The following is a 111,803-nucleotide window of genomic DNA, read 5'->3' on the forward strand; positions in this document are numbered from 1 at the left end:
GATGCTGACGCGAACGGGTGCGATTCGCGCCAGGAGGTCCTGATCGCAGAAACCCGGGTGCCAGCTGCCGTTGGCGGAGGGTGCGACATTGGTGCTGGCGAGTGGTACTCCGCGTATGACGGCGCGACCTGGACCGACCCCGGCGATGTTGATATTGACCACGCAGTTGCTCTGAGTGAGGCCTGGCAATCCGGCGCCGCTGGATGGACCGCGCTCCAGCGGCGCGACTACGCCAACGACCTGAGCTTCCCCGGCAGTCTGATCGCCGTCACGGATAACGTCAACGCATCCAAGGGGGACTCGGATGCTGCCCAGTGGTCTCCGCCACTGTCGACGGATCTCTGTCGATACGCCACTGACCAGGTCCTCGTGAAGTATCGCTGGAACCTGGCCGTCGATGCTGCTGAGAACACAGCATTAGGGCGGGTCCTGACGGGCGAGTGTGGGAACGCCGCTGTGGACCTGCCTGAGAAACAGGACACATCGACGCCGACGACTCCTTCGGCAACCGACCGGATGCAGGGGGGATCTGAGCTCGGCGCAACCGCGGAACTCACATCGCCCGAAAACGGATACCGCTTCATCATGCAGAGCGACGGCAACGCGGTCGTGTACGACGCGTCAGGCGCTCCGATCTGGAACAGCCGGACATTCCGTGCAGGCAGCCATCTGTCGATGCAAACCGATGGCAATCTCGTCGTCTACACGCCAACCGGCCAGCCGGTGTGGAACACGGGGACCTTCGGACGCCCCGGGGCGACGTTGGTCATGCAGTCTGACGGGAACCTCGTGCTGTACTCCGCTAACGGCGCTCCACTGTGGTGGAGCCAGGCCGATAGCGCCGGACTGATCGCTCGTCCGGCTCCCGCCCCCGCTCCGACGCCGACGACCCACACCCTGCAGGGCGACCAGACTCTCACTGCCGGACAGCGAATTACCTCGAATAACGGCAATCACGCGATCATGCAGGGTGATGGCAATTTCGTCGTATACAGCGGGGGGCGCGCCCTCTGGAACAGCGGTACGAGTGTCCCGGGGAGCCGCATGTCGATGCAGACCGACGGAAATGCCGTCGTCTACTCTCCCTCGGGCGCTCCGCTCTGGAACTCCGGCACACCGGGTAACACCGGTTCACGGATGGTGATGCAGGACGACGGAAATCTCGTCATTTATCGGACCAACGGAAGCCCCGCATGGAACAGCATTGCGGCATCCTCACCGCCTCCCGCGCCGACACCACCCCCCACGGCGCCGACACCGCCCCCAACAGCACCGACGCGACCAGCGGATGCCGATTGCGGTGACTTCGCGACGTGGCAGGCAGCCAACGCTTTCTATCGGTACTGGTACACCTGGTACGGCGACTTCTCAGACCTCGATGGGAACGCTGACGGGGTCCCGTGTGAGTCGCTTCCCGGCGCCCCCTGAGCTCCGGCGGGCAACCTGCCCGCTGCGGCGAGTCGCCCCGCAGGCGTGTCAAGGGGTTGAGCGGGGAGCGCGGCCGGTGTTGCGTAGAAGTCGACCACGCACGCCTCGCGTGCCTGACCGAAGGAGCAGTTCATGGGCTTTGAGCCACGATTCGCGATTGTTACAGGAGCAGACTCAGGGATTGGCCGGGCGACCGCCGTTGCGCTCGCCGAAGCCGGGTTGGACGTCGGCGTCACCTGGCACAGTGACGAAGAAGGCGCGGAGGAGACCGCCCGCGAGGTTCGGAGCCTCGGACGCGAGGCCGTCACGGCCCGGTTGGACACCACCGACCTTGATGGAGTCGGCGACGCCGTCGACGCGCTCGCCGACAAACTCGGCGGACTCGACGTGTTCGTGAACAACGCCGGCACAGGCGACAACGGACCGTTCCTGGAGATGCCGCTCGAAGACTGGAGGCACACCATGGCTGCCGACCTCGACGGGGCGTTCGTCTGCATCCAGCGTGCAGCGCGGCGCATGGTTGCCGCTGGCAACGGTGGCCGGATCATCGGTGTGACGAGCGTGCATGAACACCAGCCGCGTGTCGGTTCCGCCGCGTACGATGCGGCAAAGCACGGACTCGGCGGGCTGATCAAGACCGTTGCACTCGAGCTGGGTCAGTACGGCATTACGGCAAACGCTGTCGCTCCCGGTGAGATCGCGACACCGATGACCGGACAAACCGACGAGGACCCACGGGGTACCTCCCGTCCCGGCATTCCACTCGGCAGACCGGGGGACGCGCGTGAGGTGGCTTCGGTCATCGCTTTCCTCGCGTCACCGGCATCCGCCTATGTGACCGGCGCGTCCTGGGTCGTCGACGGCGGCATGCTGCAGATGGGGCCGCAGGCCGGTTCGCATCTCGAAAACGACACGTGGCGGGACGCGGACTCACAGTGACAGATCCACGTAACCGGCCGGAGGACGACCCGACGCGGGTCCGCAACCAGCCCGCCCTTCGAACCTCAACCGGTGCCATCTGGATTGTGACCGGCGCGATCATGAGCGCTGTCGTCATCGCCGTGCTCGTACCGATGCTCGCGCTCAACGCGATGATCGCCGGAGTGGGCATCGCACTCGTCGTCCTGTTGTTTCTCGGCCTCGTGCTCGCACGATTCCGCAGAGAAGCCGGGCGCGCACGGCTCGCCATGATGGCGTCGCTCTTCGTGGGGATCGCCGTGGTCGGCCTGCTCGCGGTCTTCCTCGTGAGCAGCATCCAGGCCGACTCGCTCCGCTGAGGTCAGGGGAGTCGGCGTCCAGGGCGTGGCTTGAGGTACCGAGGCATGATCCTCGCCAGCCGGACCGCGCCCAGGATGCCGACCACCCCGATCAGGCCGGACGCGAATGACAGAGAGACCGCGGCGGTGAGTCCACCGACCACGAGCGGCGCGGCGGCCGCGCCGACGTCGCCCGTGAAGCGCCAGGCACCGAGGAACGGCGCGGGCCGGCCGACGGGGGCCAGGTCAGCGCCGAGCGTCATGAGGATGCCGCTGCCGATGCCGTTCGCAACGGACAGGAGCCCGGCCGCAGCGATGAACCACACCACGGCGTGCGGTGCGTCGTGGGTGAACGCGAGCACGAGCATCCCCAGGCCGAGTCCGGTCATCGAGGGAATGGCGCTGAACATTCGACCGAACCGGTCCATGATCTGCCCGCTCGCATAGAACAGGGCGAAATCGACGGCACCGGCGATGCCGATGATGAGCGCGGTGTTCACCTCGCTCACGCCGAGGCTCACTGCCCACAGCGGAAGAATGACCGTGCGGGCGGCACGCATCGCGGAGATCAGGGCGGCGCCGGAACCCATGCGGAGCAGCACCCCGCGGAAGGTCCAGATGGTGTGGAACAAGCCAGGATTCTGCGGTGCGGCCGTCTCATCAGCCACGGCCTCGTCGACCCCGTCGACCCCGTCGACCGCGGGGGAGCGGCGGGCGTGACCGAACATCGACTCGGGGTCAGGAAGCAGGATGAGGATCACGACGGCAGCGAGGCACGAGATCACCATGATCCAGAACGCGCCCTGTGTGCCGCCGGTGAAGTGAATCACGGGTGCAGCGAGAAGGGGACCGATGAAGAGACCGGCCCTGAAGACACCGCCGAGGGTAGACAGCGCGCGAGCCCGGTACGGGATCGGGACGTAGCTGGTCATGAAAGCATGTCGGGCAAGGGCGAACACCGCGGTGGAAAGCCCGAGGACGAAGATGGATGCCGCAAGGATCCATGCGTTCGGCGCGAGGACAGCTCCGAGGACAGCGAGCACCGAGATGGCGGCCGCGCCGATCATGGCAACGCGTTCGCCGATTTTGTGAACGAGCCAGCCACTCGGGATGTCACCGATGAGTTCACCGATCATCACCATGCCCGAGATCACACCGGCTATCGCGAGGCTCGCGCCCAGATTGGTTGCCGCCGCGGGAATCAGCGGAATCAGCGCGCCCTCACCGATCGAAAACAGCAAGGTGGGGAGGAAGACGACGACAGCGACACCGCGGAACGAGAACTCGGCGGTCTTCTTCTCTGTCATCACTTTTCAGTGTATGCCCGCGAACGGATGCCGTGCCGAAGGTAGGCTGGGCTTGACATGTTAGATCTAGACCTGAGTGCCCAAATCGCCTCCATCCGCGCGACCTTCAACGACATCCGTGAGGTCGTCGACCTCGACGGATTGCGCGCCGAAATCGCTGACCTCAGCGCGCAGGCCGGAGTTCCCGACCTGTGGGACGACACCGAGAAGGCGCAGGAGATCACCAGCGCGCTCAGCCACCGCCAGTCCGAGCTCGCCAGGATCGTCGCGATCGAGCAGCAGCTCGACGACCTCGAGGTGCTCGTCGAACTGGCCAACGCAGAGGGTGACGAGGACTCCGCTGCCGAGGCACGCACGGAACTCGCCGACCTGCAGAAGCAGATCGGCAACCTCGAGGTGCAGACGCTGCTCAACGGTGAGTACGACCCGTTGCCCGCCGTTGTGACCATCCGCGCCGGAGCCGGTGGGGTCGACGCCGCCGACTTCGCCGACATGCTGTTCCGGATGTACCTGCGCTGGGCAGAGCAGCACAAGTACAAGGCGACGGTGCTCGACACGAGCTACGCCGAAGAAGCGGGAATCAAGAGCGCGACGTTCGAGATCGACGCTCCGTACGCGTTCGGAACGCTGAGCGTCGAAGCGGGAACACACCGGCTCGTGCGGATGAGCCCGTTCAACTCTGCGGGCAAGCGCCAGACCAGCTTCGCCGCCGTCGAGGTCGTTCCGCTGATGGCCGAGACCGAAGAGGTCGACATCCCCGACAACGACATCCGCGTCGACGTGTTCCGATCGTCCGGCCCCGGCGGCCAGTCCGTCAACACCACGGACTCCGCTGTGCGCATCACCCACCTGCCGACCGGCATCGTCGTGAGCTGCCAGAACGAGAAGAGCCAGATCCAGAACCGCGCCGCCGCCATGCGGGTGCTCAAGTCGCGCCTTCTCCTCGTGCAGCGCGAACAGGAGAACGCGAAGAAGAAGGAACTCGCCGGCAATATCACGGCGAGCTGGGGCGACCAGATGCGCTCGTACGTTCTCGCGCCGTACCAGATGGTCAAGGACCTGCGCACCGACTTCGAGGTCAACAATCCGCAGAACGTCTTCGACGGTGACCTCGACGGTTTCATCGCCGCTGGCATCCGCTGGCGTAAGCAGCCGGTCGACAGCTAGCCGGACCCGGCCACAGGTCCGAGTCATGCCCGGCAGGCGTGTCATGCCGACAATGCCGGGATCGCTGCCTAGGCTCAAGAGGTCATGATTCGGTTTGAGAACGTTACGAAGAAATACTCCGGTACCAAGCGTCCGGCAATCGACAGCATGGACCTCGAGATCGCGAGGGGGGAATTCGTCTTCCTCGTCGGCGCATCGGGTTCAGGTAAGTCGAGCTGCCTGAGGCTGATCCTCAAGGAGGAGAAGCCGACGGCCGGGTCGATCTTCGTCCTCGGCAACGACCTGGGGTCGATTTCAAGCCGGAAAATCCCGTACTTCCGGCGCAACCTCGGTGTTGTCTTCCAGGACTTCCGCCTGCTGCCGAACAAGACCGTGTTCCAGAACGTCGCGTTCACGCTTCAGGTGATCGGAAAGTCGCGTGGTTACGTGCAGGAAGCTGTCCCCGACGTGCTCAAGATGGTCGGGCTCGAGACCAAGGCTGACCGGCTGCCGCACGAACTCTCCGGTGGTGAGCAGCAGCGCGTTGCGATCGCGCGTGCTGTCGTCAACAAGCCGCAGATCCTGCTCGCCGATGAGCCGACCGGAAACCTCGACCCGGCAACGAGTGCCGGCATCATGCAGATTCTCGAGCGCATCAACGCCGGTGGAACGACGGTGCTGATGGCAACCCACGAGGCGGGAATCGTCGACAAGATGCAGCGTCGCGTGATCGAACTCGTCGACGGCGTCATCGTCCGCGACGAACGTGAGGGCGGCTACGGCACGACAGGGGTCGTGCCGGAGCTCAGGCCGGCCGTAGCCAAGGGACAGTCGGCCAAGAACGCCCGCCAGGAAGTGCGCGAAGCCGCTGCCGAGGCCGACGCAGAAACGAAAGCCCACCAGATTTTGATTTCAACACCGGATGCCGGCGCGACCGGCCCAGCTCCAACCCGTACCGCGCCGGCCAGTGACAGCGCCGACGCCGGGTCGGCGTCGAACGCGACAGGCGCCATCGCCCTGCCACGCCAGGACACGACGAGCGACCTCACCGAGCACCTCTCCCTCGCGGAACGGCTGGGACTCCGGGGTACCGTCGACCCGGAGACGGGCGACGAGCAGAACGTGGGTCCGGTCAAATGAGGCTCTCGCTGATCTGGCAGGAGGCAACAACCGGCCTCCGCCGCAACGTCTCGATGGTGATCTCCGTCATCCTCGTCACTTTCATCTCGCTCACCTTCGTGGGAACCGCCGTGCTGCTGCAGATGCAGATCGGCCAGATGAAGAACTACTGGTACGACAGGGCGCAGGTCGCCATCTATCTCTGCACCGCCGATTCGCAGGCCGAGACCTGCACGGCAGGCGCGGCGAACGACGACCAGAAGGCGGGGGTGCTCGGCCAGCTCGAGTCGGAAACCCTCTCTCCGTTCATCGACAAGAACTACTTCGAAGACCACCAGCAGGCCTACGACAACTTCCAGAAGCAGTTCGAGGGCAACCAGCTTGCACAGCTCGTCTCGCCCGAGCAACTCAATGAGACCTACTGGGTCAACCTCAAGGACCCGTCGCAGTCCGAGGTGCTCGTCGAAGCGTTCTCCGGGACCCCCGGCGTTGAGGAAGTGACCGACCAGCGCCAGTACCTCGACGCCATCTTCCGGGTGCTCAACGTCGCCAGTTACACGGCGATCGGTATCGCGGCGCTCATGCTCGTCGCGGCTGTGTTGCTCATCGCCACCACGATCAGGCTCTCCGCATACTCCCGCCGCAAGGAGATCGGGATTATGCGCCTCGTTGGCGCATCGAACCGGTTCATCCAGACCCCGTTCATTCTCGAGGGTGTTTTCTCCGCGGTGATCGGTTCGGTGCTGGCCGGGGGAGCGGTCATCGCCATCGTGTACTTCTTCATCGATGGCTATCTCGCGCCCATGATGCCGTTCGTCAACTTCGTCGGTATCGCTGATGCCATCGTTGTTGTGCCCCTGTTGCTTATCGTCGGAATGGTGCTCGCCGCCCTCTCGGCCAACTTCGCGATCAAGCGGTATCTGAAGATCTAGCGCGCACGGCCAGACCGTGTTGTTAGACTGATGGGCTGCCGGGCAACGCGCCCGGCGCTTTCACGCAGGCGGACAGCATCCGCCACACCAAACAACGGAGTAGCTCGTGCCCAGGGAACGTGGTCAAAACGTTGTGGCCACCAATCGCAAGGCGCGCCACGACTACATCATCGAAGACACCTTTGAAGCCGGAATGGTTCTCACCGGTACCGAGGTGAAGTCGCTCCGTGCGGGGCGCGCGTCGCTCGTCGACGGCTACGCCTTCATCGAGGGCGGAGAAGCCTGGCTCGACGCCGTGCACATCCCTGAGTACACCGGTGGCACCTGGAACAACCACCCGCCGCGGCGCAAGCGCAAGCTGCTGCTGCACAAGGCGCAGATCCTGAAGATCAGCCACAAGGTGGCGCCGGGCGGATACACGATCATCCCGCTCAAGCTGTACTTCAGCGACGGCAAGGCCAAGGTCGAAATCGCCATCGCCAAGGGTAAGAAGGAATACGACAAGCGCCAGACGCTGCGCGAGCGCGAAGCGACGCGCGAAGCTGCTCGCGCGATCGCGGCAAAGAACCACCTGGGGGAGTAGTGACGATTGCGCCGAAGTTGACGGTGAACGGCACCTACAACTTTCGCGACGTCGGCGGGTATCCGACGCTCGACGGCCGGGTGAAATACGGTCGACTGCTTCGCTCCGACGGCCTCTACCGACTCGGTGACGACGGCAAACAGGACATTCGCGATCTCGGTGTCGGCGTGGTCATCGACCTGCGCGACGACTTCGAGGTCAGGGTCATGCCGGACGACCTCGACGGGCTCGATGTCCGCAGGGTGCATCTGCCGCTGTTCGAGGGCTCCGGTGCCTCGCAGGGCGAAGCTGCCGTGAGCCTGGCCACGCTCTACCGTCGGATTCTCACCCAGCACTCGGGCGTTGTAGCCCAGGCCCTCCGCGAGCTACTGGCGATGGAGGAGCATCCGGTTCTCATCCACTGCACTGCGGGCAAGGACCGCACGGGCGTCGTCGTCGCGCTTGCTCTCGTCGCTGTCGGCGTCGACCGGCGTCTCGTGGTCGAGGACTACGCCCGATCGGAAGAGAACCTGAGCGGTGAGTGGCTCGAGAACATGATCTCGATCATCGTTGAGCACGGCGGCACGGAGACGCCGGAGCTCCGTGTTCTCATGGGCGGAAGCCCGGGAGAGGTGCTTGACGAGGTACTGGATGAGCTCGAGGCCGAGCACGGCTCGGTTCGCCAGTATCTGCTCGGTGCGGGGTTCACGCTCAGTGAACTCGGCCGGCTGCACGACGCTCTCGTCGAGCAGGGTTAATCCGCCGGTCGCGCTTCAAACCTGGCGTTGACCTCTGCTCCGATACGGATCGGTTCGGGTGTGAACCCGGTCGGAGTCGCCGGGGCAGACGCAAACGCCATCCTGCTCACGGCGCCGTACTCTGCGCCCGGGGCGCCCAGCACCACGGGTTCCGCGATCTCGATCGGACGAACATACCCGAGTCCGAGCGACGAGGCATAAACGGATGCCTTTGACAGAGCGTCCTGGACGGCGTCCCGCTGGCATCCCTCCGTGAGTTCCCGCCGGGTGCTGTCGGTGATGCTCCAGTCGATTCCCGCGAGAGCGACCGCGTCGTCGTGGGTTGCATCGTCGATCCAGGGGCCGACGGACTCGAGGTCGGAGAACGTGGCGGACACGGTGGCTCGCGAATGGAACACCAGCGGGAGCTGGACGCCATCGGCGTTCCACGGCCGTGAACTCCAGACCTGGAGCTGGTCGGCAGTCCAGTCCGCGATCGGTCCACGTGCCGGGTCATGGCCAGACCGCGCGGCGTCGATGCACCCGTTTCTTGCGTCGGCGGCCCGCCGCTCGACATCCGTTTTGTCCGCTCCGTCCACCTCGATCACGATGTTCACCCTGGCGCGTTCCGGTGGTACCTCAACAAAGGCCTCCCCTCGAACGGCGATCACTGTCGGGCCTGAGGTGTTGTGCGCTTCTGAGCTCATGCTGCGAGAATACAAGGCAGCATCATTTCCGGCCTGCTCGTTCGCGAGGTATACTGGAGAGCTGCATCGGAAGATGCAGCAAGCGCCGGGTCACCCGGTTTCATAATTCAACAGCGCGTGATAGTGATTCACTTCGAGGCTCGTCCTGCACGCAGGGCTTGCACACGATTCGCATGGGGATGATCGGTTTCGACACTGCCTGCGCAACTGTGAGAAGCGGGTCGAGGATCCAGGGTTATCTCGTTAACGATCTCTGGAAAACAATAAGTGCCAATTCAAAGCGCACTGACTTCGCCCTCGCTGCCTAAGCGAGCGCACTAAAGAAGTCCGTCAGACCGGGAATGCTCTCTACCCGGATCCTGGCGCCATTTAGAGAGATTGCTTCTACGTTTCGTCTCAGGGCGTAGAGGGACTCAAACTGAGGCTGGGCTTGTCGGAGTAGGTGCCAGTGGCAAATTCCGGAGCCGAGTAGAACGTCTTCACTGGATACACCCGTAGAAGGCACACGACCACAGCAGTGGACCGGGGTTCAATTCCCCGCATCTCCACTTCCGGGTTGCTATCACGCGTTGTTGAACACAAAAGGGCCACCGTCCGGTGGCCCTTTTTTGTGCACCGGAATCGCCGGCGAGGCATTCGTGGTTAGCTGGGAGGATGGCCGAGACCCGACGACTTGAACTCACGCTCCACAAGCCCAGGATGGGCTGGTTTCCGAAGCCGACCGTGGTGTTCAACGGGCGGGGGCAGCCGGCGCAGTGGGGAACGGGGACCTGGCAGCTGTCAGAGGACGGCCCGACGGAAGTGACGGTCTTCCTGTTCAATCGGCTCTGGAAGTTCGGGCACGCCACCGCGGTTATCGATGCCGATACGCCCGAGCCGGTGCACTATTGGGCGCCGCCGGTGTTCTTCGGACCGGGCCGGCTGGCATCCGTTCGGCGCTGACGGTTCTCGCGCTGGCTGTCAGAGGCACTGCGCGTCAGAGGCCCTGCGCGTCGGAGGCCCTGCGCGTCAGAGGCCCTGCGCATCCTGCCAGGCCTGGAACTCATCGGTGATGACCTGCCTGACGTCGGCGTCGTCGACAGCTGACTCTCCGTCGCCCGGCTGAACACCGTAATCGCCGAAGTCCGCGTGGTTCGCACCGGGGAGTACCACGGTGACGGTGTCCGCGGGGAGCAAGCCAGCGGCATCCTCGATTTTCTGCGGTGTGCTTAGGCCGTCGTTTTGTGCCACGAAGCTGAGAACCGGGATGCCCGTGCCCGACAGGTCGGTCGCACAGTAACTGCCGAACAGTACGAGACCCGCGACGTCCGGGTCAGATGCGTACTGGCACGCCTTGACCCCGCCGAGGGAGTGGCCACCGACGAACCACTCATCGATCCCGGGGGCAGTGGCGGTGAATGCGTCGAGGGGCCTGAGGTCGGCAAAGGCCAGGTTGAGGGTCGGTTTCGTGATCACGACAGTGGTGCCGTTCTCGACGATTCCCGACAGCTTGTAGAGGTACGCGTACGGATCGACCTTCGCGCCAGGCACGAAGACCAGTCCGGTAGATGTGGCCGCCGCCGTCGGCTCCATGACGATGCCCGTTTCAGTGTCGGTGATCTCGATCGACTCGTTCTGCCACGCGTTGAGCGCCGCATCGCGGTCCCCGGCCATCACCTGGTGGAGCCACACCGCTCCGATCACGACGGCAAGCGCGAGGGCGCCCAGCGCCCAGAGTGCCGCCTGCCCCAGTCGCCTCGCCGACATCACTTCCGCGCGGCTTCGGCTGCCTTGCGTTTCTGGCGTTCGGCTTCGGCGATCGCGGCCTCTTCCGGGGTGGGTGCTGTTCCGCCCAGGTGGGCGGGCTGCCACCACGCCCCCTTGCCGTCGACCGGGTATGAGGCCTGAGCCTCGTCGAGCAGAGCCTGCATGGTTACCCGAAGCGCCAGCGTGCTTTCGCGGACGTCGGACGTGGCATCCATCTGGATGGGTTTACCGACGGTATATCTGATCGGGGTGCGGAACGCTTCGCGGAGCGTCGGCTTCCTGCCCTTGGTGAGAAGGCGATGGCCACCCCAGACGGCGATCGGAATGACGGGCACCCCGGCCTCGGCGGCCATGCGGACCGTGCCTGTCTTCAACTCGCGCACGGTGAACGAGGTGTTGACACCGGCCTCGGGAAACACGCCGATCATCTCGCCGGCCTTCAGCGCGACGATTGCCTTGGAGTACGCCTCGGCGCCCGCGGACATGTCGACCGAGATGTGCTTCATGCCCCGCAGCAGCCACCCGACCATGGGCTTATCGAAAGCACCCTTCTTCGCCATGAAGCGGACGCGCCTCCGGGTGCGATCCCACACCATCCACTCGGTGAGCGCGAAATCCATGTACCCGAAGTGGGTGATCGCGAGAATCGCGCCCCCGGTCGCCGGGATGTTCTCGGCACCGGTGACGATGCGCTTCAGCCCCAGCCCGCCGAAAATGGTTTTGCCCACTGCGACGGCTGTGCTGTAAACGGGTTCACTCGGGAGCGGTCTCATACAGGAATAGTAGGGGCAGCCGGTGTAAATCGGCCTGCTCAGTGTCCGAGGTTGCGGAGGACCTCGTTGTGCAGTATGCCGTTGGTCGCGAGCGCACTGCGTGCGGCGATCGAGTCCTCCCCGTCGATGGCGCTGAACCGACCGCCCGCCTCGCGGATGAGGATCACGAACGGAGCGATGTCGTACTCCTTGACGCCGAACTCGCCCACGATGTCGATGAGTCCTTCAGCGAGCAGCCCGTATGACCACATGTCGCCGTATGCCCGGTCCCGCCAGACCTGGCGGGTCAGCGAGACGAGCTGGTCAAGATAACCCGCCTCGTCCCACTGGGTGATGCTCTGGAAGCTCAGTGACGCGTCTTCGAGGCGTTCGACGCCGGAGACGGAGAGCCGCCGGGGTTCCGCGCCGTCCTCGGCGAGCCACGCCCCTCCGCCGGTATGTGCCCACCAGCGCTTGCGGAACGCCGGAGCGCTCGCGACGCCGACCACCGGCTCTGAATCGACGGCAAGGCTGATGAGCGTCGCCCAGTTGGGCACGCCACGAAGAAAGTTCGCTGTGCCGTCGATGGGGTCGAGGATCCACTGCCGCGCGGTGGAGCCCGCTGTACCGTACTCCTCACCGAGGATGCCATCGCCCGGGCGTTCGGCCGCCAGGATGTCACGGAGGGCCCGCTCGACCGCCAGGTCGGCATCCGTCACGTGCGTGGCATCCGGTTTCGTCGAAATCTCGAGGTTGGCGGAACGGAAACGTGCGAGGGAGATGGCGTCGGCGGCATCTGCGAGTCGAAGAGCCAGGGAGAGGTCGTCAGCGAGAGACGGAGCCGGGGGAGTGGTCATGGCACCTACGATACCGGCGGCCGAAATGCTGAGGCGGCCTCGATTCGCTCGGGGGCTCAACGCATGCTATTGTTTTCCACGGTTCGAAGCGCGAGTTTCGAACGAGAAACGCACCTCTAGCTCAATTGGCAGAGCAACTGACTCTTAATCAGTGGGTTCCGGGTTCAAGTCCCGGGGGGTGCACCAGATAGCCCCGATCATGACACATGGTCGGGGTTTTTTGTGCGCTCGATTGTGTCGACGAACGGATGCCGTCAAGCTGGAGCGACGAAGTTTCCGTCACAGTCGAAGAGGAGAACCGCGATGAAAAAAAATCTGACGTTCAAGAACCTCAGCGTGGGGCGGAAGATCGCTGTCGTTGTCGCCGGCTCGGTGCAGGTCGCACTGGCCGCAGCGGCATGGGCAGACCTTGCCAAGCGTCCCGCGGCACAAATCAACGGACCGAGACCCCTCTGGGCGGCCGTGATCGCTGTGAACTGGATCGGACCCATCGCGTACTTTGTGCGGGGTCGTCGTCAGGACGGCTGAACGGTCGCCTTGACGCGTCACGCGCTCACAGGGCGCGTCGTGGTGCTTCGGAACCGCGGTGTCGCAGAACTACCGTGGCGTAGACCTACCGTGGCGTAGACCTACCGTGGCGTAGACCTACCGTGGCGCAGCACTACCGTGGCGCGGAACTACGTGGTCAGGAAACGTTCGCCTTTGAGCCCGAAGCGATGGGCGGCGTGACGAGATCCGGGTTGACGTGGCTCGGGTCATGGCGCTGCGGGTCGGCCCACACGGCGATGGCGTTGAGCTCGAACGTCACCTGTTCGGTGATCGGCGTGGTCACGAAGGCGTCGAGGTCAGCGGCGTCAGTGGGTTCCGAGTCGAGAACGGGTGCACCGAAGCCGACGAAGCCCGAGACTGTCACTTCGGGGGCGGACTCGGGCTGTGTCTCGGCGTCCTGCCCGGCGCGAGCCGTGGCCAGGATCGATGTCGTGACATCGCGGGCAACAGAGAACGCGGTCATGCTCTGGAAGAACTCGTCGGTGTCGCTCTCGGAGCGCCGTACGAGGGTCCATTCACCCCGTGCGCCCAGGAACTCGTCGAGGCGTTCGCGCACGACATCGAACAGTTGCTCCTCGGAGAGCTGCGGGGCGGGAGTCGGCGCCTCAACGGGCGTCGGAAGGGCAACCTGTGCGCGAGCGCGGTGTCGGCGTCGACCAAACATGTGCGGTCTCCCTGGTACTGGTGCGAGTGGTAGCTCCAGTGTGGACCTGACGTCCCGAAGGGGACCGTCTGACACGCCGACACGCCTCGAATATCGCGGAAAGAGGGCCTAGAGGTCAGGCCTTGAGCTTCTTCTGCTCTGATTTCTCGTTCACGGTTGCCACAGCGTTGGCGACGGTCACGAGCCAGCCAGCCCACAGCAAGACCAGGCGCCAGTCGCGCGGGGCGGTCTTCGAGGTCTGGATGAGTGAAAACGCGCCGGCGATGGCGCTCAGGACACTGAAGTTCAAAACGTACTTACGCATATGGGATTCCCTCCGTTGCGACAACGGTAGCGACTATTCCCGTCCCTGGTGCACGCTTGACAACGTGCGGTCCTGTGCAATATCCCTCGGTCGGCTCTCTATCACAATTGGTCGCTCCCTTCCTCCCCGAAGCCGTGATTTGGCCCGGCTGGTAGCGTTGGCCTCCACGAAACAGTGGCAATAAAGGGGAACAGCGTGGCATCGCAGACCGAAGACGGCCCGGATACTTACGATTTCATCGTGGTGGCGAACCGGCTGCCGGTCGACAGTGTCACCGACAGCGCGGGCAACCAGCAGTGGCGGATGTCGCCCGGTGGCCTGGTCGCGGCGCTTGAGCCGTTGATGAAGACCACGGATGGCGCGTGGGTCGGCTGGCCAGGTGCAGCCGACGTCGTCCTCGAGCCGTTTGAGCACGAGAACATCCGCATGGTGCCTGTCGCACTGAACGCGGAAGAGATCGAGCGTTACTACGAGGGTTTCTCGAACGACACACTCTGGCCGCTGTATCACGACGTCATCGCGCAGCCCAGTTATCACCGCGAGTGGTGGGAGGCCTACGTTGCGGTGAACCGTCGTTTTGCCGACGCCACCGCACGCATTGCGGATGCCGGCGCAACGGTCTGGGTTCACGACTACCAGCTCCAGCTCGTTCCGGGCATGCTCCGTGAGTTGCGTCCTGATCTCACAATCGGTTTCTTCAACCACATCCCTTTCCCCGCGTATGGGATTTTCTCCCAGCTCCCGTGGCGCCAGCAGATCATCTCGGGACTCCTCGGCGCCGACGTCATCGGATTCCAGCGTGTGGCCGATGCCGGCAACTTCACGCGAGCGGTTCGCCGTCTCTTCGGGTACGAGACCAAGGGCACGCGCGTGTGGGTTCCCGTCGGTGATTCATCAGACGCGACGACGGGCGACAGGTCGCACGTCAGTGGTGCACCGATGCGTCGGGTCATCGCCAGGGCGTACCCGATTTCCATTGACGCTACGAGCTATGTCGAGCTGGCACAGCGCCCGGACGTGCAGGCGAGGGCACGGCAGATCCGCGAAGAGCTCGGTAACCCCAAGACCATCATGCTCGGCGTCGACAGGCTCGACTACACCAAGGGAATCGGCCACCGGCTGAAGGCATACGGCGAGCTGCTCGCCGAGGGGCGCCTCGACGCTCACGACGTGACGCTGGTGCAGGTCGCCAGCCCCAGCCGCGAGCGCGTCGCAAGCTATATGCAGCTGCGCGATGAGATCGAACTCACCGTGGGGCGCATCAACGGTGACTACGGTTCAATCGGGCACACGGCGATCAACTACCTCCACCAGGGCTATCCCCGCGAAGAGATGGTTGCCCTCTATCTCGCTGCTGACGTGATGCTCGTCACCGCGCTCAGGGACGGCATGAACCTCGTCGCCAAGGAGTACGTCGCGACCCGCGCCGACCTCGGTGGTGTCCTCGTCCTGAGCGAATTCGCCGGGGCATCCGACGACCTCCGACAGGCCCTCCTGATCAACCCCCATGACATCGAGGGGGTCAAGGAAGCGATTCTGAAGGCGGTCGACATGCCGGTCGCTGAGCGGAGGAGGCGAATGCGCGCGCTCCGCAAGCGTGTTCTTGAGAACGACGTCGTGAAGTGGTCGCGGGTGTTCCTCGAGGAACTCACGCAGTCCGCCACTGAACACCCGGTATCGCACGAGCACCCGGACGACAGGCGATGACCGGGAACCTGCCCGCAGATCTTGAGGCGGCGCTGACGCGGCTGGCTTACACCGAGCACCTGCTCGTTGCCCTTGATTTCGACGGAACGCTCGCCCCGTTCGTCGACAATCCCGACGATTCACGCGCCATCCCCGAAGCCGCTGAGGCAGTGGCGAGGCTCCTCGACGTGTCACACACGACTGTCGCGTTCGTGTCCGGTCGCGCGGTCGACAGCCTGCAGCGTGCCTCCCGCGCCTCAGACGGCATCCTGCTGGTCGGGTCCCACGGTGCTGAATACCGTTTCGACGGCGTCGACACCCACCCGCCACTCAGTGACGCCGACCTGGCCCATGTCGCGACCCTCTCCGTCGCACTCGAACAGGTCAGCGAAGCCCACCCCGGCACCTGGATCGAAACGAAGCCGGCCGGGTTCGCCCTGCACACCAGGCACCTCGATGGTCACGCCGAAAACGCGGCCAATGACGCAGCGCGAGCAGCCGCTGATGCGGCCGGGGTTCCAGCCAAGGTCCGAGACGGCAAGAACGTCATCGAGTTCTCCGTGCTGAGCGTCACCAAGGGGGATGCACTGCGTCACCTGCGCGACTACACGGGGGCGACCGCCGTGCTCTACGCCGGCGACGACGTGACGGACGAAGACGCCTTCGCGGTGCTCGGCGAGAACGACCTCTCGCTCAAGTGCGGCGAGGGGGATACGCTCGCGCGATACCGCGTTGGCACTCCGGCCGAGGTCGCCGATGCGCTCGCCCGGCTCGCGGAGCTCCGCGCAGCGACCGGCAGATGACGTCCCGGGCATGTTCGAGGTTCTAGACTCGAGGCATGTCAGAGATCGACCTGAAACCTCGCAGTAGAGCAGTCACAGACGGAATCGAAGCAACAACATCGCGCGGAATGCTCCGCGCCGTCGGCATGGGCGACGCGGACTGGGATAAGCCCCAGATCGGCATCGCGTCGAGCTGGAACGAAATCACACCGTGCAACCTGTCACTCGACCGGCTTGCGCAGGGCGCCAAGGAAGGCGTTCACTCCGGTGGGGGATATCCGCTGCAGTTCGGAACGATCTCCGTTTCCGACGGTATCTCGATGGGCCACGAGGGAATGCACTTCTCGCTCGTCTCCCGTGAGGTCATCGCCGATTCCGTCGAGACAGTCGTCATGGCCGAGCGCCTCGACGGCACAGTGCTGCTCGCCGGCTGCGACAAGTCGCTGCCGGGAATGCTCATGGCGGCGGCCCGCCTCGACCTCGCGAGCGTCTTCCTCTACGCAGGATCCATCGCTCCAGGCTGGGTGAAGCTCAGTGACGGAACCGAGAAGGACGTCACGATCATCGACGCCTTCGAAGCGGTCGGGGCCTGCAAGGCCGGCACCATGAGTGAGGAAGACCTCAAGCGCATCGAGTGCGCCATCGCTCCAGGTGAAGGTGCCTGCGGCGGAATGTACACGGCAAACACGATGGCATCCGTCGCTGAGGCACTCGGCATGAGCCTTCCGGGTTCTGCCGCGCCGCCATCGGCCGACCGCCGCCGCGACTACTTCGCGCACCGTTCGGGCGAGGCCGTCGTCAATATGCTCCGGCTCGGAATCACCGCCCGCGACATCCTGACCAAGAAGGCATTCGAGAACGCGATCGCCGTTGCCATGGCCTTCGGCGGATCGACCAACGTCGTCCTGCACCTGCTCGCTATCGCGCGTGAGGCCGAAGTGGACCTCACACTCGACGACTTCAACCGCATCGGCGACAAGGTGCCGCACATCGGTGACCTCAAGCCATTCGGCAAGTACGTCATGAACGATGTCGACCGTCACGGCGGAGTTCCCGTTGTGATGAAGGCACTGCTCGATGCAGGGCTGCTCCACGGCGACGCGCTCACGGTGACGGGCAAGACCCTCGCCGAGAACCTCGCTGAGCTCAACCCCATGCCGCTCGACGGTGAAGTCATCCGCACACTCGACAACCCGATCCACGCGACGGGTGGCATCACCGTTCTGCACGGTTCGTTCGCGCCGGAGGGAGCCGTTGTGAAGACCGCTGGCTTCGACGCCGACGTCTTCGAGGGTCCCGCTCGCGTCTTCGAACGTGAGCGCGGCGCGATGGACGCACTGACCAACGGGGAGATCTCCGCCGGGGACGTCATCGTCATCAGGTACGAGGGGCCGAAGGGTGGACCAGGCATGCGCGAGATGCTCGCCATCACCGCCGCTATCAAGGGCGCGGGGCTCGGAAAAGATGTACTACTATTGACGGACGGTCGATTCTCAGGCGGCACAACCGGCCTCTGCATCGGCCACATAGCACCCGAAGCAGTGGACGCTGGTCCCATTGCCTTCGTGCGCGATGGTGATCTGATACGGGTCGATATCGCAGCTCGGTCGCTCGACCTACTTGTCGACGAACAAGAGCTGGCAGCCCGCCGCAACGGCTGGGCACCGCTTCCCCCGCGCTATACCCGTGGCGTCCTCGCAAAGTACTCCAAGCTCGTGCACTCCGCCGCTGAAGGCGCGATCACCGGGTAACAGGACGTCCTCTTCAGATCTCCACTCTCACAAGGGAACCCATACGATGCCTGCGGATTCTTCTCCCGCCATATCGCCATCCAGCCTCAAGGCTGCCAAAACCACCGACGCCGCGGCGCCAGAGCTCCTGACCGGGGCCCAGGCCGTCGTCCGGACGCTCGAGCTGATCGGGATCACCGACGTCTTCGGGCTGCCCGGCGGCGCCATTCTTCCGGTCTATGACCCGCTCATGGACACGGAGAAGATCCGTCACATCCTCGTGCGTCACGAGCAGGGCGCCGGACACGCAGCCGAGGGTTACGCCGCGGCGAGCGGGAAAGTCGGCGTAGCCATCGCCACCTCCGGGCCAGGCGCGACCAACCTGGTCACCGCCATCATGGATGCCCACATGGACTCGGTGCCGCTTCTCGCGATCACCGGCCAGGTGTTCTCCACCCTGATGGGAACCGACGCGTTCCAGGAGGCCGACATCGTCGGCATCACCATGCCGATCACGAAGCACTCCTTCCTGGTCACGGATGCCGCCGACATCCCCGCGACAATCGCGGCGGCGTACCACATCGCGTCGACCGGACGCCCGGGACCGGTGCTCGTCGACATCACCAAGGACGCTCAACAGGACACCGTCCCGTTCATCTGGCCGCCGAAAATCGACCTCCCCGGCTACCGCCCGGTGACCAAGGCGCACGGCAAGCAGATCCTGGCCGCCGCCCAGCTGATGGTGGAGGCGAAGAAACCAGTTCTCTATGTCGGTGGCGGTGTCATCAGGGCACACGCTTCGGCCGAACTGCTCGAGCTGGCCGAGCTCAGCGGTGCTCCCGTTGTGACGACACTGATGGCGCGTGGCGCCTTCCCGGATTCCCACCCACAGCACCTCGGCATGCCGGGGATGCACGGCACGGTCCCTGCGGTGCTTGCGCTGCAGGAGTCAGACCTGATCGTCGCACTCGGCGCGAGGTTCGACGACCGGGTGACCGGCAAGACGGCGCTCTTCGCACCGAACGCCAAAGTTGTCCACGTCGACGTCGACCCCGCGGAGATCTCCAAGATCCGCACGGCAGACGTCCCGATCGTCGGCGATGCCAAGGATGTCATCGCCGATCTCACCGCGGCCATCACCTCGGCGCGTCGGGACACCGTCCCGGACATCGAGGTCTGGTGGACCTACCTCAATGGGCTCCGCGAGGAGTTCCCGCTCGGATTCACCACCCCGAGCGACGGCCTGCTCGCACCGCAGCACGTCATCTCGCGGATCGGCGAACTCACCGGACCCGAAGGAATCTTCGCGTCAGGCGTCGGCCAGCACCAGATGTGGGCAGCCCAGTTCATCAAGTACGAGCGGCCGAACTCCTGGCTCAACTCGGGTGGCGCGGGAACCATGGGCTACTCGGTCCCGGCGGCCATGGGCGCCAAGGTTGCCGAGCCTGACCGAACGGTCTGGGCGATCGACGGTGACGGATGCTTCCAGATGACCAATCAGGAACTTGCCACCTGTGCGATCAACAAGATCCCGATCAAGGTCGCGATCATCAACAACTCGTCGCTCGGCATGGTTCGCCAGTGGCAGACGCTGTTCTACGACGGCCGATACTCGAACACCGACCTCAACACGGGCCACGACACCATCCGGGTTCCGGATTTTGTGAAGCTCGCCGAGGCATACGGATGTCTCGGCATCCGCGTGACATCGATGGACGAGGTGGACGCCGCCATTCAGCTGGCGCTCGAGACCAACGACCGGCCCGTCGTCATCGACTTCGTCGTGAGCGCAGACGCTATGGTGTGGCCGATGGTTCCCCAGGGTGTCAGCAACAGCTATGTGCAGTACGCCAGGGACCACAGCCCGTCGTTCGATGAGGAGGTCTAGAGATGACTACCCACGTTCTGAGTCTGCTCGTCGAAGACAAGCCAGGTCTGCTCACCCGTGTCGCCGGCCTCTTTGCTCGCCGCGGATTCAACATCGAGTCACTCGCCGTCGGAAAGAGTGAAGTTCCCGGCCTGAGCCGCATCACCGTCGTCGTCACTGTCGAAGGCCTGCCGCTCGAGCAGATCACCAAACAGCTCAACAAGCTCGTCAACGTGATCAAAATCGTCGAACTCGATCCCGCGCAGTCTGTTCAGCGCGAGCACCTCCTCATCAAGGTGCGCGTCGACAATACGACCCGCTCGCAGGTGCTCGAGGCCGTCAACCTGTTCCGCGCCCGCGTCGTCGACGTTGCAACGGACGCCCTCGTCATCGAGGTCACGGGAGACTCGGGCAAGACCAACGCGCTGCTGAGGGTCCTCGAACCTTTCGGCATCAAGGAACTCGCGCAGTCCGGGCAGCTCGCGATCGGCCGCGGGTCCAAGTCGATCACCGAACGCGTATTCAAGAACTAACGAGCGTGACGTCGCACTCTGCGACACAACGCACCGCACCAACCTCAACAACAAGGAGATAAACAAGTGGCTGAGATTTTCTACGACGCTGACGCCGACCTCTCGATCATCCAGGGCAAGAAGGTTGCCGTCGTCGGTTACGGCTCACAGGGGCACGCACACGCGCTGAACCTCCGTGACTCGGGTGTCGACGTCGTCATCGGGCTCAAGGAAGGGTCGAAGTCGATCGCAAAGGCCGAGGAGCAGGGCTTCGTCGTCAAGAGTGTTTCGGATGCTGCCGCCTGGGCAGACGTCATCGTCATCCTCGCTCCCGACCAGTTCCAGCGCACGATCTACGCTGAGTCCATCAAGGACCAGCTCGCCGAGGGCAAGGCTCTCGTCTTCGGTCACGGCTTCAACATCCGTTTCGGATACATCGAAGCGCCCGAGGGTGTTGACGTGATCATGGTCGCCCCGAAGGGACCAGGACACACCGTCCGCCGCGAGTACGAGGCAGGCCGTGGCGTTCCCGTCATCGTCGCCGTTGAAAAGGACGCGACGGGCAATGCCTGGCCGCTCACCCTGAGCTACGCCAAGGCGATCGGCGGCCTCCGCGCCGGCGGCATCAAGACCACGTTCACCGAAGAGACCGAGACCGACCTGTTCGGTGAGCAGGCTGTCCTCTGCGGTGGCGCGTCGCAGCTCGTCCAGTACGGCTTCGAGGTCCTCACCGAGGCCGGCTACCAGCCGCAGGTTGCGTACTTCGAGGTCCTGCACGAGCTCAAGCTCATCGTCGACCTCATGTGGGAGGGCGGCATCGCCAAGCAGCGCTGGAGCGTCTCAGACACCGCTGAGTACGGCGACTACGTTTCAGGCCCCCGCGTCATCGACCCGAGCGTCAAGGAGAACATGAAGGCCGTTCTCGCCGACATCCAGTCCGGAGCGTTCGCGAAGCGCTTCATCGACGACCAGGACGCAGGAGCCCCCGAGTTCCTCGAACTGCGTGCCAAGGGCGAGGCGCACCCGATCGAGGAGACCGGCCGCGAACTGCGCAAGCTCTTCGCGTGGAACGCCTCGAACGACGACGACTACACCGACGGTTCGGTCGCCCGCTAGTCACCCTCACAGATCACCCGGTCCGTGCCCTGTCCGCTTCGGCGGCAGGGCGGGGACCGGGTGTTTGTTTGTGCAGCGGTATTCTGGATGCCATGCCCCGAGACAGTGATGATGAGGCCCTGAGCTGGGCCGGTGACGATGAGCCGGCCCTGAGTGAGCGGGCCGTGAGCGTCCCCACCGACGCTCCCGCGGCAACAACGCCGGCGGACCGGGCCGTAGCGCCGGGCTGGAAGGTTGTCGGCAACCCGGGCACAACAGCAGCGTCCGGGAACGACCAGCCGCGGGGCCAGATGGGTTCTGTTGCTCTCGTCGCGCACGGGGTCATCGCCGGAATCTACCTGCTCTACAGCATCGGCTGGCTCATCGTCGTGCAGCGCGACACCGCCGCACCCTCCGACATCATCGGGGGCGCGATGTACAGCCTCGGCCTGTGGCTTGCCGTACTGGCTCCAGCTCTCTGGTTCGGCGCCACGCTCTGGCTCACGCGGACGTCGGTAACGTCACGGGCGCGCCTGATCGTGCTCGCCGTCGGCGTCGTCGTGCTCGCCCCGGTGCCGTTCCTCGTTGGGGGTGCCGCATGAGCGCCGAACCAACCCAGGCTGCGCCCGCGCGCAGGGCTCTTCCTCGCTGGCTGGCCACGACGCTCGCCGTTGTCTTCGGACTCTTCTACGCCTACGACGTCTGGGAGGCCGTCGGTAACGTTGTCGGAATCTCTTGGCTCGTACAAGGCACAGAGACGTCGATCTCCGCCTTCGGTTGGATTGTGCTTGGTGTCGGCATTCTGGTTCCGGTCGTCGTGTTTCTTCTTGCGCTTCGGCTCGGTCGGGGGCGGGACATTCTGGCTCAGGTCCTCGTCTATCTCGCCGGGCTCGGCGTGGTCGCCGTGGTGTCGCTCGGGATCATCGCTCTCTTCGGCGCGGGTGAATTGCTGACGTAACGCCGCTGGCTCGTGACGTAATACCGCTGACTCGTCCAGTACAACCGCTGGCTCGTCCAGTAAAGTCGAGAGAACGAGCGCTCCGACGGCTGCAGCGCCCGACATCCCCGTTGCAAACAAAGGATTTCACCTGTGTCAAAACCGGTCGTGTTGATCGCCGAAGAACTCTCCCCAGGAACTGTTGATGCCCTCGGGCCCGACTTTGACGTTCGCACCGTCGACGGCACCGACCGCCAGGCGCTTCTCGCGGCACTTGCCGACGCCAACGCTGTGCTCGTGCGCTCGGCGACGAAAGTCGACGAGGAGGCCATCGCTGCGGCTCCGAACCTCAAGGTGATCGCCCGCGCAGGCGTCGGGCTCGACAATGTCGACATCAAGGCGGCGACCACCGCCGGCGTCATGGTCGTGAACGCGCCCACCTCGAACATCATCTCGGCGGCCGAACTCACCGTCGGTCACATCCTCAGCCTCGCCCGTCACATCCCGCAGGCTCACAATGCCCTCGCCGGTTCACAGTGGAAGCGCTCGAAGTACACCGGCACCGAACTGTACGAGAAGACCATCGGCATCATCGGCCTCGGCCGAATCGGCGCCCTGATCACCGCTCGCATGCAGGCGTTCGGTACCAACGTCATCGCATACGACCCCTACGTGACGAGCGCACGGGCGCAGCAGCTCGGCGTCCAGCTCGTCACCCTCGACGAGCTGCTCGCACAGTCGGACTTCATCACGATCCACATGCCCAAGACACCCGAAACCACCGGCATGATCGGCGCCGAGCAGTTCGCCCTGATGAAGCCGACGGCGTACATCGTCAACGTCGCCCGCGGCGGGCTCATCGACGAAGACGCGCTGTACGACGCGCTGCTCGACGGAAAGATCGCCGGCGCTGGCCTCGACGTGTTCGTCTCCGAGCCGCCGACGAACGACAAGCTCCTCTCCCTCCCGAACATCATCGTCACACCGCACCTCGGTGCGTCGACGGGCGAAGCACAGGAGAAGGCCGGTGTTTCCGTCGCCAAGTCGGTGCGCCTCGCCCTCGGCGGCGAGCTGGTGCCGGACGCCGTGAACGTCGCCGGTGGTGTCATCGACCCCTACGTCCGCCCCGGCATCCCGCTGGTCGAGAAGCTCGGGCAGATCTTTGCCGCCCTCACCACGTCGCCGCTCACGAGCATTGACGTCGAGGTGCACGGTGAGCTCAGCGAATACGACGTGAGCGTTCTCAAGCTCGCGGCTCTCAAGGGCATCTTCACCAACATCGTCAGCGAGACCGTGTCGTATGTCAACGCTCCGTTGCTGGCCGAGCAGCGTGGCATCGTTGTTCGGTTGATCACGGATGACGAGAGCAACGAATATCGCAACGTCATCACCCTGCGCGGTGCGCTGAGCGACGGTTCCCAGGTATCGGTGTCCGGTACGCTGACGGGCACGAAGCAGATCGAGAAGCTCGTCGAGATCAACGGCTACGACGTCGAGGTCCCCATCTCGAGCCACCACATCGTCATGCTCTACACCGACCGACCCGGGATCGTCGCCGTCTACGGCCAGCGTTTCGGCGAGGCAGCCATCAATATTGCGGGCATGCAGGTCGCACGCCGCGAGGCCGGGGGACAGGCGCTCAGTGTGCTCACCGTTGACTCGCCGGTGCCGGACGAAATCCTCGAGGCCGTTCGCGCGGACATTGACGCAACAGTGCTTCGCGAGATCGACATCACGGAATAGCGGCGCACGCACGTGGCATAGAAAGAGGGAGGGCAACGAGTGTTGCCCTCCCTCTTCTGTGTGCATGTCGCTTAGAGCGAGTCGTTGCGCTCCGCGGTCTCGACGCGAGTTCCGGTGGTCGGGTCAACCGCTGTGTGGTTGGTCACGACGGAGCGACGCTTGCGTGTCATGAGCGCGAGGCCGACGATGAAGACCACGAGACCGGCACCCATGAGGATGTACCCGATCAGGTCGAGGTCCACCCATGCCACCGAAACGTTCACGGCGAATGTCAGGATCGCTCCGACCGCAAACAGGAAAATTCCCAGGCCAATACTCATCGTGTGTTTCTCCTCATAATTCGGTGGATCGTGCGGTGAGATCGAGTTCGATCCGAGGTCACACTACTGGCATGTCAATCGCGGGCGCTAGGGGGAGCGAGCCGCGCCAGAACTGTGAGAAGGCCGTCGATCGCCCCGGGCGAGACGTCGGCGGGGTCCGGCGTGCCCATGCCGAGCATGGCCGAATTGAAATACAGGCCGTCGCTGACGAGCATGATGGCTCGAGCCACGGCCGGGTCGCCAATGGACTCAGTGATCACCGCGAGCCACTCGCCACGAATGGCGGCCAGCGCCTCGCTCGCGCGGGGATCGTCGGCCTGGGCAAGCCGTGACGTCGCAACGAGCGACCGGTCGAGGGCGCTTCCCGAATCGATCGACGTGCGAATGAGGTAATCGACGGGTCCGGCTGGCGCTGCCCTCATCTTTCTCACGTCGATGCCAGTGAGCTGCTGCAGTCGCTCGACGAGGCCAGCTGAGAGAGCGTCCTTCGAACCGAAGTGGTAGAGCAAGCCGCCCTTGGACACCCCGGCCCGCGCGGCGACGGCGTCGAGCGTCGCGCCCCGTTCGCCTGCCTCGATGAGCAGGTCTTCATAGGCGACGAGAATTCGGTCGCGCGTGGAAGCAGGCTCCGGCATCCGTTTCTGCTGTCCGTTGCTGGTCATGCGATTACTGTACCGTCCAGCCGGTACACTAGTCGAGCCCCGTTTTGAGCATCCGAAGGGAAGTGACCCCATGAGCACCACAGTTCCGGCAGTTACCGAGTCGACTGTCGTACGCGTCGGCATCCGTGGCTGGGTCGCCCTCGCCGTGCTGATGCTTCCCGTGCTGTTGGTCTCCGTGGACAACACAGTGCTGAACTTTGCGCTGCCCGCGGTGTCGGAGGACCTCACGCCAACGGGTGCCCAGCTGCTGTGGATGATCGACATCTACCCGCTCGTCCTCGCGGGCCTGCTCGTCTCGATGGGCAGTTTGGGCGACAGGATCGGCCGACGGAAGCTCCTCCTCATCGGCTCGGCCGGGTTCGGCGTAGTCTCGGTCATCGCCGCGTTCGCGCCGTCCATCGAGTTGCTCATCACCGCCCGCGCCATCCTCGGGTTCTTCGGTGCAATGCTCATGCCGTCGACGCTCTCGCTGCTCCGCAACATCTTTCAGGACCGTAACCAGCGTCGGCTCGCGGTGGCCGTCTGGGCGAGTGGTTTTGCCGCTGGCAGCGCCCTCGGTCCGATCATCGGCGGTTTTCTGTTGGAACACCTCTGGTGGGGGTCCGTCTTCCTCATCGCGGTTCCTGTTCTCGCGCCGCTGCTGATTCTCTCTCCCTTCCTCGTCCCCGAGTCGCGCGACCCCAACCCTGGCCGGCTTGACGTCGTGAGTATCGGGCTCTCGCTCGCCACGATGTTTCCCCTCGTCTACGGGATCAAGCACGTTGCGACCGAGGGAATCGACCTCCTTGCTGTTCTCTGCATTCTGATCGCCGTGGCATCCGGACTCGCCTTCGTCCGCCGTCAGTTCCGGGTCCAGACCCCGATGATCGACATGGCCCTGTTCCGCATCCCGCAATTCAGCGGTGCCATCGTGGTGAACCTGTTCAGCGTCATCGCGCTTGTCGGCGGACTGTTCTTCGTCACCCAGCACCTGCAGCTCGTGCTCGCGCTGTCGCCGCTCGCGGCGGGCTTCACTCTCCTGCCGGGACTCGTGACGATGATCGTCGCCGGACTCGTCGTCGTGCCCATCGCTGCGCGGGTACGGCCGTCGATCGTCGTCCCCGTTGCGCTTCTCTTCTCCGCTGCCGGTTACGGCGCGATCGCGGTGACAGGGGGAGATGTCTCGGCGTTCGGGATCGGAGCGTGCTTCGTCGCCCTTGGCCTCGGCATCGGTGCGGCGGAAACGGTGTCGAATGAGCTGGTTCTCGCTCACGCGCCCGATGCCAAGGCCGGTGCAGCGTCAGCGGTGTCCGAGACCGCGTACGAACTCGGTGCCGTTCTCGGCACCGCGATCCTCGGGACAATCCTCACCGCCAGCTACCGGAACGCTGTTGTCGTACCTGACGGGCTCACCGCCGAACAGTCGCACGCCGCGTCGGAGACCCTCGGGGGAGCCGTGTCCGTGGCGGGCGAACTGCCCGCTTCGGTTGGTGACGCGTTGCTCGAATCGGCGCGGGTCGCCTTCGACAGCGGTGTTGGCCTCACCGCCTGGGTCGGCTTCGGGCTCATCGTCGCTGCGGGAATCGTCGCCCTGGTGTCGCTTCGACACGTGCCGGAGGGCGTCAAGACGGCGCAGTAGGCTGGATGGCAGTCACACCCGCCTTCTCGCACACATGGAGCGTTCATGCCAGGTCCCGTCAAGCTTGCTGTCATTCCTGGCGACGGGATCGGCCCTGAGGTCGTCGCTGAGGCGATCAAGGTACTGGATGCCGTGACGGCGGCGAGCGGGACGACGTTCGAGAAGACGTGGTTCTCGCTGGGTGCTGCCCGTTTCCTCGAGACGGGTGATGTGCTCACCGACGCAGACCTCGCGAGCATCTCAGCGCACGACGCCATCCTTCTCGGCGCCGTCGGTGGAGTGCCGGGAGACCCGCGGCTGAAGGATGCGAATATCGAACGAGGACTCCTCCTCGGGCTGCGCTTCGCCCTCGATCACTACGTCAACCTGCGGCCGACGCGCGTCTATCCCGGCGTGCCCAGCCCGCTCTCGAACCCCGGCGACGTCGACTTCATCGTCGTCAGGGAGGGAACAGAGGGGCCATACGTCGGAAACGGCGGGGCGATTCGCCGCGGCACCCCGCACGAGGTGGCCAATGAGGTATCCGTCAACACAGCGTTCGGGGTCGAGCGCGTCGTGCGCTTCGCCTTCGCGCAGGCCGCCCAGCGCCGCAACAAGCTCACGCTCGTGCACAAGACCAACGTGCTCACGTTTGCCGGCGGAATGTGGCAGCGCATCGTCAACGAGGTGGCCGCGGAGTTCCCCGGTGTGAACGTCGATTACCTCCACGTGGATGCCGCAACGATCTTCCTCGTCACCGACCCTGCTAGATTTGACGTCATCGTCACGGACAACCTCTTCGGCGACATTCTCACCGACCTGGCCGGCGCAATCAGCGGCGGTATCGGGCTGGCGGCCTCGGGAAACATCAACCCGGATGGCGCCTTCCCGAGCATGTTCGAGCCGGTCCACGGTTCTGCCCCCGACATCGCCGGGCAGCAGAAAGCGGACCCGACCGCGGCAATCCTCAGCGTCGCGCTCCTGCTCGAGCACCTCGGCCTCACCGAAGAAGCAGCGGCGGTCACATCGGCCGTCACCGCGGATATCGCTGGCCGTGGCTCAGGGGCGAGAACAACCTCCGAGATCGGGGATGCCATCGCGCACGCTCTCGGCGCACACTAGACACATCGCGAAACGAGCATTCGCTCACTGAAGGATTGAAGATCATGGCACTGGCATCAGAGATCGAAACCGAGTACTTCCCGCTGTCGTACGAGCAGCGGCCGAATGACAGCGTCGTTGCCGAGGCCGAGCGCGAGGTCATCCTCGCCAACCCTGGGTTCGGAAAACACTTCACCGACCACATGGTCGCCATCGACTGGACGCTCGATGAGGGCTGGCATGACGCTCGCGTCCAGCCGTACGGTCCGCTCCTGCTCGACCCAGCGGCATCCGTCCTGCACTACGCGCAGGAGATCTTCGAGGGACTCAAGGCCTACCGTCACGCCGATGGTTCGGTCTGGACCTTCCGGCCGGAGAAGAACGCCGAGCGGTTCCAGCGCTCAGCGCACCGGCTCGCGCTTCCCGAGCTTTCGACCGAGGACTTCCTCGAGTCGCTCAAGCAGTTGGTCCGTGCCGACATCAGCTGGGTGCCCGACGGTGAAGACACGAGCCTCTACCTCCGTCCGTTCATGATCGCCAACGAGTCATTCCTCGGCGTTCGGGCCGCGCAGAAGGTCAGCTACTACGTCATTGCCAGCCCGGCGGGTGCGTACTTCCCCGGCGGGGTGAAGCCGGTGTCGATCTGGCTGTCCACGACGTACAGCCGCGCCAGCCGCGGTGGAACCGGTGCCGCCAAGTGCGGCGGCAACTACGCAGCGTCATTGCTCCCGCAGCAGGAAGCCGCGGAGAACGGCTGCGCCCAGGTGCTCTTCCTCGATTCCGAGTCGGGAAACCGCATCGAGGAACTCGGCGGCATGAACATCTTCTTCGTCCACAAGGACAAGAAAGTGGTCACGCCGGAGCTGACCGGAAGCATCCTCGAGGGCGTCACCCGCGACAGCATCATCCAGTTGGCGCGTGACAGGGGCTTCGAGGTCGAGGAGCGGGCGGTGACAATCGACGAGTGGCGTGACGGCGTCGAGTCCGGTGACATCACCGAGGTGTTCGCCTGCGGCACGGCAGCCGTCATCACCCCGATCGGTGAGCTCAAGGGCCCCGACTTCTCCATCGGCAGCCCCGACGCCGAACCGGGCGAACTGACCATGAGCATCCGTGACGAACTGACCGACATCCAGCACGGGCGCCGCGAAGACGTTCACGGCTGGCTGTACCGGCTCGACGCTTAACCCAACCTAAGGACTTCTGTGAAAATCGCACGCTTCAGCCACGACGGCGCCATCAACTTCGGAATCCTCGACGAGAGTGACTTCGTCGTTCTCGCCGGTGACCCGATGTTCCAGGGCTTCGAGACCACGGGGGAGCGGGTGCCGCTCGCCGACGCCGTGCTGCTGGCACCGGTCATCCCTCGGTCAAAGGTGGTGTGCGTCGGGAAGAACTATGCCGACCACGCGAAGGAGATGGGTGGGGATGCTCCTGCTGAGCCGCTGCTCTTCCTCAAGCCGAACACCTCGGTGATCGGGCCAAGCGACCGCATCATTCTTCCGTCACTGTCGCAGCAGGTGGAGCACGAGGGCGAGCTCGCCGTCATCATCGGTTCTGTGGCGAAGAACGTTCGTGCCGAAGACGCCGACAGTGTGATCTTCGGGTACACCATCGGCAACGACGTCACGGCCCGTGACCTCCAGCGCACCGACGGCCAGTGGACGCGGGCCAAGGGCTTTGACACCTTCTGCCCGCTCGGTCCAATCGTCGAGACCGAGTTCGACCTCGAGAGCGCGACGCTCGAGACGCGGGTCAACGGCGACGTTCGCCAGCACGCGCCGCTGTCAGACATGATTCACTCGGTCGCTGAGATCATCGCGTACGCTTCTGCGGTGTTCACGCTGCTGCCGGGTGACGTCATCCTCACCGGAACACCGGCCGGGGTTGGACCCATCGTCTCGGGCGACGTCGTCGAGGTCGAGGTCAGCGGGCTTGGCATCCTGAGGAACTCCGCCGTCTAAGCCGCCTCGGGGTGTGAGAGCGCGAGCGGCTAGGATTGTGCTCGATGTCAAGCGCAACTACACCCCAGTTTTCCACCGCCACCGGCACCGACGTTCGCGTCCGGTTCTGCCCCTCTCCGACGGGGACGCCCCACGTGGGCCTCATCCGTACTGCCCTCTTCAACTGGGCATACGCGAGGCACACCGGCGGCAAGCTCATCTTCCGGATCGAAGACACGGATGCCGCGAGGGACAGCGAAGAGAGCTACCAGCAGATCATCGACGCCCTCACCTGGCTGAAGCTCGACTGGGACGAGGGCGAGGGTGTCGGCGGAGACCAGGGACCATACCGCCAGTCGCAGCGCGCCGACATCTACACCGGCGTCATCGAGCGACTCAAGGAAGCCGGTCACGTCTACGAGAGCTTCTCGAACGCTGAGGAGATCGACGAGCGCAACGCTGCCGCCGGCCGGCCGAAGCAGTTCGGCTACGACAACTTCGACCGCGACCTGACCGAGGAGCAGAAGGCGGCCTTCCGGGCCGAGGGCCGTTCGCCGGCGCTGCGCCTGAAGGTGCCGGACACCGACCTCAGCTTCGACGACCTCGTCCGCGGCGAGATCACCTTCCCTGCCGGATCGTTCACCGACTTCGTCGTGGTGCGGCCCAACGGGCAGCCGCTGTACCCGTTCGTGAACCCTGTCGATGACGCGCTCATGGGCATCACCCACGTACTCCGCGGCGAAGACCTGCTGCCGTCGACACCGCGGCAGATCGCGCTGTACCACGCACTCATCGACATTGGGCTGACCACGTTCGTTCCCCGTTTCGGCCACCTGCCCTACGTCATGGGCGATGGCAACAAGAAGCTCTCGAAGCGTGACCCAGAGTCGAACCTGTTCCACCACCGGGACCGCGGCTTCATTCCCGAGGGACTCGTCAACTACCTCGCCCTCCTCGGCTGGGGCCTGTCGGCCGACCGCGACGTCTTCTCGCTCGACGAGATGGTTGCGGCCTTCGACGTGGTCAACGTCAACCCGAGCCCGGCCCGGTTCGACCTCAAGAAGGCCGAGTCGATCAACGGCGACCACATCCGCCTCCTTACCGCCGATGACTTTGCGGAGCGCACGATCCCGTATCTCGTTCGTGACGGCATCCTGAGCGAACCGCTCACTGAGAGGCAGCGTGCGATCCTCGCTGAGGCCGCGCCCCTCGTCCAGGAGCGCATCGCGCTGCTCGGCGAGGCACCAGGCATGCTCGGATTCCTCTTCACGGATGCCACGGGCATCGAGTATCAGGATGACGCGCTGAAGAGCCTTCCGAAGAATGCCGTCGAGGTGCTCGACGCTGCTCTCGCAGCCCTGGGCGACGTCGATGATGCCGTCTGGAAGGCGGAAAGCATTCAGGGTGCGCTTGCCGCGTCGCTCATCGACGGACTCGGGCTCAAGCCACGGATCGCGTACGGGCCGCTTCGCGTCGCGGTGTCCGGCCGCCGGGTCTCCCCGCCGCTGTTTGAATCCATGGAGATCCTCGGAAAGGCCGACTCTCGGGCTCGCCTGGAGCGGCTGAAAGCGTTCCTCGAGTCGTGAGCGACACGTTCGACGTCGTCGTGATCGGGGGAGGGCCAGCCGGGCTCTCCGCCGCGCTGAACCTCGTGCGGGCCAGGCAGCGGGTGCTGCTGCTCGACGGCAACCGGCCGAGAAACGCCGCGACGTTGAACTCGCACGGCTTCCTCACCCGCGACGGTGTTTCGCCGCTTGAACTGCGAAAGCTCGGTCGCGAGGAAGTGGCCGGGTACGACAACGCCGAGGTGCAATTCGGCACCGTCACCGAGGTCAGCGCCGACGACGCGGGATTCCGGGTGAAGGCAGACGGCATCCGCGGGTCGGCGGATCGCGACGTGCGGGCCCGGCGGGTCCTCGTCGCGACCGGGCTCACCGAAACGCTGCCGTCGATCGTCAACATCCGTGCGTACTACGGGACTGCGCTGCACAGCTGCTACGAGTGCGACGGTTTCGAGAAGGCGGGGGAGCCGCTGGCCATTGTCGGCGAGAGTGATGACCTGGCCCAGCAGGCGCTGCTCGCTACAGTGTGGTCACGCGACGTCATGGTCTTCACGAACGGGGTCGGAGCTGTAACGGATGCCGATGAGCGCATGCTGGCGGAACGGAACATTCCCGTCGAGCGTCGTGAGGTTGCCGAGTTCGTGGGCGAGCGCGGTGTCCTCACCGGACTGAAGCTGACCGACGGAACCGTCGTCGAACGAACCGCAGGATTTATTCGTCCGCTCTGGCACGCGACCCACTCATACCTGAGCGGCCTCCAGCCGCTCACTGACGAGCTCGGGCTGCTGCTTGTGGACGCGGGTGGGCGAACGAGTGTTACTGGCTTATATGCCGCTGGAGACATCACACCGCCGGGGCCGGAGCAACTTATCGTTGCCGCTGGTGCCGGTGCGCAGGTCTCGGCGGCCATTGTTCGCGACTCAATTTGAGAGTGGGTCGCGGTTAGGCTACAGTTGACTCTCGGCCGGGGGTAACACTTTTGGCCATTGGGGTATGGTGTAATTGGCAACACGGATGATTCTGGTTCATTTGTTCTTGGTTCGAGTCCAGGTACCCCAGCAGTAGAAACCCTCGCTTCGGCGGGGGTTTTTTGTTGCCGTGATGGCGTCATTTCAGTCCGATTCGCGCTGGCTAGCGGTTGCGCGGTACTCAGCGCCCCGCAATAAGGCGGAGTGCGACCCTAGGTTCTGGGCACATGGTCAAGGTCAGCGCAAAAATCGCCCCGGTCGTACACGCGAGGATGACGCACCTGTGTGCGAGCATGGATGCGTGGTCGTACGGTATGTGAGTGATCTTGCGAGAGCCAACTGGAGCACGCTGATTTCCAGCGCCGCGGGACTCGCATCGGCGGCAGTTTTCGTGAGCACTCGTGGTGGCAGCGATGAGCTCGAGACGTCGACGGTGCTGATGGCGGCTTACCTTGCGGCATGGCCGGCTTTCGTCGCGATTTATCTCGTGTGGACGCATGTTGTCTATGCCCAACGCGGCCCCCGCGCTCTTGCCGTGGTGGCACGACAGGAGTCCCGGTCCCTGCGACGCGTATCGGTGCGCATCTTCGGCTACGGCGGTGCGTCAAACTGGGCACTCCTGGGCGCTCTGGTCGCCGTTGCGCTGACGATCGTCGTCGCACAGAACCCGGCGTTCCAGGGCGATTGGGTCTTCATTCTGCTCGGACTGCTCACGGTGGCGAGTTCGTGGGCTCTCATGGTGTACTCCTTTGCGCTGGAGTACCTGCGTCTGGCATTGGTGAAAGACGAGGACGGGGCCCTCATCGAGGTGAACGTCGACGGCGATCCGCAGTTCACCGATTACCTGACACTAGCCATTCTTCTTTCCACCATGGCAGCGACGGTATCAGCGAACATCCGCTCGCGACGCGCATGGACGCTCGTCCGAGTGAACGTCCTCTTCGCTTTCACCTTCAACACGGTGATTGTCGCGATGATGGTGTCATTGCTGTTCGGCGGCGCTCTCGGCTAATTCTCCGCACTCGCGAGATGAAAGGTCCACCGGCTCACCGCGATGGGTGGAGAATCGTCGCTCGTGGGTCATCCCGCTGACCGCCTCAGGGCGGCTGTCACGGTTTGTAGATTCTCAGTTCGTCCGCGGAGAAGTAGTTCTGCGCCTGAGGGGTGACCATTACCAGGTACGTTTCGCGCTTCTCGTCGATCCAGATGACGGTTCCGACGTTGCCGGTCATTACGGATCCGGTGGCCTGAACGGTGTCCCCGATCTTGAATTCGTTCATTTGCTTCTCCCTACTTCCTCGGGTGGCGAGGAGGTCGTTATTTTTGAGGATTGATACTCTCCCGTGGCGACCTATCCGCTGACAGCGGAGAGCAGCAGTGGGGCAGTCAAGGCAGTAGCGTTGTTCACCGCGTGAACCATGACACCCGGCCAGACGGATTGCGTTTTACGGAAGAGCAGGGCAGTGACGATGCCGACGACGAATGCGACGGGCAGAACGGGGGTCACGCCGTGTGCGACCGCGAATATCGCAGCGCTGACGAGCACGCTGAGCCAGGCTCCATATCGCTGAAGGGCGTTTGTTCTTGGTTCGAGTCCAGGTACCCCAGCAGTAAAAACCCTCGCTTCGGCGGGGGTTTTTTGTTGCCGTGATTCGCGTTTCGGCGACGTTTCTGCCACGGCGCTGTGATCAACCACGCACATGCCTCCGGCACGCGCTCCGCGAATCCACCTGTGACGTCAGTGTGCCTGGTCCAGGTAGGTGAGTACGGCGAGTACTCGGCGGTGGCTGGTGTTTTCGCTGCCGAGGTCCATCTTGGCGAGTATTCGGTGCACGTGCTTTTCAACAGTGCCTTCGGAGAGATACAGGGCCTTACTGATGCCGAGATTCGATCGACCTTCCGCCATGAGTACGAGCACTTCTCGTTCTCTGGGGGTAAGTAGGTCCAGAGGGTTACGAGTCCGGCGAGCACGCACAAGCTCTTCTACGAGCGCCGGGTCGATGACAGATTCGCCGGCCACGACCCGGGCAAGTGACGCGATGAAGGTGTCGATCTCGGTGATCCGTTGCTTAAGCAGATACCCGATGCCGGAACCGCTCGTGAGGAGGTCAATGGCGTGCTCCACCTCGACGTAGGACGACAGGACCAGTATCCGGACAGCTGGACAAACCGCCCTCACGGATTTCGCGGCAACGAGTCCCTCTATCGTGTTGGTCGGTGGCATCCGGATGTCAATGATGAGCAGGTCAGGCTGGAGCACACGCACCACATCCAGAACCGCGACGGTGTCGGAGGCCTGGGCAATGACGTCCAGCCCCGTGCGAGCGAGAAGGCTCGCTAGGCCTTCCCTCAGCAGCACGTCGTCATCGACGATTACCACTCGACTTCCCATGCGCTCCGCCCCCTATCGCGGACTCAGCTTTTACTGCATTCTTGGTCTTGAATCTTCCCAGATTAGCCAACGGGACGCGGTCGGAGTCACGGTGATGGGCGAACCTCGTGTGAATGGCATCGACGGCGAACTGGCTGCGTTGCGCGCAGCTGCCGCTCTTGTAGCGGAGGGGGCTTCGCCTCGGGTGGTTCTGGAGACAGCGGCCCACCATGTGGCGGACACGGTTGACGCGGATTTTGTCGAAATCTTGCGCGTTGACAGTCGAGATCGGACTGCGGTGTTCGCAGCTTGGGCTGCGCGGGATGCGAAGATCATCGATCTCGATCACTGGTTACTCGATGATGATCACCTGGCCCGGGAGGTGATTCGCACCCAAAAGCCCGTACGTCAGGATTTTGCTCCTGACCCCACGGCAGCGGATGTGAACGTGGCCGGAAGAGGGCTCGGCATTACGTCATCTGTCGGGGTTCCGATTGTGCTCGGCGGCAAAATGTGGGGGGCGATATTCGTTCACTCGGTCGGCCGTGTCATGCTGCCAGCTGACACGGAAGAGCGGCTGAGCGGTTTTGACGAGCTGATCGGTTCCGTGCTCGCGAACAGCCGAACTCAGGAGGAGATGGAACAACTCATCGCTGAACAAGCAGCTCTGTTGCGGGTCGCCGATTTAGTCGCCAGGGAAAGTGCGGCTGACGATCTGTTTCACGCGGTCGCAGAGCAGCTTGGTCGAGTGACTCACGTGTCGGGCACGCACGTGCTGCGATTCGACGACGAGGACATGGTGACGTCTGTGGGCAGCTGGGGCACAGTGGACGGCGGCATCACAGTCGGGAGGCAACTCAGTACCCTCGGCAACAGCGTCACCGGCCAAGTCCGTGCCACAGGCTTGCCAGCGCGGGTGGAAGATGACGGTTCCATCGAAGGTCAACTCGGCGGCCTCCAACGCGCTGTGGGACTGCGTTGTGCGGTTGGAGCACCGATCCGTGCTGCCGGGCGCCTGTGGGGCGCGTTGGTGGTGGGGTCAGTCACCGGGACGCCGCTACCAGCCGAGACCGAGGCGCGAATGGTCAAGTTCGCTGACCTGGTCGGGGTGGCTCTCTCCAACCTGGACGCGCGCAACTCTCGGCAAGTTCTCGCTGACGAACAGGAGGCGCTGCGACGCGTGGCTACGGTTGTCGCGCGTGAGGAATGGAACGTAACCCTCCCCACGATCGTCCGCGAACTCGCGCTCCTGCACCGTGTTGAGGGGGCGGTTATCATCCGTTACGAGAACGACGAATTCGGGACGATCGTAGCCGCCTGGGGAGAGCCAGACCTGGACAGATTCATCGGCCAAACGCTCCCCTTTGGCGGCGATAATCCTGGCGACTACGTTTACCGCACACATCGCCCCGCCAGACAACATGGCTTCGAAGGAGGTGAGGGCCTCTTCGCACAGCTCTCTGTTCGCATGGGAATCACCGAGACACTCGCCGGACCGGTGTTTGTGGAGAACCGGCTCTGGGGGGCCATCGTCGTGGTCTCCATGGCTCCGGGGCGACTGCCGCCCGAGACCGAGGCGCGACTCGGGCAATTCGCGGAACTTATCGCGACGGCAATCGGAAACATGAAGTCCCGGCTGGAGCTCATCGAATCCCGCGCCCGTATCGTTCAAACCGCCGACCAAACACGACGTCGATTCGAGAGAGACCTCCACGACGGCATCCAACAGCGCCTCGTCTCGATCTCGATGGACCTGCGAACCGTCGAACAGCAGCTTTCTGCTGACGCGGATGCCCGCTCACGCGTGGCGGAGATCACAGACAGCCTTGTCGCAGCACTCGACGGACTCCGCGAGCTGTCCCGCGGGATTCACCCGGCAATCCTGTCAGAGGGCGGCCTTGTGCCAGCGGCTCGTTCCCTCGCCCGGCGATCCACCATCCCGGTCAGGCTCAACCTGCCGAAGCCCGCACGGCATCCGGACAGCGTGGAAGTCGCCGCGTACTACGTCATGTCGGAAGCGCTCGCTAATACGGCAAAGCACGCGCAGGCGTCTACCGCTGAAATTTCGATCACCCCGACCGAAGATGCACTCATTGTCACCGTCGCCGACGACGGAATCGGCGGCGCAGACATGACCAGGGGTTCGGGCCTGATCGGGCTAGAGGACCGCGTGGAGGCCCTTGGCGGATCGCTAACGGTTCAGAGCCCGCCACGGGGTGGAACCACGATCACGGCCAGGCTGCCTTTGATCTTTGTTTAACCCCCGCCAGCAGGGGGCCACACACCCCGGAAATCATCGCCCTGGGAGGGGCGCTGGCATGGGCGACCCCGCGCTTCAAACCCGGGACCATGGGTGTTACCGGGCGAGGAAGCTCCTGGCGGGATCACTCCTCCTCGGGATCAACAACGATCCCCGACATCCAGGAGGAAGCACCATGTCCATCACCGAAACCGCCCGCGATAAGCCGACCGTCGTTCTCGTGCACGGCGCCTTCGCCGAATCATCGAGCTGGAACGGGGTGATCTCTGGGCTTCTCGCCGAGGGGTACCCGACAATCGCGGTCGCCAACCCGCTCCGAGGAGTCACGTTCGATTCGGAGTATCTCCGCGCTCTCCTGGTCGACGTCACGGGCGATATCGTGCTCGTCGGACATTCCTACGGCGGTATGGTCATCAGTGGCGGCGGCACCGACAACCCGAACGTCAAGGCGCTCGTCTTCGCTGGCGCATTCGCACCGGAAGAGGGCGAGACACCCGGCGATCTGGCCGGCAAGATGCCCGGCTCGACGCTGGGGGAGACCCTCACCAAGGTCGAGCAGCCCGACGGTGACAACGACCTCTACATCATGCAGTCCCGGTACCACGCACAGTTTGCAGCTGACTCTCCGGCCGACGTCGCCAGCGTCATGGCCGTCACGCAGCGCCCGATCCTCGAATCGGCGTTCGGGCAGAAGGCTGGAAAGGCCGCGTGGAAGACGATCCCGTCGTGGTTCCTGTTCGGATCAAAGGATTTCAACATCCCTGCAGCCGTGCACCGGTTCATGGCAGAGCGCGCGGAATCGCGCAAGACGGTCGAGCTTCCCGAAGGGTCGCACACCGTCGCAATTCCCGAAGCTGCCAAGCTCGTCGACCTGATCAGGGAAGCGGCAGACGCAACCTGCGGCGGCAACTGACCCTTGTGGACGCCGGCACCGACAGCGAATGATCATGGACTACATCCGGCGTGGAGCCTCACCCGCTGCTCCCTACGTATCAGCCGTTGTGGCAGAAGGCCGGTTCGTGTTCGTCTCCGGACAGAGGCCCACGCGACGCGGGGAGTTAGTCACCGGGACCATCGCAGAACAGACCGAGCTGGTGATGGTAAACCTCTCGGCGATCCTCGACGCTGCCGGTGCCACGCTTGGCGACGTTGTCAAGTGCGGCGTGTTCCTGGCCGACCTCGCTGACCTCCCCGAATTCAACGAAGCATACGTCCGCCTATTCGGATCCCGAACCCCGGCCAGGACAGCGGTAGGAGCAAACCTCCCCGGATACGGCGTAGAAATCGATTGCATCGCCGCGATCAGCTGACCATTCCCGCACCCCACACCCCGTCCGCTCGCCAGCTCGAGCACACAATAAGGAGAAATAACGATGAGTTACATAACCACGGAAGATGGAACGCAGATCTATTACAAGGACTGGGGCGAGGGTCCCGTCATCACCTTCTCCCACGGCTGGCCGCTCAGCGCCGACGCCTGGGACGGGCAGCTGCACTTCCTCGCAGAGCAGGGCTACCGGGTCATCGCCCATGACCGTCGCGGTCACGGCCGATCCAGTCAGCCCACCAACAACAACGACATGAATGGCTACGCTGATGACCTCGCCGCCGTCATTGACGCGCTCGGAGTCACGGACGTGGTCGCCGTCGGTCATTCCACCGGCGGGGGTGAAGTCGCGCGCTACATCGGCCGGCATGGCACAAGCAAGGTTGCCAAAGCGATCCTCGTGTCCGCCGTCCCTCCGATCATGGTGCAGTCGGACGCGAACCCCGAGGGTCTGCCGATCAGCGCATTCGACGAACTCCGAACGAACCTCGTGAAGGACCGCTCCCAGTTCTATACGGACCTGGCCACTCCTTTCTACGGTGCCAACCGGGAAGGCTCGAATGTCTCCGAGGGTGTGTTGCGGCAATTCTGGCTGTGGAGCATGCAGTCCGGCCTGCGCAACGCGTACGCGAGCATCAAGGCCTTCTCGGAGACCGATTTCACCGAAGATCTGAAGGCATTCGACGTTCCGACGCTGGTGTTGCACGGGGATGACGACCAGATCGTCCCGGTGAAGGACTCCGCCCACAAGTCCGCCCAGCTGATCAAGGGGGCGAAGGAGATCTACTACCCCGGCGCCCCGCACGGGCTCATGGACACCCACACCGACCGCTTCAACGCTGACCTGCTCGAGTTCATCAGGAGCTGAGAACCAAGCCAACGAACGCCATGTCGTCTCACCGACACGGCGGGAAGGAGGCGTCATGTTCGAGAGATTTGAACAGAAGTACGTGAAGACGGAGCGCGGAAAGATCTTCGCCCGCGTCGGTGGCAGCGGCTCACCGGTTCTGCTCCTGCACGGATATCCGCAAACCCACATCATGTGGCATACGGTGGTCGATGCCCTGGCCGGTGAGCACACGGTCATCGCCGCAGACCTGCCCGGATATGGTTCCTCCTTCCACCCACCGCTGACTGGCGATCACTCCGCCTACTCCAAACGACAGATCAGCAACGACCTCGTCCAGATGATGCGGTCGCTCGGACACGACGAGTTCGCGGTCGCAGGTCACGATCGCGGTGGTCGTGTTGCCTACCGGATGGCGATTGACCACCCGGAACGCGTCACCGCCATCGCCGTACTCGACGTGGTACCCACGGCGGAGGTGTGGCGGAGGGCAGACGCCGAGTTTGCCCTCACCTACTGGCACTGGGTATTCCTCGCTCAACCGGCACCGCTGCCCGAAGCCCTCATCAACTCCAACCCATCTGCATTCTTCGACCTGCATGTGCGCGCGCTCGGTCTCGGTCGCAAAACCGAGCAATACCCACCGGAGCTAATGGCGATCTACCGCGCCCTGCTGGACGACTCCAGTGTGGTGGAGGGGATCTGCGAGGACTACCGGGCCGGGGCAAGTCTCGACCGCATGCACGACGAAGCCGATCTCAGCGCCGGCAATGGCATCCGGTGCCCCGTCCTCGTCCTCTGGAGCGCCACAGGTGCGCTGCCGAAGTTGTACGGCGACGTCCTCGCTGTGTGGCGGCCATGGGCCGATGACCTCCGTGGACGAGGACTGGCCGCCAGTCACTTCCTCGTCGAGGACGAACCCGAACAGGTGGCACATGAGCTCAACGCGTTGCTCCTCAACGAGTCGCGGAATTTCTCTCCCCGCCAACAAAAGGAATCAATCATGACCGACCAGACCGCCTCTGCAGACAACGCCAATCCCCGGGACACAGACGAGCTGCGGGGCGTGCTCAAACGTACCGAGATCCAGCACGTCCCCTCCTCGATCCCCGGCCGTGACATCGTGCAGGTTCTGACCGAGATCCCGGTGAATGTTTCCTCAGGCTGGCACCACCACCCTGGCGAAGAGGTCGGCTACATCGTCGCCGGCAAGGTGCAGATGGAGCGGGAAGACCACACCACCCAGACCCTCAACACCGGCGACGGATTCCTCATCCCGCCCGGGGTGTCCCATAACGCAACCGACCTGGGACCCGGCACCGGTCGGATGCTCTCCACCTACATCGTGGAAAAGGGTCAGCCCATCGCCACGCTCGAAACCTGATCATGTTCAACGGGCTGGCCATTGCGCCCTCTGTTGCCGCTGTGCCGTCAGTAGGGTCCGGCTTCAGCTAGCCGACAGGATCAATTGGTTCCGTGTCGTTTCCGCTAGCCGGCTCCTCCACGGAGTCCGGGGTCAGCGTACGGACTACGCGGGCCGGCGACCCGACCACGACGGCGTTGACCGGGACGTCTTTGGTCACAACTGAAGCCGCCGCGACGACGGAGTTGTCACCTATCGTCACGCCGGGAAGGATGGTTGCGTTCGATCCAATCCACACGTTGCGGCCGATGGTTATGGGCGCGGGATGGACGTCAGCGCGCCGGGAGGGGCTCATATCGTGGTTCAGCGTTGCGAGAACCACGTTGTGCCCGATTAAACTGTCGTCGCCGATCGTCACGCCACCCTGGTCCTGGAACTTGCACCCCGAGTTGATGAAGATCCGTTTTCCGAGAACGATGTTCTTTCCGAAGTCCGCATACAGCGGCGGAAACACCGTCACCGAGTCGTCAACGTCGCGTCCGGTCAATTGCGCGAGGAGTTGTCGCACCCGCTCGGGTTCGTGATACCCGTTGTTCATCTCTGCGGTGATCTTCAGGGCATCCTGGCTGACCTCGAGCATGACGCTGTGCAGCGGCGACCCTCCTTCGATCGTGCGTGCCGCGTTGAGCGCTGCGAGCAGATCGTTCAGTTGCATATTTGCTCTCTCCTTCAAAAAATGTTCCGGCTCGGCGTCGACGCTTCCGGGATTCCCCAGCTGGCCAGTACCTGCAGCCTTTCGGCGCTGGGGGAGCCAGGCTCAGCGGTGTAGACCATGAGGACAAGCCCAGGGTCTGCGGTAATCATGAGCTCTTCGTAGGCGAGTGTAAGTTCGCCGACCACGGGATGGTGAAAACGTTTGGTTCCAGACCCGTGAGTCCGCACGTTATGTGCTCCCCAGAGCTGACGGAAGGTGTCGCTGCGAGTGGAGAGCTCGCCGACGAGATCCTGCAGGGCCGTATCGTTCGGGTCACGGCCCGCGTCGGTGCGCATGATCGAGACGCACATCTCAGCGAACAGGTCCCAGTCCGGGTAGAAGTCGCGTGATGAGGGATCCAGGAACTGGAACCGAGCGAGGTTCGGAGTGCGGCCGCCGTCGCCGATGAGGGGCGAGTAGAACGCGCGGCCGAGGTCGTTCGTGGCCAAGAGGTCCTGGTGCTGGTTCCGGACGAAGGCAACCCCGCCGGTAATGGTGCTGAGCACCCAGTGCAGACTGGGCCGATTCACCGTGTTCTTGTGAGACCGGCCGCGTGGGCGCCCGGACAGTGGGATGCCGTCGGCCGCGCGGGCGAGATCGAACAGGTGTGTTCGTTCCGTGTCATCGAGGCTGAGGGCTCGGGCGATGGCCTCGAGTACCGACGATGAGGCTCCGCTGATGGCACCGCGTTCGAGCTTGGCGTAGTACTCGACGCTGACGCCGGCGAGCGTTGCAACCTCGGTGCGGCGAAGCCCGGTAACACGCCTATTGGGCCCGGCGGGCAGCCCCGCCTGCTCCGGAGTGATTCTGGCGCGGCGCGACATAAGGAACTCTCGAACCTCAGCGTGATTGTCCATGCCCCGAGACTACGTCGCCGCGCCAACGCAAGGGGTTCTCTGTTGGTACACCCTTCCACAGAGACTCCCTCACGGACAGGTTGTCGCGTTCACTGGACGTCGGGCATCGACGCTGTGCCCAACGCGTACCGGGCAATGGATGACCGCGAAGCTCTCAAGGTTATGATCGCCCTCTAACCGCCGAAGCGACGGCCCGGATCAGGAAAGAAGCAGCCCGATGAACATTGAGCCGACTCAGCCGACGATCACAAACCCGCCGGAGCAGTTCGCCGGCGACGTTTGGTTCGACCCCATCACGGTCCCGCACGACGACGACCAGCGCATGGTTGTCGGCATCGTTCGGTTCGCTCCTGGTGCTCGCACCGCCTGGCATTCCCATGCCCGCGGGCAGTACCTCCGGGTCACCAGCGGCATTGGCCGGTTCGGTACCCGCGACGGCGAAATCGTCGAAGTGCACCCCGGGCAGACAATCTATACGCCGCCGGGTCAGGAACACTGGCACGCTTCCGCCGCTGGTACCTTCATGGAGCACCTGGCCATGTTCGAAAATGCGGACGATCCCGCGGAAACGACAACGTGGTTCGAGCACATCACGGACGACGACTTCCGGGGTTCGACCTCGACCTCGGCGTGACTTGGCTCGGGAGCCGTGCAGGTACTTCGGTTCGAAATGCCAAGGGCATAACGCGAAGTTCGCCGATTGCGGCTTCGACTCAATCTCCGGCGAGAAACCGATCACTGGCGTCGCGTAGTCCAGCCTGTGCGATCAGGTCATACGAAATGGGCGGTGTGCGGGTCTCGGCACCATGAACGAAGTAACGCCCGGTCACTCCCTTCAACCCGGCGGTGGTAGCCAGGTGCAGCGTCGCAGCCGCCCCCTGTGCCGGGGTGAGCATGGACCGTCGGATCAGGCCCCCCACCGGACGGAGCACGGCAGGAATGAGGTCATTGATGATCTCGGTTGCCACGATTCCGGGGTGCAGCGCGTTCAGAGTTACACCGTCTGATGCAACCGTGCGGGCGAGGTCGTAACCGGCCATCACCGTGAGCAGTTTCGCCCGCGCATACGCCTCGAACGGCACGAACCCCGGCGCGGGGTTGAGTCTTGTGAGGTCGCCAAGGTCGCTGCTGTCGAGCGTCGCTGGTCGAGGTCTGCCGCTCAGCTTCACCTGTCGGGTGTCGCGGAGGCTGTCGGATGCCACGTTGACCACTCGCGCCCGACCCCGCCGGAGGGCGGGTAGAAGGAGCGTGGTCAAGCCGTAAGCGGCCAGGTAGTCCACGGCGACATGCATTTCCAGCCCATCGGGGGAAACACGGCGGTCGCGGAAATGGGCACCGGCGTTGTTCACCAGGAGGTGGATGGATGTGTGCTGCGCAAGGATGGCGCGACTGGCGCCGATTATTCCGTCGCGCCTCGACAAATCGCCGACGACGACCTCGAAGCCGCCGGGGCCCTCTTCACCCCGGATCTGCGAAGCGAGGGTATCGGCAGTCCGCGGGTTCCTGGCAATGGCAATCACGAGAGCGCCGGCCCGGGCCAGCTCGAGGGCGATGACCCGCCCCATGCCTCCGGTCGCCCCCGTAACAACCGCGACCTTCCCCTCGAGCTCGTATGGGGCCGTCATCGGTGGATCCTCGGGTATTGACGGACAAACCGGGCCATCTCTGCCTCGTGAATCAGGAACGCTGCGAGGTCTGCCCGGCCGATGGCGTGCCACGGACGAATGAGAAGATCCTCGCCGACCTTATAGTCGCCGGCCGGTGGAGCGTTCTTCAGCGTCGGCGGGCGAACGATTGTCCACTCCAGCCCGGAAGAAGTGATCAGCGGTTCCATCGTCTCCTTGTCCTTCAGCTTTTCACCCACCCCCGCCCACGCCAAGATCGAAAACAGGGACCGATCGTGGCTCTCAAGAACGCCATGAGCGCTGACCACGATCAGACGCGACACCCCCGCCTTGACCATTGCCGGCACAGCCGCATTCATCGCGTCGGTGCACACCGTGGTCGGCCCCCTGGCTGGTCCGCCGATGGTGCTGATAACTGCGTCCACACCCAAAAACGTATCCGCCAGCGGACCGGGATCCGTGACGTCGGGCCACGCGAACTCCGTGAGCCCCCGTGAAGGCTCGAAAGAGCGTGGCCTGCGCGTGAGGGCGACCACGTCGTGGCCGGAACGAAGACCAGCGGCAACGACGTGGCGACCAGTGGCACCGGTCGCCCCGAGAACCGCCACTCGCAGCGTTTGTGAGACATTATGCGTCATAAGACAAAGCCTCATGGGATATCGTGTATAAGTCAAGATGTCTCATAGACTTGGAGCATGAAGAAGGAAACGGACCCGAGGTTCCAGCGGAGCAGCGAAGCGATACTGGACGCCGCGCGACACTTGCTTGTGACTGCGGGGCCGAGCGCGGTGACTCATGCGCGAATCGCTGAACACGCGGGGATCGGACGCGCGACGGTCTATCGTCACTGGCCAACCAGCGCTGAGCTGCTCGCGGAGGCGATGGCCACCGTTCCCATGCCCTTCTTCGATAGCCCCGCGATTCCCACACGGGGGTGGCTCCGTGCGCAACTCGTCTCGCTGGCCCGTCAACTCGATCACCATGATGTGCGCGTCGTCGCGGCGACGCTTGCCAGCACCGCACTCTGGGACGATGGCATGGACGCTCGCCGAAGCCGATTCGCCCAAACGCTGTCCGAGCGCCTGGCCGCGTGCCTCGTCGATGCGCAGAACCGCGGCGAGATTGTCCTTCTCCGTGATCCCTTGCTTGCAGCCGCCCAGGCAATCGGCCCCATTTACTACCGCAGCACCATCGAGCACAAAGCCACGGACTACGACATGATTGACGCCTCGATCGCCAGCCTCGGTGCGTGGCAGTAGAACCGGCGGCCGCCGCCGCAGCGGAAGCTCATCCGGCCCCGTGAGGCGCATAAGCTCGGGGTGACCGGTGGGTCAGTAGGTGAGAAATCGGAACGGAGGGGCGAGCTGATGGTCGTGCACAGCGCCGGCATCCTGCTGTATCGGCTGACGGCTGCAGGTGAGCCGGAAGTGTGGATCGCCCACATGGGCGGACCGTTCTGGGCGGGCAGGCAGGCTGCGGCCTGGTCCATTCCGAAGGGAGAGTACGAGCCGGACGAGGATCCCTTTGCAGCCGCACGGCGGGAGTTCGCGGAGGAGATCGGTGCGCCCGCGCCTGATGTGCGGTATACCAGCCTGGGGGAATTCCGCCAGCCATCGGGAAAGGTGGTGACCGTCTTCGCCGCAGAAACAGACTTCGCCGTCGATCGGGTGGTGAGTAATACGTTCGAGCTGGAGTGGCCCAGGGGGTCAGGGGTCGTGAAAGAGTTCCCCGAAATCGACGATGCGCGGTGGGTGGGGCTGGCAGAAGCACGAGCGAAGCTGGTCAAGGGACAGTTGCCTGTCCTGGATGTTCTCACGGAGCGGCTCCGCGCAGAGAGTCGTTTCGGTACCTAGCGCGGGCATCCGGGTGCATTTTCCGTCCACGAGAGAAAACACGTCGGCGTTTCATGGTTTCGCGGCGTCGCGGATAGAGTCGGGGCATCGCTCGAACAATCGCTACCTCAACCACCGTCGATCGCGACGAAGTCCTCGACTTCATCTGACGTCACTGTCGACGCAACAGCGCAAAGGAACACGATGACCATCCGCGACGAAGCCCGGCGAGAACGTGAGATTGTCCATCCCACTGCACGAGTATCCTCGGGACCGCCGCTCTCGGAGACCGATCCTGAGTTCTTTGCGCTCTACCAGGATTTTGCTTTCGGCGAGACCCTCCGACACGTCGATCTGGCCCGCACAGACCGACTCATCTATCAACTCGCGGCAGCGATCGCCGTTGGCGCTGTGCGCGAGTTCCGGCTTCTTCTCGGCGCAGCGCTCGACGTTGGCGTCACAGCGATCCAGGTGAAGGAGCTGACTTATCAGTCCGTCGCGTACGTCGGCATTGCGCGCGCCCTCGACGCCATTGTGGCCACCAACGAGATTTTCGCCGAGCGGGGCATCCCGCTTCCCGTGGACGGTCAGGCGACGACGACTCCCGATACACGGATGGCCGCCGGGCTGGCACTGCAGAAGGGGATCTTTGGCTCGGAGACCATCGATGGACTCTACGCCCGTTCATCAGCCGACAGTCTCCATTTCCAGCACTTCCTCTCGGGGAACTGCTTCGGTGATTACTACACCCGCACCGGCTTCGACCTGAAACAGCGGGAACTCATCACCTTCGCTCTGCTCGCTGCGCTCGGCGGGGCCGACAGCCAGGTGAAGAGTCACGTGACGGCCAACCTCAACGTTGGTAACAGTCGCACCGACTTGATTGGCGTACTCACCGCCCTGGTCGCGTACATACCCCCGCACGCTCAACGCGCTGGCACAAATCGAGGCGGCCGCCCCGGCGCCTCGCTAACGCTGCACAGAGAACGACGGCAAGCGAGGCGCCGGGGTGGAGGTGGCCGATGCGGCACACCGCCCGGGTTGCCCGCCAGGAAACAGGTTTCGTGCGCAAGCCCTGATTATGGTTCCGTTCTCACGGGCGCCGGGTGGACGAGCCTCATGTACACGACCGTGGCGGTTGTGGCGGTTCCCAGGACGACCAGTGCCATGGGCACCATGCTCTGAGGGCCAGCCAGGCCGACGAACGGTGCTGCAATTCCTCCCGCTGCGAATCGCGCGAGCCCGAGAATGGCCGCGGCGGTGCCTGCGTATTGGGGATAGTCGACGAGTGCGAGGGTCGTCGCAGGGGGTGACACCGTTGCCGCCCCGGCGGCGACCAGGAAGAGCGCAACGAGCGTCAGCGGAAGCGGTAGTCCAGTCAGAACGGTGGTTGTGAGGATCGCGCCACCGAGAATCATCAGCACAAGTCCGATCACGAAGACTCGGCGTTCGCTCCATCGCTCGGCCGCGCGTCCGGCAAGGAACCCGAAAGTGGCAAATCCTGCCGCGTTTGCCCCAAAGACGAGGGCGAACTGCGCGGGTGCCAGCCCGTAGATGTTCTCGAGCACGAACGGGGAGCCAGCGAGATAGGCGAAGTAGGCGGCCGACGTGAGCGAGCTGGAGATGGTCGCACCAACGAACAGTCTGTCCCGCAGCAGCACACCGACGTGGCCCGACATCTGACGCATCCCGCCAGCGAGCCGCGCATTCATGGGAAGGGTCTCACCGAACCCTGCTGCGACGGCTGCGGTGACGAGTACGCCCAGCGCCGTGAGGATGACGAAGAAACCGCGCCAGTCGATGATCAAGGCGATCAGCCCACCGATCACGGGAGCGACGATTGCTGCAAGGCCGGAAAGGACGATGATGCGACTGTAGTAGCGCGTGAGTTTGTGCCCGTGATAAATGTCCCTGCCGACGGCTTGCGCGATCACCAGTCCGACGCCTCCGGCGAGTCCCTGCACGAGTCGAAAAGCGACGAGCGCAGCAATGGACGGGCTGAGTGCGCACAGCAGAGACGCGATCGTGTAAATGACCAGGCCGGCGACGAGGGGGCGTCGACGGCCATACCGGTCGGAAAGCGGACCAGCGATGATTTGCCCAAAAGCGAGGCCAAACAAGCAGGTCGTCATGGTCAGTTGCGCCGCGGAAACCGTGGTGCTGAGGTCGTCCGCAAGGCTCGGGAGAACCGGGAGGTAGAGATCCATCGACAACGGACCAAACACCGTCAAGGTTGCGAGAATCGTCGCGATCCAGACAGGTGCGGATCGGAGGCGAAGCAGGTAGTTACCGCGACTTGTCGAGGGGGCGGTGTTATCCATCGGTTTCCTCCACCCCGGCGCGTCCGTCCGGTGAATGGTCAACGAACACGAGACAGTTCCGATTGCATCCGGCCAACCCGCTCAGGCCATCCGAAACGTGCCCAACGAGTACAACGCTGTCGTGCGGGATGCCCGCGCCATCGGTGACGAAGATGACGATACTGTGCTCAGCCGCCCAATAGCCGACGTCACCGGCCCGGTAATCGCTGATGGGATCGACAGCCGAAGTTGCAGGCGGTTCGGCCAGATAGGCGACCTGCGCGGTGCCCATACGGTCGCCGAACAGCAGAGATCGTGGGAGCCGCTCCGCGAGTTGCATGGCGGCTCTGGAATCGTTCAGTTGAATCCGAGGACTTGTGGCGGTGCTCGCGTCGCTGGCGGTGTGCGCGTCGCTGGCAGTGGTCGCGTTGCTCGCAAACGCTGCAACGCTCGTGAGCAGCAGAACCGCCACCGTTGCGGCAAGGAATCGAACGGGCATGACCTCAGGAAACCGTGTGATTCGTGCGCGCGGGAGTCCCCGTCTTAACGTGCCCCGACAGGGCATCCCACTCGCGATCCGTGTCGACCTAAACTTCAGTGATGGAGCACCAAGCGGAGGTTCGCGACTTCCTCATGACGCGGCGGGCCCGGGTCGAGCCCGAGCAGGTCGGACTGCCTCGTGGCAGCGACCGGCGGGTACCCGGTTTGCGTCGGGGCGAGGCGGCTGCGCTGGCAGGCGTCAGTGTGGAGTATTACGCGCGCCTGGAACGCGGCGCTATTGGTGGCGCGTCTGACGCGGTACTTGACGGTTTAGCGAAGGCGCTGCTCATGGGCGTCGCTGAACGCGAGCATCTGTACCGGCTCGCGCGCCCAACGGAAAGCGCCGCCGCGGCCCCTCGGGCAAGGGCGAAGGTCGCGAGACACTGGCGGCCATCGCCCAGCATTCAGTGGTTCCTCGACTCGATGCAGTCTGCGGCCGCCCTGATCGGGAACGGTCGGACAGATCTGCTGGCGTGGAACCCGCTCGGCGGTGCTCTGATGAACGAAATGATCGCGAGTTCGACCACAACGCCGCCGAACTTTGCCAGGTTTATCTTCCTTGAGCCGGTTGCCCGACGTTTTTACCCCGACTGGGAAACCGTGGCCGGGACGAATGTCGCGCAGCTGCGCACCGAAGCTGGCCGCGACCCGCACAGCAAGGAACTCCACGACCTCGTCGGTGAGCTTTCGACCCGTAGCGATCACTTCCGGCAGCTCTGGAGTCGTCACGACGTGTGGCAACACGCTACGGGACTGAAACGGATCAATCACCCCATGGTCGGCGAACTGACGTTGCACTACAACGGCCTCGATCTTGTGGGAGATTTACCCGCACAACTCACGGTGCTCACGGCGGAACCCGGGTCGCGCGACTACGAGGGCCTTCAGCTCCTCGGCACCACAGTGATGCCTGTCCCGACCATGCCGGCGGAGATATAGTCGGGGCATGGCTCGAACGATCGCAACCTCAACCCCCGTCGACCGCGACGAAGTCCTCGATTTCATCCGCACCCGTCACCGGATGCTTCTCGCAACGACGCGTGCGGACGGCCGGCCCCAGATGTCTCCCGTGACCGGGGGAGTCGACGCCGAAGGTCGCATTGTGATCTCTACCTATCCGGCTCGCAGCAAGACCCGCAACGCTGCCAGGGACCCGCACACCTCAGTCGTGGTCTTCTCAGACGAGTGGGACGGCCCCTGGGTACAGATCGATGGCGATGCGGAGGTCCTGAACATGCCGGAGGCCGCCGACGGACTGGTTGACTACTTCCGGTGCATCGCGGGCGAGCATCCGGACTGGGACGAGTACCGTGCGGCAATGGCCGTTCAGGACAAGTCGTTGATCCGCATCACGCCCACCCGGTGGGGTCCGATTGCCACCGGTGGTTTCCCGCCCGAGGTTGCTGAGCGGCTCGACGCCCAGTAACTCGCGGGCCACACCGATTTTTTTCAAAGTCCCAGCGCCCGTGGGTCAGAACTGCCGGGCCGCGACGTCGGGTCGGTGTGATGCGGCGATCAGCTCACGCAGACGGTCCGCAGCGACCGGAGCTCCTCGGTCGGCGAGGAAGTCCTTCCCAAAGCCGTCCTCGTTCGCGGCGTAGACCGCCGTATACGCGCCCGACTCGGGCTCGAATCGCCATGACTCGGCCAGGGTCCCGGCGTCGACGGTGTCGAAGCCCAGCGCATGCACGACGCTCGAGACCTCCGTCTTCGCGGCAACGTCGTCACCGGCGACCGGGAGGGCTGTACGCGGCTCCGAGTGGGCGAGGAGCGGGATGTGGTGGGCGACGATGTTGTTGAAAGCCTTGACGATGTGCGTGTGGGGGAGGAGTGACTGCTCGTACTCCGCCGTCGTGGTCTCAAGGGCGTCCAGCTGAGCGATACGCCCGTCGCGGTACGGATAATAGTTCCCGGTCGAGAGAATCGTTCTGCCTGCGAGGCTGGCCACCGGCAGGTTGGAGTATGAACTCAGCGGGATGGCCAGGACGACGAGTTCGCCGAAGGTCGCCGCATCCTGGACCATGCCGGCCCGAGCATTGGGTCCGAGTTCGTCGACGAGGTCTGTGAGTGACTCTGGCCCACGCGAGTTCGCGATCATGACGGTGAAGTCGGCCTTGACGGCGAGGCGAGCGATAGCGGATCCGATCGCTCCGCTGCCGATGATTCCGATGTCTGTCATGTCGTTCTCCCTGGTATTGATCGGTCAGTGTCGTGTTGTGTTCAGTCTGGGGCACGGCGAACTCGAGGCGGCCGGGCAACGGCAATCGAGCTCTTTGCGTCCTAACCAGTTGCGGCGACCATGCATTCCAATTTCTGTCCGAAGCTCGCGGCTCCCTTCCTGCTCGGAATCATCGTGCTTCCGATCGAGAACGTGGTCGTCTTCCTGGTGCAGATCGGCCGGGGGATCGAGTCAATGCCGTGGTGGATAACACTTGCCGTCGTCGGCGCAGTGCTCCTGATCATTGCGGTCACCTATGAGCGTCGAGCCGGCGACGGGAACACGGTCACCGACCGGCTCCGTGACCTGGCTTAAGCCACGGGCAACGGCGCCAGGGCGGAAGGGACCAAGGGCCTTACGTTCCAGTGACCGAAGCTGAAAGAGTGACCGCAAACGTCATCACCGATGACGTTTTCGTGCACCTCTTCAACGACATCTGGCGAAAGGACTGCCATGACCGACTTCGAATCAGAGTCATTCATCGCTGACGCTCGGAAATACGCGAACGCGGCAACCTTCGCGGTTCAACAACTGCGTGAGGACTCCATAGAACGCCAGGCGCTCCACGAGTTGCTGAACGCGGTCGACGCCCTCATCTCGGCGGTCGATCATTCGACTGAGACCTCGTGAGTGCGCGGACGTAGTCGCCAGCAGTCCCACCCGCAACCGGCTCGAACATCGACCAGTTGCGGGTGTGCCCGGCGACATCTCGTCAAAGAGGCTTGATGTAGATCGCCCAATGTGATCGGCTAGGTGTCCGACGAAGGGGCACAAAATGAGTGATCCGTCCTGGACGCAAGTCGTCAAGACTGTCGAGCCCGAGAAGCACGAACTCAAACGGGTGCTTGGGCCTGGCCTGTTGCTCCTGTTCATCGTCGGGGACATCCTCGGTACCGGCATTTACGCTCTCACGGGGCAGGTCGCAGCCGAAGTCGGAGGGGCCGCCTGGCTGCCGTTCCTCCTCGCCTTCGCAGTGGCAACAGTGACGGCGTTCTCCTACCTGGAACTCGTGACGAAGTTCCCGCAGGCTGCCGGCGCCGCGTTGTACACGCACAAGGCCTTCGGCATCCACTTCCTCACCTTCATCGTGTGCTTCATCGTGATGAGCTCTGGCATCACCTCCGCTTCGACCGCCTCGCGTGCGTTTGCGGCCAACCTCGCTGTGGCCTTCAACCTCCCCGGCGAGACCGTGATGACCATGGTCATCGCGCTCGCGTTCATCCTGCTGATCATGCTGGTCAATCTCCGCGGTGTTACCGAGAGCGTGTGGCTCAACGTCGTCCTGACCCTCGTTGAGCTGTCGGGTCTGCTTCTCGTCATCCTCATCGGTATGTGGGCGATCGCCGGCGGGAACGCCGACTGGTCACGGGTGGTTGCTTTTGAAACCCCCGAGGACAAGAACGTGCTGCTCGCCGTGAGTACCGCCACATCCCTGGCGTTCTTTGCGATGGTTGGTTTTGAGGATTCCGTCAACATGGCCGAGGAGACCAAAGACCCGAGTCGGATCTTCCCGAAGATGATGCTGGGCGGACTCGGTATCGCCGCGGTCATCTACGTTCTCGTATCGATCACCGTCGTCGCGCTTGTGCCCATCGGGCAGCTGGTCGGGAGTGAGACACCGCTTGTGACGGCCGTCGAAGCTGCAGCGCCCGGCTTCCCGATCAACAACCTGCTGCCGTTCATCTCTATGTTCGCTGTCGCCAACACCGCCCTCATCAACATGATGATGGCTAGCCGGTTGCTCTACGGCATGAGCAGGCAGAACGTCCTGCCGCCCTTCCTGGCGAAAGTGGCACCGAAACGACGCACGCCGTGGGCGGCGATCCTCTTCACGAGCGTGCTCGCGGCTGGCCTCATCGTCTATGTTTCGCTCGATGCCGAGGGCTCCATCGTCGCCCTCCTGGGCGGCACGACTTCACTCCTGCTGCTCACCGTGTTCGCTGTCGTCAATGTGACGGTTCTGGTGCTGCGGCGACAGCCCGTCGAGCACAAGACCTTCCGTACACCCGTCGTTCTGCCGGTCATCGGTGCGATCACGTGCCTCTACCTGGTGCTTCCGTGGACCTCGGGCCGACCCGGCGGGCAGTACGGGATCGCGCTCGCGCTCCTCGCCATCGGTGTTGTGCTGTGGGTAGTCGAGCGGATTTACACGGCACGGCAGCGCAGCCGCACCCGAGCTGAGTCGTAGCGCAAACCTTGGAACGCTCCTGCTGGTAGGTTGTGCGCCATGCCGGTCTCCTTTGAATGCACCACGGAGTCGGTGCTGCCCGTTGACCGGCTCTTCGACCTCTCCCGCGACATCACAGCCCACACTGCCTCAATGTCGAGGTCACGGGAGACGGCGGTCGGAGGCGTGACGGAGGGACTCATCGGCCTCGATGAGGAGGTGACGTGGCGGGCATGGCACTTCGGGCTGCCGCTCCGCATGACGAGTCGCATCACCGCGATGAGCGCACCGCACTCGTTCACCGACGAGCAGGTTCGCGGTCCGTTCCGGTGCTTCCGGCACGAGCACCTGTTCCGCCAGCACGGAACGGGATCTGTCATGGTCGACCGGGTCTCGTTCGCCGCGCCTCTCGGGGTTCTCGGCCGCCTGGCCGAGCGGCTCGTGCTCGCCCGATACATGCGAAAGCTGATCGAGCAGCGCAATGCGTTTCTCACGGACGCCGACCATGAGCATCGATCGGCCTGAACGACGCATCAGTGCGCCCCGGTTAACGGCTCAGGGCGCCCCGGCGGTGTCTGCCGGGGCGCCCTGAGGCTGGAGTAGAGAGTTACTCGTCGAGCTCGCTGAGGTCGACCTGCTCCTCGTCGGGGGCCCGGCCGAGGAGGCAGAGGCCCGCATACGGCTCGAGGCGCACGGTGAAGCTCTGGAGATCGTCGACGTGACCGATGTCCTCCCTCGACTGTGCGTCGTACACAACGTGACGCGGCGTGAAGGCCTCGGAGCGCACGGTGCCCTCGATCGTCTCGCCGGTGAAGTTGAGCACTGTCACCTGGAGAGGCGCATCCTCGAGTGTCGCGTCACCACCGTCGAGACGGTGGACCATCACGAGCATTCCCGGGTGGGCAACGTCGGGAATGTCGAGCTGGGTGCCGACGTCGATTCCGAGCGATGACCTGACGGAGAGGATTCGTGACACCTGGCTGGCGAAGGAGTTCTCGTCCTCGAGCTGTGTCGGCAGTGAGCCGTACAGCGAACGACCGCGGGGCATCCCCGAACTCGACGCCGTGGCATCCGGCTCGACGTCCATGAGGTCGTGTGCACCGCGGTGCACCCAGCGGGTGTCTCCCTCGGCGATGAGGTCCTTGACCTCGCTCGACGGCAGGGGGAGCATTCCGAGCAGGTCCCACGCGGAGAGCGCGAAGACGCCGGGCTGCCAGGCGTTGAACATGACGAGGACGAGGTGCGCGCGCCGGATGTCATCGATGTGGTCATCGGTGATCGCGTCGAGCGTGGTCAGGCCCTGTGCCGCAGCGATGACGGATGCCGTGGTGCAGGCGATTCCGTTGGTCGTGAACACGAGGTTGTAGTCCGCAGCCTCACCGGTGAGCTTCTCCAGGAGGTCGGCCCTGATGGTTTCAGCCAGCTGCGCGCCCGTCATCTCCTCATCACGGAACGGGTACAGGTCTGCGCGGTGCAGGGTTGCCCAGTGGACGAGTTCATAGGTCAGCTCGTCGTGGTTCTGCATGGCGTGGACGAGGCTCACCGGCTCGACCCCGGTGGACAGTGACGTCCGGAGGGTCAGGCGGAGGAACTCGGTGTCGCCCATCGCGAGAGCGTGCTGGTAGGCAGGCCTGTTGATGAAGTCGTACGACAGGTCAGCGCCAACCCGGCCGGTGTCGCGGATGTCTTCCATGGTGAGGTTGAGCTCCTGGAAGGAGAACCCGCCGACCTTGCGGACCATGCTCGCGATGACGTGGTTGGCCGCTTCGGAGAGCGGGTGTCCCTCTGACCACGCGGGGGAGCCCTCGGCGCTCTTCTCCACGCCGAGGAATCCGTTCGCGTCGAGTCGGAGCGCACTCGAACCCAGGTCGCCGAGCGAGTGAAGGGCGTCGCCGATCACAAGTCGCATTCCGGCGAACGTTGGGTCGAGCCAGTTGATCGACGGCTGACCCTGCTTGAAGTAGTGCAGGTACACCCAGCGACGGGTCCGGCCGTCCGGCCCGAGCACGGGAGCGGTGACGCTCCAGTTCGTCTCCTTGGTTCCCGGCGAGTAGAAGATGACCCGCTGCAGCTGGCCGATGATGTAGCCGAGCTCCGCGAGCCGGGCTTCTGTAGCCGGGTCGAGGTTCACTGAATCGCGGTGGTCGGGTACCTCGGGAAGTTCGTGCCAGTCTTCCTCCGGGATCTCGATCATGTGGTAGATCCCGGGGTAGTCCTTGTAGCCCATCTCGGCGAGACGGAAGTCCGCACCCTTGCCGGTGTGCCCGGGAACGATGTCGTCGATGACGCTTCCACCGTGGTGCTCGGCAACGTCGGAAAGCTGCCTGAACTCGTCGTCCGAGCCGAAGGCGGGGTCGATCTGCGTGCTGATCCGGTCGAAGTGGCCGTCGACGCTGGCCGTTGACGTCCAGCCGGTGATTCCACCGGCCTGCTTCACGGGACCGGTGTGGACCGCTGTGATGCCGATCTTCTCGAAGGCATCCCACAGGGCGTCATCTCCGAGGGCAGCGAGGTAGGACTGATGTCCGGTGATGAGCGAAATGGGGTAAGCAGTGAACCAGACGGATGCCGTCTGGATCGCCCGCCGCGCGTCGGGACGCGCATACGGGTTCCGCCACATGCTGGGCTGGCCGGACAGTCCTCGCCCGAGCACCTCTGCGTCACGCAGCATGGACTGGCGGATGAGCCACTCCACGTACGACGGGTTCGATGCGTCGGCGGAACGGGGGTCGGAGAACGAGCGGCGGATGCTGCTGGTCCTCATGTTGGACCGTGGACGGAGCCGTTGAGGGCGAGCCGGGTAGCGATCCTCGTCGTAGGTGATCTCGATCGGCTCGATCTCTGGTTCGTCTGTCATCGTTGCGTGCTCCTCTAGCCCTGTGCGTGCGGAGCGGCGCTCGACCGTTCCGCGTATGCACGAGTATGCCCGCATTCAGAGCGGAGTGGTAACGCACGCGTCACCGTGGCGTTGCGAACGGCTGTGGTGTATGGAGAGCCAGTACCCGTCCCGATGCCGCCCCGACCGTCAGATATCCAGGGTGTCGCCCGGGCCCAGGGGGAAGAACACCCCTCCGTTTTGGGTGGTGGCCCATTCGATCCGGGCGTTGGCCATGTCCTTGCCCGCTTTCGCGAGAACCATCTCGTGGGTCGGGAACGTCCTCCGGGGCTTCACCGCGAGAACGAAGTCCATGACTTCGCCGATCTTGAGCCACGGGGCGCCGGCGGGAACGGCCATCACGTCGACATCGACCCCCGCGGGGATCGTGTACGAATCGCCGGCGTAATAGACCCTGTTGTTGACGAGTACGCCGACGTTGTCGACGATCGGGATCGACCGGTGAATCTCGTTGTGCCTGGCGCCAAAGAACTCGAGTGAGAACGGCCCGACCTCGACCCTGTCACCCTCTTTCACCACCCGAACATCGAACCCGGATGCCGCGAGGGCGAATCCGGCGGGGCCGTAAATCTGTACGTCTGGACTCTTCGATCTGATGCGCTCCAGCTGCTCCGGCGTCCAGTGGTCGGCGTGCTCGTGCGTGACGACAATGGCATCCGCCTGGGCACCATCCGTGATCGGAGTCGTGAATGATCCGGGATCGATAAAAAGTTTCCTCCCTGACTCTTCGAGAACGAGGGCGGCGTGTTCGAGCTTGGTCAGTTTCATACTCAGAGCTAATACCGTTGGCGTCCCGCGGGGCAAGAGGCTGGCTGAGCTTGAAATATTCTCCGTAGTGCATAGAATCCGGCCGGACAATTCGGCCCCTGCGCACGTGGGGGAGCGGGAAAAGACCCTGAGCGTGCCTGCGCCGGGTGCCACCGGCCCGCTCAATTTGAAAGTGTGTGATTCGTGTGCCATACTCGAACACGTTGTTTCCGGCCCCATCGTTTAGCGGCCTAGGACACCGCCCTCTCACGGCGGCAGCACGGGTTCAAATCCCGTTGGGGTCACAACTCACCAAACCCTCGTAACAGGTAACTGTTGCGGGGGTTTTGTGTTTAACCGCTCGAACTGATGAACGGATGAAATACGAACGGATCGCCCTCGGCCGGGTATCCGTCGCAGGATCTTCATCCCAATGTTGCGACTGTGTAAATCCATCGTGCTGAAGAGGACATAGCCTCACCTCCTGCATCGTCCTGTGCTAGTAAAGGATCACACCAAAACACTGCGGCGCTGCAGACACCCGTCTGCGCTGTCGTGTCCGCACATTCACAGAAGGGGAGACGGATATGGCATCCGCATCCACCAACGGCAAGCGAATCGCGACAGCCACAGCAGCGTTCGCTGTCACTGCCCTCGCGATCTCCGGCTGCGCAGGAACCTCGGGCAACAACTCGTCGGGCTCCGGGGGAGACTCGATCACCGTCGGCACGACCGACAAGGTAACCACCCTCGACCCGGCAGGCTCGTACGACAACGGATCATTCGCCGTCATGAACCAGGTGTTCCCGTTCCTCATGAACACCCCGTACGGCAGCCCGGATGTCGAACCGGACATCGCGGAGTCGGCCGAGTTCACGTCGCCGGCGCAGTACACGGTGACGCTCAAGGAGGGACTCACCTGGGCGAACGGCAACGAGCTCACGTCGTCCGACGTCAAATTCTCGTTCGACCGTCAGCTCGCGATCGCCGATGACAACGGTCCGTCGTCGCTTCTCTACAACCTCGACAGTGTCGAGACCCCCGACGAGCTCACCGTGGTGTTCAACCTCAAGCAGGAGAACGACCAGGTCTTCGCACAGATCCTCTCAAGCCCCGCCGGGCCGATCGTCGACGAGGAGGTGTTCGCCGCTGATGCCCTGACGCCCGACGACGAGATCGTGGACGGTGAGGCGTTCGCCGGGCAGTACACGATCGCGAGTTACGACTTCAACAACCTGATCTCCTACAAGGCGAACCCCGACTACCAGGGTCTCCTGGGCGAGGCAGAGACGGAGACCGTCAACGTCAAGTACTACGCGGAGTCCTCGAACCTCAAACTCGCCGTCCAGGAGGGCGACATCGACGTGGCGTTCCGCAGCCTGAGCGCAACGGACACGGCAGACCTCGAGGGCAACGACGACGTTACGGTGCACCAGGGGCCCGGTGGTGAGATCCGCTACATCGTCTTCAATTTCAACACCCAGCCGTTCGGCGCAACGACCGCTGAGGCCGACCCGGCCAAGGCGCTCGCCGTCCGCCAGGCTGTCGCCGACCTCATCGACAGGGAAGAGATCGCGGAAGAGGTTTACAAGGGCACCTACACGCCGCTGTACTCGTTCATGCCCGAGGGCCTGACCGGAGCTACGACGATCCTCAAGGATCTCTATGGCGACGGCAACGGCGCTCCCTCTGAGGAGAAGGCGACCGAGCGGCTCGAAGCGGCAGGCATCACAACGCCGGTCGTACTGAACCTGCAGTACTCGAACGACCACTACGGACCGTCGTCCGGTGACGAGTACGCGCTGATTAAGTCGCAGCTCGAAGCGTCAGGCCTGTTCACGGTCAACCTGCAGACCACCGAGTGGGTGCAGTATTCGGAGGACCGCACGACCGACGTGTACCCGGCATACCAGCTCGGCTGGTTCCCGGACTACTCCGACGGTGACAACTACCTGACACCGTTCTTCCTGCAGGAGAACTTCCTCGCCAACCACTACGACAACCAGGAAGTCAACGACCTGATCCTCGCTCAGGCCTCAACGGTCGACCCGGACGAGCGGGCGGCGATCTTCGAGGAGATCCAGGCCAAGGTGGGCGCCGAGCTGTCAACAGTGCCCTACCTCCAGGGTGCCCAGGTGGCTGTAGCCGGATCCGACGTCGACGGGGTCACTCTCGACGCGTCGTTCAAGTTCCGTTACGCACCACTGAGCAAGTAAGCACACCGCCGAAGCGTCTTCGGCACACGCTGCAGGGCGACCGGTTCCGTCCGGTCGCCCTGCACCTTTTCGATTGGCAGGTCGACCCCTGAGTTCCCTCACCCTCCCGGCGACGAACGGACAACCCAGCCCCGTTCCGAAGCCGGAACCCAAGTCCTCCAGGACATCCTCGAGCGGCGGTTTCTGGCGTTACCTCGTCGTGCGCTTCCTCCTCATCATCCCGACGGTATTCATCCTCGTCACGCTGGTCTTCATCCTGATGAGGACGACGGGTGATCCCATCACGGCGGCCCTCGGTGACCGCCTCACGGCCGACCAGCTCGCCGAACGCGTCGCTGCCGCCGGATACGACCGGCCCATCTTTGTGCAGTACCTCGAATACCTCGGCCAGATCTTCACCGGCAACTTCGGCACGACGCTGAGCGATAACCGGCCGGTTCTCGAAGTCCTCCTCACCTACGGTGCCGCCACGCTCGAGCTCGCGTTCTACGCACTCATCGTCGCGTTCATCGTCGGCATCCCGCTCGGCATGGTCGCCGCGTATTTTCGTGACAAGACTCCGGATGCCATCCTGCGAGTGCTCGCGATCCTCGCGTACGCCACCCCCGTGTTCTTCGCGGGAATGCTCCTCAAACTGATCTTCTCGGTCTGGCTGAAGGTGCTCCCGGTCTCGGGCAGGGGGACAACGAACACCGAACTCGAGATGCAGCTCCTCGAGGGCAAGACGGGAATCTACCTGTGGGACGCGCTCCGCATCGGGGACCCCGGGATCATCGGAGATGTGCTCGCCCACGCCGTTCTCCCCGGGCTGACCCTCGGACTCCTTACAGCGGGAATCTTCCTTCGGCTCGTCCGAACCAACGTCATCGGAACGCTGTCGACCGACTACGTCGACGCCGGCCGCTCCCGCGGAGTCAGCGAGTTCAGGCTCGTGACGAAGCACGCCTACCGTCCAGCCCTCATCCCGATCATCACCGTCATCGGCCTGCAGATCGCCCTTCTGCTCGGCGGTGCGGTCCTCACCGAGACCACGTTCGAGTGGAAAGGCCTCGGCTTCCAGCTCAGCGAATACCTGCAGGCCCGTGACTTCGTGGCCGTGCAGGGCATCGTCGTGTTGCTCGCCGTCATCGTGGCCCTCACCAACTTCATCGTCGACGTGATCGCGGCACTCATCGACCCGCGAGTGAGGTACTGATATGGCTACCGAAACACCCACGTCCAGGAACGGCCGCTGGCGCCGCCTGCCGGTCGTGCACCAACTCTTTCAGAGCGTTGGAATTCAGCGGGGGATGCTCGTTGCCGGCCTCGTCCTGACGGCGATCTTCGTGCTGACAGCGATTTTCGCGCCCATCCTGGCGCCGTACGGCTACAACCAGCTGCGCGACGACGCGGGCGCATTCGGGGCTCAGCGCCCGCCGAGCCCTGAGCACCTGCTCGGCACGACGGTCGGCGGGTACGACGTGCTGTCCCGGGTCATCTGGGGTGCACAGACCGGGCTCAGCGTTGTGGTCGTTGCCGTCCTGCTGTCGATCTTCGCCGGGGTGGCCCTCGGGCTGGTCTCGGGTTACTTCGGGGGATGGCTCGACCGCGTCCTCGTCGTCGTCTGCGACGCAATTTACGCCTTCCCGACGCTGCTGCTCGCGATCGTCATGTCGATCGCGATCTCCGGCGGACAGTCGAGCCTGTGGGGTGGCATCTTCGCCGCCGCCATCTCGATCACCGTTGTATTCATTCCCCAGTACTTCCGCGTCATCCGTGCCGAGACGGTTCGGATCAAGAGCGAGGCATACGTGGAGAGCGCCAAGGTCGTCGGTACCGGCAACGTGCGCATCATGTTCAGGCACGTTCTCAGAAACGCCACCCGCACGCTCCCGCTGATCTTCACGCTCAACGCCTCCGAGGCCATCCTCACCCTCGCCGGGCTCGGGTTCCTCGGCTTCGGTATCGAGCCGACCTCGGCGAGCGAGTGGGGCTTCGACCTCAACAAGGCGCTCTCAGACGTGTCGAGTGGTATCTGGTGGACGTCGGTTCCGCCCGGGCTCGCCATTGTGCTGACCGTGCTCGGCGTGACCCTCGTCGGCGAGAGCCTCAACGACCTCGCAGACCCGAGGCTTCGCGGCCGCCGGGCGGTCAGTGCCGCGTCCGGCACGGTCGCCGAGACGTCGGTGGTACCCGGCGGAACGCTCACAGCCGGGCCGGGCGGACTCGCCGGACTCGAGAACGAAGGACGATCATGACCGACGTACTGCAGATCAGGAACCTGGACGTCTCGTTCGCGACGGATGCCGGTGCGGTCAAGGCCGTCGACAATGTCAGCCTCAGCGTCGGTCCACGTGAGGTCGTCGCGATAGTGGGGGAGTCTGGCAGCGGCAAGACCGTGACCGCGAAGACGATTCTCGGGCTCCTGCCCGAGACGGCGACACGGGCGGGCGCCGTCATCCTGAGGCACAAGGACGGAACAGGGGAGAACGACGTTGTCTCCGTGTCGAAGGACCAGCTGCGTCGCATCCGCGGCAGTGACGTCTCCATGGTCTTCCAGGAGCCGTCGACCGCTCTCAACCCCGTGTACACGGTCGGCTGGCAGATCGCGGAGGGGCTCCGCGCCCACGACGCCAAACTCACCCGAAAGGTGGCGCGGTCCCGCGCGGTCGAGATCCTGACAAAGGTCGGGATCCCCGATCCCGAGACCCGGGTGGACTACTACCCGCACCAGTTCTCGGGTGGGCAGAAGCAGCGCGTCGTTATCGCCATGGCGCTCGTCCTCAATCCGGGACTCATCGTGGCCGACGAGCCGACGACGGCGCTCGACGTGACGGTCCAGGCCGAGATCCTCGATCTGCTCAGGCGTTGCCGAGACGAATTCGGCTCGAGCATCGTTCTCATCACCCACAACATGGGCGTCGTGGCTGATCTCGCCGACCGGGTCGTCGTCATGTACCAGGGCGCGGTGGTCGAAGAGGCCGACGTGCACAGCCTCTTCACTAACCCGCAGAACGAGTACACGAAAAAACTCCTCGGGGCTGTGCCGCGAATCGGCCAGAAAATCGAGGCTGCCGAACGCAAAGCGCCGATCGACCGCGAAACTGCTCCAGTGGTCGCCGCAGACAACCTGCGGATCGAATACCCCGGTCGGCTCGGGCAACCGGGTTTCCTCGCCGTCGACGGCGTCAGTTTCACCATCGCGCCGGGCGAGGTGCTCGGACTCGTGGGGGAGTCGGGGTCGGGGAAGACGACGATCGGGCGTGCAATCGCCGGGCTCACGAAAGTAACGGGCGGGTCGCTCAGCGTGCTCGGCTCCGAAATGAACGGAATGAAGGAGCGGTCGTTCCGCAAGAAGCGAAGCTCGATCGGCTTTGTCTTCCAGGATCCCGCATCGAGCTTCAACCCGCTGCTAACCATTACCGAGTGCGTTGCAGAGCCACTGAGGGTGCACCGCAGGGATCTCGACTCCCGCGCCGTGGCGCAGAGGGTCGGTGAACTGCTCGAGGCTGTCCAGCTTCCGAAGTCGTACGGTGAGCGATACCCGCATGAGCTGAGCGGAGGGCAACGACAGCGTGCAAGTCTCGCGAGGGCCCTCGCGTTGAACCCGAAACTGCTGATTGCCGATGAACCGACGAGCGCGCTCGATGTTTCGGTACAGGCACGGGTGCTCGAGCTCTTCGCGGAGCTCCAGGCCGAACTCGGCTTCGCCGCACTCTTCATCAGCCATGACCTCGCCGTCGTCGACATCCTGGCCGACCGGATTGCCGTGCTGTACCACGGCAGGCTCGTCGAAGAGGGGACGGGAGCCGAGGTCCTCGGTGCGCCCCGGGAGGCATACACGCAACGGTTGCTCGCTTCGCTCCCGGTGCCGGATCCTGTTGCCCAGGCGGAGCGCCGCCGCGTCCTGGCGGCGCTGACGCACACCACTCCGCCGGTGTAGGTCACACCCATGAGTGGCGATGTCCGCCTCGGCCGGTCCGGTTCTCCCCGGATCGTCGGGGTCGACATCGCCCGAGGGCTGGCGATCATCGGAATGTTCGTCGCCCACACCATGCCGAATCCCGGCGACAGGGAATTGCTCGTCGACGGCCGGTCCTCCATCCTGTTCGCCACCCTGGCCGGGGTGTCTCTCGGTATTCTGTCCGGGCAGGATTCGCCCACGCCGCGAGGATCACGCTCCAGCGTTTACCGGCGCATCCTGATCAGGGCACTCGCGATTTTTCTGCTCGGCGTCGTACTGACCTCGCTCGGCAGCGAAATCGCGATCATCCTCGACTACTACGCGATCATGTTCCTCGTCGCCCTGCCCGGGTTGTTCCTGCCGCGGATCTGGCTGGGCGTGCTCCTCCTGACCCTCGCATTCGTCGCCCCCGTTCTTGCCTCGATCGTCACCGATGACTCGAGCAGATCGCCGTCGATCTCTGAGATTCTCCGTGAGTACTTCCTCACCGGGTTCTATCCCGTGCTGATCTGGCTTCCCTTCGTGTTTGCCGGGTTGATCGCCGCCCGGTCGGGGCTCGCCCGGCCCCGCACCCAGGTGATCATGATCGGCTGCGGGACCGGGGCAGCGCTGGCCGGCTACGGTGCTGCCGCTGTCCTGCCGGGGGTGACGGCGGCGGCCCACTCGGGTACGACCGCGGAAGTGTTCGGCTCCGGGGGCGTCGCTCTCGCGACAATCGGGATTCTGGTTGCCGCGACCACGACCGCCCCCGCGGCTGCTCGTCGAGTTGTCGGAACGGTGCTCGCTCCCGTCGGGGCCGCTGGAGCGATGGCGCTGAGCGTGTACACGGCTCAAATCGTGATCCTCGCGATCGCCGTGCAGATTCGTGACAGCTCGGGACTCGTCGACTACCCGGGCTGGCCTCTCCTCGGCGGTCTCGTGATCGGTTCCCTCATTGGCTCGTGGCTGTGGCAGCGTTACCTCGGCAAGGGTCCGCTCGAGCGGGCGATCGCGCTCGCTTCCGGGCCGGGCTGAGAGCGGAGATTACCCATGTTCGCGAGCCTCAGCGGCGCGGATGGCCCTCACCGCAAGCGCCAGGGCGAGGTGGGAGAACGCCTGTGGCGTGTTCCCGGCCTGCCTGCCGTGTCCGACGTCGTATTGCTCTGACATCAGGCCGACGTCGTTGGCCAGGCCGACGAGGCGGTCCATCAGTGCCCTGGCCTCTGCAAGCCGTCCGCTCGCCGCATACTGCGAGACGAGCCAGAATGAGCAGGCGAGAAACGGATGCTCGTCGCCGGGCAGCCCGTCAACGCCTGCCTCTGTTCGATAGCGGAGCAGTAACCCGTCACGCAGAAGATCGGCCTCGATGGCGGCGACGGTTCCAAGCATCCGCGGATCGCGGGCATGGCAGTACCCGACCTCGACGAGCTGAAGCAGCGATGCGTCCACTTCGGTTGTTCCATAGAACTGGGTGTAGCTGTTGCGTTCGGTGTCGAAACCCTCTGTCTCGATCTCTTCGCGGATCAGCGCGCGCAGCTCGACCCACCTGTCCACCGGCCCGTCGAGGCCGAACTCGGTGACCGCGCGAATCGCCCGATCGAAGGCAGCCCACATCATCACGCGCGAGTGGGTGAATCGCTGGGGTGCTCCACGGGTCTCCCAGATGCCCTGGTCCGGCGCCTGCCAGTGGGTCTCGATGTAGCTCACCAGGGCGCGCTGCAACGCCCAGGAGTACGAGGTCTCTGCGACCCCGGCGATACGGGCGTCGTGCAGGGCGACCATCACCTCGCCGATGACATCAGACTGCACCTGCAGCGCTGCGGCGTTGCCGATACGCACCGGCCGGGACTCCAGATATCCGGGCAGGGCAGTGAGCTCACGTTCGGGCAGGTCACGTTCGCCGCTCAATCCATACATGATCTGCACGTCTTTAGGATCACCGGCGATCGCCCGCAACAGCCAGAGCCGCCAGCGGTCGACGCCCTCGGTGACTCCGCAGGAGACGAGAGCTGTTACCGCGAGGGAGGCGTCACGGAGCCAGACGTACCGATAGTCCCAGTTGCGGCTGCCGCCAAAGTCCTCGGGAAGCGACGTGGTCGCCGCGGCGACGATTCCGCCCGTCTCCTCATGGGTCAACGCGCGCATGACGAGTAAGGACCTGGCCATCTCGGCGGCGTATGGGCCGTGCTGTTCGAGGATCGATGACCACTCGCGCCACCAGTCGCGCGTTCGCGCCAGGTGCTCGTCGACATCGAGCGGCGCCGGCGGTTCACGGTGCGAGGGATACCACGTCATTGTGAGGTCGACCGTCTCGCCGGCGCCAACGGTGAACCTGTTCGAGTGCTCCCTGTTGGACGCGAACAGCTCGGGGCCACGCACGACGACGGCGTCGGGGCCGGCGACAGCGATCAGCGCGGCTCCGTTGTCGTCCCTGACCTTGCGGACCCAGGGCATCGCCGTTGCGTAGCCGAAGCGGAAGCGCATCTCCTGCGCGAACTCGACGCGTCCGGAAACTCCCCGTACCCGGCGAATCACATCGGCGCGATGGTCGGATCTCGGCATGACGTCCGTGACTTCGGCGACACCGTCAGTGGAGGTCCAGGTGGTCACGAGGGTGAACGACTCTCCGTCGTATCGCCGACGGCCCGTCGCCTCTTCGGCTGATGGTGCCAGTTTCCATCGACCGTGATCCTCGGTGCCGAGGAGCGCAGCAAACATCGACGCAGAGTCGTACCTCGGCATACACAACCAGTCGATGCTACCGTCGCGACCGACGAGCGCAGCCGTGTAGCAGTCGCTGATCAGTGCGTAGTCTTCGATGCGGGATGCCATCGGTTCAGTCTGGCATCCTGACTTTGCCTTGGCACCACCTGATTTCGCGCCCCGGAAACCCCGACTGGCTGACCGCGACTAGATTCGCGAGATTTCGCGCTCTCCGGCGGCCCGCGACAGGGCGTCAGGGGCAACACGGGTATCGGTCAGGTGGTGCTCCGCCTGTGCGTCCCCCGCGGGGTCGGCTCCGGGCGCAGCACCAGGGGCACCGTGCCCGAGCGGGGGCGTGTACTTCGACATCCTGTCGATCGCAGCGAGGGCGAGGGCGGAAACGATGAACACCATGTGGATGACGACCTGCCAGAACACGCCGAGGGAGGTGTATGCCTCGTCGGTGACCTCCTGGCCGCTTCCGGCATCCGTCATGTTGCCCACCTCGATGAACGTCTTGAGCAGGTGGATCGACGAGATACCGATAATGGCCATCGCGAGCTTGACCTTGAGCACGTTGGCGTTGACGTGCGAAAGCCACTCGGGCTGGTCGGGATGCCCGTTGAGGTTGATCTTCGACACGAAGGTCTCGTAGCCACCGATGATGACCATGATGAGGAGGTTCGCGATCATCACGACGTCGATCAGACCGAGAACGGCGAGCATGACGCTCGCTTCTGTCACATCCGCAGAGTGGTTGATTACCTCGTCGCCGAGGTGCCACAACTCCTGGACGAAGACCCACACGTAGATCATCTGGGCGGCGATGAGCCCCAGGTACAGCGGGGCCTGCAGCCACCGGCTGAAGAAGATCATGTAACCGATGCTCGAGACAGCGAGGCTGCGGCCGGCGGGGGGAGGGACGGAAGACATGGGGCTCCTGGGCAGAGGGCGGAAGGCGGCGCGCGAGGGATACGCGGGATAAATCCTAGAGCGGGAAAGCTGCGAGTTCCCGGCGGAGAGCGGCTGGCGCGCGAAGTCGACTAAAGTGGACACCGCGAAGGGGAGTATCCCTCTGCACGGCATCCGTCATCACGGGTCACATCGTTGAGACCCCGGGCGCCGTGGCACGGCCTGTTGTGGCCGATGCGGGAGAGACTTTCGGGCGTTTCTCGTACCCACCCCCCGTCACACCCTCCACCGAAAGGTCCCGGATGCACCCGGTATTGCCCCTCTGGTTTGAAATCGGCTCATACGTCGTACTCGGCCTGATCCTGATCGCTGACCTCGCCCTGGTGGTGAAACGTCCGCACATTCCATCGATGAAGGAATCGACCCTGTGGGTCGTCTTCTACGTCACGCTCGCGCTCGTCTTCGCCGGCCTGATGTTCCTCATCTCCGGCGGCGAGTTCGCCGGACAGTTCCTCGCGGGCTGGCTCACCGAGTACAGCCTGTCGATCGACAATCTCTTCGTCTTCGTCATCATCATGGCGAGGTTCTCGGTGCCCAAACGGCTCCAGCAGGAAGTGCTCATGGTGGGCATAATCATCGCCCTCATCTTCCGCGGAATCTTCATCCTCCTCGGTGCGCAGCTCATCGAGAGCTTCAGCTGGGTGTTCTACCTCTTCGGCGCCTTCCTGCTCTACACCGCGTGGAAGCAGGCGTTCGGCCACAACGACGACGCTGAAGACGGCGAAACTGCCCTCATCACCTACATGAAGCGCCACATCAGCGTTTCGCCCGACTTCCACGACTCGAAGCTCCGCACGGTCATCGACGGCAAGAAGGTGTGGACGCCGATGCTCATCGTCTTCATCGCCATCGGAACCACCGACGTGATGTTCGCGCTCGACTCGATCCCCGCGATCTTCGGAATCACGCAGAGTCCGTTCATCGTGTTCACCGCGAATATCTTCGCTCTGATGGGACTCCGCCAGCTGTACTTCATGCTCGGTGGCCTCCTCGAGCGCCTTCACTACCTCAAGTACGGCATCGCGTTCATCCTCGCGTTCATCGGAGTGAAGCTCGTGCTCCACGCCATGCACGAGAACGAACTTCCGTTCATCAACGGTGGACAGCACATCGAGTGGGCACCGGAAATCAACACCTGGACATCGCTCGGCGTGATCGTCGTATCGATGGCCGTCGCCACGATCGCGAGCCTCATCAAGTCGGGTCGCGACGCGCGGCGCGCTGAACCGAAGGAATCAGTTCCCAGCGAGTGATATTCTGAGCGCGTGCTGTTCGGGATGCTTCTTAGCTGCCGCGACGGGGCCTAGTCACCAGGCTGCCCCGTCGCGGGGTTCGTCGTTGCCTGAACCATCACTCTTCGCAAGGAATGCAGCATGCAGCAGACAACAGAGTCCACAGCACCGGCGCCGTTCACAGGCACGGGGCACCCGAAACGCGCGGCGCCGGCCGGACAGCCGCGCACTCTCGCCGAAAAGGTCTGGGATGACCACCTGGTTGCCAAGGGTGAAGACGGCAATCCCGACCTGATCTACATCGACCTGCACCTCGTGCACGAGGTCACCAGCCCACAGGCCTTCGACGGTCTCCGGCTGGCCGGTCGACCGGTACGGCGCCCGGACCTCACCATCGCCACAGAGGACCACAACACGCCGACGATCGGCATCGACAAGCCGATCGCCGACCTGACCAGCCGTACCCAGATCGAAACGCTGCGCAAGAACGCCGTCGAATTCGGCATCCGCCTGCACTCGCTCGGTGACATCGAGCAGGGCATCGTGCACGTCGTCGGGCCACAGCTTGGCCTCACCATGCCGGGCATCACTGTGGTCTGCGGCGACTCGCACACCTCTACCCACGGCGCATTCGGGGCCATGGCATTCGGCATCGGCACGAGCGAGGTCGAGCACGTCATGGCGACGCAGACCCTCCCGCTCAAGCCGTTCAAGACCATGGCGATCAACGTCGACGGGACACTGCGGCCCGGCGTGACCGCGAAGGACATCATCCTCGCGGTCATCGCGAAGATCGGGACGGGTGGCGGGCAGGGCTACGTGCTCGAGTACCGCGGTTCGGCCATCCGGGCGCTCTCGATGGAGGGCCGGATGACGATCTGCAACATGTCGATCGAGGCTGGCGCCCGCGCGGGCATGGTCGCCCCGGACGAGACGACCTACGAGTACCTCAAGGGCAGGCCGCACGCACCGAGCGGTGCGGACTGGGATGAGGCCGTCAGCTACTGGAACACCCTCTCGACCGATGAGGGTGCCACCTTCGACGCCGAGGTCTACCTCGACGCCGACACCCTCGATCCCTTCGTCACCTGGGGCACCAACCCGGGGCAGGGCGTCTCTCTCAGCGACACTGTGCCTCACCCGGAAGCCATCGTCGACCCCAACGAGCGCGCAGCCGCCGAGCGAGCGCTCGAATACATGGACCTCGTCGCCGGAACACCGATGAAGGAGATTCCCGTGGATGCCGTGTTCATGGGATCGTGCACCAACAGCCGGATCGAAGACCTCCGTGCCTTCGCGTCGGTGATCGCGGGCAAGAAAAAGGCTGATGGAGTCCGTGTGATGGTGGTTCCCGGATCGGCGCGCGTCCGGATCGAAGCGGAAGCCGAGGGGCTTGACCAGGTGATCAAGGACTTCGGCGCCGAGTGGCGGTTCGCCGGCTGCTCGATGTGCCTCGGCATGAACCCTGATCAGCTTGCGCCTGGGGAGCGCTGTGCCTCGACGAGTAACCGCAACTTCGAGGGTCGCCAGGGCAAGGGTGGGCGCACCCACCTCGTGTCGCCGCTCGTGGCAGCGGCAACAGCCATCCGCGGCACTCTGTCGAGCCCCGCAGACCTCGAAGGAGCGAACTGACAATGGACAAGTTCACCACGGTGACCGGTATCGCAGCGCCGCTGATGCGCTCGAACGTCGACACCGACCAGATCATCCCAGCCGTCTACCTCAAGCGAGTCACCAAGACCGGCTTCGAGGACGCGCTCTTCGCCGGCTGGCGCCAGGATGAGAACTTCGTGCTCAACCGCCCAGAGTTCCAGGGAGCGACGGTTCTCGTGGCGGGTCCCGACTTCGGGACGGGCTCCTCACGCGAGCACGCCGTATGGGCGCTGCGCGACTTCGGCTTCAAGGTGATCCTCAGCCCGCGCTTCGGCGATATCTTCCGTGGAAACTCCGGCAAGCAGGGACTCCTCGCCGCCGAGATCTCCGAAGACGACACGAAAAAAATCTGGGCAGAAATCGATCGCCAGCCGGGAATAGAAATTACAGTCGATCTGGTTGCGAAAGAAGTCGCTATCGGTGACCTCACGGTTTCGTTTGAGATCGATGATTACACTAGGTGGCGATTGATTGAAGGCCTGGACGACATAGGCCTGACCCTGCGTGACGAGGCGCGGATCACTGAATTTGAGGCTGCCAGGGAAACCTGGCGCCCCAAGACCCTTCCCATTAAGTAATCAGGCTGCGCAGGTAAAACATTTGACTTCACTTCTTCAGGACGCATCACGGGCAGGAGCCAGCGTGGGGCTCGCAGGTGACAAGATCACAATCCACGGTGGACGCCCGCTCAACGGACGAATCGAGCTGAAGGGGGCGAAGAACCTGGTCACCAAGGCCATGGTTGCCGCCATCCTCGGTGAGACACCGAGCGTGCTCCGCGATGTGCCGGATATCAGCGATGTCCGCGTGGTTCGTGGCTTGCTCGACGTCCACGGCGTCAAGGTCACAAGCGACGAAGACGGCGTGCTCACCCTCGACCCCTCGAACGTTGAGAGCGCCCACATGGCGGACATCGACGCTCACGCGGGATCAAGCCGTATTCCGATCCTGTTCTGCGGACCGCTGCTGCACCGCCTCGGCGAAGCGTTCATTCCCGACCTCGGTGGGTGCCGCATTGGCGACCGCCCGATCGATTACCACCTGGAAGTTCTTCGTCAGTTCGGTGCCGTCGTGGAGAAGCAGCCGAGTGGCATCCGGATGAGCGCACCGAACGGGCTCAAGGGCACCAAGGTCCACCTGCCGTACCCGAGCGTCGGCGCGACCGAGCAGGTCCTGCTCACCGCTGTGCGCGCGGAGGGCATCACCGAGCTGCGTGGCGCGGCGATCGAGCCCGAGATCATGGACCTCATCAACATCCTGCAGAAGATGGGCGCGATCATCGCTGTGGACACCGACCGTGTGATCCGCATCGAGGGCGTTGAACGACTCGAGGGCTACAGCCACACCGCCCTGTTCGACCGCAATGAGGCTGCAAGCTGGGCAGCGGCTGCACTCGCGACCGAGGGAGACATCTTCGTCGGTGGAGCACGCCAGGCCGAGATGCTCACCTTCCTCAACGTGTACCGCAAGGTCGGCGGCAAGTTCGACATCCACGATGACGGCATCCGTTTCTACCACCCGGGCACCGAGCTCAACCCGGTGATCATCGAGACGGACGTCCACCCCGGCTTCATGACCGACTGGCAGCAGCCGCTCGTCGTCGCGCTGACCAAGGCGAAGGGCGTCTCCATCGTGCACGAGACCGTGTACGAACAGCGTTTCGGCTTCGTTGACGCGCTCGTCGAGATGGGCGCGACAATCCAGGTGCACAAGGAATGCCTCGGCGGACAGGCGTGCCGGTTCGGGCAGCGCAACTTCAACCACTCAGCGGTGATCTCGGGCCCGACCAAGCTGCGTGGAGCAGACATCGTGGTCCCGGACCTCCGTGGTGGATTCTCGCACCTCATTGCCGCGCTGAGCGCCGAGGGAACCTCGACGGTGTCGAACGTCGGCATCATCAGCAGGGGCTACGAGAAGTTCATCACCAAGCTCGAGCAACTGGGAGCCGACTTCGTTCTCGAAGGATAATGGGGCGGTGACCTCACCGAAACCAGTGCGCCTCAGGGCGAGCCCGGAAAAGACCCGACCGTCCATCTACTGGCTTCTGGCGTCGATTGCTTTGCCGCCGGCGAGCCTGATGATGCGGCTCCATGTCACCGGCGGTGAGAAGCTGCCTCGGAGCGGACCGTTCATCCTCGCGCCGAACCACTTCAGCGAGATCGACCCGATCGTTGTGGGCATGGCCGTGTGGAAGCTCGGCCGTGCGCCCCGGTTCATGGCAAAGGCGGGCCTGTTCAAAGTGCCGGTGATCGGTTACCTGTTGACGAAGTCGGGCCAGGTCCCTGTGGAACGGACCGGCTCGGTTCGCGGCCAGGACCCGGTCGCGGCCGGCGGGGAGCTCGTCGACAAGGGACAGGGCGTTGTTGTCTACCCGGAAGGGTCGCTGACCCGCGACCCGGACCTGTGGCCGATGCGTGGCAAGACGGGCGCCGTTCGGATCGCGCTGACCTACGGCATCCCGATCACGCCGATGGCGCACTGGGGCACCGACAAGGTCATGGCGAGGTACTCGCGCAAGATAAGCTTTTTCCCGCCCAAGCGTATTGACGTCAAGGTGGGCGATCCGGTGGATCTGTCGCGGTTCGCTGACCGACCGCTCGATGCGGCGACGCTGACCGAGGCGACCGCCGTCGTGATGGCGGCGATCACCGGGTTGCTCGCCGAGATCCGCGGCGAGACGCCCCCGGATGAGCCGTGGGACCCGAGCAAGCACAACCAGAAAGACACGGGCCGATTTTGAGCCGAAAGACAATCGCGCGCGTTGCCGTACTCGGGACGGGCAGCTGGGGCACAACCTTCGGCAAGATCCTGGCGGATGGCGGTTCCCACGTCACGATGTGGGCGCGCCGGCCGGAACTCGCCGCGGAGATCTCCCGCAGCCACCGCAACAGCGACTACCTCCCCGGCGTCGTGCTGCCCTCGAACCTCACGGCAACAGCGAACCTCGCGGACGCGCTCAAGGGCGCCCAGCAGGTCTTCATTGCGGTTCCCAGCCAGTCGCTGCGTGAGAACCTGGCGGCGATCCGCCCCCACATCGAACCGACGACGATCGTCGTCTCGCTGATGAAGGGTGTCGAGCGGGGGACAGGACTCCGGATGAGCGAGGTCATCGCCGAGGGCCTCGGTATCGACCCGTCGAGAATCGCTGTGGCCTCTGGCCCGAACCTCGCGCTCGAGATCGCCAGGGAACAGCCGACCGCCGCGGTGATCTCCTCGCAGAGCCTCGAGACCGCCCAGGCCGTCGCGCTCCTCGCCCGCAACAAGTACTTCCGTACGTTTGTGAACACGGATGTCATCGGTACGGAATTCGGCGGCGTGCTGAAGAACCTCATCGCGGTTGCCATCGGCATCGTCGACGGGGTCGGGTACGGCGAGAACACCAAGGCGTCGATCATCACCCGCGGGCTCGTTGAGATGACGGACTTCGCCGTCGCGCAGGGCGCGAAAGCCGAGACGCTGTCCGGTCTTGCCGGGCTCGGCGACCTCATCGCCACCTGCCAGTCCCCGTTGTCCCGCAACAATACGGCGGGACGGCTGCTCGGCCAGGGCTACAGCTTTCCGGCGGTGGTCAAGCAAATGCAGCAGACCGCCGAGGGCCTCGCGAGCGTTGCCCCCGTTCTCGAGCTCGCACGATCCATCGGCGTCGAAATGCCGATCGTCGAGCAGGTCAAGCAGGTACTCGACGGTACCCTCGACCCCAAAGACATTGCACCTCACCTCACGACAGACAGCGACGAGCCCCAGGGCGAAAGGACGAACGATGACGCAGAAGCGCCTGGTGGTGGTGTTGTTTGGAGGTCGGTCAAGCGAGCATTCGATCAGTTGCGCTACGGCGGGCGGAGTGCTGCGGGCAATTGATCGCTCGCTGTTCGATGTCGTCCCCGTCGGGATCACCCGCGACGGCGTCTTCGTTCTCGAACAGGACAATCCCGACAGGTTCGCGCTCGACAGGTCGCACCTGCCAGAGGTCGTCGACAACGGCACCCGTGTGCACTGGCCCGACAGTGCGACCAGCCGCGAGCTGACCGTCACCGCCGACGGCGTCACGACGTCGCTCGGCAACGTCGACATGGTCTTTCCCATCCTGCACGGTCCGTTCGGCGAAGATGGCACGCTCCAGGGCATGCTCGAACTGATCGACATGCCGTACGTCGGCAGCGGAGTGCTCGCGTCAGCCCTCGGGATGGACAAGCACTTCACCAAGACCGTGCTCGAGCACGCGGGGATCACTGTCGCGCCGTGGCGGACCATCTCGCAGCGCGACTACCACGTTGACGACTCGGCAGCGTTCGAGGCGCTCAGCACACTCGGTGCGCCCGTGTTCGTGAAACCGGCGAGGGCCGGCTCGAGCGTCGGCGTGAGCAAGGTCACCTCACCCGAACAGCTCGACAGTGCCATGCGCACGGCGTTCGCCGAGGACGACAAGGTGCTCATCGAAAAGGGCATGCCGGGGCGCGAGGTTGAAATCGCCGTGCTCGGAGGCCGTCCGGGTGAACCGGCGCGGGCATCCGTCGCCGGTGAGATCATGATCACCGGGCGGGACTTCTACGACTTCGACGCGAAGTATCTCGACGCCCCGGGAGTCGACCTGATCTGCCCGGCTGACATCGACGCAGACACGCTCGCGGCGCTGCAGTCGATTGCACTCCGTGCGTTCGACGCCATCGGTGCTGAGGGGCTCGCGCGCGTCGACTTCTTTCTCACCGAGGACGGAATCGTCGTCAATGAGGTCAACACGATGCCGGGATTCACGCCCATCTCGATGTTCCCGAGCTGCTGGATCGCGAGCGGCCTCAGCTACGCCGATCTCATCACCGAGCTCATCGACGTTGCCCACGCGCGCCGCGCAGGGGCGCTCTACAGCTAGTCGAGGACGTCTTCGGGGCCGACACAGGCTGTCGTCGCCGGTAGCGACGACACGGCGCTGGAGAGATCGATGAGCGCCGTCGTCCCCGAGACGCCGCCGGTAGCGGCATCCGCGTTGATAATGACCTCGACGGCTGGCTCACGCCCGTAGGTGGTGTATCGGTAGGTGTCGTTCGCCGCTTCGCTCTCGTCGGCGATCCAGTCGATGCCGTTGAGGGCGATGCACGGATCGGTTGTCGGGCCGGGAACGGCGACTCCGCAGCGGAGGATGACAGCGGCTGGTGACCCCCAGGCGGCCGTCGACTGGGCGTTGGTCTCGCGCTTCGGTTTGTCGGCGACCGTGTCTGGCAGCCGGACGATCACGTCGGCGCACGCCGGGTTGTTGGCGTCTGCCGCCGGCTCGAGAGTCACGGCCGAAGAGCACCCGGTGAGGCCGATGAGCGCGGCGAGGAGTACGCCACCGGCGAGGGAACGGAGGGGGAGAGGGCGAGGAGACATCAGGTTCAGGCTACCGTTGAACGCATGACGCAGCCTGACAACTCCCACCCGGATGCCGGGTCAGACACGGTCGGCAGCGTGCACGAGCTGGCCGTGCTGTCGCGCATCTTCCCGCTTCTGCCTGCGGCGAGTGCGGCAACAGTCGGTCCAGGCGATGACGCAGCGGTGATGGCGGCTCCCGACGGCAGGTTCGTGATCACGACAGACATGATGGTGCACGGACCGGACTTTCGCTTCGCGTGGTCGACCGGGCACGACCTCGGCTGGAAGGCAGCCGCGTCAAACCTCGCCGATGTTGCCGCAATGGGTGCACGGCCGACAGGGCTCGTCGTGGCCATCGCTGCAACACGCGACACCCCGGTCACGCTGCTCGAGGACATCGCGACAGGTCTTCGGGATGCCTGCGAAGAGCTCGCTCCCGGCTGCGGTGTGGTCGGCGGGGACCTGTCGGTCTCCGACACCTTCACCCTCGCCATCACCGCATTCGGCGACCTCGAGGGCCGTGCGCCGGTTCTCCGCTCCGGAGCACGCCCCGGCGACACTCTCGCGCTGTGTGGCGACGCCGGAGTCTCAGCGGCCGGCCTGAAACTGCTCTTCACGGATGCCGTGACCCGCGACGGGAGGCCTGACCACGCGAAAGCTCAACGGCTGAGGCAGGAGCACCCCCGCGTTGTCGGCGCACAGCTGGCACCTCGTCCTCCCATCGCGTCAGGCGTCGTCGCCGCACTCGCCGGCGCAACAGCGATGCTCGACGTGTCGGACGGGCTCGGCCTCGACGCGCGAAGAATTGCCGCAGCATCCGGTGTCGCCATCACCCTGGACCGAGCCAGCCTGGGAGACGACCCCGACACGGCACTGCGCGGAGGCGAGGACCACGCACTGCTCGCGACGTTCCCACCCGGCAGTGAGCTGCCGGAGGGATTCCGTGTCATCGGCAGCGTGACCGCCGGCGACGGTGTGACCGTTGGCGGCGAAGCTATCGCTGGTGTCGACGGCTGGGATCCTTATGAGGGGTGGAACGGCGGCACGGGCTAGGGCCTATTCCGGCACTGCCCACCACACGGTGGTCTCGCCATACTTTTTGCGTCGCGCCTGCACGAGACCCGCAGGCCAGACCGGCTCGGGGGAGCGTGAGCTCCGTTCGACCACAACGAGCGAGTCGGGGCCGAGGATCCTGAGGACGGCCGCGAGGTTCGACGCCAGCTCTGCCTCGGGCAGGTCGTACGGCGGGTCGAGGAAGACGAGGTCGAACGGCCCGACCGCTGAGTCGAGGTAGCTCTGCACCGGCCGCGATGCCACGTCGATCTTCACCTTGCCCGGCGCTGCGTTCGACACGGCCTTTGCGTTGAGGCGGCACACTGCTGCTGCCTGTGACGAGCGTTCGACGAGAATGACCTCGCTCGCACCCCGGCTTGCCGCTTCGAGGCCGAGGGCGCCGGATCCGGCGTAGAGGTCGAGCACCTGCGCGCCGTCCAGAATGCCGCGTGCATCGAGTGCCGAGAACATGGCCTCCCGAACCTGGTCGCTCGTCGGCCTGGTGCCGGATTTGGGGACCTTCAGGGGCAGGGAACCGGCAAATCCGGAAACGATTCTTGTCACCAGCCCACAGTACGCTGAGCCGCGACGTCGGTGCGCCCGAATAGACTCGGAGCATGAACGCCCAGCCACTGGCCGCCAAGCTCGACAGCGTCATCGGCGGTCGAACGGCGTCCGCGTTCAAGCGTGCCTTCGGCGTCGTCACCGTCGGCGACCTGCTCGAGCACTACCCGAGACGATACGCGCGCAGGGGTGAGCTGACCGCCCTGAGTGAGCTGCCGGTCGGCGAACCGGTGACCATCGTCGCCGAGGTGATCGAGGTGCGAGAGCGCACCATGAAGGCCCGCAGGGGGTCGATCCTCGAGGTTCGCATCACCGACGGAAAAGGCATCCTGAGTCTGACGTTCTTCAACCAGGCGTGGCGGACGCGAGAGCTTCGCCCCGGTGCCCGCGGAATCTTCGCCGGCAAGGTCGGCGACTACAAAGGTGCACTCCAGCTGGCCCACCCCGACTACGAACTCTTCGAGTCAACCGACGCGGACACCAGCCCGGATGCGGCCAGGAAGTGGGCGGAGACTCCCATCCCGATCTACCCGGCAACGAGCACAGTGGCGAGCTGGCAGGTGCACAAGGCGATGGCGCTTGTGCTCGATTCGCTGCCAGAACTGCCCGACCCGGTCCCGGTTGAGGTCAGGACGCGCGAGAACCTCCTGACCTACGGCCAGGCGATCGAGAAGATCCACCGGCCGACGACGGATGCCGACTGGCACGTCGCGCAGGACACCCTGCGGTACCGCGAGGCGTTCCTTCTCCAGGCGGCGCTGCTCCAGCAGCGGCAGATCGCCCGACTGGAGGAAACGACACCACGCGCCGCCACCCCGGGCGGTCTGCTCGAACAGTTCGACAGGCAGCTCGCTTTCACCCTCACCGGCGATCAGACCCGCGTGGGCGCTGAGATCGCCAGGGACATGGCGGAGCCGGTGCCGATGAACCGGCTCGTGCAGGGCGAAGTGGGTTCAGGCAAGACCCTCGTCGCCCTCAGGGCAATGCTCGCCGCCGCAGACTCGGGCGGGCAGTCCGCGTTGCTCGCACCCACCGAGGTCCTCGCCGGCCAGCACCTCAGGTCCCTGGTGAAGTCGCTCGGGCCCGACCTGTCCGCGCAACTGTTCCCGACGCTGCTCACCGGGACGATGCCGACCGCGGAGAGACGCAAGGCGCTGCTGCGAATCGTGAGCGGCCAGGCGCGCATCGTCGTCGGAACCCACGCCCTGCTCGGAGAGAGCGTGACCTTCTACGACCTCGGACTCGTCGTCGTCGACGAGCAGCACCGATTTGGGGTGGAGCAGCGCGAAGCGCTTCGGCAGAAGGGCCATCAGCCGCCCCACGTGCTCGTACTGACCGCAACTCCCATTCCGCGAACCGTTGCCATGACCGTCTTTGGTGACCTCGAGGTGAGCACGATTCGTGAGCTGCCTGCTGGCCGGGCCGGGATCGAGTCGTTCGTCGCCGGTCTCGCGGAACATCCCGGGTGGATCCACCGGGTGTGGGAGCGGGTCAGCGAGGAGGTGGCTGCCGGTCGACAGGCGTTCGTGGTCTGCTCAGCGATCGACGTCAACGAGCCCGACGACGTGGACTTCCACCCCACCGACCCCGATGCGCAGCTGCCGGACCTGAAGGACCTGAAAGACCAGGGCCCGCCGCGTTCAACCGTGGTCGGGACGCTCGCCGAACTGCGCCAGTTGCCCGCGACAAAAAATCTTCGAATCGAGGCGCTCCACGGTCGGATGCCAGGTGAGGAGAAAGACCGCATCATGCGCGCGTTCGCCGCCCACGAGATCGACGTTCTCGTGGCCACAACGGTGATCGAGGTGGGTGTCGACGTGCCGAACGCATCGACGATGGTCGTGCTCGACGCCGACAGGTTCGGGGTGTCCCAGTTACACCAGCTCCGTGGTCGCGTCGGCAGGGGGGAATGGGCCGGACTGTGCCTGCTGGTGACGAACGCAGCACCCGGGACCATCGCCAGGACCCGCGTCGACGCGGTCGCCAGCACCCTCGACGGCTTTGAACTCGCCCAGGCCGACCTCGAGCTGCGCCAGGAGGGAGATGTCCTCGGCAGTGCCCAGTCCGGCGGACGCTCCTCACTCAAGCTGCTGCGCGTGGCTTCGGACGGCGACCTCATCGCCAGGGCGAGGGAAGACGCGCAGGATGTCCTCGAACACGACCCAGGGCTCGACGACCACGTTGCGTTGCGTCACGCGCTCGAGCAGCGCGTCGACGCGTCGGCCCGCGCGGCGCTGTCCAAAAACTGAGAACCGCCGCGCGGCGAATCGGACGAGGGGGGCATCACTGCGGATTCTCTGGGGGACTGCCCGTGACTCTTGTGTGTGCCGGTAGGCTGAGGCCATGCAGAGGATCGCCGTCGTTCCAGGCTCGTTTGACCCCGTCACCCTGGGGCATCTTGACGTGATCGAGAGGGCGGCCGGTCTCTTCGACGAGCTCCACGTGCTCGTCGTGCACAACCCGTCGAAGGTCGCCCTTCTGCCGATCTCTGAGCGCGTCTCGCTCCTCGAGGAGTCGATTCGTGACGCGGGGATAGCGGGCAAGATCGTGGTGGCGTCCTGGAGCGTCGGGCTCCTCGTCGACTACGCGACCGACGTCGGCGCCTCTGTCCTGGTGAAAGGCATCCGTTCACAGGTCGACGTGGCCTATGAAACACCGATGGCGATCGTCAACCGGCACCTCGCCGGCGTTGAGACGGTGTTCATGCTGCCTGATCCCGCCCATGCCCACGTGTCGAGTTCTCTCGTGCGACAGGTGTCTTCCCTCGGCGGGGATGTCAGCCCGTACGTGCCAGCGGCAGTGACCCGGTTCCTCCAGCGCTCATGACTTCGATCCCGGCGACGGATGGCAAGGCCACGGCGGTCGAAGAGACCGCGGGCTTCGACATCCGCGACGCGCATCGCCTCGCCTCGGACATCATCCGCAATGTGGAGTCGGTGATCGACGGGAAACACCGGGTGGTGCGCACAGCGCTCACGGTGCTCCTCGCCGAGGGACACCTGCTCATCGAGGATGTGCCGGGCGTCGGGAAGACGATGCTGGCGAAGGCGCTCGCCCGGTCCATCACGGCGACGGTCAGCCGCATCCAGTTCACGCCGGATCTCCTGCCGAGTGACGTCACCGGAATCTCCGTGTACAACCAGGCCGAGCGGCGGTTTGAGTTCAAGCCTGGCGCGGTCTTCGCGAACATCGTGATCGGCGACGAGATCAACAGGGCGTCACCCAAAACGCAATCCGCCCTGCTCGAGTGCATGGAGGAGCGTCAGGTCACCGTGGACGGGACCACCTACCATCTGGCCACGCCGTTCACCGTGATCGCAACCCAGAACCCGATCGAGATGGAGGGGACATACGCGCTCCCTGAGGCCCAGCGAGACAGGTTCATGGCGCGCATTTCGATGGGTTACCCCGATGAGTCCGCCGAACTCAGCATGCTCGCTTCGCGGGACGTCACGAATCCGCTCGCCGATCTTGCCCCCGTTGTCTCGGCATCCGCTGTGCAGCGCCTGATGGCGAGCGTTCGGGACGTTTACGTCTCTGATGCCGTCAAGGAGTATGCGGTCCGGATCCTGCGCGCGACCCGCGAACATCCCGACCTCAGGCTCGGAGGGAGCCCGCGCGCGACGCTCCAGCTCGTGCGGGCTGCGAAGAGCTTCGCGCTCGTCGAGGGCAGGGACTTCGTTCTTCCCGATGACATCGATGCGCTCGCGAACGCTGTCCTCGGCCATCGCCTGATGCCGACGAGCAGGGCGCTCGGCAACCACCAGCACACGGACGAACTCATCCGCGACATCATCGACGGCATCATCGACGAGACGGCAGTGCCGCCGTCACGCACAACAGGGACCTGAGATGCCGACGCCCAGCCGTGGGAGTTCGCGGGCCGTTCGGCCCACGAGGCGCGGCTGGAGTGTGCTTCTCACCGCTGGCGCTGTTCTCGTCGGCGCGACCCTCATCGACAGGAGGGAAGGCCTCTACCTGTCCGCGTTCCTGGTGCTGCTGTTCGTGGGCTGCGTTGTGTATATCCAGGCCCACAGGCCCAGGCTCGCCGCGGTTCGCTCGTTCTCGCCGCCGAGCGTGATGGTCGGCCAGCCCGCGGTCGTGCACACCAGGGTGACGTCGAAGAGTGACCTTGAAACCGCGACCGTCTGGATCGAGCAGGTTCCGGCTGTCTTCGGGCGAACGCCGACCGGCGAACTGGCGCGAGGCAGGTGGCAGCGCGGGCGTGGTTACTCCACTGACATCGAATACGAGCTCAGGTCCTCCCACAGGGGGCGGTACCCGATCGGTCCGCTGTGGGTCACCCACGGTGACCCGTTCGGGCTCGTCGTTGCCGAGCGCGCGATCGCCGGCACCAGGGAGATTTCGATTACGCCGCGCGTCAGTGTGCTCGCCAATGCGGGGCTTGCGAACGCCAGCGGCGACGGCGTCCGTCACGAACTGAACCACTTCGCGGCCCAGCGTGCCGACGAGCTCATCGCCAGGGAGTACCGCACCGGCGACTCGCTGCGTCGCGTGCACTGGAGTCAAACGGCCCGCAGGGGCGAACTCATGGTGAGGCAGGAAGAGCGTCAGGGCGACCCGGAAGCAGCCATCGTGCTCGACACCGCGCTCGCCGGCAGGGGCGAGGCGAACGGTGCCACCTCTGACGCTCATTTCGAACGCATGGTCGAGCTCGTTGCGTCGCTCGGCGTGCACCTTCTTGATGCGGGCTACCAGGTCTCCCTCGTCGAATCAGCGACGGATGCCATCCCGAGCACTGAGGGGACATCGCCGTACCGCATCTCAGGGTTCGAGCCCGGCGCTGCACCCGCCCTGCTCGATACCCTCGCCGAAACGCAGCGCCACCCGGTGCCGGACGGCTATGACGTGACCGCCGGACTTGCGACGGTGATCAGGAGAACGGGAAAGGTGATGCCCGTCTTCGCGGTTCTCGGACAGGTGTCTCCGACGGGAGCCCGGCGGCTGGCGGGGATGAAGATCAACGCAGCCCCCGCCGTCGCTTTCTTCGTCCCCGCCGAGAACCAGGCGAGCCGCGGCCACTCGACCGAGTCCCAGGTGCTTGGCGGCGCCGGATGGCGAACCGCCGTGTTCACCGAACGCACGCCGGTGGTCGAGGCGTGGTCTCTCGTCGCGTTCGGGGCGACCGGCGGACAGTCCGCCCGGAGGGGCCGTGACCGTGTCGGGAACTAAAACAGCCCCAGAGCGCCCGGCAGCGGCGAAGGCCCCGCCGACAGCCCTGCCGGGAGACCGGCCGGGAAGTGATCATGTCACCAGGCAGAGGATGGGCGCGAGGCTCTGGCCGCTGAGCCTCGCGACCCTTCTGGTCTACACGGTGGCAATCTCGACACTTTCCCCGCTCCTCAGCGGTGCCTCGTGGTGGCTGGGAACCGCGATGCTCGGCGCCGTTGTCCTCTGCTCCGCGGCAACGGCCCGGGGCCTCGGCGCGAGGCCGGCTCTCGGGTCGCTCATCGGTGGTGTCGTCTGGGTCGCGATGCTCGTGCTGTTTTTCGCTCCCGACACCGCGCTGGCCCTCGTCGTCCCCACCTGGGACACCGCCGAAACCTTCCGCGAACTGATGTCGGACGGGTTCCGCTCGATCAGCCGTCAGGGCACGCCGGCGAACGCCGAGGTCGGAATTCTCTTCGTCCTCGCGGTGGGGGCTGGCGCATTCGCCCTTCTCTGTGACCTGCTCGCGGTCGTCATCCGGATGCCGGCGCTCGCCGGCATCCCTGTTGTCGCCATCGCACTGGTTCCCGGCTTCGTCATCGGTGAGGTCAACCTGGTCGCGCTCGCCCTGTGCGCCGCCGCGTATCTCGTGCTCCTCGCCGCCGACACGAGGGTGCGCCAGTCGGCAGCGCGGCACCCGAGGGGAATGCTCGGCATCGGCGCTTTCGCCGTCATCGGTGCACTACTGGCGGCGGCGGTCGCCCCCGGTTACAACGGCGAGAGCCTTTTCCAGGCAACGGGTGGTTCGACATTCGGACGCGGCGTGAGCCCCCTCGTCGACCTCGGAAAAGACCTGAGGCGGCCGGGAGGGGCCCGCCAGTTCACCTACACGACGACGACCGATGAGTCGCTGTATTTCCGTCTTCTGACCCTCGATCAGTTCGACGGGACCACCTGGTCTGCGAGCCGTTCGAACGATCGTGTCTTCAACGAACCAGACCTCATGGTCGATGTCCCCGGGCTGTCCGCTGAGGTGGCCACGGAGCCGACGACGACGACCGTCGACGTCGCGGCCATGGTGGCGCCCTGGGTTCCGGTCCCGTTCCCGAGCGTGCGCGTCTTCGGGCTCGCCGGGCGCTGGACGTGGGACGTCGACGGGCTCACTCTCTCGAGTCGCCTGTCGAGCGCAAGCGGGCAGTCGTACATCGCCGAGAGCGTGCTGATCAAGCCGACACGGGAGCAACTGATCGCCGCTCCCGGCGCGTATCCGGACTCCGTCAGCCGGTTCCTTGAACTTCCTGATGAGATCCCCTCGATCATCACTGATACAGCCGCCCAGGTCGTTGGGGAGTCGACGAACGGGTTCGACCGGGCGTTCGCGCTCCAGCAGTACCTGCGGAGCACTGACTTCACCTACTCCGTCGAGGCCCCTGTCGAGGACGGCTATGACGGTGACGGCTTCGACGTCATCGCCAAGTTCCTCGAGAAGAAGAGCGGGTACTGCGTCCACTACGCCTCGGCGATGGCCATCATGGCGAGGGTGCTGGGCATCCCGGCCAGGGTGGCACTCGGCTACCTCCCCGGTGACAGGCTGGGGAGCGCGGGGGACCGGCGCAACTATGCGGTTGCGACCGACGATCTTCACTCCTGGCCGGAACTGTATTTCTCCGGCGTCGGCTGGGTCCCGTTCGAACCGACACCAGGGCGAGGGTACGTTCCCGACTACGCGACATCGGTGTCTCAAGGCAGCCCGACGGCGAACCCGAACGACCTGGACTCCGCCAATCGGAACGCACAGGAGCGCACTCCGGTCGAGCAGGCGCCGACAACACAGACCGGTTCGCAGGTCGATTCGGCACCTCCCGTCGGGATCATCGCCGCCTTCGGGGTAATCGTCCTCGCCATCGTCGCGTTCCCCTGGGTGAGGAGAAGCCTGCGGCGCCGCCGCCGGTTCCGCGCCCTCAGAACCGGACGCGCCGGCCCCGTCGACGCCTGGCAGGAGCTGAGCGAGGCGGCACTCGATTTCGGCGTCGGGATGAATGGCGCCGAAACCCCCCGCGGGTTCGCCGCGCAGCTCACCCGGGCGGTGGCGCTGTCCGGTCCCGACGCCGAAGCCCTGGATCGCCTGCTCGAGAGTGTCGAACGGCTCAGATTCGCGGCGCGAGCCGGGCCGAGTTCGGGCGAAGCGCTCGTCGCGGACGTCGAACGCCTCACGCGAGCGATGGCGACGGCGTCGACGCTGCCCGTTCGGTTGCGCGCGACGCTCGCACCGGCATCCGTTTTGCAAGGAACACCCAGCGGACGCTCAGCGGGCGTGCCAAGGTCACTGTAGAATTTCTCGGTGACCAAATACACCAAACTGCCATTCGCGGTGAACGTCCGCGACCTCGTGCGGCGACCGGGTGAAATGCAGGAACGCGACATCACCGTCGACGCTCCGGAGACCTGGGGCGCTGGCCTCATTGCCGTCACCCAGGGAACGCCCGTCTACGAACGGGTCCGCCTTGAGTCGGTCCACGAGGGGATCCTCGTTACCGCCGAAGCCGAAACTGTTGCGACCGGAGAGTGCGGAAGATGCCTGATTGACATCTCCCAGAGCGTCCAAGTCGAGTTTCAGGAGCTTTTCGCGTACTCTGGTGAAGAAGCTTCTGACCTAGAGGTTCACAATGACCATGTGGATCTTGAACCTCTGATCAGAGACGCAGTGGTTTTATCACTGCCGTTTCAGCCGGTATGCCGGCCAGATTGCCCCGGACTCGACCCAGAGACCGGCGAGCGACTGGCAGATAACCCGGATAGAAAACCCCAAGAGCACCTGGATCCTCGCTGGTCCGCGCTCGCCGGGTTCTCCCAAGACCCAAGCTCCGACAACTCGGATGCTCCAAGCAAAGAAGAGAGATAAGTCATGGCTGTTCCGAAGCGGAAAATGTCACGAGCCTCCACCCGTGCACGCCGTGCGCAGTGGAAGGCTGAGGCCCCCACCCTGGTGAAGACCGTAGAGAACGGCAAGGTTACATACAGCCTTCCGCACCGCGCCAAGGTCGTCGAAGACTCCGCCGGCACCGCGCTCTTCATGGAATACAAGGGCCGCAAGGTCGCCGACGTTTAGTCAGCGCTTCGCTCGCTGAGACCGAAGGCTGAGAAGTGTCGGTAACAGACAGCACGACAGACCGAGGGTCGCTATTGGCGGCCCTCGGTGTGTCGCTTAACGAAGCGGTGTTGGAGCATGCGCTCACACACCGCTCTTTTGCATACGAAAACGGCGGCATCCCGCACAACGAACGCCTCGAGTTCCTCGGCGATTCGGTGCTGGGTTTGAGCGTTACCCAAAAGCTGTACCGGGAGAACCCGGATCTGCCAGAGGGTTCCCTCGCCAAAATGCGTGCGAGTGTCGTGTCGACGGCTGCCCTCGCCGAAATCGCGAGGACGATCGGCCTCGGCGCCCACCTGAAGCTCGGGCGGGGCGAAGAGCTCACCGGCGGACGCGATAAGGCGTCCATCCTCGCCGACACCATGGAAGCTCTCATCGGTGCCGTGTACCTGGACCAGGGCCTCGAGACAGCCTCTGCACTCGTGCTGCGACTGGTCGAACCGCTCCTCGAGGATCCCGCACGATTCGGTGCGGCAATGGACCCGAAGACGAGCCTGCAGGAAGTCGCCGCTCGCTTCAACGCTCCGGCTCCCGTCTACGAGATCGAAGCGTCAGGGCCAGACCACAACCGTGTGTTCGTCGCCACGGTGACCGTGGGCTCCCTCGTGACCGCCGTCGGTGAGGGTTCGAGCAAGAAACACGCCGAGATGGCGGCAGCGCTCACCGCATGGACCGAGCTGAGTGCCCGAGCTTCCTGAGGTCGAGGTGGTGCGAGCCGGCCTCGAGCCCGCCGTCACCCGTGCGCTGATCACGAGCGTCGACGTTCTCGACGCGAGGAGCCTCAAACGCCATCCGGCGGCATCCGGGGTCTTTGTCGACCTGCTCGAGGGGCGGCGGATCCTCGCTGCGACGCGTCGTGGCAAGTTCCTGTGGTTTCCGCTCGATAACGACACGGCCCTCGTCACCCACCTCGGCATGAGCGGGCAGATGCTGCTGCGTTCGCCGGGGACCGACGACCGGTTGACGCGCATCCGCATCGGCATCGAGTCACCACAGCATGGCGAACTGCTCGTCAATTTCGTCGACCAGCGCATCTTCGGCGGGATGGCTGTCGACACCCTGCTGCCAACGCCGGACGGCCAACCGGGAGGTTTCTCCGGTGCGGTCCCAGGACCCGCACGCGTGCCGAGCCAGGTGGCCCACATAGCGCGGGATCCGCTCGACGAGGCCTTCGACGACGGCGGGTTCCTGGAGCGCCTTGGCCGCAAGGGCACAGGGGTTAAACGCGCACTTCTCGATCAGACCCTGGTCTCCGGCATCGGCAACATCTACGCCGATGAAGCGCTGTGGGCTGCGAAGATCCACTACGAGCAGCCGGCGGCCTCTCTGTCGAAGCGGAGAGCTGGCGTGCTGCTCACCGAGGTGCGCGCCGTGCTCGAGAAGGCCCTGGCCGAGGGCGGGACGAGTTTTGACGCGCAATACGTCAACGTGAACGGGGCGAGCGGGTACTTCGCGCACAGCCTCAATGCCTACGGGAGACAGGGTCAGCCGTGCCCCCGCTGTGGGACACCGCTGCGGCGGGAGAAGTTCATGAACCGGTCGTCGCACTTCTGCCCGCGCTGCCAGCGTCGACGCTGAGCACCCCGCCTGCATCCGCGACCACCGTCTGGTCGCCCCGCCTGCACCGCGCCGTCCCGGCATCCGTGCGCCGTGGGCTTCGACTGTCGCAAGTGCAGGCAAGAGCGCTCCGTAACGTGCATTTGCGACCACCGAACCGCCGGGGCTCCTCACCGTTGGCTTCAACTGTCGCAAATGCAGGCAAGAGCGCTCCGTAACGTGCATTGCGACCACCGAACCGCCCACGACTGCGCTACCCCCCCCCGGCATCCGGGTGCCGTCGGCTTCGACTGTCGCAAATGCACGCCATAACGCTCAAAAGCGTGCATTTGCGACCACCGAACCGTCGGGGCTGTGCACCGTTGGGTTCAACTGTCTCAAATGCAGGCCATAGCGCTCCGTAACGTGCATTTGCGACCACCGAACCGCCGGGGCTCCTCACCGTTGGCTTCAACAAACGAGCCGCTTTGTGGAGCTTCTGCCCCCGCTGCCTGTCTCCGCGGAGCCGACATATGACCTGTGCCCCGATCGCCGGTTAGGGCGAACGCCCGGCCGCGGGGAAGATGGATGTATGACACTCGCTTTCATTCGCCACGGCCAGACCGACTGGAACTTCGAGAACCGACTCCAGGGTTCCACCGATATTCCCCTCAACGAGACTGGTCGGCAGCAGGCACGTGACGCGATCGCGACGCTGGATGGAGTGAACTGGGAGGCCATCGTCAGCTCGCCTCTCCGCCGCGCTCGGGAGACCGCGTCGATCATCGCCGAGGGCCTCGGCATCGAACTCGGACCCGCATACGACGAACTCGTCGAACGGAATTACGGCGAGGCCGAGGGGGCAACCGCCGAGGTCATCGCCGAGCGCTGGCCGGACAGGGACTTCCCGGGCCTCGAGTCGCTCGAGTCAGTCGTCGAGCGCGGCACGGCAGCCATCGAGCGGGTACACGCCGACTACGGCGACCGCAACACACTCATCGTCTGCCACGGAACGATCATCAGGTACACGCTGTCGTCGCTCGCCGGACGCCGGTTCGACCAGATCCGTAACGCGTCTGTCGCGACGTTCGACCGGTTGGGCGAGGGCTGGCGCGTGCTGAGCGTCAACGACGAACCGGTCGCAGAGCTTCCCGTCGGCTGAGCGACGGCCTCGCTGGCCTCGGAGCGACAGTGGACTGGCCCCGACAGGGAGCTCTGGTCACACCACCTTTTTCCACGACGCTTCGTACGCCACGGGGACAAAGCCGACGGCTTCGTTGACACTCAGCATCGGACGGTTCTCCTCGGCGTTGAACGTGATGATGGCGGGTGTCGCGGGCGAGACACGGATGAGCTGCTCGAGGTTCGCGAGCTTCAGCAGCATTCCCAGTCGGTGTCCGCGGTGTTCGCGGAGCACGAGCGTGTCCTCCTGGATGGCCGTTTTGCCGTTCGCTTCGGGGATCGCGATGTCGGTATAGCCGACGAGCCGATTCGTGGCGATATCCAGCGCGGCCGAGGTCAGGTTCGTACGCCCTCCGGCCTCGTTGCGATCGTCGAGACTGTCCACGCGGGCTTCGTCCCAGTGCTCTTCAGCGAATTCGAGCCCAGCGGCGGGGGCATCCGTCGACATTCTCTGGTGCAGCCGTGCCATGTCGGCGAGCCACTGTTCCGGGCACCGCCCCACCCACTGCACGACCCGGTAGCCCGACGCGTGTGATTCAGCGACACGTCGGTTATCCGCGAGCACCTCCGGATCGATCGGGAGTTCGATTCGTGACACCCGCGCCACCTGCTCGAGGCTGTACCCGTTTGCCTCGGCGAACCGGACGGCGGGTGAGTCCCGGTCGACGGTGCCAAAGCCGGTCGGTGGCACGACGACGTCGTTAGTCTCCGACGGCCGGTGCATGCTGAAGGACTGGAGCACCCGCAGGCCGTTACTGTCGGCAAGAGCCTCGAGCACGCGGAGCAGAGCTGTTCCAATACCTCTCCGACGAACGTCGCTCTCCACCTCGATTTCGAGAAACGCGGCGGGGGCACCCTCCTCCGGCTGCCACTCATACACTCCGCGCCCGACGAGACGGCCGTTCAAGCGGGCGAGGAAGAGGCGCTTGGGAGCGAAGCTGTCATGCCAGTCCGGAAGGTACTCCTTCGACGTCCGCGTCAGGTCGTCCGTGCCGAGCGTTTCCTCCTCGACCCTGTTGCGGAGGTTCACCATCTCGACGAACGACTGGCCGTCGGGTGAATCCAGCGTGGCGGGAATGGCGAGTTCCTCGATCGACACCTCATCGATCAGCGGGTGCAAAGCCATGTTCCGTCCCTACCTGTCTGGTGCCGGCGTGCCGCGGGCAGCGGATCAGCCTAGCCACGGCCGATCGGGCTGTAAAGGGTGGCTATTTCGCGGGAATGCCCGGGTCTGTCGGGGTTCACGACGGTTCGTTGGGTACGGTAGTGCTGAGAATTCGCGTGGCAGAAGCGCGGAGAGACCGGAGACAGCGTGTATTTGAAGAGCCTCACCCTCAAGGGCTTCAAATCGTTCGCGCAACCGACGACTTTTGCATTCGAACCCGGCGTGACCTGTGTGGTCGGTCCGAACGGATCCGGGAAGTCCAACGTCGTCGACGCCCTGGCCTGGGTGATGGGCGAGCAGGGCGCAAAAACGCTCCGCGGCGGCAAGATGGACGACGTCATTTTTGCCGGCACGTCGACGCGCGGCCCGCTCGGTCGCGCACAGGTCATCCTCACCATCGACAACTCGGATGGCGCCCTCCCGATCGAGTACACCGAGGTGACAATCAGTCGCACCCTGTTCAGGAACGGGGGCAGCGAGTACGCGATCAACGGCGACACGTGCAGGCTGCTCGACGTGCAGGAACTCTTGAGCGACTCAGGACTCGGGCGCGAGATGCACGTCATCGTCGGTCAGGGCCAGCTCGATGCGGTACTTCGGGCGAGCCCGGAGGAACGTCGCGGCTTTATCGAGGAAGCCGCAGGCATCCTGAAGCACCGCCGCCGCAAGGAGAAGACGCTCCGCAAGCTCGAGGCAATGCAGACCAACCTCACACGGCTGAGCGACCTCGCGGGGGAGATCCGCAGGCAGCTGAAGCCGCTCGGCCGACAGGCTGAGGTCGCCCGCGAAGCGCAGACCATCGCCTCCATCGTCCGTGATGCCAAGGCGAGGCTGCTCGCCGATGAGGTCGTCACGCTCAGGACCCTGCTCGACGGTTATGGCCGTACCGAGAGCGAGAGGCACACCGAGCGCATCGTGCTGCAGGAGCAGCTCGAGCAGAAACAGCTGCGCATCGCGCGGATCGAGCAGGCTCAGGTGGGCGACGCCGTCGACGCGGCACGGCGCACGAGTTTCGCGCTCGAGTCCGTGCAGGAGCGGCTCCGCAACCTCTTCACCCTCGCCAACCAGCGGCTCGCTCTCCTCGGAGCGCAGTCAGAGTCCTTCGACGCATCTTCGAGCGTCACGCGAAGCATGGTCGACGATGCGCGGGCCGAGGTCGACGCACTGAAGCAGGCGATCCTCACGGCGGAAGACGCCTGGCGTTCCGCCCAGCAGGCGACCCTCGCCTCCCGTGAACGACTCGACGCCGTCGACATGGAGATCGCCGCCCAGAGTGCCCTCGTCTCCCGGCACGACCTGGAGATCACGAAGCTCAGCGGGCAGGCCGACGCCGCGTCGTCGCGGCTGGCCGCCGTGCGTGGCGAGCGTCTCCGCCAGGAGAACGCGCTCGCCGCCGCGACTGAGCGCAGGGAGGCGGCCGTGCGGCAGTTCGCCGAGGTCGAGGAGAGCGCGGCTGACGTGGACGCGGGGGAGAGCGGGCTCGACGAAGCCTACGAACTCGCGCAGGCACGGGTGTTCGAGACCGAGGCCGAGATCGAACGCCTCCGCGAACTGCTCCATGGCCACGAGCGTGAGCGCGACGCGCTCGCCGCACAGACCAGCGCCCTCTCCCGGGCACTCAACATCAAGGACGGCTCAGCCGACCTCATCGCCGCCGGGCTTGACGGCATCCGCGGTGTCGTCGCCGATGCCGTCTCGGTGACGCCCGGATTCGAGGCGGCCATCGCATCGGCGCTCGGGACGCTCGCCGACGGGCTCCTCGCTGACGACAGGGCTGCCGCCGAGCGCGCCATCGCGCACGCGAAGGATCACGACCTCGGTCGGGTCGAAATCGTGATGGCGGATGCCACGGCGCGGCAGGTCGAATGGCCTGCGATCGAGGGCGTGGTTCCCGCGACGAGTGTGGTCACGGCGCCGACCGGTGTGCTCGGCATCCTGACTTTCATCGGAATCGCCGAAGACGTCGACGCAGCACGCCGCGCCGCACCACAACTCGGCAGGCTTGGCGGGCCCGTCACCCTGATCACCCGCACCGGTGACGTGCTCACGGACTTCGTTTTGCGAGGAGGATCGGGCGCCAAGCAGGGCCGCATCGAACTCATCGCCGAGCGCGACGCTGCGGCTGAGCGGCTGACCGAGGTGACCTCGGCGCTCGACGACGTCAGGTTCGACCTCGACGAGCAGCGGACGGCGCTCGCCGGAGCGAAGGAGCTCTCGCGCGCCGCCCTCGGTGCGCTGCGCGAGTTCGACGCGCAGCTGGCGGCGCAGGCGGAGAAGCTCAACAGGGCACGGGTCCAGGTCGAGGCGTCGACCGCGGAGAGCGACAGGCTTCAGTCCGCGTTCGCGCAGTCGGCTGGCGCAGTGGCCGAGGCGGAGTCCGCAGCGAACAAGGCCAGGGCCGAACTGGATGCCGCGCGCTCGAGGCCCCGCCCGATCCTGGACGTTTCGGGGCGCGAAGCGCTCCTCGTCGAACTCGAGCAGGCCAGGGAACGTGAGATCGAGTCCCGGCTGCAACTTGAGACGGCGAGGGAGCGCGTCAGGTCAGAGGAACAGCGGGTCAAGAACCTGCTCGCGCAGATGGAATCCGACCGGGTCGCCGCCGAAGCAGCCGCGCGCCGCGCCGTGATCCGCGGGCGCCAGATGGATGCGGCAACCGCCGTCGCGAACATCCTTCCCTCCGTGCTCGACTCCGTTGACGGGTCCGTTGCCGAGGCGAAACTCGTGCTGGCCAGGGCTGAGGAGGAACGCGCGAGCCAGAATGCCGAGCTCACCGGGTTGCGCCGCGAGGAGCAGGGCCTGCGTGAACGGCTCCAGGTGATCACGGAGAACGTGCACGGGCTCGAACTGCAGATCTACGAGAAGAAGCTGCACCTCTCCAGCCTGCTCGAACGGGCCGCTTCGGAGCTGGGCCTGGTCGAGGACGTGCTCGTCGCCGAGTACGGGCCCGACGTGCTTATCCCGACCGACCAGGCCTCAAACGAACCCGACAACGACAACGAGAGCGACGGCATCCGTTTCTCCCGCCCCGAACAGCAGAAGCGACTCGAGAAAGCGGAGCGCAAGCTGGCGCAGCTGGGTCGCGTGAACCCGCTCGCCCTCGAGGAATTCGCCGCGCTCGAACAGCGACACAAGTTCCTCACCGAGCAGCTCACCGACCTCACCAACACGCGCAAGGACCTGCTGACGATCATCGAGGAACTCGACGACAAGATGCAGGCGATCTTTGCCAGCGCCTTCGACGACACACTCACCGCGTTCGGTGAGGTGTTCCCGGTGCTGTTCCCCGGCGGTACCGGCAGCATTTCGCTGACCAACCCCGACGACCTGCTCACGACGGGCATCGAGGTCACCGTGAAGCCGGCCGGCAAAAAGATCGAACGGCTGTCGCTCCTCTCCGGTGGAGAACGCTCACTGGCCGCCGTCGCCCTGCTCATTGCGATCTTCAAGGCGAGGCCGAGCCCGTTCTACATCATGGACGAGGTCGAGGCGGCGCTCGACGACGCGAACCTCGGCCGCCTGCTCACGATCTTCGAAGACCTTCGGCGATCCAGCCAGCTCATCGTGATCACGCACCAGAAGCGCACGATGGAGATCGCGGATGCCCTCTACGGCGTCTCGATGCGGCAGGACGGAGTGTCGGCGGTCGTGGGTCAGCGGGTGGCGAACGAGGAGAAGGCGAGCTGACGACTCGTTAGTCTTAGTACATGGCACAAACTTCGTCCTGGTCCCTGTCGGGCGCTCTCAAGGGCATGTTCTCCAAGCCCACGATCGACGAGAACACGTGGGAAGACCTCGAGTACGCGCTGCTCACCGCTGACTTCGGCCCGGATGTCACCGAGGCGGTCATCGATGACCTGCACGCCAAGGTCGACAGGTACCGCACCACCGACCCTCGTGACCTGCAGCGGATGCTCCGCGAATCGATCGAAGAGCGTCTTTCGAAATACGACACAACGTTGAAGCTCACCGAGCGGCCGGCCGTCGTGCTCGTCGTCGGCGTCAATGGCGTCGGCAAGACCACAACGATCGGCAAGTTCTCGAAGTTCCTCGGCACGTACGGACGCACTGTCGTCGTCGGAGCCGCTGACACCTTCCGCGCCGCTGCCGTCGAGCAGCTCGCCACCTGGGCTGAGCGCGGGGGAGCGCAGATCGTGCGCCCGCAGCAGCACGGCCAGGACCCGGCATCCGTCGCCTTCCAGACCGTTGATTTCGCCAAGAGGAACGGCATCGAGATCGTCCTCATCGACACGGCCGGACGGCTGCAGACCAAGGGCGGTCTGATGGACGAACTCTCCAAGATTCGCCGCGTCGTCGAGAAGCAGGCGCCGATCTCTGAGGTGCTCCTCGTGCTCGACGCGACGACAGGTCAAAACGGGCTCTCCCAGGCCGAAGCATTCATTGAGCATGCCGGGGTGACCGGCCTCGTCCTCACCAAGCTGGACGGGTCCGCGAAGGGCGGCTTCGTGCTCGCGGTCCAGGAGAAGACCGGCATTCCGATCAAGCTCGTTGGCCAGGGCGAGGGCATCCACGACCTCACCGGCTTCACCCCGCACGTGTTCGCACAGAAACTGGTTGGCTGATATGACAACGGAACACGACTTCTTCGGCGCGCTCGAAAGCGACGCGAACGGTGGAATCTACTGGTCGGAGACCGTCGAGGTCGGCGATCAGCCCGTCGACGTCTCCGTGAGTTCTCCCGGTGACCGGACCGTCACCGTCGAAGGCCTCGACACCGCTGCCGGGTTCGTCAGTTCCCTCGACGGGCTCGACCTGCGTGCCCGTGAGGCCATGCTCAGTGACGTCGACAACCGCAGCTCTGACGTGACGAGCTTCATCGAAGCGACCGTCGAAGAGGTGGGGGAGGACCTGCCCGAGATGCTCGTCGACCGGTCAGGGGACAACGACGTCGACATCATCCGTTCGCTCCAGCTCATCCGCGTCGCGATCCACCCCCACCAGACCGGTGAGGGTGCGCCGTTTGCGTCGTTCGAGTTCGCGTTCGACCCGGACAACTCCGACCTCGCGCTCGTCGTCTCGCTGTCGAACCGGGGCGAGTCGGTCGGCATCGAACTGCTCGAGTAGACACTCACAGCCACAACGTCACCCGGTACCGCCCACGCTCGGTAAACTGGATCTCAAATGGCTACTTTTGGAAACCTCTCAGACCGGCTCTCCGAGACTTTTAAGAACCTCCGCAAGAAGGGTTCGCTGTCGGCATCGGATGTCGACGGTACAGTCCGCGAGATCCGTCGCGCCCTGCTCGACGCCGACGTCGCCCTCGACGTCGTCAAGGAATTCACCGGCAAGGTCCGTGAACGCGCCCTCAGCGATGAGGTCAACAAGGCGCTCAACCCGGCACAGCAGGTCGTTCAGATCGTCAACGACGAGCTCGTCGCCATCCTCGGTGGGCAGCAGCGTCGTCTCGAGTTCGCGAAGAACCCGCCGACGGTGATCATGCTCGCCGGTCTCCAGGGTGCGGGTAAGACCACCCTCGCCGGCAAGCTCGCCAAGTGGCTCGCGAAAGACGGCCACACGCCGCTCCTCGTCGCCGCCGACCTCCAGCGCCCCAACGCGGTAACGCAGCTCACCGTCGTCGCCGAGCAGGCCGGAGTCGCGATCTATGCTCCCGAGCCCGGCAACGGTGTCGGCGACCCGGTGCGGGTCGCGAAGGACTCGATCGCTTACGCCAAAACCAAGCAGTTCGACACGGTCATCGTTGACACCGCCGGACGCCTCGGCGTCGACGCCGAGCTGATGAAGCAGGCATCGAACATCCGCAAGGCCATCGATCCGGACGAAGTACTCTTCGTCATCGACGCCATGATCGGTCAGGATGCCGTCAAGACCGCCCAGGCGTTCCAGGAAGGCGTCGACTTCACCGGCGTGGTTCTGTCGAAGCTCGACGGCGACGCCCGCGGTGGTGCCGCGCTGAGCGTGGCATCCGTCACCGGCAGGCCGATCATCTTCGCCTCGACGGGTGAGGGACTCGACGACTTCGAGCCGTTCCACCCCGACCGGATGGCGAGCCGGATCCTCGACCTCGGTGACATCCTCACCCTCATCGAGCAGGCGCAGTCGGCGTTCGATGAAGAAGAAGCCATGGCGATGGCGGAGAAGTTCTCGACCGAGACCTTCACGCTCGATGACTTCCTCAAGCAGATGCAGCAGTTGCGCAACATGGGCTCCATCAAGAAGATGATGGGCATGCTGCCGGGCATGGGCCAGATGAAGCAGCAGCTGGATTCGTTCGACGAGCGCGAGATCGTTCGCACCGAGGCCATCATCCAGTCGATGACCCTCGCCGAACGCCAGAACTCGAAGCTGCTCAACGGCTCGCGCCGCCTGCGCATCGCGCGCGGTTCGGGCTCGACGGTGACCGAGGTCAACGCCCTCGTGAACCGGTTCGAGCAGGCCGCGAAGATGATGAAGACCGTCGCCAAGGGTGGTGTGCCGCAGATCCCGGGCATGGGACCCATTCCCGGTGCGCGCAGCGGCGGCTCGAAGAAGCAGCAGCCCAAGAAAAAGGGTTCGAAGAGCGGTAACCCCGCCAAGCGCGCGACGGAAAATGCGGCTCTCGCGTCGGGCACCAAGCCCGGTGCTGCCCTGACGCCCGGTGGAACCGGGTTCGGACTCGGTGGCGCGACAGGTCAAGGCCAGGCCGCTCCCACTGAGGAAGAACTCGCGACCCTGCAGAAGTTCCTCGGGAACTGACCCCCGGTCACTCCGCGTCTCAGCGAACACACCCGTTCCGGTCGAGAACACCCGTTACAGCGGATGTTCTCGACCGGAACGGGTGTTCTCGTATCGGGGGCTGCCGGGTCAGAGCTGCGTGTCAGGGGCTGCCGGATCAGTGGCTGACGAAGCCGGCTCTGAGCTCGCCGATCAGTGACTTGACCACGGCGGTGAGGTCGCCCTCGTTCTCGGCCGCCGTCGCCTGCTGGCGGGTGTAGCTGCCGCCGGTGTCGATGATCGACGGGATCGAGGCGAGTTCCTGGGCGCAACCGAGTCGCTCGGCGATCGGGGCGAGAGAACCGACGAGGTCACGGATGTCGTCTGTCACGGACCGTTCCGTGCCGTGCCGGTCGGTGATGATGGTCGCGTCGAGGCCGTAGCGTGCTGATCGCCACTTGTTCTCGCGCACGTACCACGGCGGCAGGGTGGGCAGCTCGTGTCCCTCGTCGAGGAGCGTCGAGAGGTGCTCGACGAGGCAGTGGATGAGGGAAGCGACCGCGGCAAGCTCGGCGTGTGTCGAGGCGCCGTCGCAGAACCTGACCTCGATGGTTCCCCAGTGCGGCGATGGTCGGATGTCCCAGCGCACCTCGGTGTAGTCGTCGATGGTGCCCGTCGCCGTCATGTCCTGGACGTACGCTTCGAACTCGGCCCAGTCCGCGACCTGGTACGGCAGCCCGGCCGTTGGAAGCTGCTGGAACATCAGCGAACGGTTCGACGCATACCCGGTGTCGATGCCGCCCCAGTACGGGCTCGACGCGCTCAGGGCCTGCAGGTGCGGGAAGTACCTGAGCATGCTGTTGAGGATGGGGATGACCTTGTCGCGGTCTTCAATGCCAACGTGCACATGCATGCCCCAGATGAGCATGTTGCGTCCCCACCACTGGGTGCGCTCGATGAGCTTGTGGTACCTCGCCTTGTTTGCAACAGGCTGGTCGTACCACTGCCCGAACGGGTGTGAACCGCTTCCGATCAGTTCAATGCCGCGGGGATCTGTGACACGACGGACCTCGGTGAGCTGGGCGTCGAGATCGGCGACGGCGTCGGAGACCCGGTGGTGAACCGCACTCACAAGCTCGATGGTGTTGAGGAGGAGTTCACCGGTGATCCGGGGGTGCGGCTGGCCTTCGGGGCTCTCGAGGTCCTGGAGCACCTCGTCAGCGGCGGAAACGAGTTCACCTGTGTCGCGGTCGACGAGGGCGAGTTCCCACTCGATCCCGACGGTCGACCGTTCAGATCGTGTGAACTCAATGCCCATACCGTTGTCCGCATCCGCCGCGCGGGAGCGCAGCACCCTTTCATCATTCCACGCGCGGCGGCGCTGTGGATCTAGGCTCTAGGCATGACGACAACTCACGCACAACGACCGGTTCGTATCGGCGTGCAACTGGCACCACAGCACGCCGAATACCGGACCATCCGCGACGCAGTATCCGAACTCGAAGACGCTGGCGTCGACATCCTGTTCAACTGGGACCACTTCTTCCCGCTGTCGGGCGAGCCTGACGGGCTCCACTTCGAGGCGTGGACGATGCTCGGCGCCTGGGCAGAGCAGACGAGCCGTGTCGAATTCGGCACGCTCGTGAACTGCAACAGTTACCGGAACGCCAACCTTCAGGCCGACATGGCCAGGACCCTCGACCACATCTCGGGTGGCCGCTTCATCTTCGGCACAGGCGCCGGCTGGTGCGAGCGCGACTACGACGAGTACGGCTACGAGTTCGGCACCCCTGGCTCACGGATCGCCGCTCTCGCGAACGACCTTCCGGTGATCAGAGAGCGGTGGTCGAAGCTCAACCCGCCACCGGTGCGGAAGATCCCCATCATGATCGGGGGAGGCGGCGTCAAGAAGACACTGCGCATCGTCGCTGAGCACGCCGACATCTGGCACAGCTTCAGCACGCCGGAGGTGCTTGCCGAGAAGCTCGAGGTTCTCCGCGCTCACGGAGAAGACGTTGGCCGCGACGTCAGCGAGATCGAGATTTCCACGGAGATACGAGATTCGAGCGAGGAGAACGCCGAGAAGCTTCTCGAACTCGGAACGACGATGTTCACGATCGGACTCAGCGGGCCCGACTACGACATCGCGAAGGTCAAGCGCTGGCTGGACTGGCGCGACCGCATGAACGGCTAGGGACCGGCAACCGAACGTGGTCACACAACGCCGAAATATCTGACAGAATGGTTAGTCGAGTCTGTACTCGCCCGACCCTCTAATCAGGCGCTACAGCATTAGAAGGCTTTCGGACCGAGTGTGCCCCCACGCTCCCGGTGACGAGCACAATCACACAACAAATAATTCAGGAGAATTGTGTCTGTCAAGATTCGTTTGAAGCGCATGGGTAAGATCCGTGCGCCGTACTACCGCATCGTCGTTGCTGACTCGCGCACCAAGCGCGACGGCCGCGTCATCGAGGAAATCGGCAAGTACCACCCCACCGAGAACCCCTCCTTCATCGAGGTCAAGTCTGACCGCGCGCAGTACTGGCTCTCCGTTGGCGCACAGCCGACCGAGCAGGTTGCCGCTCTTCTCAAGCTCACAGGTGACTGGGGCAAGTTCAAGGGTGACAAGGATGCCGTTTCCACCGTCAAGGTGAAGGAGCCCAAGGTTCCCTTCGTCGCAGACGAGAAGAAGAAGCCGGTCCTCAAGCCAAAGGCAGAGAAGCCGGCCGTCAAGGAAGAGGCTCCTGCCGCTGACGAGACCGCTGCAGAAGAAGACAAGGCGTAACAATTGCTCGCACCTGCTCTCGAACACCTCGTCAAGGGGATTGTTGACAATCCGGACGACGTGACCGTCGTAGCGCAGAGCTCACCACGCGGTGAGGTCCTCGAGGTTCGCGTGAACCCCGAGGACCTCGGCCGTGTGATCGGCCGTTCAGGCCGCACGGCAAAGGCACTGCGCACACTGGTTTCAGCCCTCGCCGATGGCCGACGCGTCCGCGTCGACGTCGTCGACACCGATTCCTAAGGTGAGCACCGACAAAATGCCGAAGACCCAGCTCCGGGTGGGTCGGCTCACGAAGGCCCACGGGCTCAAGGGAGCCATCAAGCTCGAACTCTTCACCGACGACCCCGGCAGACGATTTGTCCCCGGCGCCGTCTTCACCCTCCAGGTTCCGACAGGATCGCCCTGGCACGGCAAGACGCTCACTCTGAGCGAGCTGCGCTGGTACAACGGCCACGCCGTCGGCTTCTTCGAGGGTGTCACCGATCGCTCCGAGGCGGAAACCCTCGTGAAAGCGATCCTCTGGATCGAACAGGACTCCGCTGAGCCTTCCCAGGAGGAAGACGCGTGGTACGACCACCAGCTGGTCGGGCTCGCTGTCTCGCGTGATGGCCAGACCATTGGCTCCGTTGCCCGGGTCGAGCACTTCCCGGCGCAGGACCTTCTCATCGTGAAGACGCCTCAGGGCGAGGTCATGCTTCCGTTCGTGAAGGCGCTCGTTCCCGCCGTGGACATCGCCGCGGGGATCGTCACCATCACGCCACCGCCTGGCCTCTTCGAGGAGTTGCCGGACGAGCCCGATGACGAGACTGACGCGCCGGTCGACGCGGATGCCGCTGACGGTGTTGAGGCTGATGCTGACGTCGCCGAAACCGACGCTGATGAAGCGGATGCCTCTGCCGAGTCCGCTGCGGACGTCGCGGTTTCAGACCACACGGACCGCTAACCCCGGTTTCACGATGCAGGTCGCCGGGCGACCGGCGTCCCCGCCAGCGTGGGCCGCGTCCGGCGTCCGCCCCGTGCCACCTAGGATTTCTCATATGCGTATCGACATCGTCACGATCTTTCCCGAGTTCTTCGATGTGCTCGATATCTCCCTCCTCGGCAAGGCGCGGCAGGCCGGAATCATCGACCTCGGCGTGCACAACCTCCGCGATGCCACGACGGACCGCCACCGCACCGTCGACGACACCCCGTACGGCGGCGGTGCAGGGATGGTGATGAAGCCCGAGCCGTGGGGGAAAACCCTCGACGGCATTCTCGCCGCAGACGGTTCGGAGGCCGACCACGAGAAGGGGCCCCTCGTCATCTTCCCCTCGCCGGCCGGTGAGGTCTTCACGCAGTCGATGGCCCGCGAGCTCTCCACCGAGGAACACCTGGTGTTCGGGTGCGGTCGCTATGAGGGCATCGACCAGCGCGTGTTCGATGACACGGCAACCCGGGCGCGGGTTCGGCTCGTCAGCCTCGGCGACTACGTCCTGAACGGGGGAGAGGTCGCCGTGATGGCAATGATCGAAGCAATCGGTCGGCTGATTCCCGGTGTCGTCGGCAACCCGCATTCCCTCGTCGAAGAGTCGCACGAAGACGGACTCCTCGAGGCACCGAGCTACACCAAGCCAGCATCCTGGCGCGGCCTCGACGTTCCTCCGGTTCTGCTGAGCGGTAATCACGCTGCAATCGCGGCGTGGCGCCGTGAGCAGCAACTCGAACGCACCAGACGGGTGCGTCCGGACCTGCTTCAGCCCTGAGCGATCGGTCCGGCACACGGGGGGATATTCCCAGCACACGGGCCTAGGCTTGGGCCATGATCGTACGCCGGGTATATCGGACCTGGATGCTCGTCGCATCCGTCGCCCTTCCCATCTGGCCGCTTATCGGCTGGGGCATCTTCGGCGGTGGCGGCTGGGAGTTCGTCGGCCTCGTCATTGCCATGCCGATTCTCTTCCTCGCTCTCGCCGCGGTATCCCTGCTGATCTACGCGCGCCCGACGGTACGCCGCGAGAAAGCCGTGAACTGGTGGGACGTCCTCGTGCTCACTCTCTGGCACGTGTTCATCATCGGCTTCGGGTTGTTCGGTGACAACACCACGACATTCGCCGTCCTCGGAGTACTCGCCGGCATCGTCGCGTTCTGGTACTCGGTGTGGGCGTTCTTCAAGGATGCCGCGAAGCGCGCGCGGGAGACCCTCGCCGAGTTCGAGCAAATGGCGACGGCGCCCACCATCGGCCGGGTTCCCCCCGGTGCGACCGGCGTGGCGAGTGAGCAGGTAATCATCGTCAGGGAGAACCCCAGGGACGAGCCGTAGCCCACCCCGCTTTGCGCGTGGCATCCGATTCATGACAGAATAGAACATTGTGCCGCGGCCGGACTCTGCCACAGGGGAGTAAGCGCCTTCGCCCTGACTTTTCAGGGCAAGCGGACACACATCAACTCAACCCCTTATTCGTAGTCGACCTGTGGCGGTTACAGAGAGCGAACTATCATGCACATCCTCGACAGTGTCGATGCAGCATCCCTCAAAAGCGACATCCCTGAATTCCGCGCCGGTGACACGGTCAAGGTTCACGTCAACATCGTTGAGGGCAGCCGTTCTCGAATCCAGGTCTTCCAGGGCATCGTGATCGGTCGCCAGGGCGAAGGCGTCCGCGAGACCTTCGCCGTTCGCAAGGTCAGCTTCGGCGTTGGCGTCGAGCGCAAGTTCCCGGTGCACTCCCCGGTGATCGAGCAGATCGAGGTCATCACCCGCGGTGATGTCCGTCGTGCCAAGCTCTACTTCCTCCGCGAACTGCGCGGCAAGAAGGCGAAGATCAAGGAAAAGCGCTTCAACTAAGGTTTCTGAGAACTCAGCGAAACTTCACCGAGCTCCCCACCGATAAACTGGTGGGGAGCTCGGGCGGTTATATGACAGATATCACAGTGCCAGCGGACGATACGTCCGCCAGGTTGCGACGACGATCGCAGAAGAAAGGCGCGCTCCTCTTCGTGAGGGATGTGCTCGTTATCTTCGTCGTCGCCCTGCTCGTCTCCTTTCTCATCAAGACGTTCCTCGTCCGGTCGTTCTTCATCCCGTCGAGCTCCATGGAGCAAACCCTTCAGATCGACGACCGCATTCTCGTCAACGAGCTGGTGCCTGACCTCATCGACGTCCAGCGCGGCGACGTTGTCGTGTTCCGCGATCCGGGCGGCTGGCTGCCGCCGTCGGTCGAGCCGGAGCAGGCTCCGTTGATCGCCGCGGCCGACTGGGTGCTCTCGGCGATCGGGCTGTCGGCCTCTGACAGCGACGACCACCTCATCAAACGCGTCATCGGCCTTCCCGGTGACCATGTTGTCTGCTGCAACGCCCTCGGGCAGATGACCGTCAACGGCGTTCCGCTGAACGAGCCATACGTCACGCTTCCCGCCGGGGTCGCCACCGTGTCGAAGGACGCCTTCGACGTCACGGTTCCCGACAATTCGCTCTGGGTGATGGGCGATAACCGGTACAACTCGAAGGACTCGCGGTACAACCGCGAACAGCCCGGCAACGGGTTCGTCCCCATCGATAATGTTGTCGGCCGCGCCTTCGTCATCAGCTGGCCGAGTTCGCACTGGGGCTGGCTCGACAACCATCCGTCGGTCTTTGCCGGAATCCGGGACCCGGAAGGGTCATGATGGCGGTCTGCGACCCGACCGACCTCGTCGAGCGGGAATTCTTCTCGGCCGGTTCCCGGTTCGTGATCGGGTGTGACGAAGTCGGCCGCGGCGCTGTCGCAGGTCCTGTCGCCGTCGGTATGGCTGTCGTCGCCGAGACCTGCGGCGCCCACCCCGATGGGCTGCGCGATTCCAAACTGCTCAGCCAGAAGCGGCGCGAGGAACTCGAACCGCTGCTCAGGAAGTGGGTGCTGTTCGGCGCCGTCGGAATCGCCGACGCGCGGGAGGTCGACGACCTCGGCATCGTCCACTGCCTCGGCCTCGCCGGCAAGCGGGCACTTCAGTTGCTTCACTCACAGGGCGCAGACGTCTCCTCGAGCGTGATCCTCCTCGACGGGAACCATGACTGGCTGAGCCCGGTGCTGTCGACGCCGCTCGACGTCAGGACCCGGATCAAGGCCGACCGGGATTGCGTGTCGGTCGCCGCGGCATCCGTCCTGGCCAAAGTCCACCGTGACGCGATGATGATCGCGCAGGATGCTGTGCTTCCCGGCTACGGCTGGAGCGGCAATAAGGGCTACGGAAGCGGCGAACACCTCGACGCCATCCGCACACTCGGTATGACCGAATTCCACAGGAAGAGCTGGCTGGTTTCCTACGCGTAGGATGGACTCACCATGGAAGAAGACGAGTTCGAGGACTACGACCGCGAGGTCGAGCTGGCCCTGTATCGCGAGTATCGCGACGTTGTGTCGCAGTTCAAGTACGTGATCGAGACGGAGCGCCGGTTCTATCTGGCGAATGACGTCGACCTCGTTCGCCGCGACACCGAGCACGACTTCTACTTCGAGATCACCATGACCGACGTGTGGGTCTGGGACGTCTACCGGTCCGACCGTTTCGTAAAGAGCGTGCGGGTGCTGACGTTCAAGGATGTCAACATCGAAGAACTCTCCACCCGCGACTTCGAGCTTCCGAAGGAACTCGCGCTCGACGAGTAAGGCGCCCGGCTCCCGAGGCCTCGATTGCGTCGCTTTCGCGTGCGACTATTGTCTCCATGGCGGAGACTGATGCCGGAACGGGGCGAGGCACTGGCCACCGCCTGATCCGGATGTCGGGTCGGGACCCCGCCGAGCCACACCGCGGTGCCACCCCACTCGAGCTGCTCTTCGACCTGACGTTCGTCGTGGCGATCAGCCAGGCCAGTTCCCAACTGGCGCATCTGCTGGCAGAAGGCCACACGGCATCCGCTGTTCTCGGGTTCTCCTTCAGCATGTTTGCCATCTGCTGGGCGTGGATCAACTTCACCTGGTTCGCGTCGGCATACGACACAGATGACTGGTTCTTCCGGGTCACGACGATGGTGCAGATGATCGGCGTTCTCGTGCTGGCACTCGGCCTGCCCGCCGTCTTCGAGTCGGTCGACCATGGCGAGTACCTCGACAATCGGGTCGTGGTCGCCGGATACGTCGTCATGCGCATCGCGATGGTTGCCCAGTGGCTGCGGGCCGCGCGGAGCGACCCGCCGAGGCGCAGGGTGGCTCTCACGTACGTCGGATTCATCGCTGTCGCCCAGGTCGGCTGGATCGTGCTTGCCGTAATCGACGTGCCGCTCCTGGCGTTCTGCGTCTTCGCCGTCATGCTGTACCTCACCGAGCTCGCGGGCCCGCTCACCGCCGAGAAGCGGTTCGGGAACACCGGATGGCACCCGCACCACATCGCCGAGCGTTACGGACTGCTCACGATCATTGCGCTCGGCGAAGTCATTCTCGGCTCGGTCGCGTCGGTGGCGGCCGTTGTCGAGAACCACGGCTGGAGCGCGGAAGCGGTGTTGCTCGTCGTGGCAGGTATCGGCCTTGCCTTCGGGCTCTGGTGGATGTACTTCATGCTTCCGGCCGGGCGGCTGCTCGAGCGACACCGGAGGCGGAGCTGGGTGTGGGGATACGGGCACATCGTTCTCTTCGCGTCGATTGCCGCGACCGGTGCAGGGCTCCACGTTGCCGCTTACGTCGTTGAGGATGCTGCGCACATCGCGGTGAGCGGGGCGGTCCTGGCCGTGGCGGTTCCCGTTGCGGTTTTCCTGGTCGCGCTCTTCATCCTGCACAGTCTTTTGCTGGGTGAAGCCGCCCGGTTCCAGGTTGTGCCTCTCGCGTGCGCCATTGTCCTGCTCGCGTGCGCCGTTGCGCTCGCGGGTGCTGGCACGCCGCTCGGTCCCTGCCTGCTGGTGGCGATGGCAGCGCCAGCAGTAGTCGTGGGCACGTTCGAGGTGGCGGGACACCGAGGGCAGGAGCGCATTCTCGCCCGGGCCCTCGGGTAACAACTGCGGCCCTGTTCAGGACCTACTTGAGCAGCCGCGAGAGCACCCGGTCGGCGAGCACCTTCCCGCCGGTCTGGCAGGTAGGGCAGTACTGGAACGTCGAGTCGGCGAAGATGACCTGCCGCACCATGTCTCCGCACACCGGGCAGGGCTCGCCGGTGCGGCCGTGCACTTGCAGGCCGGCTTTCTTCTCTTTCTTCAATTCGGATGCCGCGAGGCCGTCAGCGCGCTCGATCGCGCTCCGCAGCGTGAACTGCATCGCGTCGTAGAGGCGCGCCACTTCCTCATCGTCGAGGGTTGCCGGCTTGAACGGAGACATCCTTGCGGTGTGGAGGATCTCGTCCGAGTAGGCATTGCCGATGCCGGCGATCACCGACTGGTTACGCAGCACGCCCTTGAGCTGAGCTCGCCCCGCCGAACGGAGGATGGCTGCGAGGGCGTCGACGGTGAAGCTTTCGTCGAGCGGGTCCGGGCCGAGCCGCGCGATCCCGGGGACATCCGCCGGGTCACGAACCACCGAGAGTGACAGGCTCTTCTTCGAGCCGGCTTCGGTGATATCGATGCCTGACCCGTCATCGAGGACGAGCCGCGCTGCGAGTGCAGTTTTTCCGCCCCGCGCCGACCGCTCAGGCGCGTTGTCGCGCCAGCGGATCCAGCCGGCCCTCGCGAGGTGGAGCACAATGTGCAGGTCGCCGGCACCGATGTCGAGGAACTTGCCGTGGCGGGAGACCCCGTCGATCGTCGCGCCGGCGAGCGCCGTGACGGGCGGGTCGTAGGTCTTGAGCGCCGCGAATGCGATGACCTCGAGCCGTTCGATGACGCGGCCGGTGAGGCGGGCGCCGAGGTCGGCGGTGAGCGCGTGTACTTCGGGGAGTTCTGGCACGGTCCCAGTCTGACGCGCGCCGCCGTCATCAGTCCAGCGTGGTGGCTGCCACCCGGGCCTTCGGTTGCCACGGAGTGCGGTGATCCCGCTCGGGGACGTGCGTTTGCGACATCTGTAGCAGGATGCCCGTCCTCCCCACGCGGACGTCCCGACGGGATTTTCCGCAGATGTGTGGGTGGGCGGCAGGACGGGCGACCGCGCGCCAGCATCGAGGGATGAAGGTACTCGTGTCGAATCGGATCGCGCTCGGGCGCCGCGGCGAAGATCTCGCCGCTGAGCACCTCACCGGGCTTGGCTACCGGGTAATCGCACGCAACTGGCGTTGCCGACAGGGCGAAATCGACATCGTTGCCACGCGCGGTGATGTCATTGCATTTGTGGAGGTGAAGACGCGCTCCTCGCTCGCTTTCGGGCATCCGTTCGAAGCCGTCACGCCAATGAAACTGGCCCGTCTGCGTCGGCTGGCTGCCGCGTGGTGTGCTGAGAACGATCCGCAGACGCCGCGCATCCGCATCGATGTGATCGCCGTCGTGATTCCTCACGATGGTCCATTCACCATCGAGCACCTGAGCGGGGTGTCCGCGTGACGGTCGGACGCACCTGGGCCGTCGCCCTTCTCGGCCTCGACGGCTCACTCGTCGAAGTCGAAGCCGACATCTCGGCCCAGCTGCCCAAGTTCGTGATCATCGGCCTCGCCGATCGTTCCCTCGGTGAGGCGGAGGGCCGGGTCCGTCAGGCGGCGACCAATGCCGGGTGCCGGCTGTCGGGCCAGCGCATCACCGTGAACCTGTCGCCAGCGAGCCTGCCCAAGAACGGGTCAGGCTTCGACCTCGCCATCGCGCTCTCGTGCCTCGCCGCCGACAGCGTTGTGTCGAATGAATCGATCGACGGCGTTGTCCACATCGGCGAACTCGGTCTCGACGGGAGGCTGCGGCCCACCCCCGGGGTGCTGCCCGCGGTCCTCGCCGCCGTGCGCGCGGGCCGAAAAACGGTGATGGTTCCGGCGGGAAACGAGCACGAGGCCCGCCTTATCCCCGACGTGACGGTCATCCCTGTGGCATCGCTCCGTGAGGCCGCTATCTGGCATGGCGCCGCCCTGACGCCGGTGGAGGTCACACCGATACTCGCCGCAGCGACGGATGCCGAGGCGCCGGTCGATTTGGATCTCTCGGAGATCGTCGGCCAGGAAGACGCGATCCAGGCGCTCCTGGTCGCAGCGGCCGGCGGCCACCACCTCATGATGCTCGGCCCGCCCGGGGCGGGAAAGACGATGCTCGCCGCCCGGCTCCCCGGCATCCTGCCCGACCTCGACGTCACCGAAGCACTCGACGTGACCTCGGTCAGGTCGCTCGCCGGACAGCCGATAGGCACGCAGCTCGTGTCGCGCCCGCCCTTCGAGAGTCCGCACCACACAGCGACGACCGCGGCGATCCTCGGCGGCGGGAGCAAGCTCATCCGCCCCGGTGCGGCGGCGAGGGCTGCGCACGGTGTCCTCTTCCTCGATGAGGCACCGGAATTCCAGGCGAGCGTTCTTGACGCACTGCGCCAGCCGCTCGAATCCGGAACCATCAGCATCCACCGTGCCAACGCCGTCGCCCATTTCCCGGGCAGGTTTCAGCTCGTCCTCGCTGCGAACCCCTGCCCGTGCGGCCAGTACGGCAGCAGGGAGAATTCGTGTGTCTGCCCGCCGTCCGCGATTCGTCGTTACCTCGGCCGTCTCTCCGGACCGCTCATGGACCGGATCGACATCCAGCTCAGAATGCGGCGGATCTCGCGGGCAGAAATGGTGCTCTCGGGTGAAAGCGCCGGCACGCACAGCGCTGACGCACGGCGCGTGGTCTCGGAGACCCGGCAGCGCACCATGGCCCGTCTGGCGGGCACCCCGTGGACCACGAACGGGCAGGTGCCAGGCCCGTGGCTGCGTGCAGGTCCGCGAGCGTTGCCGCGTGACGTCACAGAACCGATTGATCGCGCGCTCGAACACGGCAGCATCACCATGCGCGGATACGACCGTGTGCTTCGCGTCGCGTGGACTCTCGCCGATATGGAGGCGGCCCAACGGCCGGAGAAGACGCACATCGGGCGGGCTCTGTTTCTCAGGAAGGGGATCTGACATGCGGGTGTTCGAACTCGACGCCGACGACGTGAACATGGCGATATTCTCGATAACCCCACAGGCCGTCGTCGACGCTGCCCGCGAATCCGGTGCGACGGCCGAGGTGGCGGCGGAGCGATTCGCCCGAGCCGTCTGGACGGGCATCGTCGAGCCGGGAGACGGCACCGCCGGATCCTTGATCGATGCTGTCGGTGCGACCGCGGCACTGCGCATGCTGATCGAGCGGTGGGGTCCGCAGCGGATTAGCGCGGCGCTTGGCGGCACTCGTAACGACGGTGCTCCTGGTGACAGCGACCCGAGTGACGGCGACTTGCTCGAGCACGTTCAGAAAGCGTGGGCCAGGTGGATTCCCCGGCTGGATTCCGCAGCAGCGATGGCATCCATCCGGCTTGCCACACACAACGGCGCGACGCTCATTTGCCCTGACGACGGCTGGTGGCCGGCGGGGCTGAACGACCTGGGCCCGCATGCCCCGCTCGCGCTCTGGGTGAGAGGGGATCCCTGGCGGTTACCGGCGACCTCGCCGTCGATTGCGCTGGTCGGCGCTCGCGCGGCCACCGGCTACGGCGAACACGTGACGGTCGAAGCCGCGAGCGCTCTCGTCGATCGTGGTTTCACCATAGTGTCCGGGGCGGCGTACGGAATCGACGGAGCGGCACACCGCGCAGCGCTCGCCTCGCAGGGCACGACGGTTGCGTTCCTCGCCGGGGGAGTCGACCGCCCGTATCCGAGCGGCCACGACGCGCTGATCGGGCGCATTATCGAGACGGGCGCCGTCGCTTCGGAGGTGCCCTGCGGAGTGCCGCCGAGTAAGTGGCGTTTTCTCCAACGCAATCGACTTATAGCTGCGGTCAGTTCGGCGACCGTCGTGCTCGAAGCGGGGTGGAGGTCGGGCTCGCTCAACACTGCCGGCCACGCTGCGGCGCTCGGCAGGCCGCTGGGTGCCGTGCCGGGCCCCGTGACGAGTGCCGCGTCTGCCGGATGCCATCGGCTGATCAGAGAGTATGGAGCGACGTGCGTGACGAACGCCGACGAGATGGCCGAACTCGCGGGGGAGGTGGACCTGGGAGTTGGCATGCCCGGAGACACGCCCTCCCGGGGGACTGATCGAAGCTCGGATGAGGTGCGGGTGCTCGATGCGCTGAGCACCCGATCGGGTCGCAACGTCGACGACATCGCACGGCGGGCCGGGCTTCCTGTCGATGCGGTGCAGTCAGTACTCGGCGTGCTGGAACTCGACGGCGTGGTGGGAGAGCGTCCGCTGGGCTGGGTGTACCTGCCTCAGGGGCGCTGAGGCGGAGGCACGTGTTCAGCGGGTCAGACGACCTCCTCCAGGAGCCTCACCTGGTCGGCAAGCAACCGGGCACGGATCTCGGGACGATAAACGTCGACGTGCGCGACGTCGTAATCGATCTGGCGTCCACGCGGGGCACGGTTAGCGAACTCGCTCACCTGATCGAGCGGGGACTCCCGATCCCCGACGGCAGCGCAGACCGACAGGGCCACAACCTCGATCCGTATCTCGTCAGGAAACGAACGATACCCGCGTGGTTGACGGGCGTTCAAGGGGCTCCCCGGAAAGACCGGCGGGTAGAACCGTACTGGATGGTATGGTCCTGCCATGAGTGAAGCACGGGAGCGCTGGCTGAACGAGGGCGTCCGCGTCCTGATGGACGAGGGGTTCAACGGCGTCCGGATTGACAGGCTCGCGGCCAGGCTCGGTCTGTCGAAGGGGTCGTTCCACCATCACTTCGCCGGCGCAGATGACTTCAAACACGCGCTGCTCGGCCGGGTCGAACAGCTGTCGCTCGAGGCGCTCGAACGGGCGGTCAACAGTTCTGCGAAAACAGCCACCGCGCGGGACATCCTGGGGCGCCTTACCGACGCCGTCGGAGCTCCGGAGGCGGGACTGTACCGACCGGAACTGGACATCGCGGTGCGCGGGTGGGCCCTCTCTGACGCTGACGCGAGTGCCACCCTGGCGAGGATCGACGAAGCGCGACTCGCGGCGCTGGAGCAGGTATGGCGACCGTACGTTCGGACGGACGCCGAGGCGCGCATCGCCGCCCTGGTCCCGTACCTGCTGTCCGTCGGAGCCGCGGTCACCTCACCGCCGGTCTCAGGTGCAGAGTTGAAAGCTGTGTTCGAGCGGATCCTGCCGCTCGTTCCCGAAGTGCCGGGGGAGTAGGCCCCTCTCGCCGCCGAAGGATTCACCTTCAGACCCCTTGATCCAGACCATACGGTTTGGTATGTTTTGGCATCAGTTCAAAGGTGGTTGACCATGACTGCACTGCCAGCGCCCGTCTGGCCCGTTCTCGCGCTCGCCGCGATCCAGGTGGCCGACGGCATCCTCTGTATCAAGCCTGTCGGGTTCGTGGCAGCGTGCTTCACCGACGTCAATTTCCCGAGGCGGTACTGGCGGCTCATGACCCCGGTCAAATTCGCCGCAGCCGTGGGTCTTATGGCAGGCATCTGGATTCCTTACCTCGGTGCGATCACGTGCGCGGCGCTGGTGCTGTATTTTCTCGTCGCGATCTCCATGCACATCGCCGCCCGCGACTTCGGCAGGAATCTCTTCCTGAACGCAACGGGGATGCTGGCCATTTGTGTGGCGACAGGGATGTTCTGTTTTCTGCTGTGAAGCTCGTCGCTCACCAGCGTCCCAATCCGGGCAGAGAGCGATTCGTGGTGCGCCTGCGGGGGATAGGGCAGCGGGTGCGCAATTCTTGACGGATGAAGATCCCGTCCGCCGTCGCTCAATACATCGACCACATAGCGGTCGAGCGGCAGTACTCCGAGTCGACCTGCAGGGCCTATGAATCCGACCTCACTGACTTCGCGGCGTTCGCGGCGAAACGTGAGAGGGCTCTCGTGACTGATGTGGACCTCGACCTGCTGAGGGACTGGCTCTGGAAATCGTCCCAGTCAGGGCTCGGGCCGTCGACGCTCGCCCGACGATCCGCTTCCGTCAGAGGGTGGTCCGCCTGGCTCGCGCACAACGGACATGTCCCGGTCGATACCGCGGTTCGGCTGCGGTCGCCGAAGACAGGCAGGGCCTTGCCGCACGTGGTGCAACGGCCCCAGATGGACGCCATGCTGGATTCCCTCGCCGAACTGGCCGCGGAAGGCGATCCGGTCGCCCTGCGCAACGCGGCGCTCATCGAATTGCTCTACGCAACCGGGACCCGGGTGTCGGAGCTGTGCGGCCTGAATGTCGATGACATCGATCTCGACCGACTGACCCTCCGCGTGGTCGGCAAAGGATCAAAGGAACGCGTCGTTCCGTTCGGTGTCCCCGCGCACTCGGCACTCGTCGACTACCTGCGGCTCGGTCGCGACGCCCTGCTGGCGCGCGGGAAAGAGAGAACGGATGCCGTGTTCCTCGGTGTGAAGGGAGCGCGAATGGGTCCGAAGAGCGTGTACAACCTGGTCAGTCGGCTGCTGGCGTCGCTTCCGGGTGGCTCTGCCCAGGGGCCCCACGCGCTTCGGCACACAGCGGCGACACATTTGCTCGACGGCGGCGCCGATCTTCGCGCGGTCCAGGAGATGCTCGGCCACGCCTCACTCGGCACGACCCAGATCTACACCCACGTCTCAACCGAGCGACTGAGGGAGAGCTACCGCGGCGCTCACCCCCGCGCCTGAGTGGATCTCAGCCCTCCAGCGGGAGGAGCACCGCCCGGTGGAGGGACTCGAGCAACGCGAGGGGGCTCACATACTCGCCGTGGAGCCGGACGCCGAAGTGCGCGCAGGATCCCGAACAGTGACCGCCGGAAGTCACGGTGCCGATCACGGCGCCCGCCAGGACCTGATCGCCCTCGGCCACCGTGGCGATGACGGGCTCGATGCTCGACACCAGCCCGTCGGGAAAAGTGATCGACAGCACCGGCCGGTCGACGACCGTACCAGCGAAGCTCACCGCGCCGTCTGCCGGTGCCACGACCGACGTGCCCGCGGGCGCTGAGAGATCCACTCCGCGGTGACCGGCCGAGTACCTGGTGGCCGGTGCCTCGAACCGCCGGAGAACCACCCGTGGCCCTGCGACGGGCCACACCCAGCTGTCGTCTGCTCTGGCGATGGGGGACGTGGCCTGACCGACCCGCGCTGCGGCATCCGGAACCGCAGCCGCGGTCGGCACCGCGAGGGTGGCGGCCACGCAGCTCGCGGCGAGAGCGCCGGAAAAAACTCCGTGCGATCGAAGGGTCATCCACCCACACTGGCCCGAAGCGCCCAGCGGCTCAGCGCCGGACGAGTGCCTGTGCCGAACGCGCAGGCCAGAGGCAGCTGTTCGGGACTCCGACGGCTGTCCCGTGCTGCTAAGATATTCGGAGCACCTCGCATGTCGGGGTGACTACGCGTGCCCATTCGGCTCCCACTTCCAATCGGTCTCTCTCGTGAAATACGACAGGGCGGACGTGCGCCGGGCACCAGGAGGAGCGGCCACTCGGCCGCACTGACAACCGACAGACGCTCGCCCGGCATCCGGGCGCGTCAGAATAGGAGAACGGCTCATGGCCGTCGTAACCATTCGCCAGCTGCTCGACAGCGGCGTGCACTTCGGGCACCAGACCCGCCGTTGGAACCCGAAGATGAAGCGCTTCATCTTCACGGAGCGTTCCGGCATCTACATCATCGACCTCCAGCAGTCGCTTGGATTCATCGACAAGGCATACGACTTCGTCAAGGAGACCGTCGCCCACGGTGGAACCATCCTTTTCGTTGGTACCAAGAAGCAGGCACAGGAAGCGATAGCCGAGCAGGCAACCCGCGTCGGCCAGCCCTACGTCAACCAGCGCTGGCTCGGTGGACTCCTCACCAACTTCCAGACGGTATCCAAGCGTCTCGCTCGCATGAAAGAGCTCGA

General features: G+C 64.7%; 116 protein-coding genes, 3 tRNA genes and 1 other RNA gene (2 of these 120 only partly in view). 90 read left to right on the plus strand and 30 right to left on the minus strand.

The features are described from left to right. The 3 genes from AC1C2M_RS02500 to AC1C2M_RS02510 form a co-directional block, all read left to right on the plus strand. On the plus strand, positions 1-1,428 hold the 3' portion of the coding sequence (locus tag AC1C2M_RS02500) for a GmrSD restriction endonuclease domain-containing protein (protein ID WP_495435683.1). 54 nt of this gene lie to the left of the window's left edge; the window shows 1,428 of its 1,482 coding nt (coding positions 55-1,482); the start codon falls outside the window, past its left edge; it ends in the stop codon at positions 1,426-1,428. Positions 1,429-1,560: 132 nt separating this feature from the next. After that, positions 1,561-2,367 (plus strand): SDR family oxidoreductase, encoded by an 807-nt coding sequence (locus AC1C2M_RS02505; RefSeq protein WP_495435133.1) that lies wholly within the window; start codon positions 1,561-1,563, stop codon positions 2,365-2,367. Next, positions 2,364-2,705: a hypothetical protein gene (locus tag AC1C2M_RS02510; RefSeq protein ID WP_495435134.1), complete on the plus strand. Its 342-nt coding sequence runs from the start codon at positions 2,364-2,366 to the stop codon at positions 2,703-2,705. The genes AC1C2M_RS02505 and AC1C2M_RS02510 overlap by 4 nt, the downstream gene beginning before the upstream one ends. A 2-nt stretch (positions 2,706-2,707) precedes the next feature. Here AC1C2M_RS02510 and AC1C2M_RS02515 read toward each other — a convergent pair whose 3' ends face one another. Next, positions 2,708-3,991: an MFS transporter gene (locus AC1C2M_RS02515; protein WP_495435135.1), complete on the minus strand. Its 1,284-nt coding sequence runs from the start codon at positions 3,989-3,991 to the stop codon at positions 2,708-2,710. 57 nt (positions 3,992-4,048) lie between these two features. Between AC1C2M_RS02515 and prfB the strand changes: the two genes are divergently transcribed. The 5 genes from prfB (at position 4,049) to AC1C2M_RS02540 (ending at position 8,508) form a co-directional block, all read left to right on the plus strand. After that, the gene (gene prfB, locus AC1C2M_RS02520) at positions 4,049-5,158 is read left to right on the plus strand and encodes a peptide chain release factor 2 (RefSeq protein WP_495435136.1); all 1,110 of its coding nucleotides are present in this window, start codon (positions 4,049-4,051) and stop codon (positions 5,156-5,158) included. A gap of 84 nt (positions 5,159-5,242) precedes the next feature. Continuing rightward, positions 5,243-6,277, plus strand: coding sequence for a cell division ATP-binding protein FtsE (gene ftsE / locus AC1C2M_RS02525; RefSeq protein WP_483404521.1), 1,035 nt, complete (start codon positions 5,243-5,245; stop codon positions 6,275-6,277). Next, entirely contained in the window at positions 6,274-7,188 is a 915-nt protein-coding gene (ftsX, locus tag AC1C2M_RS02530) for a permease-like cell division protein FtsX (protein WP_483404520.1), read from the plus strand. Before ftsE ends, ftsX begins: the two co-directional genes overlap by 4 nt. Before the next feature lie 106 nt (positions 7,189-7,294). Further along, positions 7,295-7,771, plus strand: a complete 477-nt coding sequence (gene smpB, locus AC1C2M_RS02535) for an SsrA-binding protein SmpB (protein WP_483404519.1) — start codon at positions 7,295-7,297, stop codon at positions 7,769-7,771. Continuing rightward, the gene (locus tag AC1C2M_RS02540) at positions 7,771-8,508 is read left to right on the plus strand and encodes a tyrosine-protein phosphatase (protein ID WP_495435137.1); all 738 of its coding nucleotides are present in this window, start codon (positions 7,771-7,773) and stop codon (positions 8,506-8,508) included. Before smpB ends, AC1C2M_RS02540 begins: the two co-directional genes overlap by 1 nt. Here the strand turns inward: AC1C2M_RS02540 and AC1C2M_RS02545 are convergent. Next, positions 8,505-9,194, minus strand: coding sequence for an SIMPL domain-containing protein (locus AC1C2M_RS02545; protein ID WP_495435138.1), 690 nt, complete (start codon positions 9,192-9,194; stop codon positions 8,505-8,507). The genes AC1C2M_RS02540 and AC1C2M_RS02545 overlap by 4 nt on opposite strands. Before the next feature lie 175 nt (positions 9,195-9,369). Between AC1C2M_RS02545 and ssrA the strand changes: the two genes are divergently transcribed. Both ssrA and AC1C2M_RS02555 read left to right on the plus strand, forming a co-directional pair. Continuing rightward, positions 9,370-9,745: a transfer-messenger RNA gene (gene ssrA / locus AC1C2M_RS02550) on the plus strand. A gap of 103 nt (positions 9,746-9,848) precedes the next feature. Further along, entirely contained in the window at positions 9,849-10,136 is a 288-nt protein-coding gene (locus AC1C2M_RS02555; RefSeq protein WP_483404516.1) for a hypothetical protein, read from the plus strand. A 66-nt stretch (positions 10,137-10,202) separates the two neighbouring features. Here the strand turns inward: AC1C2M_RS02555 and AC1C2M_RS02560 are convergent, their stop codons facing one another. The 3 genes from AC1C2M_RS02560 to AC1C2M_RS02570 are packed head-to-tail and all read right to left on the minus strand — an operon-like array spanning position 10,203 to position 12,549. Beyond that, positions 10,203-10,940, minus strand: coding sequence for an alpha/beta hydrolase (locus AC1C2M_RS02560; RefSeq protein ID WP_495435139.1), 738 nt, complete (start codon positions 10,938-10,940; stop codon positions 10,203-10,205). Continuing rightward, positions 10,940-11,713: a lysophospholipid acyltransferase family protein gene (locus AC1C2M_RS02565; protein ID WP_483404514.1), complete on the minus strand. Its 774-nt coding sequence runs from the start codon at positions 11,711-11,713 to the stop codon at positions 10,940-10,942. Before AC1C2M_RS02565 ends, AC1C2M_RS02560 begins: the two co-directional genes overlap by 1 nt. Before the next feature lie 38 nt (positions 11,714-11,751). Then, positions 11,752-12,549, minus strand: a complete 798-nt coding sequence (locus AC1C2M_RS02570; RefSeq protein ID WP_495435140.1) for an inositol monophosphatase family protein — start codon at positions 12,547-12,549, stop codon at positions 11,752-11,754. Positions 12,550-12,659: 110 nt separating this feature from the next. Here AC1C2M_RS02570 and AC1C2M_RS02575 point away from each other — a divergent pair. Next, positions 12,660-12,735 (plus strand) — tRNA-Lys (locus AC1C2M_RS02575). 117 nt (positions 12,736-12,852) lie between these two features. Next, on the plus strand, positions 12,853-13,077 hold the full coding sequence (locus AC1C2M_RS02580; RefSeq protein ID WP_483404512.1) for a PLDc N-terminal domain-containing protein: 225 nt from the start codon (positions 12,853-12,855) through the stop codon (positions 13,075-13,077). A gap of 157 nt (positions 13,078-13,234) precedes the next feature. On the opposite strand, the gene AC1C2M_RS02585 is transcribed toward AC1C2M_RS02580, so the two are convergent. Then, a complete protein-coding gene (locus AC1C2M_RS02585) occupies positions 13,235-13,762 on the minus strand; it encodes a hypothetical protein (protein WP_495435141.1) in 528 nt (175 codons plus the stop codon). A 115-nt stretch (positions 13,763-13,877) separates the two neighbouring features. Then, the gene (locus tag AC1C2M_RS02590) at positions 13,878-14,066 is read right to left on the minus strand and encodes a hypothetical protein (RefSeq protein WP_495435142.1); all 189 of its coding nucleotides are present in this window, start codon (positions 14,064-14,066) and stop codon (positions 13,878-13,880) included. 195 nt (positions 14,067-14,261) lie between these two features. On the opposite strand from AC1C2M_RS02590, the gene otsA reads away from it, so the two are divergent. The 9 genes from otsA (at position 14,262) to serA (ending at position 24,418) form a co-directional block, all read left to right on the plus strand. After that, positions 14,262-15,773, plus strand: a complete 1,512-nt coding sequence (otsA, locus tag AC1C2M_RS02595; protein WP_495435143.1) for an alpha,alpha-trehalose-phosphate synthase (UDP-forming) — start codon at positions 14,262-14,264, stop codon at positions 15,771-15,773. Next, positions 15,770-16,555 carry a trehalose-phosphatase gene (otsB, locus tag AC1C2M_RS02600; protein ID WP_495435144.1) on the plus strand — a complete coding sequence of 262 codons (786 nt, stop codon included), beginning with the start codon at positions 15,770-15,772 and terminating at the stop codon, positions 16,553-16,555. Before otsA ends, otsB begins: the two co-directional genes overlap by 4 nt. 35 nt (positions 16,556-16,590) lie before the next feature. Then, positions 16,591-18,285 carry a dihydroxy-acid dehydratase gene (gene ilvD / locus AC1C2M_RS02605; RefSeq protein ID WP_108391398.1) on the plus strand — a complete coding sequence of 565 codons (1,695 nt, stop codon included), beginning with the start codon at positions 16,591-16,593 and terminating at the stop codon, positions 18,283-18,285. 46 nt (positions 18,286-18,331) lie between these two features. Beyond that, positions 18,332-20,152, plus strand: coding sequence for an acetolactate synthase large subunit (locus tag AC1C2M_RS02610; RefSeq protein WP_483404507.1), 1,821 nt, complete (start codon positions 18,332-18,334; stop codon positions 20,150-20,152). Positions 20,153-20,154: 2 nt separating this feature from the next. Continuing rightward, the gene (gene ilvN / locus AC1C2M_RS02615; protein ID WP_483404506.1) at positions 20,155-20,664 is read left to right on the plus strand and encodes an acetolactate synthase small subunit; all 510 of its coding nucleotides are present in this window, start codon (positions 20,155-20,157) and stop codon (positions 20,662-20,664) included. 66 nt (positions 20,665-20,730) lie between these two features. After that, positions 20,731-21,759 carry a ketol-acid reductoisomerase gene (gene ilvC / locus AC1C2M_RS02620; RefSeq protein ID WP_483404505.1) on the plus strand — a complete coding sequence of 343 codons (1,029 nt, stop codon included), beginning with the start codon at positions 20,731-20,733 and terminating at the stop codon, positions 21,757-21,759. A gap of 92 nt (positions 21,760-21,851) precedes the next feature. Then, positions 21,852-22,340, plus strand: coding sequence for a hypothetical protein (locus tag AC1C2M_RS02625; protein ID WP_495435145.1), 489 nt, complete (start codon positions 21,852-21,854; stop codon positions 22,338-22,340). Continuing rightward, a complete protein-coding gene (locus AC1C2M_RS02630; RefSeq protein ID WP_495435146.1) occupies positions 22,337-22,696 on the plus strand; it encodes a hypothetical protein in 360 nt (119 codons plus the stop codon). Before AC1C2M_RS02625 ends, AC1C2M_RS02630 begins: the two co-directional genes overlap by 4 nt. Positions 22,697-22,828: 132 nt before the next feature. Beyond that, positions 22,829-24,418, plus strand: coding sequence for a phosphoglycerate dehydrogenase (gene serA / locus AC1C2M_RS02635; RefSeq protein ID WP_495435147.1), 1,590 nt, complete (start codon positions 22,829-22,831; stop codon positions 24,416-24,418). A 71-nt stretch (positions 24,419-24,489) separates the two neighbouring features. Here the strand turns inward: serA and AC1C2M_RS02640 are convergent, their stop codons facing one another. Beyond that, the gene (locus tag AC1C2M_RS02640; protein WP_495435148.1) at positions 24,490-24,738 is read right to left on the minus strand and encodes a DUF6458 family protein; all 249 of its coding nucleotides are present in this window, start codon (positions 24,736-24,738) and stop codon (positions 24,490-24,492) included. A 74-nt stretch (positions 24,739-24,812) separates the two neighbouring features. After that, a complete protein-coding gene (locus AC1C2M_RS02645; protein ID WP_495435149.1) occupies positions 24,813-25,400 on the minus strand; it encodes a TetR/AcrR family transcriptional regulator in 588 nt (195 codons plus the stop codon). A gap of 70 nt (positions 25,401-25,470) precedes the next feature. On the opposite strand from AC1C2M_RS02645, the gene AC1C2M_RS02650 reads away from it, so the two are divergent. The 8 genes from AC1C2M_RS02650 to AC1C2M_RS02685 all read left to right on the plus strand — a co-directional run bounded on the left by AC1C2M_RS02650 (position 25,471) and on the right by AC1C2M_RS02685 (position 33,583). Further along, complete coding sequence (locus tag AC1C2M_RS02650; RefSeq protein WP_495435150.1) at positions 25,471-27,018, plus strand: MFS transporter; 1,548 nt, start codon at positions 25,471-25,473, stop codon at positions 27,016-27,018. 45 nt (positions 27,019-27,063) lie between these two features. Beyond that, the gene (locus AC1C2M_RS02655; RefSeq protein ID WP_495435152.1) at positions 27,064-28,119 is read left to right on the plus strand and encodes a 3-isopropylmalate dehydrogenase; all 1,056 of its coding nucleotides are present in this window, start codon (positions 27,064-27,066) and stop codon (positions 28,117-28,119) included. 44 nt (positions 28,120-28,163) lie between these two features. Further along, the gene (locus AC1C2M_RS02660; RefSeq protein WP_495435153.1) at positions 28,164-29,285 is read left to right on the plus strand and encodes a branched-chain amino acid aminotransferase; all 1,122 of its coding nucleotides are present in this window, start codon (positions 28,164-28,166) and stop codon (positions 29,283-29,285) included. Positions 29,286-29,303: 18 nt separating this feature from the next. After that, the gene (locus AC1C2M_RS02665) at positions 29,304-30,062 is read left to right on the plus strand and encodes a fumarylacetoacetate hydrolase family protein (protein ID WP_108962132.1); all 759 of its coding nucleotides are present in this window, start codon (positions 29,304-29,306) and stop codon (positions 30,060-30,062) included. Positions 30,063-30,106: 44 nt separating this feature from the next. Then, complete coding sequence (gene gltX / locus AC1C2M_RS02670; RefSeq protein WP_495435154.1) at positions 30,107-31,627, plus strand: glutamate--tRNA ligase; 1,521 nt, start codon at positions 30,107-30,109, stop codon at positions 31,625-31,627. Then, positions 31,624-32,532, plus strand: coding sequence for an NAD(P)/FAD-dependent oxidoreductase (locus tag AC1C2M_RS02675; RefSeq protein ID WP_495435155.1), 909 nt, complete (start codon positions 31,624-31,626; stop codon positions 32,530-32,532). Before gltX ends, AC1C2M_RS02675 begins: the two co-directional genes overlap by 4 nt. Positions 32,533-32,590: 58 nt before the next feature. Beyond that, positions 32,591-32,662 (plus strand) — tRNA-Gln (locus AC1C2M_RS02680). Positions 32,663-32,962: 300 nt separating this feature from the next. After that, a complete protein-coding gene (locus AC1C2M_RS02685) occupies positions 32,963-33,583 on the plus strand; it encodes a DUF1345 domain-containing protein (RefSeq protein ID WP_495435156.1) in 621 nt (206 codons plus the stop codon). 97 nt (positions 33,584-33,680) lie between these two features. Here the strand turns inward: AC1C2M_RS02685 and AC1C2M_RS02690 are convergent, their stop codons facing one another. The 3 genes from AC1C2M_RS02690 to AC1C2M_RS02700 all read right to left on the minus strand — a co-directional run bounded on the left by AC1C2M_RS02690 (position 33,681) and on the right by AC1C2M_RS02700 (position 34,963). Further along, positions 33,681-33,851 carry a KOW domain-containing RNA-binding protein gene (locus AC1C2M_RS02690; protein WP_495435157.1) on the minus strand — a complete coding sequence of 57 codons (171 nt, stop codon included), beginning with the start codon at positions 33,849-33,851 and terminating at the stop codon, positions 33,681-33,683. Positions 33,852-33,922: 71 nt separating this feature from the next. Continuing rightward, positions 33,923-34,273, minus strand: coding sequence for a CPBP family intramembrane glutamic endopeptidase (locus AC1C2M_RS02695; RefSeq protein ID WP_495435158.1), 351 nt, complete (start codon positions 34,271-34,273; stop codon positions 33,923-33,925). A gap of 36 nt (positions 34,274-34,309) precedes the next feature. Beyond that, positions 34,310-34,963: a response regulator gene (locus tag AC1C2M_RS02700; RefSeq protein WP_483404491.1), complete on the minus strand. Its 654-nt coding sequence runs from the start codon at positions 34,961-34,963 to the stop codon at positions 34,310-34,312. A gap of 94 nt (positions 34,964-35,057) precedes the next feature. Here AC1C2M_RS02700 and AC1C2M_RS02705 point away from each other — a divergent pair, with 94 nt between their 5' ends. The 5 genes from AC1C2M_RS02705 (at position 35,058) to AC1C2M_RS02725 (ending at position 40,760) form a co-directional block, all read left to right on the plus strand. Continuing rightward, positions 35,058-37,202: a GAF domain-containing sensor histidine kinase gene (locus tag AC1C2M_RS02705; RefSeq protein WP_495435159.1), complete on the plus strand. Its 2,145-nt coding sequence runs from the start codon at positions 35,058-35,060 to the stop codon at positions 37,200-37,202. A gap of 175 nt (positions 37,203-37,377) precedes the next feature. After that, on the plus strand, positions 37,378-38,115 hold the full coding sequence (locus tag AC1C2M_RS02710; protein ID WP_483404489.1) for an alpha/beta fold hydrolase: 738 nt from the start codon (positions 37,378-37,380) through the stop codon (positions 38,113-38,115). Between the two features lie 28 nt (positions 38,116-38,143). Then, entirely contained in the window at positions 38,144-38,512 is a 369-nt protein-coding gene (locus AC1C2M_RS02715) for a RidA family protein (RefSeq protein WP_495435160.1), read from the plus strand. A gap of 63 nt (positions 38,513-38,575) precedes the next feature. Further along, the gene (locus AC1C2M_RS02720; RefSeq protein ID WP_495435161.1) at positions 38,576-39,397 is read left to right on the plus strand and encodes an alpha/beta fold hydrolase; all 822 of its coding nucleotides are present in this window, start codon (positions 38,576-38,578) and stop codon (positions 39,395-39,397) included. A 55-nt stretch (positions 39,398-39,452) separates the two neighbouring features. Then, positions 39,453-40,760 carry an alpha/beta fold hydrolase gene (locus AC1C2M_RS02725; RefSeq protein ID WP_495435162.1) on the plus strand — a complete coding sequence of 436 codons (1,308 nt, stop codon included), beginning with the start codon at positions 39,453-39,455 and terminating at the stop codon, positions 40,758-40,760. Between the two features lie 67 nt (positions 40,761-40,827). Here the strand turns inward: AC1C2M_RS02725 and AC1C2M_RS02730 are convergent, their stop codons facing one another. Beyond that, positions 40,828-41,454: a sugar O-acetyltransferase gene (locus AC1C2M_RS02730; protein WP_495435163.1), complete on the minus strand. Its 627-nt coding sequence runs from the start codon at positions 41,452-41,454 to the stop codon at positions 40,828-40,830. 14 nt (positions 41,455-41,468) lie between these two features. Next, positions 41,469-42,350 carry a helix-turn-helix transcriptional regulator gene (locus AC1C2M_RS02735; protein WP_495435164.1) on the minus strand — a complete coding sequence of 294 codons (882 nt, stop codon included), beginning with the start codon at positions 42,348-42,350 and terminating at the stop codon, positions 41,469-41,471. A 217-nt stretch (positions 42,351-42,567) separates the two neighbouring features. On the opposite strand from AC1C2M_RS02735, the gene AC1C2M_RS02740 reads away from it, so the two are divergent. Further along, entirely contained in the window at positions 42,568-42,984 is a 417-nt protein-coding gene (locus AC1C2M_RS02740) for a (R)-mandelonitrile lyase (protein ID WP_495435165.1), read from the plus strand. Positions 42,985-43,063: 79 nt separating this feature from the next. Here the strand turns inward: AC1C2M_RS02740 and AC1C2M_RS02745 are convergent, their stop codons facing one another. Beyond that, positions 43,064-43,975 carry an SDR family NAD(P)-dependent oxidoreductase gene (locus AC1C2M_RS02745; RefSeq protein WP_495435166.1) on the minus strand — a complete coding sequence of 304 codons (912 nt, stop codon included), beginning with the start codon at positions 43,973-43,975 and terminating at the stop codon, positions 43,064-43,066. Next, positions 43,972-44,628 carry an NAD(P)-dependent oxidoreductase gene (locus tag AC1C2M_RS02750; RefSeq protein ID WP_495435167.1) on the minus strand — a complete coding sequence of 219 codons (657 nt, stop codon included), beginning with the start codon at positions 44,626-44,628 and terminating at the stop codon, positions 43,972-43,974. The genes AC1C2M_RS02745 and AC1C2M_RS02750 overlap by 4 nt, the downstream gene beginning before the upstream one ends. 42 nt (positions 44,629-44,670) lie before the next feature. Between AC1C2M_RS02750 and AC1C2M_RS02755 the strand changes: the two genes are divergently transcribed. The 3 genes from AC1C2M_RS02755 (at position 44,671) to AC1C2M_RS02765 (ending at position 46,992) form a co-directional block, all read left to right on the plus strand. Further along, positions 44,671-45,234, plus strand: a complete 564-nt coding sequence (locus tag AC1C2M_RS02755) for a TetR/AcrR family transcriptional regulator (protein ID WP_495435168.1) — start codon at positions 44,671-44,673, stop codon at positions 45,232-45,234. A gap of 108 nt (positions 45,235-45,342) precedes the next feature. Then, positions 45,343-45,828, plus strand: a complete 486-nt coding sequence (locus AC1C2M_RS02760; protein ID WP_495435169.1) for an NUDIX hydrolase — start codon at positions 45,343-45,345, stop codon at positions 45,826-45,828. Positions 45,829-46,011: 183 nt separating this feature from the next. After that, positions 46,012-46,992, plus strand: coding sequence for a carboxymuconolactone decarboxylase family protein (locus AC1C2M_RS02765; protein WP_495435170.1), 981 nt, complete (start codon positions 46,012-46,014; stop codon positions 46,990-46,992). Here the strand turns inward: AC1C2M_RS02765 and AC1C2M_RS02770 are convergent. Both AC1C2M_RS02770 and AC1C2M_RS02775 read right to left on the minus strand, forming a co-directional pair. Next, entirely contained in the window at positions 46,887-48,128 is a 1,242-nt protein-coding gene (locus tag AC1C2M_RS02770; protein ID WP_495435171.1) for a multidrug effflux MFS transporter, read from the minus strand. The two genes, AC1C2M_RS02765 and AC1C2M_RS02770, sit on opposite strands and share 106 nt — an antisense overlap. Beyond that, positions 48,121-48,606, minus strand: coding sequence for a cyclophilin-like fold protein (locus tag AC1C2M_RS02775; RefSeq protein WP_495435172.1), 486 nt, complete (start codon positions 48,604-48,606; stop codon positions 48,121-48,123). Before AC1C2M_RS02775 ends, AC1C2M_RS02770 begins: the two co-directional genes overlap by 8 nt. A 101-nt stretch (positions 48,607-48,707) precedes the next feature. Here AC1C2M_RS02775 and AC1C2M_RS02780 point away from each other — a divergent pair, with 101 nt between their 5' ends. Beyond that, on the plus strand, positions 48,708-49,586 hold the full coding sequence (locus tag AC1C2M_RS02780) for a helix-turn-helix transcriptional regulator (protein ID WP_495435174.1): 879 nt from the start codon (positions 48,708-48,710) through the stop codon (positions 49,584-49,586). A 7-nt stretch (positions 49,587-49,593) separates the two neighbouring features. After that, entirely contained in the window at positions 49,594-50,073 is a 480-nt protein-coding gene (locus AC1C2M_RS02785; protein WP_495435175.1) for a PPOX class F420-dependent oxidoreductase, read from the plus strand. Between the two features lie 45 nt (positions 50,074-50,118). Here the strand turns inward: AC1C2M_RS02785 and AC1C2M_RS02790 are convergent, their stop codons facing one another. After that, positions 50,119-50,826: an NADPH-dependent F420 reductase gene (locus AC1C2M_RS02790; protein ID WP_495435177.1), complete on the minus strand. Its 708-nt coding sequence runs from the start codon at positions 50,824-50,826 to the stop codon at positions 50,119-50,121. Between the two features lie 120 nt (positions 50,827-50,946). Here AC1C2M_RS02790 and AC1C2M_RS02795 point away from each other — a divergent pair, with 120 nt between their 5' ends. From AC1C2M_RS02795 to AC1C2M_RS02810, 4 genes are all read left to right on the plus strand, one after another. Further along, on the plus strand, positions 50,947-51,180 hold the full coding sequence (locus AC1C2M_RS02795; protein ID WP_495435178.1) for an SCO7613 C-terminal domain-containing membrane protein: 234 nt from the start codon (positions 50,947-50,949) through the stop codon (positions 51,178-51,180). Between the two features lie 138 nt (positions 51,181-51,318). Further along, positions 51,319-51,495 carry a hypothetical protein gene (locus AC1C2M_RS02800; protein WP_483404470.1) on the plus strand — a complete coding sequence of 59 codons (177 nt, stop codon included), beginning with the start codon at positions 51,319-51,321 and terminating at the stop codon, positions 51,493-51,495. 145 nt (positions 51,496-51,640) lie between these two features. Then, the gene (locus tag AC1C2M_RS02805) at positions 51,641-53,053 is read left to right on the plus strand and encodes an APC family permease (protein WP_495435179.1); all 1,413 of its coding nucleotides are present in this window, start codon (positions 51,641-51,643) and stop codon (positions 53,051-53,053) included. A 39-nt stretch (positions 53,054-53,092) separates the two neighbouring features. Then, complete coding sequence (locus AC1C2M_RS02810) at positions 53,093-53,557, plus strand: SRPBCC family protein (RefSeq protein ID WP_495435180.1); 465 nt, start codon at positions 53,093-53,095, stop codon at positions 53,555-53,557. A gap of 82 nt (positions 53,558-53,639) precedes the next feature. Here AC1C2M_RS02810 and treS read toward each other — a convergent pair whose 3' ends face one another. Both treS and AC1C2M_RS02820 read right to left on the minus strand, forming a co-directional pair. Beyond that, positions 53,640-55,889, minus strand: coding sequence for a maltose alpha-D-glucosyltransferase (gene treS, locus AC1C2M_RS02815; protein ID WP_495434176.1), 2,250 nt, complete (start codon positions 55,887-55,889; stop codon positions 53,640-53,642). 168 nt (positions 55,890-56,057) lie between these two features. Further along, a complete protein-coding gene (locus AC1C2M_RS02820) occupies positions 56,058-56,696 on the minus strand; it encodes an MBL fold metallo-hydrolase (RefSeq protein WP_495435181.1) in 639 nt (212 codons plus the stop codon). Between the two features lie 211 nt (positions 56,697-56,907). On the opposite strand from AC1C2M_RS02820, the gene AC1C2M_RS02825 reads away from it, so the two are divergent. The 6 genes from AC1C2M_RS02825 (at position 56,908) to AC1C2M_RS02850 (ending at position 63,848) form a co-directional block, all read left to right on the plus strand. Next, positions 56,908-56,980, plus strand: a tRNA-Glu gene (locus AC1C2M_RS02825). 282 nt (positions 56,981-57,262) lie between these two features. Further along, on the plus strand, positions 57,263-58,891 hold the full coding sequence (locus AC1C2M_RS02830) for an ABC transporter substrate-binding protein (RefSeq protein WP_495435182.1): 1,629 nt from the start codon (positions 57,263-57,265) through the stop codon (positions 58,889-58,891). A gap of 73 nt (positions 58,892-58,964) precedes the next feature. Next, positions 58,965-60,086: an ABC transporter permease gene (locus AC1C2M_RS02835; protein ID WP_483404464.1), complete on the plus strand. Its 1,122-nt coding sequence runs from the start codon at positions 58,965-58,967 to the stop codon at positions 60,084-60,086. Position 60,087: 1 nt separating this feature from the next. Next, positions 60,088-61,128, plus strand: coding sequence for an ABC transporter permease (locus AC1C2M_RS02840; RefSeq protein ID WP_483404463.1), 1,041 nt, complete (start codon positions 60,088-60,090; stop codon positions 61,126-61,128). Beyond that, positions 61,125-62,813, plus strand: coding sequence for a dipeptide ABC transporter ATP-binding protein (locus AC1C2M_RS02845; RefSeq protein WP_495435183.1), 1,689 nt, complete (start codon positions 61,125-61,127; stop codon positions 62,811-62,813). The genes AC1C2M_RS02840 and AC1C2M_RS02845 overlap by 4 nt, the downstream gene beginning before the upstream one ends. A gap of 9 nt (positions 62,814-62,822) precedes the next feature. Next, positions 62,823-63,848: a DUF418 domain-containing protein gene (locus tag AC1C2M_RS02850; RefSeq protein ID WP_495435184.1), complete on the plus strand. Its 1,026-nt coding sequence runs from the start codon at positions 62,823-62,825 to the stop codon at positions 63,846-63,848. Between the two features lie 9 nt (positions 63,849-63,857). Here AC1C2M_RS02850 and AC1C2M_RS02855 read toward each other — a convergent pair whose 3' ends face one another. After that, positions 63,858-65,645 (minus strand): glycoside hydrolase family 15 protein, encoded by a 1,788-nt coding sequence (locus AC1C2M_RS02855; protein ID WP_495435186.1) that lies wholly within the window; start codon positions 65,643-65,645, stop codon positions 63,858-63,860. Positions 65,646-65,723: 78 nt separating this feature from the next. Further along, complete coding sequence (locus AC1C2M_RS02860; RefSeq protein WP_483404459.1) at positions 65,724-66,449, minus strand: TIGR00645 family protein; 726 nt, start codon at positions 66,447-66,449, stop codon at positions 65,724-65,726. A 281-nt stretch (positions 66,450-66,730) separates the two neighbouring features. Between AC1C2M_RS02860 and AC1C2M_RS02865 the strand changes: the two genes are divergently transcribed. The 7 genes from AC1C2M_RS02865 (at position 66,731) to AC1C2M_RS02895 (ending at position 74,240) form a co-directional block, all read left to right on the plus strand. Beyond that, positions 66,731-67,741, plus strand: a complete 1,011-nt coding sequence (locus AC1C2M_RS02865) for a TerC family protein (protein ID WP_108962094.1) — start codon at positions 66,731-66,733, stop codon at positions 67,739-67,741. A 120-nt stretch (positions 67,742-67,861) separates the two neighbouring features. Then, a complete protein-coding gene (gene leuC, locus AC1C2M_RS02870) occupies positions 67,862-69,352 on the plus strand; it encodes a 3-isopropylmalate dehydratase large subunit (protein ID WP_495435187.1) in 1,491 nt (496 codons plus the stop codon). 2 nt (positions 69,353-69,354) lie between these two features. Next, entirely contained in the window at positions 69,355-69,951 is a 597-nt protein-coding gene (gene leuD / locus AC1C2M_RS02875; protein ID WP_483404457.1) for a 3-isopropylmalate dehydratase small subunit, read from the plus strand. A 64-nt stretch (positions 69,952-70,015) separates the two neighbouring features. Beyond that, positions 70,016-71,341, plus strand: a complete 1,326-nt coding sequence (gene murA / locus AC1C2M_RS02880) for a UDP-N-acetylglucosamine 1-carboxyvinyltransferase (protein ID WP_483404456.1) — start codon at positions 70,016-70,018, stop codon at positions 71,339-71,341. 7 nt (positions 71,342-71,348) lie between these two features. Next, a complete protein-coding gene (locus AC1C2M_RS02885) occupies positions 71,349-72,113 on the plus strand; it encodes a lysophospholipid acyltransferase family protein (protein ID WP_483404455.1) in 765 nt (254 codons plus the stop codon). Next, positions 72,110-73,231: an NAD(P)H-dependent glycerol-3-phosphate dehydrogenase gene (locus tag AC1C2M_RS02890; RefSeq protein ID WP_495435188.1), complete on the plus strand. Its 1,122-nt coding sequence runs from the start codon at positions 72,110-72,112 to the stop codon at positions 73,229-73,231. The genes AC1C2M_RS02885 and AC1C2M_RS02890 overlap by 4 nt, the downstream gene beginning before the upstream one ends. Further along, the gene (locus tag AC1C2M_RS02895; RefSeq protein ID WP_495435189.1) at positions 73,134-74,240 is read left to right on the plus strand and encodes a D-alanine--D-alanine ligase family protein; all 1,107 of its coding nucleotides are present in this window, start codon (positions 73,134-73,136) and stop codon (positions 74,238-74,240) included. The genes AC1C2M_RS02890 and AC1C2M_RS02895 overlap by 98 nt, the downstream gene beginning before the upstream one ends. On the opposite strand, the gene AC1C2M_RS02900 is transcribed toward AC1C2M_RS02895, so the two are convergent. Continuing rightward, a complete protein-coding gene (locus tag AC1C2M_RS02900; RefSeq protein ID WP_495435191.1) occupies positions 74,237-74,737 on the minus strand; it encodes a DUF3515 domain-containing protein in 501 nt (166 codons plus the stop codon). The two genes, AC1C2M_RS02895 and AC1C2M_RS02900, sit on opposite strands and share 4 nt — an antisense overlap. A gap of 24 nt (positions 74,738-74,761) precedes the next feature. Between AC1C2M_RS02900 and thiL the strand changes: the two genes are divergently transcribed. Then, positions 74,762-75,772: a thiamine-phosphate kinase gene (thiL, locus tag AC1C2M_RS02905; protein WP_495435192.1), complete on the plus strand. Its 1,011-nt coding sequence runs from the start codon at positions 74,762-74,764 to the stop codon at positions 75,770-75,772. Positions 75,773-75,775: 3 nt separating this feature from the next. Here the strand turns inward: thiL and rsmD are convergent, their stop codons facing one another. Continuing rightward, the gene (gene rsmD, locus AC1C2M_RS02910) at positions 75,776-76,336 is read right to left on the minus strand and encodes a 16S rRNA (guanine(966)-N(2))-methyltransferase RsmD (protein WP_495435193.1); all 561 of its coding nucleotides are present in this window, start codon (positions 76,334-76,336) and stop codon (positions 75,776-75,778) included. A gap of 53 nt (positions 76,337-76,389) precedes the next feature. On the opposite strand from rsmD, the gene AC1C2M_RS02915 reads away from it, so the two are divergent. The 10 genes from AC1C2M_RS02915 to AC1C2M_RS02960 all read left to right on the plus strand — a co-directional run bounded on the left by AC1C2M_RS02915 (position 76,390) and on the right by AC1C2M_RS02960 (position 87,354). Then, positions 76,390-78,585, plus strand: coding sequence for an ATP-dependent DNA helicase RecG (locus AC1C2M_RS02915; protein ID WP_495435195.1), 2,196 nt, complete (start codon positions 76,390-76,392; stop codon positions 78,583-78,585). A gap of 94 nt (positions 78,586-78,679) precedes the next feature. Further along, on the plus strand, positions 78,680-79,162 hold the full coding sequence (coaD, locus tag AC1C2M_RS02920) for a pantetheine-phosphate adenylyltransferase (RefSeq protein WP_483404448.1): 483 nt from the start codon (positions 78,680-78,682) through the stop codon (positions 79,160-79,162). Further along, positions 79,159-80,187: an AAA family ATPase gene (locus AC1C2M_RS02925; RefSeq protein WP_483404447.1), complete on the plus strand. Its 1,029-nt coding sequence runs from the start codon at positions 79,159-79,161 to the stop codon at positions 80,185-80,187. Before coaD ends, AC1C2M_RS02925 begins: the two co-directional genes overlap by 4 nt. A gap of 61 nt (positions 80,188-80,248) precedes the next feature. Next, positions 80,249-81,529: a DUF58 domain-containing protein gene (locus tag AC1C2M_RS02930; protein WP_495435197.1), complete on the plus strand. Its 1,281-nt coding sequence runs from the start codon at positions 80,249-80,251 to the stop codon at positions 81,527-81,529. Further along, positions 81,516-83,837 carry a transglutaminase TgpA family protein gene (locus AC1C2M_RS02935; protein WP_495435198.1) on the plus strand — a complete coding sequence of 774 codons (2,322 nt, stop codon included), beginning with the start codon at positions 81,516-81,518 and terminating at the stop codon, positions 83,835-83,837. Before AC1C2M_RS02930 ends, AC1C2M_RS02935 begins: the two co-directional genes overlap by 14 nt. A gap of 9 nt (positions 83,838-83,846) precedes the next feature. Further along, complete coding sequence (locus AC1C2M_RS02940; RefSeq protein ID WP_483404444.1) at positions 83,847-84,407, plus strand: YceD family protein; 561 nt, start codon at positions 83,847-83,849, stop codon at positions 84,405-84,407. A 3-nt stretch (positions 84,408-84,410) separates the two neighbouring features. Beyond that, a complete protein-coding gene (gene rpmF, locus AC1C2M_RS02945) occupies positions 84,411-84,614 on the plus strand; it encodes a 50S ribosomal protein L32 (RefSeq protein ID WP_108391343.1) in 204 nt (67 codons plus the stop codon). A 74-nt stretch (positions 84,615-84,688) separates the two neighbouring features. Next, positions 84,689-85,354: a ribonuclease III gene (gene rnc, locus AC1C2M_RS02950; protein WP_483404971.1), complete on the plus strand. Its 666-nt coding sequence runs from the start codon at positions 84,689-84,691 to the stop codon at positions 85,352-85,354. Then, positions 85,338-86,234, plus strand: a complete 897-nt coding sequence (gene mutM / locus AC1C2M_RS02955) for a bifunctional DNA-formamidopyrimidine glycosylase/DNA-(apurinic or apyrimidinic site) lyase (protein WP_495435199.1) — start codon at positions 85,338-85,340, stop codon at positions 86,232-86,234. The genes rnc and mutM overlap by 17 nt, the downstream gene beginning before the upstream one ends. Before the next feature lie 550 nt (positions 86,235-86,784). After that, a complete protein-coding gene (locus AC1C2M_RS02960) occupies positions 86,785-87,354 on the plus strand; it encodes a histidine phosphatase family protein (RefSeq protein WP_495435200.1) in 570 nt (189 codons plus the stop codon). A 57-nt stretch (positions 87,355-87,411) separates the two neighbouring features. On the opposite strand, the gene AC1C2M_RS02965 is transcribed toward AC1C2M_RS02960, so the two are convergent. Next, on the minus strand, positions 87,412-88,500 hold the full coding sequence (locus tag AC1C2M_RS02965; RefSeq protein WP_495435201.1) for a GNAT family N-acetyltransferase: 1,089 nt from the start codon (positions 88,498-88,500) through the stop codon (positions 87,412-87,414). Positions 88,501-88,686: 186 nt separating this feature from the next. On the opposite strand from AC1C2M_RS02965, the gene smc reads away from it, so the two are divergent. The 4 genes from smc to ffh are packed head-to-tail and all read left to right on the plus strand — an operon-like array spanning position 88,687 to position 95,250. Continuing rightward, a complete protein-coding gene (gene smc / locus AC1C2M_RS02970) occupies positions 88,687-92,223 on the plus strand; it encodes a chromosome segregation protein SMC (RefSeq protein ID WP_495435203.1) in 3,537 nt (1,178 codons plus the stop codon). Between the two features lie 20 nt (positions 92,224-92,243). Next, positions 92,244-93,119, plus strand: a complete 876-nt coding sequence (gene ftsY / locus AC1C2M_RS02975) for a signal recognition particle-docking protein FtsY (protein ID WP_483404439.1) — start codon at positions 92,244-92,246, stop codon at positions 93,117-93,119. A 1-nt stretch (position 93,120) separates the two neighbouring features. Then, entirely contained in the window at positions 93,121-93,621 is a 501-nt protein-coding gene (locus AC1C2M_RS02980; protein WP_483404438.1) for a DUF2004 domain-containing protein, read from the plus strand. 57 nt (positions 93,622-93,678) lie between these two features. After that, positions 93,679-95,250, plus strand: a complete 1,572-nt coding sequence (gene ffh, locus AC1C2M_RS02985) for a signal recognition particle protein (protein ID WP_483404437.1) — start codon at positions 93,679-93,681, stop codon at positions 95,248-95,250. Between the two features lie 136 nt (positions 95,251-95,386). Here the strand turns inward: ffh and AC1C2M_RS02990 are convergent, their stop codons facing one another. After that, positions 95,387-96,526 (minus strand): glutamate--cysteine ligase, encoded by a 1,140-nt coding sequence (locus AC1C2M_RS02990; RefSeq protein WP_495435684.1) that lies wholly within the window; start codon positions 96,524-96,526, stop codon positions 95,387-95,389. An 84-nt stretch (positions 96,527-96,610) separates the two neighbouring features. Between AC1C2M_RS02990 and AC1C2M_RS02995 the strand changes: the two genes are divergently transcribed. The 11 genes from AC1C2M_RS02995 (at position 96,611) to AC1C2M_RS03045 (ending at position 103,940) form a co-directional block, all read left to right on the plus strand. Beyond that, positions 96,611-97,402, plus strand: coding sequence for an LLM class F420-dependent oxidoreductase (locus AC1C2M_RS02995; protein ID WP_495435204.1), 792 nt, complete (start codon positions 96,611-96,613; stop codon positions 97,400-97,402). Positions 97,403-97,579: 177 nt separating this feature from the next. Then, positions 97,580-97,996 (plus strand): 30S ribosomal protein S16, encoded by a 417-nt coding sequence (gene rpsP, locus AC1C2M_RS03000; protein WP_108391333.1) that lies wholly within the window; start codon positions 97,580-97,582, stop codon positions 97,994-97,996. 3 nt (positions 97,997-97,999) lie between these two features. Next, positions 98,000-98,236: an RNA-binding protein gene (locus tag AC1C2M_RS03005; protein WP_090709355.1), complete on the plus strand. Its 237-nt coding sequence runs from the start codon at positions 98,000-98,002 to the stop codon at positions 98,234-98,236. A gap of 16 nt (positions 98,237-98,252) precedes the next feature. Then, positions 98,253-98,939 carry a ribosome maturation factor RimM gene (gene rimM, locus AC1C2M_RS03010; RefSeq protein WP_495435685.1) on the plus strand — a complete coding sequence of 229 codons (687 nt, stop codon included), beginning with the start codon at positions 98,253-98,255 and terminating at the stop codon, positions 98,937-98,939. Between the two features lie 94 nt (positions 98,940-99,033). Continuing rightward, on the plus strand, positions 99,034-99,741 hold the full coding sequence (trmD, locus tag AC1C2M_RS03015) for a tRNA (guanosine(37)-N1)-methyltransferase TrmD (protein ID WP_483404434.1): 708 nt from the start codon (positions 99,034-99,036) through the stop codon (positions 99,739-99,741). 56 nt (positions 99,742-99,797) lie between these two features. Next, positions 99,798-100,298, plus strand: a complete 501-nt coding sequence (locus AC1C2M_RS03020; protein WP_483404433.1) for a hypothetical protein — start codon at positions 99,798-99,800, stop codon at positions 100,296-100,298. Positions 100,299-100,475: 177 nt separating this feature from the next. Next, entirely contained in the window at positions 100,476-100,823 is a 348-nt protein-coding gene (gene rplS / locus AC1C2M_RS03025) for a 50S ribosomal protein L19 (RefSeq protein ID WP_483404432.1), read from the plus strand. 71 nt (positions 100,824-100,894) lie between these two features. Continuing rightward, on the plus strand, positions 100,895-101,644 hold the full coding sequence (gene lepB / locus AC1C2M_RS03030; RefSeq protein WP_483404431.1) for a signal peptidase I: 750 nt from the start codon (positions 100,895-100,897) through the stop codon (positions 101,642-101,644). Further along, positions 101,641-102,288 (plus strand): ribonuclease HII, encoded by a 648-nt coding sequence (gene rnhB / locus AC1C2M_RS03035; protein ID WP_495435206.1) that lies wholly within the window; start codon positions 101,641-101,643, stop codon positions 102,286-102,288. Before lepB ends, rnhB begins: the two co-directional genes overlap by 4 nt. Before the next feature lie 12 nt (positions 102,289-102,300). Beyond that, positions 102,301-102,624, plus strand: a complete 324-nt coding sequence (locus AC1C2M_RS03040) for a DUF2469 domain-containing protein (RefSeq protein WP_108391321.1) — start codon at positions 102,301-102,303, stop codon at positions 102,622-102,624. Between the two features lie 56 nt (positions 102,625-102,680). Next, complete coding sequence (locus AC1C2M_RS03045; protein WP_495435207.1) at positions 102,681-103,940, plus strand: low temperature requirement protein A; 1,260 nt, start codon at positions 102,681-102,683, stop codon at positions 103,938-103,940. A 22-nt stretch (positions 103,941-103,962) separates the two neighbouring features. On the opposite strand, the gene AC1C2M_RS03050 is transcribed toward AC1C2M_RS03045, so the two are convergent. Beyond that, on the minus strand, positions 103,963-104,823 hold the full coding sequence (locus AC1C2M_RS03050) for an Fpg/Nei family DNA glycosylase (RefSeq protein WP_483404428.1): 861 nt from the start codon (positions 104,821-104,823) through the stop codon (positions 103,963-103,965). Positions 104,824-105,038: 215 nt separating this feature from the next. On the opposite strand from AC1C2M_RS03050, the gene AC1C2M_RS03055 reads away from it, so the two are divergent. The 3 genes from AC1C2M_RS03055 to dprA are packed head-to-tail and all read left to right on the plus strand — an operon-like array spanning position 105,039 to position 108,233. Then, complete coding sequence (locus AC1C2M_RS03055; RefSeq protein ID WP_483404427.1) at positions 105,039-105,410, plus strand: YraN family protein; 372 nt, start codon at positions 105,039-105,041, stop codon at positions 105,408-105,410. Then, a complete protein-coding gene (locus AC1C2M_RS03060; protein ID WP_483404426.1) occupies positions 105,407-106,936 on the plus strand; it encodes a YifB family Mg chelatase-like AAA ATPase in 1,530 nt (509 codons plus the stop codon). Before AC1C2M_RS03055 ends, AC1C2M_RS03060 begins: the two co-directional genes overlap by 4 nt. 1 nt (position 106,937) lies before the next feature. Next, positions 106,938-108,233 (plus strand): DNA-processing protein DprA, encoded by a 1,296-nt coding sequence (gene dprA, locus AC1C2M_RS03065; protein ID WP_483404425.1) that lies wholly within the window; start codon positions 106,938-106,940, stop codon positions 108,231-108,233. 23 nt (positions 108,234-108,256) lie between these two features. Here the strand turns inward: dprA and AC1C2M_RS03070 are convergent, their stop codons facing one another. Then, positions 108,257-108,505 (minus strand): hypothetical protein, encoded by a 249-nt coding sequence (locus AC1C2M_RS03070; protein WP_483404424.1) that lies wholly within the window; start codon positions 108,503-108,505, stop codon positions 108,257-108,259. A gap of 55 nt (positions 108,506-108,560) precedes the next feature. Here AC1C2M_RS03070 and AC1C2M_RS03075 point away from each other — a divergent pair, with 55 nt between their 5' ends. The 3 genes from AC1C2M_RS03075 to AC1C2M_RS03085 all read left to right on the plus strand — a co-directional run bounded on the left by AC1C2M_RS03075 (position 108,561) and on the right by AC1C2M_RS03085 (position 110,584). Beyond that, complete coding sequence (locus tag AC1C2M_RS03075) at positions 108,561-109,127, plus strand: TetR family transcriptional regulator (protein WP_495435208.1); 567 nt, start codon at positions 108,561-108,563, stop codon at positions 109,125-109,127. Between the two features lie 93 nt (positions 109,128-109,220). Next, complete coding sequence (locus AC1C2M_RS03080; protein WP_483404422.1) at positions 109,221-109,580, plus strand: DoxX family protein; 360 nt, start codon at positions 109,221-109,223, stop codon at positions 109,578-109,580. 92 nt (positions 109,581-109,672) lie between these two features. Next, on the plus strand, positions 109,673-110,584 hold the full coding sequence (locus tag AC1C2M_RS03085; protein WP_483404421.1) for a tyrosine recombinase XerC: 912 nt from the start codon (positions 109,673-109,675) through the stop codon (positions 110,582-110,584). Positions 110,585-110,591: 7 nt separating this feature from the next. Here the strand turns inward: AC1C2M_RS03085 and AC1C2M_RS03090 are convergent, their stop codons facing one another. Continuing rightward, positions 110,592-111,146, minus strand: a complete 555-nt coding sequence (locus AC1C2M_RS03090) for a murein hydrolase activator EnvC family protein (protein ID WP_495434152.1) — start codon at positions 111,144-111,146, stop codon at positions 110,592-110,594. 304 nt (positions 111,147-111,450) lie between these two features. Between AC1C2M_RS03090 and rpsB the strand changes: the two genes are divergently transcribed. Then, positions 111,451-111,803, plus strand: partial view of a 30S ribosomal protein S2 gene (gene rpsB, locus AC1C2M_RS03095; protein WP_483404419.1) — the 5' portion only. Its footprint extends 625 nt past the window's final position; the window shows 353 of its 978 coding nt (coding positions 1-353); the start codon lies at positions 111,451-111,453; its stop codon lies off the right edge, out of view.

The sequence above is a fragment of the Mycetocola sp. Y444 genome (genome assembly GCF_059445295.1).

Coding starts and splice junctions, on each gene's coding strand:
- AC1C2M_RS02505 (WP_495435133.1), top strand. CDS start 1,561: ATGGGCTTTGAGCCACGATTCGCGATTGTTACAGGAGCAGACTCAGGG.
- AC1C2M_RS02515 (WP_495435135.1), bottom strand. CDS start 3,991: ATGACAGAGAAGAAGACCGCCGAGTTCTCGTTCCGCGGTGTCGCTGTC.
- prfB (WP_495435136.1), top strand. CDS start 4,049: ATGTTAGATCTAGACCTGAGTGCCCAAATCGCCTCCATCCGCGCGACC.
- ftsE (WP_483404521.1), top strand. CDS start 5,243: ATGATTCGGTTTGAGAACGTTACGAAGAAATACTCCGGTACCAAGCGT.
- ftsX (WP_483404520.1), top strand. CDS start 6,274: ATGAGGCTCTCGCTGATCTGGCAGGAGGCAACAACCGGCCTCCGCCGC.
- AC1C2M_RS02545 (WP_495435138.1), bottom strand. CDS start 9,194: ATGAGCTCAGAAGCGCACAACACCTCAGGCCCGACAGTGATCGCCGTT.
- AC1C2M_RS02555 (WP_483404516.1), top strand. CDS start 9,849: ATGGCCGAGACCCGACGACTTGAACTCACGCTCCACAAGCCCAGGATG.
- AC1C2M_RS02560 (WP_495435139.1), bottom strand. CDS start 10,940: ATGTCGGCGAGGCGACTGGGGCAGGCGGCACTCTGGGCGCTGGGCGCC.
- AC1C2M_RS02565 (WP_483404514.1), bottom strand. CDS start 11,713: ATGAGACCGCTCCCGAGTGAACCCGTTTACAGCACAGCCGTCGCAGTG.
- AC1C2M_RS02570 (WP_495435140.1), bottom strand. CDS start 12,549: ATGACCACTCCCCCGGCTCCGTCTCTCGCTGACGACCTCTCCCTGGCT.
- AC1C2M_RS02580 (WP_483404512.1), top strand. CDS start 12,853: ATGAAAAAAAATCTGACGTTCAAGAACCTCAGCGTGGGGCGGAAGATC.
- AC1C2M_RS02585 (WP_495435141.1), bottom strand. CDS start 13,762: ATGTTTGGTCGACGCCGACACCGCGCTCGCGCACAGGTTGCCCTTCCG.
- AC1C2M_RS02590 (WP_495435142.1), bottom strand. CDS start 14,066: ATGCGTAAGTACGTTTTGAACTTCAGTGTCCTGAGCGCCATCGCCGGC.
- otsB (WP_495435144.1), top strand. CDS start 15,770: ATGACCGGGAACCTGCCCGCAGATCTTGAGGCGGCGCTGACGCGGCTG.
- ilvD (WP_108391398.1), top strand. CDS start 16,591: ATGTCAGAGATCGACCTGAAACCTCGCAGTAGAGCAGTCACAGACGGA.
- AC1C2M_RS02610 (WP_483404507.1), top strand. CDS start 18,332: ATGCCTGCGGATTCTTCTCCCGCCATATCGCCATCCAGCCTCAAGGCT.
- ilvN (WP_483404506.1), top strand. CDS start 20,155: ATGACTACCCACGTTCTGAGTCTGCTCGTCGAAGACAAGCCAGGTCTG.
- AC1C2M_RS02625 (WP_495435145.1), top strand. CDS start 21,852: ATGCCCCGAGACAGTGATGATGAGGCCCTGAGCTGGGCCGGTGACGAT.
- AC1C2M_RS02630 (WP_495435146.1), top strand. CDS start 22,337: ATGAGCGCCGAACCAACCCAGGCTGCGCCCGCGCGCAGGGCTCTTCCT.
- AC1C2M_RS02640 (WP_495435148.1), bottom strand. CDS start 24,738: ATGAGTATTGGCCTGGGAATTTTCCTGTTTGCGGTCGGAGCGATCCTG.
- AC1C2M_RS02645 (WP_495435149.1), bottom strand. CDS start 25,400: ATGACCAGCAACGGACAGCAGAAACGGATGCCGGAGCCTGCTTCCACG.
- AC1C2M_RS02650 (WP_495435150.1), top strand. CDS start 25,471: ATGAGCACCACAGTTCCGGCAGTTACCGAGTCGACTGTCGTACGCGTC.
- AC1C2M_RS02655 (WP_495435152.1), top strand. CDS start 27,064: ATGCCAGGTCCCGTCAAGCTTGCTGTCATTCCTGGCGACGGGATCGGC.
- AC1C2M_RS02660 (WP_495435153.1), top strand. CDS start 28,164: ATGGCACTGGCATCAGAGATCGAAACCGAGTACTTCCCGCTGTCGTAC.
- gltX (WP_495435154.1), top strand. CDS start 30,107: ATGTCAAGCGCAACTACACCCCAGTTTTCCACCGCCACCGGCACCGAC.
- AC1C2M_RS02690 (WP_495435157.1), bottom strand. CDS start 33,851: ATGAACGAATTCAAGATCGGGGACACCGTTCAGGCCACCGGATCCGTA.
- AC1C2M_RS02695 (WP_495435158.1), bottom strand. CDS start 34,273: ATGTGCGTGGTTGATCACAGCGCCGTGGCAGAAACGTCGCCGAAACGC.
- AC1C2M_RS02700 (WP_483404491.1), bottom strand. CDS start 34,963: ATGGGAAGTCGAGTGGTAATCGTCGATGACGACGTGCTGCTGAGGGAA.
- AC1C2M_RS02705 (WP_495435159.1), top strand. CDS start 35,058: ATGGGCGAACCTCGTGTGAATGGCATCGACGGCGAACTGGCTGCGTTG.
- AC1C2M_RS02710 (WP_483404489.1), top strand. CDS start 37,378: ATGTCCATCACCGAAACCGCCCGCGATAAGCCGACCGTCGTTCTCGTG.
- AC1C2M_RS02715 (WP_495435160.1), top strand. CDS start 38,144: ATGATCATGGACTACATCCGGCGTGGAGCCTCACCCGCTGCTCCCTAC.
- AC1C2M_RS02720 (WP_495435161.1), top strand. CDS start 38,576: ATGAGTTACATAACCACGGAAGATGGAACGCAGATCTATTACAAGGAC.
- AC1C2M_RS02725 (WP_495435162.1), top strand. CDS start 39,453: ATGTTCGAGAGATTTGAACAGAAGTACGTGAAGACGGAGCGCGGAAAG.
- AC1C2M_RS02730 (WP_495435163.1), bottom strand. CDS start 41,454: ATGCAACTGAACGATCTGCTCGCAGCGCTCAACGCGGCACGCACGATC.
- AC1C2M_RS02735 (WP_495435164.1), bottom strand. CDS start 42,350: ATGGACAATCACGCTGAGGTTCGAGAGTTCCTTATGTCGCGCCGCGCC.
- AC1C2M_RS02740 (WP_495435165.1), top strand. CDS start 42,568: ATGAACATTGAGCCGACTCAGCCGACGATCACAAACCCGCCGGAGCAG.
- AC1C2M_RS02745 (WP_495435166.1), bottom strand. CDS start 43,975: ATGACGGCCCCATACGAGCTCGAGGGGAAGGTCGCGGTTGTTACGGGG.
- AC1C2M_RS02750 (WP_495435167.1), bottom strand. CDS start 44,628: ATGAGGCTTTGTCTTATGACGCATAATGTCTCACAAACGCTGCGAGTG.
- AC1C2M_RS02755 (WP_495435168.1), top strand. CDS start 44,671: ATGAAGAAGGAAACGGACCCGAGGTTCCAGCGGAGCAGCGAAGCGATA.
- AC1C2M_RS02760 (WP_495435169.1), top strand. CDS start 45,343: ATGGTCGTGCACAGCGCCGGCATCCTGCTGTATCGGCTGACGGCTGCA.
- AC1C2M_RS02765 (WP_495435170.1), top strand. CDS start 46,012: ATGACCATCCGCGACGAAGCCCGGCGAGAACGTGAGATTGTCCATCCC.
- AC1C2M_RS02770 (WP_495435171.1), bottom strand. CDS start 48,128: ATGGATAACACCGCCCCCTCGACAAGTCGCGGTAACTACCTGCTTCGC.
- AC1C2M_RS02775 (WP_495435172.1), bottom strand. CDS start 48,606: ATGCCCGTTCGATTCCTTGCCGCAACGGTGGCGGTTCTGCTGCTCACG.
- AC1C2M_RS02780 (WP_495435174.1), top strand. CDS start 48,708: ATGGAGCACCAAGCGGAGGTTCGCGACTTCCTCATGACGCGGCGGGCC.
- AC1C2M_RS02785 (WP_495435175.1), top strand. CDS start 49,594: ATGGCTCGAACGATCGCAACCTCAACCCCCGTCGACCGCGACGAAGTC.
- AC1C2M_RS02790 (WP_495435177.1), bottom strand. CDS start 50,826: ATGACAGACATCGGAATCATCGGCAGCGGAGCGATCGGATCCGCTATC.
- AC1C2M_RS02795 (WP_495435178.1), top strand. CDS start 50,947: ATGCATTCCAATTTCTGTCCGAAGCTCGCGGCTCCCTTCCTGCTCGGA.
- AC1C2M_RS02800 (WP_483404470.1), top strand. CDS start 51,319: ATGACCGACTTCGAATCAGAGTCATTCATCGCTGACGCTCGGAAATAC.
- AC1C2M_RS02805 (WP_495435179.1), top strand. CDS start 51,641: ATGAGTGATCCGTCCTGGACGCAAGTCGTCAAGACTGTCGAGCCCGAG.
- AC1C2M_RS02810 (WP_495435180.1), top strand. CDS start 53,093: ATGCCGGTCTCCTTTGAATGCACCACGGAGTCGGTGCTGCCCGTTGAC.
- treS (WP_495434176.1), bottom strand. CDS start 55,889: ATGACAGACGAACCAGAGATCGAGCCGATCGAGATCACCTACGACGAG.
- AC1C2M_RS02820 (WP_495435181.1), bottom strand. CDS start 56,696: ATGAAACTGACCAAGCTCGAACACGCCGCCCTCGTTCTCGAAGAGTCA.
- AC1C2M_RS02830 (WP_495435182.1), top strand. CDS start 57,263: ATGGCATCCGCATCCACCAACGGCAAGCGAATCGCGACAGCCACAGCA.
- AC1C2M_RS02840 (WP_483404463.1), top strand. CDS start 60,088: ATGGCTACCGAAACACCCACGTCCAGGAACGGCCGCTGGCGCCGCCTG.
- AC1C2M_RS02845 (WP_495435183.1), top strand. CDS start 61,125: ATGACCGACGTACTGCAGATCAGGAACCTGGACGTCTCGTTCGCGACG.
- AC1C2M_RS02850 (WP_495435184.1), top strand. CDS start 62,823: ATGAGTGGCGATGTCCGCCTCGGCCGGTCCGGTTCTCCCCGGATCGTC.
- AC1C2M_RS02855 (WP_495435186.1), bottom strand. CDS start 65,645: ATGGCATCCCGCATCGAAGACTACGCACTGATCAGCGACTGCTACACG.
- AC1C2M_RS02860 (WP_483404459.1), bottom strand. CDS start 66,449: ATGTCTTCCGTCCCTCCCCCCGCCGGCCGCAGCCTCGCTGTCTCGAGC.
- AC1C2M_RS02865 (WP_108962094.1), top strand. CDS start 66,731: ATGCACCCGGTATTGCCCCTCTGGTTTGAAATCGGCTCATACGTCGTA.
- leuC (WP_495435187.1), top strand. CDS start 67,862: ATGCAGCAGACAACAGAGTCCACAGCACCGGCGCCGTTCACAGGCACG.
- leuD (WP_483404457.1), top strand. CDS start 69,355: ATGGACAAGTTCACCACGGTGACCGGTATCGCAGCGCCGCTGATGCGC.
- AC1C2M_RS02895 (WP_495435189.1), top strand. CDS start 73,134: ATGACGCAGAAGCGCCTGGTGGTGGTGTTGTTTGGAGGTCGGTCAAGC.
- AC1C2M_RS02900 (WP_495435191.1), bottom strand. CDS start 74,737: ATGTCTCCTCGCCCTCTCCCCCTCCGTTCCCTCGCCGGTGGCGTACTC.
- thiL (WP_495435192.1), top strand. CDS start 74,762: ATGACGCAGCCTGACAACTCCCACCCGGATGCCGGGTCAGACACGGTC.
- AC1C2M_RS02915 (WP_495435195.1), top strand. CDS start 76,390: ATGAACGCCCAGCCACTGGCCGCCAAGCTCGACAGCGTCATCGGCGGT.
- coaD (WP_483404448.1), top strand. CDS start 78,680: ATGCAGAGGATCGCCGTCGTTCCAGGCTCGTTTGACCCCGTCACCCTG.
- AC1C2M_RS02925 (WP_483404447.1), top strand. CDS start 79,159: ATGACTTCGATCCCGGCGACGGATGGCAAGGCCACGGCGGTCGAAGAG.
- rpmF (WP_108391343.1), top strand. CDS start 84,411: ATGGCTGTTCCGAAGCGGAAAATGTCACGAGCCTCCACCCGTGCACGC.
- AC1C2M_RS02960 (WP_495435200.1), top strand. CDS start 86,785: ATGACACTCGCTTTCATTCGCCACGGCCAGACCGACTGGAACTTCGAG.
- AC1C2M_RS02965 (WP_495435201.1), bottom strand. CDS start 88,500: ATGGCTTTGCACCCGCTGATCGATGAGGTGTCGATCGAGGAACTCGCC.
- ftsY (WP_483404439.1), top strand. CDS start 92,244: ATGGCACAAACTTCGTCCTGGTCCCTGTCGGGCGCTCTCAAGGGCATG.
- AC1C2M_RS02980 (WP_483404438.1), top strand. CDS start 93,121: ATGACAACGGAACACGACTTCTTCGGCGCGCTCGAAAGCGACGCGAAC.
- ffh (WP_483404437.1), top strand. CDS start 93,679: ATGGCTACTTTTGGAAACCTCTCAGACCGGCTCTCCGAGACTTTTAAG.
- AC1C2M_RS02990 (WP_495435684.1), bottom strand. CDS start 96,526: ATGGGCATTGAGTTCACACGATCTGAACGGTCGACCGTCGGGATCGAG.
- AC1C2M_RS02995 (WP_495435204.1), top strand. CDS start 96,611: ATGACGACAACTCACGCACAACGACCGGTTCGTATCGGCGTGCAACTG.
- rimM (WP_495435685.1), top strand. CDS start 98,253: ATGCCGAAGACCCAGCTCCGGGTGGGTCGGCTCACGAAGGCCCACGGG.
- trmD (WP_483404434.1), top strand. CDS start 99,034: ATGCGTATCGACATCGTCACGATCTTTCCCGAGTTCTTCGATGTGCTC.
- AC1C2M_RS03020 (WP_483404433.1), top strand. CDS start 99,798: ATGATCGTACGCCGGGTATATCGGACCTGGATGCTCGTCGCATCCGTC.
- rplS (WP_483404432.1), top strand. CDS start 100,476: ATGCACATCCTCGACAGTGTCGATGCAGCATCCCTCAAAAGCGACATC.
- lepB (WP_483404431.1), top strand. CDS start 100,895: ATGACAGATATCACAGTGCCAGCGGACGATACGTCCGCCAGGTTGCGA.
- rnhB (WP_495435206.1), top strand. CDS start 101,641: ATGATGGCGGTCTGCGACCCGACCGACCTCGTCGAGCGGGAATTCTTC.
- AC1C2M_RS03040 (WP_108391321.1), top strand. CDS start 102,301: ATGGAAGAAGACGAGTTCGAGGACTACGACCGCGAGGTCGAGCTGGCC.
- AC1C2M_RS03045 (WP_495435207.1), top strand. CDS start 102,681: ATGGCGGAGACTGATGCCGGAACGGGGCGAGGCACTGGCCACCGCCTG.
- AC1C2M_RS03055 (WP_483404427.1), top strand. CDS start 105,039: ATGAAGGTACTCGTGTCGAATCGGATCGCGCTCGGGCGCCGCGGCGAA.
- dprA (WP_483404425.1), top strand. CDS start 106,938: ATGCGGGTGTTCGAACTCGACGCCGACGACGTGAACATGGCGATATTC.
- AC1C2M_RS03075 (WP_495435208.1), top strand. CDS start 108,561: ATGAGTGAAGCACGGGAGCGCTGGCTGAACGAGGGCGTCCGCGTCCTG.
- AC1C2M_RS03080 (WP_483404422.1), top strand. CDS start 109,221: ATGACTGCACTGCCAGCGCCCGTCTGGCCCGTTCTCGCGCTCGCCGCG.
- AC1C2M_RS03085 (WP_483404421.1), top strand. CDS start 109,673: ATGAAGATCCCGTCCGCCGTCGCTCAATACATCGACCACATAGCGGTC.
- AC1C2M_RS03090 (WP_495434152.1), bottom strand. CDS start 111,146: ATGACCCTTCGATCGCACGGAGTTTTTTCCGGCGCTCTCGCCGCGAGC.